This window comes from Mucilaginibacter ginsenosidivorax, assembly GCF_007971525.1.
GTDB classification, from domain to species: Bacteria; Bacteroidota; Bacteroidia; order Sphingobacteriales; family Sphingobacteriaceae; genus Mucilaginibacter; species Mucilaginibacter ginsenosidivorax.
This window is the reverse complement of record NZ_CP042437.1, coordinates 5,296,492-5,411,834: the sequence shown is the minus strand read 5'-3', so window position 1 is coordinate 5,411,834 and position 115,343 is coordinate 5,296,492. Positions and strand designations below refer to the sequence as shown.

General features: G+C 44.3%; 81 protein-coding genes (1 of these 81 running past the window's edge). 12 read left to right on the top strand and 69 right to left on the bottom strand.

Annotated elements, in window-relative coordinates:
* Positions 1 to 196: 196 nt before the first annotated feature.
* From FSB76_RS22595 to FSB76_RS22585, 3 genes are all read left to right on the top strand, one after another.
* Entirely contained in the window at positions 197 to 3,739 is a 3,543-nt protein-coding gene (locus FSB76_RS22595) for an ABC transporter permease (protein ID WP_147057395.1), read from the top strand.
* A gap of 257 nt (positions 3,740 to 3,996) precedes the next feature.
* On the top strand, positions 3,997 to 5,025 hold the full coding sequence (locus FSB76_RS22590) for a type IV toxin-antitoxin system AbiEi family antitoxin (RefSeq protein WP_147057393.1): 1,029 nt from the start codon (positions 3,997 to 3,999) through the stop codon (positions 5,023 to 5,025).
* Positions 5,018 to 5,803 (top strand): nucleotidyl transferase AbiEii/AbiGii toxin family protein, encoded by a 786-nt coding sequence (locus tag FSB76_RS22585; protein ID WP_147057391.1) that lies wholly within the window; start codon positions 5,018 to 5,020, stop codon positions 5,801 to 5,803. Before FSB76_RS22590 ends, FSB76_RS22585 begins: the two co-directional genes overlap by 8 nt.
* A 292-nt stretch (positions 5,804 to 6,095) precedes the next feature.
* Here FSB76_RS22585 and FSB76_RS22580 read toward each other — a convergent pair whose 3' ends face one another.
* The 12 genes from FSB76_RS22580 to FSB76_RS22530 form a co-directional block, all read right to left on the bottom strand.
* Positions 6,096 to 6,554 carry a macro domain-containing protein gene (locus FSB76_RS22580; protein WP_147057389.1) on the bottom strand — a complete coding sequence of 153 codons (459 nt, stop codon included), beginning with the start codon at positions 6,552 to 6,554 and terminating at the stop codon, positions 6,096 to 6,098.
* 3 nt (positions 6,555 to 6,557) lie between these two features.
* Entirely contained in the window at positions 6,558 to 6,749 is a 192-nt protein-coding gene (locus FSB76_RS22575) for a hypothetical protein (RefSeq protein WP_147057387.1), read from the bottom strand.
* A gap of 11 nt (positions 6,750 to 6,760) precedes the next feature.
* Positions 6,761 to 7,579: a PRTRC system ThiF family protein gene (locus tag FSB76_RS22570; RefSeq protein ID WP_147057385.1), complete on the bottom strand. Its 819-nt coding sequence runs from the start codon at positions 7,577 to 7,579 to the stop codon at positions 6,761 to 6,763.
* Positions 7,576 to 8,325: a PRTRC system protein B gene (locus FSB76_RS22565; RefSeq protein WP_158642959.1), complete on the bottom strand. Its 750-nt coding sequence runs from the start codon at positions 8,323 to 8,325 to the stop codon at positions 7,576 to 7,578. The genes FSB76_RS22570 and FSB76_RS22565 overlap by 4 nt, the downstream gene beginning before the upstream one ends.
* A 14-nt stretch (positions 8,326 to 8,339) precedes the next feature.
* Positions 8,340 to 9,242 carry a hypothetical protein gene (locus tag FSB76_RS22560; RefSeq protein WP_158642958.1) on the bottom strand — a complete coding sequence of 301 codons (903 nt, stop codon included), beginning with the start codon at positions 9,240 to 9,242 and terminating at the stop codon, positions 8,340 to 8,342.
* 104 nt (positions 9,243 to 9,346) lie between these two features.
* Positions 9,347 to 9,523 (bottom strand): hypothetical protein, encoded by a 177-nt coding sequence (locus tag FSB76_RS32235; protein WP_158642957.1) that lies wholly within the window; start codon positions 9,521 to 9,523, stop codon positions 9,347 to 9,349.
* 2 nt (positions 9,524 to 9,525) lie between these two features.
* Complete coding sequence (locus FSB76_RS22555) at positions 9,526 to 9,741, bottom strand: PRTRC system protein C (protein ID WP_147057379.1); 216 nt, start codon at positions 9,739 to 9,741, stop codon at positions 9,526 to 9,528.
* Between the two features lie 11 nt (positions 9,742 to 9,752).
* Positions 9,753 to 10,343 carry a PRTRC system protein E gene (locus tag FSB76_RS22550; protein ID WP_147057377.1) on the bottom strand — a complete coding sequence of 197 codons (591 nt, stop codon included), beginning with the start codon at positions 10,341 to 10,343 and terminating at the stop codon, positions 9,753 to 9,755.
* Positions 10,344 to 10,347: 4 nt separating this feature from the next.
* The gene (locus FSB76_RS22545; protein WP_147057375.1) at positions 10,348 to 10,599 is read right to left on the bottom strand and encodes a molybdenum ABC transporter permease; all 252 of its coding nucleotides are present in this window, start codon (positions 10,597 to 10,599) and stop codon (positions 10,348 to 10,350) included.
* A gap of 2 nt (positions 10,600 to 10,601) precedes the next feature.
* Complete coding sequence (locus FSB76_RS22540) at positions 10,602 to 11,000, bottom strand: hypothetical protein (RefSeq protein WP_147057373.1); 399 nt, start codon at positions 10,998 to 11,000, stop codon at positions 10,602 to 10,604.
* 31 nt (positions 11,001 to 11,031) lie between these two features.
* Positions 11,032 to 11,904 (bottom strand): hypothetical protein, encoded by an 873-nt coding sequence (locus tag FSB76_RS22535; RefSeq protein ID WP_147057371.1) that lies wholly within the window; start codon positions 11,902 to 11,904, stop codon positions 11,032 to 11,034.
* Positions 11,905 to 11,951: 47 nt separating this feature from the next.
* Complete coding sequence (locus FSB76_RS22530) at positions 11,952 to 12,323, bottom strand: single-stranded DNA-binding protein (RefSeq protein WP_147057369.1); 372 nt, start codon at positions 12,321 to 12,323, stop codon at positions 11,952 to 11,954.
* Between the two features lies 1 nt (position 12,324).
* On the opposite strand from FSB76_RS22530, the gene FSB76_RS22525 reads away from it, so the two are divergent.
* Positions 12,325 to 12,528: a hypothetical protein gene (locus FSB76_RS22525; protein WP_147057367.1), complete on the top strand. Its 204-nt coding sequence runs from the start codon at positions 12,325 to 12,327 to the stop codon at positions 12,526 to 12,528.
* A gap of 531 nt (positions 12,529 to 13,059) precedes the next feature.
* Here the strand turns inward: FSB76_RS22525 and FSB76_RS22520 are convergent.
* The 8 genes from FSB76_RS22520 to FSB76_RS22485 form a co-directional block, all read right to left on the bottom strand.
* Positions 13,060 to 16,053, bottom strand: a complete 2,994-nt coding sequence (locus FSB76_RS22520) for a glycoside hydrolase family 2 TIM barrel-domain containing protein (protein WP_147057365.1) — start codon at positions 16,051 to 16,053, stop codon at positions 13,060 to 13,062.
* Positions 16,054 to 16,133: 80 nt separating this feature from the next.
* The gene (locus FSB76_RS22515; protein ID WP_147057364.1) at positions 16,134 to 17,192 is read right to left on the bottom strand and encodes a hypothetical protein; all 1,059 of its coding nucleotides are present in this window, start codon (positions 17,190 to 17,192) and stop codon (positions 16,134 to 16,136) included.
* Between the two features lie 447 nt (positions 17,193 to 17,639).
* On the bottom strand, positions 17,640 to 18,332 hold the full coding sequence (locus FSB76_RS22510) for a 3-keto-disaccharide hydrolase (RefSeq protein WP_147057362.1): 693 nt from the start codon (positions 18,330 to 18,332) through the stop codon (positions 17,640 to 17,642).
* A gap of 6 nt (positions 18,333 to 18,338) precedes the next feature.
* Entirely contained in the window at positions 18,339 to 19,223 is an 885-nt protein-coding gene (locus FSB76_RS22505) for a TIM barrel protein (protein ID WP_147057360.1), read from the bottom strand.
* A 38-nt stretch (positions 19,224 to 19,261) separates the two neighbouring features.
* Positions 19,262 to 19,714 carry a VOC family protein gene (locus FSB76_RS22500; RefSeq protein WP_147057358.1) on the bottom strand — a complete coding sequence of 151 codons (453 nt, stop codon included), beginning with the start codon at positions 19,712 to 19,714 and terminating at the stop codon, positions 19,262 to 19,264.
* 113 nt (positions 19,715 to 19,827) lie between these two features.
* Positions 19,828 to 20,688 (bottom strand): sugar phosphate isomerase/epimerase family protein, encoded by an 861-nt coding sequence (locus FSB76_RS22495; RefSeq protein ID WP_147057356.1) that lies wholly within the window; start codon positions 20,686 to 20,688, stop codon positions 19,828 to 19,830.
* Positions 20,689 to 20,698: 10 nt separating this feature from the next.
* Positions 20,699 to 22,216: a TolB family protein gene (locus FSB76_RS22490; protein ID WP_147057354.1), complete on the bottom strand. Its 1,518-nt coding sequence runs from the start codon at positions 22,214 to 22,216 to the stop codon at positions 20,699 to 20,701.
* Positions 22,217 to 22,391: 175 nt separating this feature from the next.
* Positions 22,392 to 23,384, bottom strand: coding sequence for a glycosyl hydrolase (locus tag FSB76_RS22485; protein WP_147057352.1), 993 nt, complete (start codon positions 23,382 to 23,384; stop codon positions 22,392 to 22,394).
* 256 nt (positions 23,385 to 23,640) lie between these two features.
* Here FSB76_RS22485 and FSB76_RS22480 point away from each other — a divergent pair, with 256 nt between their 5' ends.
* Positions 23,641 to 26,556, top strand: a complete 2,916-nt coding sequence (locus FSB76_RS22480) for a helix-turn-helix and ligand-binding sensor domain-containing protein (protein ID WP_147057349.1) — start codon at positions 23,641 to 23,643, stop codon at positions 26,554 to 26,556.
* Positions 26,557 to 26,688: 132 nt separating this feature from the next.
* Entirely contained in the window at positions 26,689 to 27,822 is a 1,134-nt protein-coding gene (locus FSB76_RS22475; RefSeq protein ID WP_147057348.1) for a redoxin family protein, read from the top strand.
* Positions 27,823 to 27,900: 78 nt separating this feature from the next.
* Here FSB76_RS22475 and FSB76_RS22470 read toward each other — a convergent pair whose 3' ends face one another.
* The 4 genes from FSB76_RS22470 to FSB76_RS22455 all read right to left on the bottom strand — a co-directional run bounded on the left by FSB76_RS22470 (position 27,901) and on the right by FSB76_RS22455 (position 34,369).
* The gene (locus tag FSB76_RS22470; RefSeq protein WP_147057346.1) at positions 27,901 to 29,724 is read right to left on the bottom strand and encodes a RagB/SusD family nutrient uptake outer membrane protein; all 1,824 of its coding nucleotides are present in this window, start codon (positions 29,722 to 29,724) and stop codon (positions 27,901 to 27,903) included.
* Positions 29,725 to 29,753: 29 nt separating this feature from the next.
* Positions 29,754 to 32,978 carry a SusC/RagA family TonB-linked outer membrane protein gene (locus tag FSB76_RS22465; protein WP_147057344.1) on the bottom strand — a complete coding sequence of 1,075 codons (3,225 nt, stop codon included), beginning with the start codon at positions 32,976 to 32,978 and terminating at the stop codon, positions 29,754 to 29,756.
* A gap of 53 nt (positions 32,979 to 33,031) precedes the next feature.
* Positions 33,032 to 33,745, bottom strand: a complete 714-nt coding sequence (locus FSB76_RS22460) for a hypothetical protein (protein ID WP_147057342.1) — start codon at positions 33,743 to 33,745, stop codon at positions 33,032 to 33,034.
* A 264-nt stretch (positions 33,746 to 34,009) separates the two neighbouring features.
* Positions 34,010 to 34,369 (bottom strand): hypothetical protein, encoded by a 360-nt coding sequence (locus FSB76_RS22455; RefSeq protein WP_158642956.1) that lies wholly within the window; start codon positions 34,367 to 34,369, stop codon positions 34,010 to 34,012.
* 223 nt (positions 34,370 to 34,592) lie between these two features.
* Here FSB76_RS22455 and FSB76_RS22450 point away from each other — a divergent pair, with 223 nt between their 5' ends.
* From FSB76_RS22450 to FSB76_RS22440, 3 genes are all read left to right on the top strand, one after another.
* Entirely contained in the window at positions 34,593 to 37,067 is a 2,475-nt protein-coding gene (locus tag FSB76_RS22450; RefSeq protein WP_225976279.1) for a glycoside hydrolase family 95 protein, read from the top strand.
* Between the two features lie 413 nt (positions 37,068 to 37,480).
* On the top strand, positions 37,481 to 38,491 hold the full coding sequence (locus FSB76_RS22445) for an aldo/keto reductase (protein ID WP_147057338.1): 1,011 nt from the start codon (positions 37,481 to 37,483) through the stop codon (positions 38,489 to 38,491).
* Between the two features lie 13 nt (positions 38,492 to 38,504).
* A complete protein-coding gene (locus FSB76_RS22440; protein WP_147057336.1) occupies positions 38,505 to 38,840 on the top strand; it encodes an L-rhamnose mutarotase in 336 nt (111 codons plus the stop codon).
* A 492-nt stretch (positions 38,841 to 39,332) separates the two neighbouring features.
* Here the strand turns inward: FSB76_RS22440 and FSB76_RS22435 are convergent, their stop codons facing one another.
* From FSB76_RS22435 to FSB76_RS22405, 7 genes are all read right to left on the bottom strand, one after another.
* The gene (locus tag FSB76_RS22435; RefSeq protein ID WP_147057334.1) at positions 39,333 to 40,544 is read right to left on the bottom strand and encodes a DUF4998 domain-containing protein; all 1,212 of its coding nucleotides are present in this window, start codon (positions 40,542 to 40,544) and stop codon (positions 39,333 to 39,335) included.
* A gap of 42 nt (positions 40,545 to 40,586) precedes the next feature.
* A complete protein-coding gene (locus tag FSB76_RS22430; protein ID WP_147057332.1) occupies positions 40,587 to 41,765 on the bottom strand; it encodes a DUF5000 domain-containing lipoprotein in 1,179 nt (392 codons plus the stop codon).
* 15 nt (positions 41,766 to 41,780) lie between these two features.
* Positions 41,781 to 43,673, bottom strand: coding sequence for a RagB/SusD family nutrient uptake outer membrane protein (locus tag FSB76_RS22425; RefSeq protein WP_147057330.1), 1,893 nt, complete (start codon positions 43,671 to 43,673; stop codon positions 41,781 to 41,783).
* Positions 43,674 to 43,682: 9 nt separating this feature from the next.
* On the bottom strand, positions 43,683 to 47,174 hold the full coding sequence (locus tag FSB76_RS22420; protein ID WP_225976278.1) for a TonB-dependent receptor: 3,492 nt from the start codon (positions 47,172 to 47,174) through the stop codon (positions 43,683 to 43,685).
* Between the two features lie 178 nt (positions 47,175 to 47,352).
* The gene (locus FSB76_RS22415) at positions 47,353 to 48,363 is read right to left on the bottom strand and encodes a FecR family protein (RefSeq protein WP_147057328.1); all 1,011 of its coding nucleotides are present in this window, start codon (positions 48,361 to 48,363) and stop codon (positions 47,353 to 47,355) included.
* Positions 48,364 to 48,518: 155 nt separating this feature from the next.
* Positions 48,519 to 49,103, bottom strand: a complete 585-nt coding sequence (locus tag FSB76_RS22410) for an RNA polymerase sigma-70 factor (protein WP_147057326.1) — start codon at positions 49,101 to 49,103, stop codon at positions 48,519 to 48,521.
* Positions 49,100 to 49,447 (bottom strand): hypothetical protein, encoded by a 348-nt coding sequence (locus FSB76_RS22405; protein WP_147057325.1) that lies wholly within the window; start codon positions 49,445 to 49,447, stop codon positions 49,100 to 49,102. Before FSB76_RS22405 ends, FSB76_RS22410 begins: the two co-directional genes overlap by 4 nt.
* A 26-nt stretch (positions 49,448 to 49,473) precedes the next feature.
* On the opposite strand from FSB76_RS22405, the gene FSB76_RS32230 reads away from it, so the two are divergent.
* Positions 49,474 to 49,629, top strand: coding sequence for a hypothetical protein (locus FSB76_RS32230; RefSeq protein ID WP_158642955.1), 156 nt, complete (start codon positions 49,474 to 49,476; stop codon positions 49,627 to 49,629).
* Positions 49,630 to 49,909: 280 nt separating this feature from the next.
* On the opposite strand, the gene FSB76_RS22400 is transcribed toward FSB76_RS32230, so the two are convergent.
* From FSB76_RS22400 to FSB76_RS22340, 13 genes are all read right to left on the bottom strand, one after another.
* The gene (locus FSB76_RS22400) at positions 49,910 to 51,571 is read right to left on the bottom strand and encodes a glycoside hydrolase family 43 protein (RefSeq protein WP_147057323.1); all 1,662 of its coding nucleotides are present in this window, start codon (positions 51,569 to 51,571) and stop codon (positions 49,910 to 49,912) included.
* 61 nt (positions 51,572 to 51,632) lie between these two features.
* Entirely contained in the window at positions 51,633 to 53,777 is a 2,145-nt protein-coding gene (locus tag FSB76_RS22395; protein ID WP_147057321.1) for a glycoside hydrolase family 31 protein, read from the bottom strand.
* Between the two features lie 108 nt (positions 53,778 to 53,885).
* Positions 53,886 to 56,279 (bottom strand): alpha-L-rhamnosidase-related protein, encoded by a 2,394-nt coding sequence (locus tag FSB76_RS22390; protein ID WP_147057319.1) that lies wholly within the window; start codon positions 56,277 to 56,279, stop codon positions 53,886 to 53,888.
* Positions 56,280 to 56,330: 51 nt separating this feature from the next.
* Positions 56,331 to 57,824: an alpha-L-fucosidase gene (locus FSB76_RS22385; RefSeq protein ID WP_147057317.1), complete on the bottom strand. Its 1,494-nt coding sequence runs from the start codon at positions 57,822 to 57,824 to the stop codon at positions 56,331 to 56,333.
* 100 nt (positions 57,825 to 57,924) lie between these two features.
* Entirely contained in the window at positions 57,925 to 60,357 is a 2,433-nt protein-coding gene (locus FSB76_RS22380; RefSeq protein ID WP_147057315.1) for an ABC transporter permease, read from the bottom strand.
* 58 nt (positions 60,358 to 60,415) lie between these two features.
* Positions 60,416 to 63,190, bottom strand: coding sequence for an alpha-L-rhamnosidase (locus tag FSB76_RS22375; protein ID WP_147061059.1), 2,775 nt, complete (start codon positions 63,188 to 63,190; stop codon positions 60,416 to 60,418).
* Between the two features lie 25 nt (positions 63,191 to 63,215).
* Entirely contained in the window at positions 63,216 to 65,759 is a 2,544-nt protein-coding gene (locus FSB76_RS22370; protein WP_147057313.1) for a glycosyl hydrolase, read from the bottom strand.
* 102 nt (positions 65,760 to 65,861) lie between these two features.
* Positions 65,862 to 67,331 (bottom strand): RagB/SusD family nutrient uptake outer membrane protein, encoded by a 1,470-nt coding sequence (locus tag FSB76_RS22365; RefSeq protein ID WP_147057311.1) that lies wholly within the window; start codon positions 67,329 to 67,331, stop codon positions 65,862 to 65,864.
* A 19-nt stretch (positions 67,332 to 67,350) separates the two neighbouring features.
* The gene (locus tag FSB76_RS22360) at positions 67,351 to 70,470 is read right to left on the bottom strand and encodes a SusC/RagA family TonB-linked outer membrane protein (RefSeq protein ID WP_147057309.1); all 3,120 of its coding nucleotides are present in this window, start codon (positions 70,468 to 70,470) and stop codon (positions 67,351 to 67,353) included.
* A 454-nt stretch (positions 70,471 to 70,924) separates the two neighbouring features.
* Positions 70,925 to 72,355, bottom strand: coding sequence for an arabinose isomerase (locus tag FSB76_RS22355; protein WP_147057307.1), 1,431 nt, complete (start codon positions 72,353 to 72,355; stop codon positions 70,925 to 70,927).
* A gap of 55 nt (positions 72,356 to 72,410) precedes the next feature.
* Positions 72,411 to 75,632, bottom strand: a complete 3,222-nt coding sequence (locus FSB76_RS22350; protein ID WP_158642954.1) for a family 78 glycoside hydrolase catalytic domain — start codon at positions 75,630 to 75,632, stop codon at positions 72,411 to 72,413.
* A gap of 114 nt (positions 75,633 to 75,746) precedes the next feature.
* Positions 75,747 to 77,216 carry a RagB/SusD family nutrient uptake outer membrane protein gene (locus FSB76_RS22345; protein WP_225976276.1) on the bottom strand — a complete coding sequence of 490 codons (1,470 nt, stop codon included), beginning with the start codon at positions 77,214 to 77,216 and terminating at the stop codon, positions 75,747 to 75,749.
* A gap of 29 nt (positions 77,217 to 77,245) precedes the next feature.
* Positions 77,246 to 80,323 carry a SusC/RagA family TonB-linked outer membrane protein gene (locus FSB76_RS22340; RefSeq protein ID WP_147057301.1) on the bottom strand — a complete coding sequence of 1,026 codons (3,078 nt, stop codon included), beginning with the start codon at positions 80,321 to 80,323 and terminating at the stop codon, positions 77,246 to 77,248.
* A 363-nt stretch (positions 80,324 to 80,686) separates the two neighbouring features.
* On the opposite strand from FSB76_RS22340, the gene FSB76_RS22335 reads away from it, so the two are divergent.
* The gene (locus tag FSB76_RS22335) at positions 80,687 to 81,577 is read left to right on the top strand and encodes an AraC family transcriptional regulator (protein ID WP_147057300.1); all 891 of its coding nucleotides are present in this window, start codon (positions 80,687 to 80,689) and stop codon (positions 81,575 to 81,577) included.
* 130 nt (positions 81,578 to 81,707) lie between these two features.
* Here FSB76_RS22335 and FSB76_RS22330 read toward each other — a convergent pair whose 3' ends face one another.
* The 8 genes from FSB76_RS22330 to FSB76_RS22295 form a co-directional block, all read right to left on the bottom strand.
* Positions 81,708 to 83,060: an alpha-L-fucosidase gene (locus FSB76_RS22330; RefSeq protein WP_147057298.1), complete on the bottom strand. Its 1,353-nt coding sequence runs from the start codon at positions 83,058 to 83,060 to the stop codon at positions 81,708 to 81,710.
* A gap of 56 nt (positions 83,061 to 83,116) precedes the next feature.
* A complete protein-coding gene (locus FSB76_RS22325) occupies positions 83,117 to 84,100 on the bottom strand; it encodes a glycoside hydrolase family 43 protein (RefSeq protein ID WP_147057296.1) in 984 nt (327 codons plus the stop codon).
* A 23-nt stretch (positions 84,101 to 84,123) separates the two neighbouring features.
* On the bottom strand, positions 84,124 to 86,433 hold the full coding sequence (locus FSB76_RS22320) for a GH92 family glycosyl hydrolase (protein ID WP_147057294.1): 2,310 nt from the start codon (positions 86,431 to 86,433) through the stop codon (positions 84,124 to 84,126).
* Between the two features lie 17 nt (positions 86,434 to 86,450).
* Positions 86,451 to 87,965 (bottom strand): glycoside hydrolase family 28 protein, encoded by a 1,515-nt coding sequence (locus FSB76_RS22315; RefSeq protein ID WP_147057292.1) that lies wholly within the window; start codon positions 87,963 to 87,965, stop codon positions 86,451 to 86,453.
* An 89-nt stretch (positions 87,966 to 88,054) separates the two neighbouring features.
* Positions 88,055 to 89,755 carry a RagB/SusD family nutrient uptake outer membrane protein gene (locus FSB76_RS22310; RefSeq protein ID WP_147057290.1) on the bottom strand — a complete coding sequence of 567 codons (1,701 nt, stop codon included), beginning with the start codon at positions 89,753 to 89,755 and terminating at the stop codon, positions 88,055 to 88,057.
* Positions 89,756 to 89,781: 26 nt separating this feature from the next.
* Positions 89,782 to 93,099 (bottom strand): SusC/RagA family TonB-linked outer membrane protein, encoded by a 3,318-nt coding sequence (locus tag FSB76_RS22305; protein ID WP_158642953.1) that lies wholly within the window; start codon positions 93,097 to 93,099, stop codon positions 89,782 to 89,784.
* 228 nt (positions 93,100 to 93,327) lie between these two features.
* Entirely contained in the window at positions 93,328 to 94,344 is a 1,017-nt protein-coding gene (locus FSB76_RS22300; RefSeq protein WP_147057286.1) for a FecR family protein, read from the bottom strand.
* A gap of 77 nt (positions 94,345 to 94,421) precedes the next feature.
* The gene (locus FSB76_RS22295) at positions 94,422 to 95,000 is read right to left on the bottom strand and encodes an RNA polymerase sigma-70 factor (protein WP_147057284.1); all 579 of its coding nucleotides are present in this window, start codon (positions 94,998 to 95,000) and stop codon (positions 94,422 to 94,424) included.
* 521 nt (positions 95,001 to 95,521) lie between these two features.
* Here FSB76_RS22295 and FSB76_RS22290 point away from each other — a divergent pair.
* Positions 95,522 to 97,909, top strand: a complete 2,388-nt coding sequence (locus tag FSB76_RS22290) for an ABC transporter permease (protein ID WP_147057282.1) — start codon at positions 95,522 to 95,524, stop codon at positions 97,907 to 97,909.
* Between the two features lie 460 nt (positions 97,910 to 98,369).
* On the opposite strand, the gene FSB76_RS22285 is transcribed toward FSB76_RS22290, so the two are convergent.
* The 17 genes from FSB76_RS22285 to FSB76_RS22215 form a co-directional block, all read right to left on the bottom strand.
* Entirely contained in the window at positions 98,370 to 99,089 is a 720-nt protein-coding gene (locus FSB76_RS22285; protein WP_147057280.1) for an SDR family oxidoreductase, read from the bottom strand.
* A gap of 175 nt (positions 99,090 to 99,264) precedes the next feature.
* Positions 99,265 to 99,624, bottom strand: coding sequence for a hypothetical protein (locus tag FSB76_RS32520; RefSeq protein ID WP_225976275.1), 360 nt, complete (start codon positions 99,622 to 99,624; stop codon positions 99,265 to 99,267).
* Positions 99,625 to 99,686: 62 nt separating this feature from the next.
* Positions 99,687 to 100,817, bottom strand: a complete 1,131-nt coding sequence (locus FSB76_RS22280) for a DHA2 family efflux MFS transporter permease subunit (RefSeq protein WP_225976274.1) — start codon at positions 100,815 to 100,817, stop codon at positions 99,687 to 99,689.
* A gap of 246 nt (positions 100,818 to 101,063) precedes the next feature.
* Complete coding sequence (locus tag FSB76_RS32225; protein ID WP_158642952.1) at positions 101,064 to 101,204, bottom strand: hypothetical protein; 141 nt, start codon at positions 101,202 to 101,204, stop codon at positions 101,064 to 101,066.
* Between the two features lie 159 nt (positions 101,205 to 101,363).
* A complete protein-coding gene (locus FSB76_RS22275; protein ID WP_225976273.1) occupies positions 101,364 to 102,263 on the bottom strand; it encodes a helix-turn-helix domain-containing protein in 900 nt (299 codons plus the stop codon).
* Between the two features lie 176 nt (positions 102,264 to 102,439).
* Complete coding sequence (locus FSB76_RS22270; protein WP_147057278.1) at positions 102,440 to 103,264, bottom strand: oxidoreductase; 825 nt, start codon at positions 103,262 to 103,264, stop codon at positions 102,440 to 102,442.
* Positions 103,265 to 103,358: 94 nt separating this feature from the next.
* The gene (locus FSB76_RS22265; protein ID WP_147057276.1) at positions 103,359 to 103,919 is read right to left on the bottom strand and encodes a DUF4760 domain-containing protein; all 561 of its coding nucleotides are present in this window, start codon (positions 103,917 to 103,919) and stop codon (positions 103,359 to 103,361) included.
* 443 nt (positions 103,920 to 104,362) lie between these two features.
* A complete protein-coding gene (locus FSB76_RS22260; RefSeq protein ID WP_147057274.1) occupies positions 104,363 to 105,268 on the bottom strand; it encodes a helix-turn-helix domain-containing protein in 906 nt (301 codons plus the stop codon).
* Positions 105,269 to 105,641: 373 nt separating this feature from the next.
* Positions 105,642 to 106,361 carry a DUF2490 domain-containing protein gene (locus FSB76_RS22255; protein ID WP_147057272.1) on the bottom strand — a complete coding sequence of 240 codons (720 nt, stop codon included), beginning with the start codon at positions 106,359 to 106,361 and terminating at the stop codon, positions 105,642 to 105,644.
* A gap of 175 nt (positions 106,362 to 106,536) precedes the next feature.
* The gene (locus FSB76_RS22250; RefSeq protein ID WP_147057270.1) at positions 106,537 to 107,937 is read right to left on the bottom strand and encodes a YncE family protein; all 1,401 of its coding nucleotides are present in this window, start codon (positions 107,935 to 107,937) and stop codon (positions 106,537 to 106,539) included.
* Between the two features lie 12 nt (positions 107,938 to 107,949).
* Positions 107,950 to 108,579 (bottom strand): DUF305 domain-containing protein, encoded by a 630-nt coding sequence (locus FSB76_RS22245; protein WP_158642950.1) that lies wholly within the window; start codon positions 108,577 to 108,579, stop codon positions 107,950 to 107,952.
* 295 nt (positions 108,580 to 108,874) lie between these two features.
* A complete protein-coding gene (locus FSB76_RS22240; protein WP_147057266.1) occupies positions 108,875 to 109,756 on the bottom strand; it encodes a helix-turn-helix domain-containing protein in 882 nt (293 codons plus the stop codon).
* A gap of 434 nt (positions 109,757 to 110,190) precedes the next feature.
* Positions 110,191 to 110,484 carry a putative quinol monooxygenase gene (locus tag FSB76_RS22235; RefSeq protein WP_147057264.1) on the bottom strand — a complete coding sequence of 98 codons (294 nt, stop codon included), beginning with the start codon at positions 110,482 to 110,484 and terminating at the stop codon, positions 110,191 to 110,193.
* Between the two features lie 101 nt (positions 110,485 to 110,585).
* On the bottom strand, positions 110,586 to 112,406 hold the full coding sequence (locus FSB76_RS22230; RefSeq protein ID WP_147057262.1) for a M1 family metallopeptidase: 1,821 nt from the start codon (positions 112,404 to 112,406) through the stop codon (positions 110,586 to 110,588).
* 143 nt (positions 112,407 to 112,549) lie between these two features.
* Positions 112,550 to 113,725 (bottom strand): DUF1624 domain-containing protein, encoded by a 1,176-nt coding sequence (locus FSB76_RS22225; protein ID WP_147057260.1) that lies wholly within the window; start codon positions 113,723 to 113,725, stop codon positions 112,550 to 112,552.
* 112 nt (positions 113,726 to 113,837) lie between these two features.
* Entirely contained in the window at positions 113,838 to 114,437 is a 600-nt protein-coding gene (locus tag FSB76_RS22220) for a TetR/AcrR family transcriptional regulator (RefSeq protein ID WP_147057258.1), read from the bottom strand.
* A 782-nt stretch (positions 114,438 to 115,219) separates the two neighbouring features.
* On the bottom strand, positions 115,220 to 115,343 hold the 3' portion of the coding sequence (locus FSB76_RS22215; protein ID WP_147057256.1) for a proline iminopeptidase-family hydrolase. It continues 902 nt past the right edge of the window; 124 of the gene's 1,026 nt are visible here — the last part of the coding sequence; the start codon falls outside the window, past its right edge — the gene reads right to left on this strand; the stop codon is at positions 115,220 to 115,222.

Sequence of the window (115,343 nt, the reverse complement as noted above, 5' to 3'; positions counted from 1 at the left end):
CCTGAAATCCATCCGTACAGGTAACATAACCGATGTGCATAGCTTTTTCGCCGACACGGCCCAAATTTCTTCGTGTGGCCAGAAACGAACGGGCTATTGTCCGTTTACATTACAGTACCGGCTTGCCAACGGCATACAAACAACTGATTTTTAATATTTTACGAAAACGGAACAAAGATTGAATGTGTTGTAGTATTTGAATTTCAATGCGTCCTATATTTCCCTGTATGATCTGCTGCTCTGCGGGATGCTTTCCGTTGCTTTGGCTTTTACCGGGTTATTAGGTTTTGCTCAAGGTACCCACCGGCCGGCCAACCGCTTCCTGGCGCTGGCACTATTCCTGATGCTGTTCCGGATAGCCCGGCAACTCGTCCTTACCATCCGGCTGCCGGATTTCCTTCCTGAATGGCTTGCCGTATTCGCGTTGCTTTCATCAGGGCCGCTCAGCTATTTTTATGTACGGAAAACGATCCGGCCAGTATACCGGTTCGGCCGGAAGGACCTGCTGCACCTCAGCCCGGTCTTAGCAGGGTTAGGTACCTGTTACCTGCAATCCATCCATTCGTCCGGCCCTGTTGCAGCGTTGCCGGTATGGGGTTCCGCTATGCTGTATTTGTTTTTGGCTTACCGCCAGCTTCAGGATCACTGCCGACAACAAGCGCTTGTACTCATGGACCGGTCCCGCCTGAAATTCCGCTGGCTTCGGCGCTTACTGGCTGTCATGGCCTTGTGGTGGTGTTTGTGGCTGGTGTCCATAAATACCGGATGGATGTCTTTTTACCCGTTTTTAGCGGTTATGGTTACCGGGATCGCGCTTGCCGTACATTTGCGGCCGCATGACGCACTAACAGCACCGGCAGCGAAACCAGTGCTTCGCGCGGAGTCAAGATCAAAAGCCATCTGGCTTAAGCAGGAAATGAGAGCCGGCCGCTATCACCAGGACCCGCAACTGACTTTGACCTCCCTTGCCGAAAAGCTTGGCCTCAGCACGCATGAGCTATCCCGCATCATTAACAGCGGGCTTAAAAAAAGCTTTCCAGAGTTCATCAACGGCTATCGTGTGGCAGAAGTGATACGCAAAATGCGGGACCCCGCTTACGACCGGTTGAACCTGGCCGGCATCGCTTATGATTCCGGCTTCAGTTCCAAAAGCACCTTCCACCGTATTTTCAAGGACCTGACCGGGAAAAGCCCGGCCGACTATAAGGATGGCCAGGAAAAAGAACTCCCGGTTTATAAACTGAGACCCGGGGCGCTTCCCGGAGCGGTATTTTTACGTCAGGAAACCATTTCAAAATGGTCTGATAACAAATTAAACCGCAATTTTATGTTCAGAAACTATCTCAAGGTCTCGCTGCGCTTTTTATTAAAAAACCGCTTTTTCAGCTTGCTCAATATTACCGGCCTGGCGGCAGGCACCCTATGCTGTCTGTATATCCTGCTTTATGTGCAGGACCAGTACAGCTATGACAGGCACCATAAAGACGCGGCGACGATTTACCGCGTAACGACCTCCCTCGGGCATACCGGCGACGTCAACAATATGGCCACCGCTTCACCGCCAATCGCGCCGGCCATGAAGTATGACTTCCCGGAGGTGCAGCAATATACCCGCGTCATCCCTACGCTGGGCATCAGCGAACACCTGCTCAGCTACCAGGATAAGGCTATTTATGAACAGGGCGCGATCATGGTCGACTCCACCTTTTTTAAGGTCTTTACCTATCATTTCACGCAGGGCTCTCCGGAAAATGCCTTTACCGATGTCAATAGTATCGTGTTATTAAAACCGGTGGCCGACAAGCTTTTCGGCAGCGCTGATCCGGTCGGAAAAGTGATTACGATCGACGATGCGGATGGCAAGAATATTTTTAAGGTGACCGGAGTGGTCGATGAAAGTGCCGGGAAGTCACAAATCAAGGCCAATCTTTTTATCCGCCTGAACAAGAACGGCTACGGCGGCGGTATCCTGACCAACAATTCCTGGGCGGGCAATAATTTTACGGAATCGTATGTCAGGTTACGTGCCGATGCCAATGTGAGCGCCCTGGAGAAAAAGCTGCCCGCCTTCCTCAACAAATACGGGGCGGACCAGCTCAAAAGTTCCGGGATGAGCAAATCCCTTCACCTGCAGCCATTAACTTCCGTTCATACCACCCCGGGTTATAACGCGGAGAGCGGTAAGATCGTCAGCACTTCTTTTCTGTATGTGCTGATCCTGATAGCGGTATTGATCCAGCTCATCGCCTGTATCAACTTCATGAACCTGTCTACGGCCCGCGCGTCCCAGCGGGCAAAAGAAGTGGGGGTAAGAAAAGTAATTGGGGCCGGGAAATATGACCTGATCACCCAGTTTTTGGGGGAATCTTTTTTATTGTCCTTTATCGGTGTCCTTATCGCTTTGCCGTTATTGTGGCTGGCTTTGCCTTATTTAAACCAGATCACGCAGGCCAGTATCCGGCTGTCATTTTTTGGTGACGTACGCCTGTTGCTACTTCTGGGCGGTTTAGTCCTGTTCACCGGCCTGGCCGCCGGCGGTTACCCGGCATTTTACATGTCGGCATTCAAAGCCATCAAAGTGATCAAGGGAAATTTTACCAGCCAGTTTTCCACCCAGGTATTGAGGCGTTCGCTGGTGGTGTTCCAGTTCGTCATTTCCATTATCCTGATCACGGGGGTGATCATTATTTACAGCCAGTTAAATTATATCAAAAACCGTGACCTTGGTTTTGACAAAGACCAGCAGATCATCCTGACGTTTCATACCAATGACACCAAGAGTAAAATGAACGCGCTTGCAACCGGCCTGGGGCAACTGGCCGGTGTCCGGTCAATCTCCCGCGTCAGCAATACTTTCGGCGCTGAACATTATTTCGACTGGGGTGTGTATCTGTCCGGCATGAACCCGGCCGAAGCTGTTGATCAGCAAAATCTGTATGCCGATGAACATTTCGTTCAAACCATGGGGCTTAAGCTTGCCGCGGGCCGCAACCTGATGGCCGGAGATTCGGGAAAGGTGCTGATCAACGAGGCGCTGGCCAAACGGTTGTCCCTGGCTCCCGAAAAGGCCCCGGGTGTCACGCTGTTTTCCGATGGTGACCGTAAATTCCAGGTAGCAGGTATCGTCAAAGACTTTAACTTCCGGTCGCTGCATGACAACATCGACCCGTTCATGATCATCTACGCGCCGAAAGCCCAGGAGGTCGATAAACTGATCCTGAATACGGACACCAAAGATTACGCCGCCTTTTTAGCCAAAGCCGGGCAGGTATGGCATCAATACCTGCCGCAAACCCCTTTCGATTATACGTTTATGAATGACCGGATGCAAAGTGCTTACGAGAACGATATCGTGCTCTCGCAGATCATCAATTCTTTTACGCTGATCGCCATATTAATTTCCTGCCTGGGCTTGTTCGGCCTGACTGCCTTCAGCGCCGAACAGCGCAACAAGGAGATCGGGATACGGAAAGTACTGGGGGCCAGTGTTTCCGGCATTGTGCGGTTATTGTCTAAAGACTTCCTGCGGTTGGTGCTTATTGCCTTTGTGATCGCCGCGCCGCTGGCCTGGTGGGCCATGAGCCGCTGGCTGCAGGGCTTTGTTTACCGTGTGGGGATCAGTTGGTGGATGTTTGCCCTGGCTGCGGCGGCTGCGCTGGTCATAGCCGTACTGACCGTGAGCGTGCAGGCGGTGAAAGCGGCGGTAGCGAACCCGGTCAAAAGTTTGCGCTCCGAATGAGGGTTCCCCGGGCAGAAGCCGCCGATGCGTTTGGCTGATTATGGGCCGGTTATATAGCTTAAGGAGTTCTCCATCGTGCAAGTGCGATCTGTACAATTTTCATTGTGAAACAAAGCATTCATTCTTATTATTTACATAGCATGATGCGCTTGTTCAATTAAAAAATCTGTTCATGAATCATGAACAGATTTTTTAATTGAACAAATCCTACCTGTACATTTGCTTTTAAATAATTTGTTCATTAAATTTGACTGTTCATGAATCATGAACAGTCAAATTTAATGAACACCAAAGAACGGGAAATACTAGATCAGGCAACTGAAAAACTGGCGCTGCTGACAGGCGTAACGATTAAAACCCTGAGAGCGGGTGTCGCACAGCCGGACAAGGAATCTGATGCAGAGATAGAAATCTGCAGCGCCAAAAACAAGGTGCATTTTGCCGTAGAGATCAAAAACGAGCTGCGAAATAAAAAACTCCTTCCTGTTCAGCGTCAAACGGGGGCAGCAAATCTTCTGGTTGCACAGTATATACCCAAGCCGCTCAAACAGGAATTGAAAAGCATCAACTATAACTATCTCGACGCTGCGGGAAACTGTTTCATACAGACCCCTGAATTATTTATATATATCAATGATCAGCAGGTAACCGAGACCCGGGTGCCGGTGGAAGGTAAGTTATGGAAGACTGCAGGCCTGAAATTCCTGTTTGCGATATTGATGCAACCGGAACTCCTGAACCATCCCTACCGGCGGATCGCTGATGAAGCCGATATTGCTTTAGGTAATGTTGGCGGTTTGCTGGAAGAATTGAAAAAAGAAGGTTATGTACTGGATGGCGGCAAAAATAAGGGACTTTTCATCGAGCATAAAGAAAGACTGATCAACCGGTGGGCAGAAGCATACCGGGCAACCCTGCGGCCGAAATTACTGGCAGGTAATTTCCGGTTTATTGACAAAGATCAGGTCAATCACTGGGATCAGCTCGAGACGAACCAGTTTAAGTGGGGCGGTGAAAATGCCGGTGCGCTGCTGACCAATTTTCTGCAACCTGAGAAATTCACCATGTACACGAGGGAGCCTAAGGCTGTACTGATGAAAAAATTGCACCTGGTGCCCGACCTTAATGGCAATATCGAGATACTGGAACAATTCTGGAAAGATAACGGGCCAGGCATTCACACACCAACAGTACCGGCCCTGTTGGCCTACGCGGAATTAATCACCAGCTTCGACAGCCGTAACCAGGAAACCGCGGAGCGCATCAAAATGAAATACATTGACTGAACTGATCTTATATCCCGGCATAACCGAAATGCTGAAAGAAATGGAACCGGTGTTTACCCTATTCGGGATAGATTACTACGTGGTTGGCGCGGTAGCCCGTGACATCCACCTCTCCGCTGATCCGGGCGCGGCAGCGATCCGCAAAACAAAGGATGTAGATCTCGCTATCCTGATCAATAATGAAGGTCAGTTCAACCAGCTCAAAGCCGCATTGATCGCCACAGGAAATTTCAGCGCAGATGCCCAGGAAACCATCAAATTGTTTTACCGTCATTCCATCGAAGTAGATCTTTTACCTTTTGGGGCTATTGAAGAACCCAACCGTCATGTAAAGCTCACAGATCCCTCGTTCGTCCTGAATATGCCCGGCTTCCTGGAAATCTACCCCTTCGTTGAGGCTATACAGGTCACGGATACGATGAGCATTAAGGTTTGCACGATGGAGGGAATCATTCTGCTGAAGCTGATATCCAATAATGACAGGCCTCAAAGAACGAAAGATATTACCGATATTGAACACATCATCCGTGTTTACTTCGACCTTTATTCCGGGGATATTTACGAGGAAAACTTTGACATTATGGACAGGTATGACACCGATCAGAGCGACTATTTGCAACTCGTTTGTTCGAGGGTCATCGGAAGAAAAATCAATCATCTGCTGGCGGGATCAGATGACCTGCGGGAAAGGATCAAGCAAATTATAAAAAACAGGCCAACGACCTGGTGGCAGGCCATGCTCGATGGGTTAAACGACGAAGCGGCACCGGCCAATTGAAATGATTACTGCAACCAGACCTTTAATTATCGGCTGCAAAATGACTATGACAGTTATCTCAATGATCCTGTTAATCAGTATGCGCCAGATCAGCAGCATGAAATTATCCCGAAGGATCAACATCAGCAGGTTCCACTGGTAAACCTGGAAGCGGTTAAAGCCTAATGACCGGAGCATTCCTGAACCATGGAGCGCCCCGTATTTTCTCCCAAAATTAGTTCATTCGAAAATACGGGGCGAAACGGGGCGGGCGAATGCCCGCCCGCCGGGCTATTTCAACTATTCCCACCGCTTAGTTTATCTGGGGTTCATAAACCCAAATGGCCTTATCCAGTTCGCCCAGGTGCTGTTCGATCATCGCTCTGACGACTTTCCAGTCCAATCCACCGTTACCGCAGCCTAAAGCGGGCATGGCCAAACTTTGAACAGGGTTAGCCTGTAGATATGCCGCCAATGCGATTAAACCGCTTTCGATGTACGCATAGGCAGATGGCAGTTTCCAATGCCGTTTGGTCGGCAGGTTGATAATGAGCCTTTCCCCTGAAAGCAGGTTGCTGTCTTTGACGACCAATAGCTGCCCGGTCTGTAAGTTACCATTCAGGCAAGCCTGACGGTAAACCTCAAAATTATGCGGAAAGGCCAGTTTGAATTCCAGCGCGATGCCCTTGCCCATCACACCTACCGTGTTGACCGTATTGACCAACGCTTCCGCACTTGAATCCAGTAAATTGCCCGTTGTGAACCGTAACATCGTTTATTTTTGCTGTCTGATTTCCGTGTCCAATAATACCAGTTTTTGATAAAAGTCCTCCCAGTATTTATATAAATACAATTGGTATTCCGTTGGTTTGTTTACCCTGTAACGCCGGAAATCATCCGCCTGCAAGATAGCTAAAGAAAGATCGGTTACTTTAACTTCCTTCCCGTCCAGATCAATAATTTTCATGATGTTTTTATTTAAGCCACTTTGACGGGCTGCGTCCTGAAATCTTTAAGGTTTAAAAAGAAACCCCTGTTAAATAGTATGCCCTCCCTCAATAACTGCCATAACAACGATGCGCCGACATTGGCCAAAGCGGAATTGATAAATAAATCCTGTTTGGTCAGGGCTTCGGCAAGTGAACAGCTTGGGGTGTTATCCCCCTGTTCGGAGGAACAGAGCAATTCCCGAAATTCATCGGTAACCAAAGGAAGACATTCCACCGGGTTATATAATTCCGATGCAGGTTGCCTGATATGCGCTATGGTTGAAAGTATCACCTGCCCGCTTGTCCGGCTGTTGCCAAAATCCATCCAGTATTGGACATGGTTACGGCCACTATGATTTTTAGACAGGTATTTCAATACCTCTGCAATATCGTAACGGGCCTCTACCGTATCCACGCAGGATATGGTGATCACGGCACTTGCAAAATCCCGGTCCGCTAACATATGTTTATCATAGCGCCGGGTTTCGGCTTTCCAGTTCGTGCCGAAAAAACGGTTGATGCGGTTAATCAGCGCAACGGATTTGTGCAGGCCGATCTCAGCAGTCGTAAACAATTGCCTCCCGAGGTTGGCAGGGTCAACGGTATCAGGATCAAATACCCTGACGAACAAACCCGCATGACCTAAAGCGATCAGCGCATGGCTCATTCTTGCCAGTGCCGTCAAGACCTGACCTCCCGTGCCTCCTGCCCCGATCAGGTTGATGGTAACCGGGTTATAAGGCTGCAATAATTCCTTTTGAACGATATGTACAGCAGGTTTCTGTGTCTTTTTATTCCGTGCTTTCATATAATGATATTTTTAAGCGTGTAACCTGTTTTGATTAATTCATCCTGCGGAAAATCCCTGCCCGTTCCCGCCAGTGTGCGCCATAGGTCGGTCGTATTTGTCCTGGTATTGTGGTTGCCGCTGATGGAATGGCTGAACTGGCTGTTAAAGAAATACTGCTCCCAAAGGCTCATAAAATCCTCCAAGCATTCGGTTTTGCTGATGGCGATGTTCACCGTCCCCATACACACCTGTCCGCTGTTATAGATATTCAGATACGGGGCGTGTTGTAATGCGGTGTTTCCGGCGGGGCGCTGCTTCCCCTTTACCGCATAAACGCTTACATGTTCCGCATTGGCTTTCCATACCATGGCAGGTATTTTAAACCTGCCCGATGGAATATTCAGGTTACCTGTAAAGAATAGCGTTACTTCCCGTGGCGGGGAATACCATACCGCATAACCATTACCCTGCTGATTGACATACAAAACGTTCAGGGGCAGCAGTGCCCTGCTTTTCAGATAGCCGCCTTTCAAATCCTGCGAAGTTTGCAGGAGGTCGGCCAATGCACTCATTTCTTTAACAGATAAGGGATGTGCATTAACGGGTTTGCCGTTGATGCCGATGTCATAACTTTCCACATAAATCTGTGTTTCCCGTTCATTTCTCTGGAACTGGTTGATCTCTTCTTCCTTGGTGTGCCTGTAAATGAGCAGGGCTTTAAATGGTTCAAACCCACTGTTAAACTGTTGGCTGATGTTTTTCATCTTATTATTGTTTTTTAACGGCATTCAAGAGGGCTTGGCCGTTCTTCATGGTCATAAGCGTTTAATAAATCCCGCAAACGTTCGATCAGGTCAAACAAGCGGTTTTCGAAATCAAAATCGGTTCGTTCCGTTTCGGGCATGTTGTCGAAATAGTAAATAGCAGTTGGTTCATCCATCACAGGTCTTTCCTGAAAGCTGCAATTGATCATTTCCATTAACTCATGCTCAAAACAATCGTGGTCACTCCAATAAAAACTGGTGTACTCCTCCACCCTGATCCGTTCTTCTTCGTCGGGATAAACCAAATCCGGGTGGATACTGTCGGGTAATGAGCGTTTAGGGTATTGTTGGTATAGCTGTAAAAAACCGATGGCCAATACTTCCCATTCCTGTTGATGGCTGTCCCTGTGGCGATAATCGGTGACCACCTGTTCCATTTTTAATAACCAGTCAGGGTTTTTAATGACGGGCATGATGTGGCCACCTGCACGCCTCAATTCGTACAGGGTATCCTCCTGCTGCCTGCGCCATTCTCCATCTTCATCATCACTCATGCGCTCGTCCTCCGCTTCGCTGATCCATTGTTCCAGTGTATCGTACTGGTAATCCATGAAACTGCCGTTCTCGGCGTAGAATGGAATATCGACCACCTGATGCAGGTAGGCGAAAATAACGGTCACCAGTTCGGTGATGCGCTGCTGTTCCGCAGACTGCAACCATAACCAATAGGGCCTGACAGGAATATAAAACAGGCAATGGCTCAGATCGAGGGTTTTGACTACCGACAAAACCGCCTTTTTACCTTTATCCTGTAAGATCATGCAATGGTGGTTGCGGTCTTTAGCACTCACCTCCTTTTCCAATGCCTGCCATGTGGCATAGATGTTTTGCGGGAACGGCAGCCCGGTAACGGGCAAGGGGATTTGATAGTAATTACAGAGATTGGCAAGGGAGCCAAAATACTCCCCTGCTATCCTTTCCCTGTTCCCGCTGAACGACCAGAACGGGCGGAAACTGTGGTTTAAAAAACCATTACTGTTAATCCGGCGGGTGCGCTCCTTAGCGGGTTGCGCCTTACTTCGTTTGCATCGGGCAGGCGGTCTATGCCCGCTGCCAGTTCTCCGAACAACTGCTGAATTTTCCATACGTTTCCTTTTTTATCAATTTTCACTATCCTGTTTTCTGCTTTATTTTTCATGGCTATCCTTTCGTTCCCATCGTGCTTTCAAAACGGTACTGCATTTCATCGTCCCTGATGTCAGGACCGATAATTTTGGCGTTAGTCAGCACCGGGTAAGTACCCGCATAGAAATGCTGCACATCGGCAATGGTAAAAGCTTCGTTCGGGTCGGTCAGCCGGATGTCCTGCCCGTTCTCTTTATGCAGGAACACCCGCTTTAAGATATTTACTTTCATGGCAGGTCTGATTAATCGTTGAATGATGCGGTTAATTTATCGTAGGCCTCTTTCCCTGCCTGCAGGTTTTTGCGCTTGGCTTCGATGGCTTCGGCCTTGTCGGGATAATCGGCCACATCGGGGAGATTGGCGAGGGCTTCGGCGTATTTGGTATGCTGCGCCAGTTCCTTTACCTTTTCCATCGTTTCGTCGTACAGCCTTTTCTTTTCGGCTTTGGCCTGTTTATCATCTTCGGGCGGGGTAAATAAATTATTCTCATCCTCTTTGTCGTCCTCGTCCTGTTCAGTCGCAATAGCCTTTGCGGTCTTATCTTTATCCGGTTTGGCGTTCTTTTTCGCCTTTTCCAGTTCCTTTTGATAGGATTCGATATTCGTGATCAGACCCACCGTCTGCTGAACAGGCTTCGCCAGTTCCTCAAAAAACCGTTCGTCCAGTTCTTCGGCTGTCGCTTTGAAGATCATGGGTGGCAAACCGGTTACGGCTTTTTCCTTTTTGAGTACCACCGATACCGTTTGCACCCCTGTTTCATCCTGATGGATATTGAGCAGGTAGTTGCCGTTAAAACCTAAACCTGCTATCTGCTGAAAAAAATTAGTTTTCATAAGCTTAAAATTTAATGGATTGAATACCTGCGAAGGCGAGTAAAAACAAGCCTGCCCACAGGCAAAGCGTAGCAATAAAATAAATAACCCGTTCAATGGTCATGATAAAAATGAACTTACTGTAGGTAGAGAACTGTTGCAGTCCCCCGATCCCCCTACGGTTAAACCTGCGCCTGCCGATTTGGTAGCGGATGGTAAACCCAAGGGCAAGCAACAGCAAGCCGATGGGAATGATATTATTATGATGCGTTGTCATTATTATCTTTCTAAAATTTCGTTACCGTATTTTTGGATATTTGCCGCTTTGGTTTCGGCGGTAAGAGGCAACACAAAGGTTTTTATGTATTCTTCCGGGGGCGTGCCTTTCTCCCTTTCCCGCCTTAACAGTTCATAGTCATCGGCGTTGATCTCGAACCACCGCAGTGGGCTTGTCCACGGATGGGCGAAGATTTCGGTGCGGTAACGTTCATCCCAATCCCGTGCATCAGCGACTTTCATCGCTACCACATCCCGGTCATTAAACAGTTCCCGGATGGCTGCTTTTACCATTTCGGGCGTATGTTCCGCTGTCGGGTACAGCACGAAAGCTGCGCCGTCACTGCTTACTATTTCATCAGTATACTCTATGCCATTGCGTGTTTTTTCGTAGCGTCTCATTTGAATTGAATTTTGATGTTAAGGGGTGTTGTTACCACCCCTGTTTTTTGGTGAATGACCGGATTTCTTTGAGGCTGATCTTATGGCAACCGACCTGTATAAATTTTGCGTTGATGCTCCTGACCTCGTAACTGTCCATCAGGCGCAAATTGCAATCGGTACAACCGCCTGCCGCAAGGGTATCCAACACCACCGCATAGAACTGCCTGCCGATGGCTTCGGGTATTTCTACCCGTTGGCTCGTTTCAATCCTGCGGGTAGCCGTGTTGTAGCGCAGGTAATCAAAACCGTCTGCGGTGGTCAGGTAATCGGCTTTAAAGCTGCGCCAGCGTTTCAGGTTGATCTTTTGGATACGAAGGGCTTCGATCCTTTTCTTTTTTAGCTGCGCATCCTTTAATTCGGTTTCCTGACGAACCATTTCCCGGTATTGTTCACTGTCATCAATGGTACCGGCCTGCCTTAAGGCCGCAGGTATGTCAATGGCGAAAAAGGCGGCGTACGATTCGGCGGCGGCGTAAACCCGTCCGATCTCCCAAACCAGTTTTTCAGGTTTACGGGAATACTCCAACCTTCCTGCGATCAGTTTGATTTGGTTATACCATTCTTCAAACATCATTTCCGCATCAAATTCCGGGTCAGGTACGCCGATCTGCTGAATATGACGGGATGCCTGTCTGACGAGTGTAGCTTGTGCCGAGGTCGATCTGCTGTAGGTCTTTTGAGTGACCAGTACAGCATGGCCGCCCCGGCTGTTATACACATGTCTGGCGATCAAAAAGTGATACCCATAGGAATAGATATTTTCCCCTTCAAAAAACAGGTTGCTTGCCTGACCGCTTTCCCCTATACCGTTCGCCCAACGGTGGGCGACTGTTGCGATATCCTTTACTCTTTCCCTTTTCATTACGCTTGTGGTTAAATCCGGTTAATACTTGTCGGTTGCCTAAGCCATTAATTGAATTGTTCGCTTGGTCTCAGCCCTTGTTTTTTATTACCTGCGGGTTTATCGTCCTGCTTCCCTGATCTGGTCAGCATATTGATTTCCTCGGTACGAAACCTTAAACCGGCCATCGGTTCGCCGTCACGGCTTACCCACGCTTCGGCGGTCATGAAGCCCGATAACTGCACCACCATGCCTTTCGTCAGGTAAGGCGCTATACCCTCACCCCGCCAGTAGGTGCAATCCACAAAGGCGGTTTCCTGCTTTTGCTCGCCCTGCGATTTGTAATTGCGGTTAACGGCTACCCTGAACCCGGTTACATTTTTGTCAGCGTTTACCGCTCTCACGGTAGCATCTGCTACCAATCTTCCTGTGATTTCCATCTTGTTAAAAATTAAATGGTTAAAAAATCTGTTCTATCAAGTCCATTTCGGCAAAACCCTCATTTGGCCTTTGATAGAGGCAGAATACTTGCGCGGGGGGCGAGCGGAACAAGGCTGCCGCAAAAAATACGACCCGGAGCGCAGCGCAGGTGTGGAGATTTTTTATAGCGGCACTTGCCTGGCCTTGGCCGCTGAAGAGGTGTAAATTCGCCTCCAGCAAAGGCTAAATGAAACAGCATATAAAAGCTAAGCGCAGTCCGGGAAAGGGTATGGAAAAGAATCTGGAGGTATCACCGGCAAGGATCTTAACCGGGCGAAAGAACGGCTGCCCTTCCGGCTACCGTTGCCGGACGAGGCACCCGGAGGGCCTGGTCGTAATTTTGCCGGATCATTCGCAAGAGCGGGGGGACGACATTTATTAGGATCAAACGGTCAGGGCAGGAATGAAAAACGAGCGCAGCTTTACCCGGCGGAACCAAGGGAGCCCGGTGAACCCGTGAGGCTGAAATGATGCGCTGAACGCGGACCTGACGTTCAGGTTTTTGCAACGCAAATACCTGAATATTTGAGCAAAACTGCTCAGTGATTGCAACGGCATCTTTTCACAGAAAGATAACATGGATAAGCAGGACCTGGCAGGGAAATGCAGCTTAATACGATAAACAAAATGAATTGACGGATTATTAATTTGTTTCGGTAAAGCAGCAAAGGGAAAGTTAGATAAAGAGATCTTTTATTACCGCTTTAAAGACAAACTGATCATATTTAAAATGTATTGAACAGCAGCTTCGTCATACCTGATACCGTACAAACCTTTCCCCTCAAAGCCTTTCGCTAAACGGCCTGATGTTAATAGTTGTGAAACTATTAGTTTTCCTTTGCCTTTGCCAAAACCCACCAATGCAACAGGGGTTTGCGTTAAGTTTTTAGCACAATTGGCCAGGCCTGTGAAGTTATCGGCAATGCCTTTTTCAGCATCGTGATAGCCTTTTGTTAAATCGGTGACAGTCACCGGCATATTGAGGTTAATGGACGCAGCAAGCGAAGGTGCATCCTGCACTAAAAAGTTCACTTTTTCTTTTAATTTCTTTTTCAAGTCAGGATCATCAGGCTGATCAGAAAAAATATAAAACCCTTGCAGTTCATAAGCATAATAAGGCCCGGATGTAATTTTTACTTCATTCGCACCTCTTGCTTTCCATTGGGCAACAAACGCTCCAGCACTTAAGCCCGAAAACTGCATATCGGCAGCAGGCACAATCAGGCCACCACGCAGGCCATTCCAGATACCTGTATAGGCATTAGGCATATTACCCCAAAGTTCGCGGTTGGCCTTATCAGGATGAATAAAACTCTCAGGCTCGGCTGTTTCTGTGAATTTGAGCAGGATACCGCCAAACAGATTATAAGAATTTATCCTGGGATCTGATACTTTTGCCACTCCCTGCAAGGGTCCCAGTTCGCCGGCTTTTTTGGGATAACCCTGCCCGAGTTGCCTGTCTCCAACATCCAGCATTACTACCGATCTGCCATTTGCAACAGCGGCCTGAAGCAAATCTGAGATATTCTTATCACCTTCAGCTAATTTATTCCAGGTTTGTTCAGATGTCAGGATTACGCTGGCATCAGCATCGCCCGCGTCAACGATCTTAATATGCCTTTCGGTGAAAAACTGCTTCAACTCCGGTTCATCACTAAATATACCTACGTTCACGTTCTTCAGATTTTCCGGCACCTCTGCCTTGAGCACCCTTATACTCCATTGGGATATCACGGGATATTTAACTGTTTGCGGCCTGTTCATCAATTCCGCTTTTACCGTATAGTCGCCTGTCGTGACAGGTAAATTCACAGGCACCCGCTGCACTTTTTTACTCAAGGCATCCATTTCGGCTGTAAACGCCTTGGTGAAAAATATTTTACCGGCTTTATTTTCTACCGTTAGTTTAATAGCTAAAACGGCTTTGGTATCCTCATCATTAAACAGATACACAGGCAGGCTAATATTTTGGCCACTTATAAAATCTTTATCCCAAATATCGATACTTACCGAACGCGGCGAGAAAGCGGCTGTTAAAGCATCCCAAACCGGTTTAGGCCTGGCATCTTTTAGTAATCCCATAAACCAGTTGTTGCCATCCTCATTACTGGCCAGGGCACAAAACGGCGAAAACCCGGCAGCATCGATACGCCGCCAATATTCAGCTATCCGGGCATTTGACTCTGCCTGGAATTGCAATCGTTCTTCGCGTGTGTTTTCACGGCCTAAAAATCGCAGAAAGCTTTCTTTAATTGCAGGATATTCGCCTAAATCACCTTTTTCGTTTAAATAATTACCGCCAAATTCATCGGCCATGATTGCTTTAGGAAAAACACCGGAATTGTCATAATACAAGCCTAAATTCTCAAACATACTCCACCAGTATTTATGAATGTGTATCACGTCCCGGTCTTCCAGCACAAGCGGCGGGTATTGTTTTAATAGCTCATCCAAAACGGTCCAGGCTGTCTTCAACTGCTCACCAGCCGTTTCATTATAGGGATGTATCAGAACAACTGATGGGTGCCGCATGGCAAGATCAAGCCAATTTTTATATTGAATCAGCAAGCTTTCCTTTGATGCGGGCATTCCATGAAAAAAACTCCACTCGAATTGCACAACTAAGCCGTATTTATCGCACATATCTAAAAATCTTTCCACAGGCAGTCCCAAATGGAAGCGCAGGTAATTAGCGCCATGGTTTTTAGATAGCATGATGATATTCCTTTTAAACCAGGCTGTATCATACCCTAACCCGCGCCCCTCTCCTGTCCGTACCCACCTGTGCCATACTACGGTTATGCCTTTAGCGATGAAACGTTTATCATTCAAATAGAATTGCTTATTTTTAACTTCAAAACTCTTGACTCCGAAAGGAATCACAGATTGATCGTTTATTCCGCCTTTGGAATTAACAATAGTCAATTTCAGATGATACAAATTAGGGTTTTGCGGTGACCAGCTTTTCAGTTTGGCATTAATAGCAAAGTCAACCGCATTATGATTGCCTGAAACGGGTGCTGTTTTACTGATCAGCATGCGCCCATTTGCATCAGCTATCTGGAGATTGGCTTTCCCTTTAAAACCATCGGCGCCATTCAAATCAAACTGTACATGAACGGTTTGGGCTCTATAATTTGTGAAAGGCACAATCCTGTTGATACTGACATCGCCGTGCAAATGTAAAATAACATCATCCCACAAACCGGATGATACATCGGAGCGCCATTGATCAGATTGGGGTATATAGGAAGCATCCGTTTGCGGAACATTACTCAGCGATGCCAGCGCAATCTCCATAGTAATTCTATTCCCTGGTCTCATACCTCCATTCTTAAGGATTAAAAATACCGGGCCCATGCCCCCTTCCTGCTGGCCGTCGAGTTTACCGTTAATATAAACCTGCGGACGGAAGCGCGCACCTTTTAGCTCGAGTGTTGCGCTGGTCCAGTTTCCTTCAGGCAGCCTGATTTCTTTTTTGTACCATAATGTGTCTTCGCCGATATGGGTTGGATCGGTAGCAATACCGGGTACCGTTACGGTTTGGGTATACCTGCGGGCGAAACCCATTTCCCACTTGCCATTAAGTGAAAGTGTTTTTATCCCGTTATCACCTTGTGCAAGTGAGCCTATCGGAAAGAATATTATTAAAGCAAAAACCAATACTATACTTTTTCCAAGATTTTTCATTCCTCTTATTTAGGTAGGTTGACAGGTTACTATAGATTGTTAATTGTCAAGATAATTTATTTCGGATTATCAAGCTGATCTTATTTAAAGCCTTTAAGGTGTCGGGCTATAGTTTTCATGGCCTTATCCGGATTTTGGCTGTTACGCGGGTAGTAGTAATAAATGAGATGGTCTACATCGCTGTCAATAATTTCGGGCAGACGCCTATTCATCAATGCAATATCCGCTTCCATTAAGTTATGATTTTCTATTAACCATAAACTCTTTTTCTGGTTATCATGCGCCGCGCTTAAATAGCGCCCGCCATTACCCAACAGCACTTTGCCCGGGCTTTCCAGCTTGCCGCCGTCTTCATTTCGCCAGGGGCGGCCATCGCATCCGTAATAATCAAGGGCAGCGGTTTTTGCACCTTCAGTTACTATAATATCGGGCGAATCGGCGTAGGAGAACAAACAAGTGGTTATTTCAGGATGGGTAAATTTAATGTGTTTATTGATATCCGAAAAGAAATCAACAACCGCTTTTACGCTATCATTAAATGTAGCATCCTTACCCATATTTGCAATAGCCCTGTACGAATAATCCATCGTAAATGCCTTCGGTTCATCCCAAATCACACCTTTTAAAGGCCATAACCCGAACGCTTTATCCAGCGAAGACTTAAAGAATGAAGCTGTTTCCGGATAATGCACGCTACTGATCACACCTGATACATCATTGTAAGCTGGCGTGCCATCTTTTTTCAGGATCCATGTTTGTGGGTTCCTGACTGAAAAAAGGCTGGGTACTTTGGGTGCACCTGCTGTAATACCGCCCCACCTTGATGGAACAGCGTATACCTGAATGTTAAGTTTTTCGGCTTCGTTACATATAATTTGTACGTTTTCTACAGCAGCAAACAGGTCCTGCTCCAGTATGGCTACTGAAACCACATTGGTGCCTATATCGGCCATCCATTGGAGATCTTCTTTAATTTGTCTTGGCACAATGGTATACATATGTGCCCGCAGGTAATAAGCATTCAGTATTTTGGTGCGGTATTTATTCGCAAGCGGGGGCGCAGCACCGGGTATTCCCGGTAATAGTGACATTCCGGCCGAAGCTAAGGCAGCGTCTTTGATAAAATCTCTTCTTTTCATTCAGTTAAAAACAACATTGGGCGCAGACGCTGCAATATAATCAGGTTAAAAATACAATACCAGTAATTATCCCTGAAAACGGTGGAAAGACCAAAAGCAGCGCAGACCGTATCATTACTCCGGGCCCGGAACGCATGTACGCCAAAGCGCGATTGCGCTTTGGCAGAGGCTGAAGGGCCCGGTAATTCTGTTATAAATCTCATCCGGGAGAGGTGGCCGGCCTGATCATTGACGCAGCAACACATGGCCCGGTTAACTAAATATAAGTATCCAAAATGTTTCACAACATGCCGATCCCGGATGGCCGCGGTCCAAAGAAAGACTGTCGTTTGCAGTATAATAACAAAAGGCAGCTAAGCTCAATTAGCCCGGACTTAAGCCATCAATATTTCTTTTACATCAAGCACCAGTCAAAGATAGCGGCGTTTTATATCATGGATGCGAGGGTTACAAACGCTTTATCTTAATGTTCTTCAGCCAAACCTTTTGCCCATGATGCTGAAACATAATGTGCCCGCTGGTTGATTTGGCAAAATTGGGATTGGTTTTATATTTACTGCGGCCGATCAAATCGTTCAGCGCCGCAGAGCCAAGCTCATACTCAACCACTTTACGCCCGTTGATCCATTGCTCCACATGGCCATGATCCACCAATAACCGCGCCGTATTAAATTCACCAACCGGTTTAAGCTGTTTGTTTTGCGGCGCGATCAGATCATATAATGAGCCTGCGGAGCGCCTTGGTTCATGATCATTAAAATCAATATCGTCCAATAGCTGCATCTCAAAATTATCCAGCCAGTTGGGGCTGTTGCCATTGCCCGATTCATGGCTCGAGTTTTCGAGCACGTTATAAAAAATACCGCTGTTGCCGGCTTTTGATACTGCCCACTCCAGCGTCAGGTCGAAATTGGTATAGGTTTCTTTTGTCAGTAAATCAATATTGGGCACACCGGTTTGAGCAACCAAAGCACCATCCTCAATTTTCCATGCTTCCGATGGAAAAGCATCCATCTTGTAACCGCGAAGTTCGGTTACCGATTTGCCGTCAAAAAGGTAATGCCACTTGTTACTTTGCTGTCCATAGCTCATGCCTGTAACAGCACTTAACAGCATGAGCAAAACAAATATTTTTTTCATAAGCGTTTAAACCAGGTTCTTTTTAATATAAGTTATACTTTGGGTAATACTGTCATAAGGATCGGCAGGGCATTTATCCTGTTCCACAAAAAAGTATTGTAAACCTGCTTTACCGGCATGTTTAAATATCTTTTTAAAATCAATGGTACCGTTACCGACCTCCGTAAACATTTTGCTTGCTGTATTATCCATATCCTTGATATGCCATAAAGGAAAACGGCCCGGGTGCTCATTGATAAGTGCTATAGGATCCTGGTTAGCTTTAGTTACCCAGTAAAGGTCCATTTCCATTTTTACCAGTTGCTTATCGGTATTGGCAAGCAGCGATTCATAAGGATATTTACCATCCTCCTGTATAAATTCGAAATCGTGGTTATGGTAGCAAAGCTGGATACCTGCTTTTTTACAGGTTTCGCCTGCTCTGTTAAAATCATCGGCTACTTTTTTATAATGATCTAATGATTCCCGTTCCGGCACCGAAAGAAAGGCACAAACCATGTACCTGACACCTGCGGCAGCGGCATCATCTACTGCCCTGCCCCAGTCGTTCAGGATAGTGCCTTTTTGTGATGATCCGTTTACCAGTTCTTCGCCCAAACGATAGTGGCAGCTGGGCATTACCAATCCGTTTTGTTTTAACAGCGCGGCAAAACCTGAAGGATCCAAACCATAAAATTTTTCGCTGCCGGTATAGGTGGCGCCCTCAACTGTGGTATAACCAATCCGGGCTACCCTGGCTAAAGTTGCAGCTGCATCTTGCTGCATATAATCGCGTACCGTGTATAATTGCAGGCCAATATATTTTTTATCGTATGCAAATAAATGCGGACTTATCAGCAAGCCTGCCGAAAGCGCCGCCGAAGTTTTTATAAATGAACGCCTGTTGATCATATTTTTATGAATTAGGTTTATTGAATTAATTGGATTACTTAAAATTTATCGTCATTAACTTCTATCCAGAAATTGTCCGGGTCCTGTAAATAAACTTGTTTAACACCATCGGGCCTCAATTGCGGTGATTTGGAGTCCCCTTTCCAGTTACCATATTTTACATGCAGTTCATCAAGGTGTTTGGCAAATACAGCGATGTCAGGTACCGAATAAGCATAATGTGTATTGATGTCATGCTCAAAAACTTCGGCCGCCCCCTGTATAACATGCAGCTGGCTATGTGCACCCGTCCGGAACCAAACATGTTTTCCATCATGAAATGGCTCCGGAATTTCCTGCAATTGCATTACGTTGCGGTAAAATGCGGCGCTTTTAGCAAGGTCTTTAACATACAGCGCATTATGATCTGCTTGAGGGCCGCTTTGAGCAAATGCCCGGCTTGCCGTTATTAACAGCGTTAATAAAGTAAAGGAATTTATCTTTTTTATCATGGCTTATTTTATTTTGGCTTTATTAAAAGCACCCCAAACGGGGTGCTTTCCCAATTTTCAGCTAAATCTCAATCAGCGGGTTAATTTTTCATTATAGTATTGTATCAACGTTTCTAATTAAAATATTTTAGTTTCTTAAGATAGTCAAGGTCATACCTGCAGCTTTCCAGGGCCGAACTGCTGTATTCTTCCTGTTCTACAAAAAAGTGTTTCAGCCCTGATTGCTTTACATGATCAAACAAGCCGTTGATATTTACATTTCCCTTTCCAAACTCGGTGCTTTGTTTGGTTTTGGCATCCATATCTTTTAAATGCCACAAGGGGAAACGTCCGGGATATTTATTAAAATAATATTGAGGATCAGCCCCTGCAGCAATTACCCAGCCCAGGTCAAGCTCCATTTTTACCAGATCAGGGTCGGTATGGTCAAGCAATACATCATACAAAGTTTGCTGTCCGTCCTTTTCAAACTCCGACGAATGGTTGTGATAACCGAATGTGATACCTGACTTTTTACAAACCTCGGCGGCCTTTAGAAATACATCCCCGCTGCGCTGATAATTGGCAACTGTTTGCCCGTTTTCCGGTAACACTGAACAGATCAGATACGGCTGGCCGGCCTCTGCTGCTTCATCAACAGATTGCTGCCAGTCGGCATCGATCCGTACATGCCAGCTGATCAGACTTATACCCAGATCAGTCGTAATGCTTTTTATCTCTTTGGGCTTTAAACCATAATAATTCCCTTTTTCGCTTTTGGCCGATTCGATTTCGTTATAACCCATTTTTGCAAGCAGCTTTAAAGTACCCGTTGCGTCTGCCATCATTTCTTTTCGCAGGGTGTAAAGCTGAATCCCTATTTTCCGGGTGGGCTTACCTGTTGCTTTAATTAATTGAGGTGCTAAAAATATCCCGGCAACTGCTGTGCCCGAGGTTTTAAGGAATTTACGCCTGTTATAGTTATCTGATATCATAAGCCGGTCTTTATTTAATGCTGTTACTGATAAAGGCGATGTGCTTACCATCCGGCGACCATGAAGGCGTGTTAATAGAACCCTGACCACCATAAACATAAGCGAGTACCCTGGGTTTCCCGCCCGCAATGGGCATCAGCCTGATATAAACATGCTTATATGGCGGGTGGATGCCCGGCTCAACTTCATCTTTGAGAAATGAAAGAAATACCATCCATTTACCGTCCGGCGAGATATGGGCAAACCAGTTATTAAAATCATCTGTGGTTACCTGCTCCTGTTCGCTTCCGTCAGGTTTCATCCTCCAGATCTGCATTAAGCCCGATCGTACGGAGTTAAAATAGATATACTTGCCATCGGGGGTATATTCCGGGCCGTCGTCAAGACCTTTGGTGGTCGTAAGGCGGATCTCTTTACCCCCGTTTACCGGCACCTTGTATACGTCGAACTCACCATCCCGTTCGCCGCAAAAAACAAGGCTTTTGCCATCGGGCGACCAGCCATGCAGATAAGAAGGCCCTTTAGGCGTGATCTGTTTCGGCGTGCCGCCGGTAACAGGAACGGTATAAACGATGGAACCACCCAGTTCTTTAACATTACTGCTTAAACCGATCATCTTGCCATCAAAAGACAGCACATGATCATTATTGTTATTTTTAACATTACCGGTGTTTAATAAAACCGGGGTACGCGAAGCCAGATCAAAATTATACAGAAGCCCTTTGCTGTCATTAAAAATAAGGCTTTTGTTATCGGGCAGCCAGTTTGGCGCTTGTATGGAATAAGGTACCGAATAAATAACTTCACGGTTACCTGTGGCAACTTCCATCAGTTCAAGGTCGCTGCCCAGGGTCATTTGTGTCCGCTGATCGGCTATGCCTGCAAAAGGCACTGTGATCTTCACATCCCTGAAAACACCGGTTTCGGCGACATCCGGATTGTGTGAACCCACAAAAAGCCCCACATATACCTCTTCGCCCAGGTCAAGGTCCGCTACCTGTTCGGTAACAAAAGGTTCGCCGTATTTGGCCATCCGCATGGTATAAGTATTTCCTTTTCTTTCCAGCTGGATAATATTGGCATGTGTAATTTTTGATCTGATCTCTTCGGTAGCAGCACCGGCAGTTCTTCTGAACTGTAAGGAAGTAAGCCCGTCGCCGTGTTCAACAGCGTTAACCTGGGCCGAATTTCCATCCAGTGATTTACGCACCATCCAGCCCACCTTACGGTGTTCTTCCACACCGTTCCAGCCAACAAATTCAGCGCGGGTGTACAGTATAAAGTCGCCCTTTATCTTTTTGTACACATAATGAAACTCATCATGATCAAACCAGATATTATAACCCGCGCCGGAAATGATGTATTGACGGCTTCCGGGCAGGTAAGTGCCGGAGCCGGGCTTGGTGTTGGCACCTACATCAAGTTGTCCCTCGAAAATCCCTATGGGTTGTTGCTGTGCCATGGCACACAGACCTGCTGATAAAAGGCAAATTGTACTAATAGTTTTGCGTAAGCTGGTTTTTCTCATTGTATATATTGTTTCATGTTTTAAAGACTTATGAATGCTCACCTATCCGCTGTTCCGCCAACAGCGGAGGTATTAAGTTCCAACGCCACTAACCGAAAGAAAGGCTGACTAATTTCAATTGATGAACAGATGGCAGCAATCCAAAGTAATTTGCCTTGCCGATGATGTATATATTTTAGTATTTGATATCATGCTCATCACCAAGCGAGATGGTTTCAGGTCGTTCATAAATCTCCCTCACTGCAGATTTTGAATTATTGGTCCATATAAAATTAGTCCACACCATAAACCATGACCACAATGGCTGCGCTTTCAATACGCTGGCGTTCGGCAATTCGCCAACTTCACTTAACGTTATCAGTTTGCCCTTCGCCAGCTTAAGCAATTCGGTGTAATCCTTCTGCTCGTAATCGGCGTGATAGATGTCTGTTCCTAAAATATCTACAAACGCTGCACCCGGATAAAATCCTTTATAGGAATAGGCTTCGTCCTCGGGCAAGTCCCTGGGCCCATTAGCTCCCCAAACCCATATCAGGTTATCTAAATGGTAATCATTAACATAGCGGTCATACATCATTTTCCAAAGTTTAGCTATACCGTTTTTGCCTGGCCGGTTTCCCCACCAGAACCAAACGCCGTTCATTTCATGATAAGGCCTCCACAACACAGGGATATGGGCATCCTTCAATTGCTTTAAATAAACAGCTATCGTGTCGATCTGGGCAAGCCACTTTTTATTCAGCGCTGTATTGGGGGTGGTTATCTGCGTCCATTCTTCATCTGTTATTTTTGCCTGGACACTTTGTTTAAAACCATATGGCGGGCTATCCATAGGACGTCCCTGGTGCCACATCAGCGCTATGATATAACCCTTTTTGTAATTTGCAATGGCCTGGTCAACCACACGCTGGCCGCCGCCCGCCGGCCCGGACCAAATAAAATCACTCCCCCATAGTGCCGGATATTTTCCTGTTAATGACTTCACGCTATCTAAAAAACGGTTACCGCCGCCATGCTCGCCCGATAAAATATATTTACCATTGATGCGATATAAATAGCTTAAAAGCTTTCTGGCTTCAGGCGAGGCATTTTTGTTGACAGGCTCAAACGGCTGGCAATAGCACTTTACTGAAAATAAAAGAAATAAAAAGAGTGTCGTTTTTCTCATTGTATATATTATTTCATGTTTTAAAAACTTTATTTAACTTCCACGCTAAATGCGTAAGGTGTATCGGCCTGGCAAACCAATTTTTTAATTATTATTCAGACTTTATTTATCGTTTGGTTATGGGTCAAAATTAATTTTTGCAGCACCAGTGATATAATTTGAGGTTACTTCATTACTACATCATAAGGCTGTTTATATCGCAAATCCTTATTTAAAGGCACGTTTTTTAGATTATTTAAGAAAATTTGGTACTTGTATGAAAAAAAGATGGCTCTTGTTTTTTTTATTACTGAAGTTCGGTCTTACCTACGGCCAAAACCCGATCGGGCTGCCTAATATCATTTCTTATTACAGGAGCGATTACAACGGTGGCTTACAAAACAGGGGGATTGTGCAGGATAAAAATGGCATCATCTATTTTGCCAACAGCGAGGGCCTGTTAAGTTTCGACGGTACTTACTGGAAACTTAACCCTTTGCCCAACAAAACTATTATCCGGTCTATAGCACTTGGCGAAAACGGCAGGATTTACGCCGGCGGGCAAAATGAGATGGGCTATTTTTTGCCTGACAAAGATGGTAACCTGGCATTTACTTCATTAAAGAACCTGCTGCCGGAAAAAATCACCTCATTTAAAGATATCTGGGATATTGTATCCTTTGATGATAAAATGTTTTTCCGTTCGCAAAACAATATTTTTCAGTTCGATGGCAAATCGATCACCGCGTACCAGCCTGTTTCACAATGGCAATTTTTAGGAACCTGCAATAATCAGCTTATAGCCCAGGATGCAAAAAAAGGCCTTTTTCAATTTTCAAACGGAGAATGGGCACCCTTACCAATAAATGAATCAATGCCGCAGTACCTGGCTGTTACCGGTTTGCTGCATTTAAACAAAGACAGTATTCTAATCAACACGCTGAAAAAAAGCCTGTTTATTTTAGCACATCAAACGGTAAGCCGTTTTAGATTTAAAGATGCCGACCCTTTTCTTGATCAGCAGATCATGTGCGCCATGATGATGGATAATGGGCACATCGCCGTTGGCACGCATATGGGTGGCTTGTACATTATCGATAAACAAGGGCGTATCCTTCAAAATTTCACCCGCAAAGAAGGCCTGCAAAATAATACCGTATTAAGTTTATTTTTAGATAAGGACCGGAACCTGTGGATGGGGCTTGATAACGGGATCGATTTTAATGCTTATAACAGCGCTATCAAGCATATCTATCCCGAAAAACTAAATGAGGGTGCCGGCTACAGTTCTATATTGTTCGATCATACCTTATATGTTGGCACCTCGAACTGGCTATACCAGCTATCCGTTGATGGCCATGCCGACCTGAGTGATATTAACGGCACGTTTAAAACAGTTCCGGGAACAAAAGCATCGGCATGGGGACTCTTTAAAGTAAACGACAATTTGTTACTGGCGCATCATGAAGGTGCTTTTCAAATAAAAAACAAAAAGGCCTATCCCATAAGTACCCGTTTTGGTTACTGGAACTTTACGCCGTATGATAAGGTATTACCATCGTCAACCATTGTGGCCGGCGGCTATAACGGCCTCGACCTGATCAGGTACAGCAATAATGCTTTTGTACAGGACCGGTCGATCAACTTTAATGAATCATCCCGTTTTGTTATTGTACAAAACCATACCGCATGGGTAGCGCATACGTACAAAGGGATTTATAAAATAGCGCTCAGCCTGCCCGGCCAATCCAGCGCGAAATTGTATAATCACCATAACGGTCTGCCTTCTGATTTAAAAAACCGCCTTTTCCATATCAGGAACCGCATGGTTGTGGCTACCGAAAAAGGCATCTATGAATACAACGCCGGTACCGACAGGTTTGAAGCCTCTACCTATTTTGAGCCCATTTTTAAAAATAAAGCATTGTGTTATCTGAAGGAAGATGCCGGCGGCAATATCTGGTTTATCGAAGAAAAGAAACTGGGCGTAGTTGATTTTTCAGCGCATAAACCCCGTTTGATCTATTTCCCTGAACTTAACGGTAAACTGGTGAGCGACTTTGAGAACATCTATCCTTTAAATGACGAGAATATATTCGTAGGCGCTGAAAAGGGATTTTACCATATCAATTATAGGAAATACAAGGCTAACAAGAGTTTAATCAGGGTGTTGCTCCGGCAGGTAAGGGCTTCGGGCGACGCTGACAGCGTTTTAAACGGCGGATATCGAATAGCAGCCTTTAACAGCCCGGACGAAAAGAATACCGTCAAAAAACTGCGCATCAAACAAAACACCCTGCATTTCGAGTACTCCTCGCCTTCGTTCCAAAAGCAATCAAATATTGAGTACAGCTGTTTATTAAAGAATTTTGACCACGAATGGTCGGCCTGGTCAAGACGGACAGAAAGAGATTACACCAACCTGCCTGAGGGCACTTATACCTTTCAAATTAAGGCAAGAAGTAACCTGGGCGACGAATCGGACCTTACAAGTTATACGTTTACCATATTGCCTCCATGGTACCGTACCACATGGGCCTATTGTATATATGGTATATTGCTTATTGTGTTTAATTATTTGTTCTACAAATGGCTTAAAAGAAAATTCCTCCGCCAGAAACAAAAATATGAAGAAGAACAAAAACGATTGAAATACCTGCACCAGCTGGAAATGGAAAAATCAGAAAAGGAGATCATTGCCCTCAAAAATGAAAAGCTGGAATCAGAAATATTAGGTAAAAACTCCGAGCTGGCCTCTGTGGCTTTGCACCTGCTGCAAAAAAGCGAATTGTTAGGCAAAATAAGGGAAGAGCTGGTACACCTGCGCAAATCAAGCGATGATATGCCATCCGAAGAACTAAAAAAGATGATCAGGATCCTGAACCAGGAAAGTAAAATGGATAAAGAATGGGATCAGTTCGCCGAGTATTTTGATAACACGCACAGCGATTTTTTAAAAGCAGTCAAAGAAGCTCATCCCTTATTAAGCGCGCATGAGCTTAAGCTTTGCGCTTATTTAAGGATGAACTTATCCAGTAAGGAAATAGCGCAGCTCATGAACATATCCGTACGTGGGGTTGAAATAAGCAGGTACCGGCTGCGTAAAAAGCTGCAGGTGCCTACCGAAACAAATCTTGGCAACTATTTTTCTGAAATGTCTTCCTTAAAAAAGGATCCTATAGGTCAGCATTAATCAACATTTCACTACGTCACCTATACTTCATTTGCACAAATAGGATATAGCGGTATTTGGAATTTGGGGTATCATGTTAATTTTACTTAACTAATTAACAGGAAACTTTTTATCTCAAAAACCATAATCATTATGATAAAGTTAAGCTATCTCTCAATCGTGTTTTTGCTGTTTGCCGGCGTGGTTATCTGTGCATTTAAGTCACCAACCGGAGATCATCCGACGCTGGCTGTAGGGGCAGCCGCGCCAGCTTTCAATTTGCCTGGCGTCGATGGCAAAGCCTACACCCTGAACTCGTTTAAAAACGCATCTGTATTGGTGGTCATTTTTACCTGTAACCACTGCCCAACCGCCCAGGCTTACGAAGACAGGATCATTCAGCTTACCAAAGACTACAGCACTAAAGGCGTTGCCGTAGTGGCTATTATGCCAAACGATCCTAATGCTATCAGCCTCGACGAACTCGGTTATACCGATATGAGCGATTCCTTTGCCGAGATGAAAAAACGGGCAGCGGATAAGCATTATAATTTCCCTTATCTGTACGATGGTGCTACCCAGGCGGTTACCAGGGCATATGGCCCTATAGCCACACCACACGTGTTTATATTCAATAAAGCACGGAAACTTTGCTTTTCGGGCAGGATAGATGATGTGGAAAAGCCCGGCAAAACGCCCAATACCCAGGATACCCGCAATGCCATCAATCAGCTCCTGAATAATAAAATGCCGGATGTTAGTACTACGAAGGTCTTTGGCTGCTCCATCAAATGGGCCGAAAAGGAAAACTGGCAGCAGCGGGCTAAAGATGAGTGGGCTAAGGAGCCGGTAAAAATTGACACCATTGGGGTTGCAGGCATTAAAGGGCTGATCAGTAATAAAACGGATAAACTAAGGCTCATCAACGTGTGGGCAACCTGGTGCGGCCCCTGTACTACCGAGTTTCCGGAATTTATCACCATCAACAGGATGTACCGCAAACGTGATTTTGAACTGATAACCATCAGCGCCGATGATCCGGCAAAAATGAACAAAGCACTGAAATTTCTGCAGCAATCACAGGCCTCAGCAACCAACTTTATATTCAATAAGGATGATAAATATAAACTCATTGAGGCTATCGACCCCAAATGGCAGGGTGCCCTGCCCTATACCATGCTGGTAGAACCAAACGGTAAAATTGTTTACGCCAAAGAAGGTATTATTGACCCTGCGGCCTTGAAAAAACTCATCGTTGACAATCAATATATAGGCCGGTATTACTAACTCACAGCTGTTTTAGTTCAAACAAGAAGAGGCCGCCCTGGAGCAGCCTCTTCTTGTTTTGTAGCATTCAATTACAGATTAGTTGTAGCCGGGATTTTGTTTCAGGTTAACCTGGCCGGTTGAGTTTTCAACGTCAATTTGCTTTTGCGGTATGGGAAAATACTCGTTGATCCCTTTATGGAATTGCGCTGTGGGGTTGGTGTAATAAAAGGAGTTCCTGTTTTTTTCTACCTGCTGATAGGTGTTCAGAATTTGCGCCATCGTCCCGGTACCGTTATCCCAGCGTTGCAGATCGAAAAAGCGGTGACCTTCCATGGCCAGTTCAAGGCGGCGCTCAAACTGTACCGCTTTACGGGCATAGGCCTGACCCTGTGTGGTAAAAGTGCCCGTTGGGTAGGCCGACACCTTGTACTTGTCCGCCGGCTTGGTTTGCGAAGAATACTTTGAGTTGCCGGCATTATAGCTTCCGCTGGCGTACACCCAGCCTGCCGGGTCGGCAGCCCGGTTCCTGATCTGGTTTACATATACTTCAGCCTGGTTAAGGCTCCCAATTTCCACCTCACATTCGGCATCCCATAGTATGATATCCGCAAATCTTATAAAATTCACATTGTTGGCATCAATGCTGGTAGCGCCCCAGAAAGCCGTTTCGGTTGAGGAATAAGTACCGGCCTGGCTTTTGGCGTAAACGTTTTTCTTAGGGCTGAACACGCCGTTTGTGGCCGGGTCGCGGATCCACTGTTTGCTATCCGGCCCCCAGTCAAAATAAGGCACGCCGGGCCTGCCCATAGTCCAGTCGATACGGGGATCAAGATTGCCGGTGTATAAATTAGAGGAATCGCTTACCACATTGCCGTTATTCCAGGTATCTAACAACGGCAAGCCATTAGCGTCCGTTTTAAAAGCGTTGGCCAGGTTAAACGAAGGATTATTGAAGCCGCAGCAGCCACCCGGCGCTCCTGGCCCGTTAGGGAAATTTAACACATCTCCATAATTGCCGTTCAGCTGCGAGCCATCATTAACTGAGGCCTGGTAGGCAAAAACAGATTCAGCACTATTTTTTGTGGCTGCATTAAAGTTATCCTCAAAATTTACCAGCGCGTACTTTTGACCGCCGGCTGTCTGACCGCTGCTGATCAGCTGGTCAAGCAGGGGCTTGGCATCAGCATACCGATGCTCGAACATATACACCTTGGCCAGAAACGCCTTCGCTGCTGATTTATTGGCCCTCCCGCGCTGTGGTTGTACTTCTGGCAGATTATCAATGGCAAATTTCAGGTCGGTTTCAATATTGGGCCATATATCTATAAATTTACCACTTTTATCTACATTGGGCACATTCAGGTTATTGTTGGCCACCGAAATGCTTTCATCCACATACGGAAAGTTATTGAATACTATTTTGCCGCCGAAATGATAAAATGCCCTTAAAAAACGCGCCTCGCCGGCAATCACTTTACCATCAGCATCAGAAACATCCTTCACGTTGGGCAAAACACGCAATACTTCATTGCTCCGTTGTATGCCGTCAAAAAGCATTTGCCATTTTTGCTGTACATAGCTGGTATTCGCGGATGATACCGACCAGGTCTGCAGTAAAACCAGGTCAGGCTGGTCTGTAGGCGTCGAGCCTTTGTAGGAATCATCGGCACAAACACTGCCGTAGACCCAGTTGGAGCCGGCGCTGCCATAAGCGAAACCAACAGAGTTGGCCAGGCCTATCTCACCGTCCAGAACAGAGTAAGCACCGATCAGCAATCCCTGAACGCCTGTTAAACTGGTTACGTTTTCAGCGCTCAGGGAGCCCAGGGGCTGCTTATCGAGGAAACTTTTTTTACAACCATAAATGATGATCAGACCGATAAAGCAGAACGGTAAAATAATTTTATATTTCGTTTTCATATCCTGTTTTTTTATTGTTAGCGCACCGGTTAAAATGACATATTGACACCGGCCGTATATGTTTTTTGATTTGCCGGGTAAGCCCCGCCGTCAATGCCGAATAAGGTGCTGGATGTATTGCTGCCCGGCAGTTCGGGATCAAGCCCTGAATATTTGGTTATGGTGAACAAATTAGTGCCCTGGATAAATAACCTGAGCTTTTCGATCCCTATCCTTTTTAACTTAAGGGCGGGGATGGTATAACCGAGCACCATGGTTTTAAACCGGAGGTATGAGCCGCTTTCATCATAATAAGACGAAAACGTGGTGTTACTAAAGTTTGATGAACGTTCCAGCATGGGCACTTTTGCGTTGGGCCGGTCGGGTGTCCAGGAGTTATAAACCGCGTCTTTACTAATGGCTACATCAAACTGTTGCGGGAAATCGGTGGAGGCGCGAACGATGTTCAGCACATCATTACCTACAGAGGCGTACAGGAACAACAGGAAATCAAAGTTTTTATAGGATGCGCCTATATTCAGGCCGCTGGTGAATTTAGGGTTGGGGTTACCAAAAAAGGTCCTGTCGCTGGCATCAATCTTGCCATCGCCGTTAACATCCTGGTACCTGAAACGGCCGGGAGCAGCGGCATCCTGCGTTGGTGCTGAACTAACCTCGGCGGCATTTTGAAAAATGCCTATCACCTTGTAGCCAAAAAATGCCCCGACAGGGTGCCCGGGCTGTAACCTGGAGTAGGTGGTTGAGCTGCCGCCCGAGCCGATGTCGAGATAGGCCGTACCCTTTGGCAGGCTAACCACTTTATTATCATACGTCGTAAAAGTACCGGTAAGGTCCATTTTAAAATCGGTACCGATGGAACCATGGTAAGTAACCGCGGCATCAATCCCTTTATTCTCGATATTCCCGGCATTGATAAAGGGCGCCGCAGCACCCCCTGCCGTTGATGGCAATGCAGCCGGGAACAGCAAACCATTGATGGATTTTTTGTATACTTCGAAAGACATATCCACCTTGTTCTTGATGATCGTTGCGTCGAAGCCTATATTGGTGATGATATCCTCTTCCCAACTGGTATTGGGGTTACCAAACTGGCTGATGTAAAGCCCCTGGGTAGCGTGATTGCTGCTGCCTGCAATATCGTAATACGACAGCACAGCGCCCTGACCGTATAAGGTAAATGCATTGGTAGAGTTGATATTACTGATAGATCCCAGTTTACCCCAGCCGGCGCGGATCTTCAGGTCATTGATCCAGTCCACCTTTTTCATAAACTGTTCACCCGAGATACGCCAGCCGCCGGTAACCGAAGGAAAAACACCGTACCGGTTATTGGTGGCAAATACAGAAGCGCCGTCGCGGCGTAAGGTTCCGCTTAACAGGTATTTATCGTTATAATTATAATCAAACCGCCCGAACAAGGAATATAAAGCCAGCTGATACGGCGTTTGCTGCCCGGCCGGGTTGACAATATTGGCATTGGTTTGTGTGCCCGATTCACCAAAATTCAGCGTCCATAAATTAGGGTCAACCGTAAGGTTATTGGGGTTGGTTAAGTAATAATTCCCCCTGGAGGCCCCTACTGCGTTGCCGAGGTTTTTGATCGCCTCGGAACCGATAAGCACATTAATGCTGTGTTTGCCAAAGGTATCTTTGTAATTGAGGGTATTTGTCCAGGTCCAGCTGGTGCTGAAGCCATAGTTTTCTATATAGCTATTGGGGTTAGTGCTGTTTTCGGCATTTTCGTAGCCTGTAAATACAAAGGCGTTGTTATAAAAATAATCCACGGTACCGCCAAAGCTGCTGCGTGCTGTAAATTTTTTTAAAAAGTCAACCTCGGCATAAGCATTGCCCGAAATCTGCCAGTCGTCATTTTTATAATCTTTGGTACGTTTTTGAATGGCTACCGGGTTGGGTGCGTTTCCTAAACTTTGCGAACCGGCGCCGGCATAATTGCCCATAATATCATAAACCGGTATAATGTTAGGGATCCTGTAAGAGGCGTTGATCGCGTTGGTACTGTTAACGCCCGGCAAATTGGTATAACCCGGGTTTTGCTTGTAAAACGCGTACAGGTTTTCGCCAAGGCGGATATGATCCTTCACCTTATAACTGGTATTTACCCTGAGCGAGTAACGTTTTAGCATGGTTTCAATTAAAGTACCCTGCTGATCAAGATAACCCAGCGAAAACAAATATGCTGACTTATCGGTGCCGCCACTTACTGAAAGGCTATGACTTTGCATAGGGGCGGGTTTGAATATTTCATGAAACCAATCCGTACCCTGCTTATTGGCTTTGGTGATCTGGTTGGAATACAAGGCATACGTATCCGGATTGGTATTCGGGTCACCATTTTTTCCGGCAGTAGGTGTAATATAATCCGGCACAACAGGTTCAGGGCCGCTGCCGTATTGCTTGTGCACCGGTGCAAGCCCGTCGTTTTTATACTCCTGCCAAATGGCTTTGGCCGTTTCGGTAGGATTGGCTAAATTCCATCCTTTAGAGTTAGGACGCTGAGTACCATAATAGGCATCATACGTAATCACAGGCGTGCCAACTTTCCCTTTTTTAGTAGTAACAATAACCACACCGTTTGAACCGCGCACACCATAAATGGCTGCGGAGCCTGCATCCTTCAATACCTGTATGGACTGGATGTCGTTAACGTTAAGATCGTGAAGGCTGCCCGGTGTGCCGTCAACAATCACCAGCGGATCTGTACTGCCTACTGAAGTAATACCCCTGATCTTGATGTTGCTGGCACTGCCTGGTGCGCCCGAGCTCACCACTGTAACGCCCGATGCCTGCCCCTGTAATAAAGATTCAGTTGAACCCGAGGGCACGGCCTTCAGGTTAGTTACATTAACTACTGCAACCGCTCCTGTAATGTCCTTTTTGCGCTGCGAACTATAGCCTGTAACGACCACCTCGTTCAATGAACGTGACGCGGGGTGCAGCTTAATAACCGGCGCAGCAGCATCGCCAACTGTAAATTCCTGCGTATCATAACCGACGTAGGAAACCACCAGTACATCGGTAGCTTTAAGCGTAAGCGTAAAACTCCCGTTAACATCTGTTATCGCACCAAGGCTTGAACCCCTGATCACTACAGAAGCACCGATAACCGGCAATTTGTCGTCAAAACCGAGAACTTTGCCTGTTCTTTTGCTTTGTGCAAAAACAGTAAAGCTCAAAAACAATCCGAGGAAAATAAAACACATTCTCCACACTGTGTAAAATAGTTTATCATACATAAAATAAAATGATAATGGTTAATAATTGATTTTTTAAACCGCGAGTACCCGTTTTATTTTTGCCTGGCAGCATGCTCATCCAGGTGTACATCCCAGGCGGTTGCTTCCTCCGTAACTTCCGGATCATGCGAACAAATGAACAGGCCAAGCAAGGCCTCATCGGGCATGTTGGGCATGATATGCGACCCTACCGTTTTAAGCGGCTCGCCAACATGACCCACCCTCATGATCACCCGCTTGCCTACGCGCTGCAGCTGCACTACTTCAAACTTCTTTTCCGGAAAAAAGATCTCTTCCTGGGGGTCAAGCATGTTAGCGCCGGTTTTTGAACGCCATTGTAAAACGGTTAAACCGTCGCCATGGGTAACGGCGCTCAGGTGGATAGATTTTTCATCTGTTGAGGCCCTGAGCATCCAGCCCACCTTACGGTGCCCGTTGCCTTTATCTCCTTTGAAAGTAAAGTTCGCGGTGGCGGTAAAATCTCCTTTAATCGTCTTATAAACATATTGAAACTCATCGCGGTTGAACCAGATATTATAACCGCTGCCTTTAAGCGTATAGCTATGCGTTACCTTGTCATATTGTGCATTGCCCGGATTTTTCGGGTTGCCGATATCCTTATGGGCTGTAAATACACCAAGTGTGTCGCTTTGGGCACGGACAAGCGCACCATGAAGCATAAGTGCAACAAACAATGTACAGAACAGGCTTAATTTCAATGCCGGATTTTGGCCATAGGAATGGCCGTCAGATTTTTTTTCTTTCATAAAAATTTAGTGTTTAAAGGGTTTGAACTGGCGGGTCGGGAGGTCATCTTCCGGCCATCACAAACCTATGCAGAAAGAAAATAAAACACTGATCAACAGTTGCTTCATCAGTACATCACCTGATAGTATTTTAACATGATGTAGTTTTTTGAGGTACGTCATCACTACATCATTATCACAGTATCCGGCCGGGATCCTGGCAAAATAGCATCATATTGTTGGAGACCGGAATTTTTTCCGCAAAGCTTTTTAGGTCAGCTCCAGTTACAATGGCCTTCTTTTCATCATGATCCAGGTGGAAGTTATGGAGCTTTTGCAACAAATAAGCAAAGTAAACTTCTCCGCAAGCATTAATTTACCTGGGATCATTTTACCAACGTTGTTCATATCGGTAAATACCTGATAAAGCAAGGTCTTTCCTTCATCTTTTATAGCGATATGTTTGCTCTTTTTATCCCGCTGGTTGTCCGATTGCCTGACCGGACCCGCCACGATCAGCCGCCTGAGGAGTTCGCCCCATGATGTTCTTTCATATAGGTTATGGCTGATGAATTCGGCCTTGAGCCGGAACTTACGCGTATTAGAAACCCTGCCCCGTTCCGACATCACCATTTCAGCGGGCATATGGGAAATCTTACGGAACAGATGTCTGTAATAAACGTGTTTCGGGATGATCAATGAAACTTCAGCATGGTTTATTATTACATAATAAGAAATCTCTAAATATAAATCTTAATTGGACGGACAAACCTTCTATTGACTGTTTTTAGACATTAAAATGCCAATAAGCATTATTTTTTATAGCCTGTGCATCGTTATACTTGTAAAAACAATTGTAACCTACTTTATGAACCAAGGTCTGAAAGCAACACTCCTGTCTGTAGTTTTACCGCTATGCATGCAATTAACTGCGCTGAACGCGAGCGCGCAAAATAATACCCTATGGTATAAGCAACCTGCCAAAACATGGACGGAAGCTTTGCCCATAGGAAATGGCCGTTTAGGTGCCATGATTTTTGGCGGCGTTAATGATGAATTGTTGCAGCTTAATGAATCGACTTTATGGTCGGGCGGACCGGTGAAACAAAATGTAAATCCTGAAGCTTTCCAATACCTGGCTCAGGTAAGAGATGCGTTGTTTAAAGGTGATTACCAAAATGCGCGTGAGCTTACCAAGAAAATGCAGGGCTTATATTCTGAAAGCTTCCTGCCTATGGCCGATCTGCATATCAAACAATCATACAATGGCGCTAACGCCGGAAGCTATTACCGCGACCTGAATATTGGTAATGCCGTTGCCACAACAAAATATACAGTTGGCGGTGTAAACTACAAGCGTGAGATCTTTGCTTCCGCACCAGACAAGGTGATCGTGATCCGGTTTACTGCTGATAAGCCCAAACAGTTAAATCTTAAGATCAATACCAGCAGTCAGCTCCGTTTTCAAAAAGAAGTGCTGAATAATAATGTATTACAGCTAAGCGGCAAAGCACCGGCCCATGTCGAACCAAGCTATGTTGACTCAAAAAATCCGATAGTTTATGCCGAGGACGATAAGTGCAGGGGTATGCGTTACGAGGTGCTGGCCAAAGCAGTAAGCGGAGACGGAAAAATAACAGCCGATACAAGTGGTATCACGGTGAAAGGTGCATCGAGCTTAACGCTTTATGTTAGCGCTGCCACCAGTTTCAAAGCTTATAACCAATGCCCCGATGGAGACGAGAAGGTGGCTGAGAAAAATCTCGATAAAGCTGCTGCGAAACCTTATGCTCAATTGCTCGCTGCTCACCTTGCCGATTATCATCATTACTTTAACCGGGTAAACCTGAAATTGAATGATAACAAAGACAGTCATGCTGAGTTACCTACAGATGAGCGGCTTGCACTTTACAATAAAAACCAGGGTGCTGATCCCGGTATTGAAGCTTTGTATTTTCAGTATGGCCGTTACTTGTTAATCAGCAGTTCAAGAACTCCGGGCGTGCCTGCCAACCTGCAAGGTATCTGGAATAAGGAATTACGTGCGCCGTGGAGCTCAAACTATACCAGCAACATCAACGTGCAGATGAACTATTGGATGGCCGAGGATTGTAACCTGTCTGAAATGCATCAGCCTTTATTTGACCTGATCAAGGGGCTGTCAGAAACCGGCACCGAAGTGGCCAAAGATTTTTATCACGCTAAGGGTTGGGTGACGCATCACAATACGGATCTCTGGGCGTTGGCTAACCCGGTAGGGGATCTTGGTCATGGCGACCCTGCATGGGCCAACTGGCCAATGGGGGGCGACTGGCTTACCCGCCACCTTTGGGAACACTATTTATACACCGGTGATAAACAGTTTCTGAAAAATACAGCATACCCTTTGATGAAAGGTGCAGCCGAGTTTACTTTTGATTGGCTGGTGCCTGATGGCCAGGGCCATTTAGTAACCGCGCCGTCCATGTCGCCCGAAAATGATTTTATTTATGCCCCAGGAAAAACGAGTAATGTTTCTGTATCTACCACAATGGATATGGGCATCATCCGCGATCTGTTTGATAACCTCATTGCTGCAAGCAAAGTTTTGGGTGTTGACGCCGCTTTTAGGGATACACTTATCGCCAAAAAAGCTAAACTTATTCCATACCAAATCGGTTCAAAAGGTCAGCTACAGGAATGGTATAAAGATCAGGAATCGTCCGATCCGCATCACCGCCATGTATCGCACTTGTATTCTGTTTATCCTGCTAATGAAATTTCAATAGCCACTAACCCGGAATTAGCGGCAGCAGCGAAACGAACGTTAGAACTACGCGGCGACGAAAGCACCGGCTGGAGCCTGGCCTGGAAGGTAAACCTTTGGGCAAGGCTACAAGATGGCAACCATGCTTACAAGTTATACCGCGACCTGCTGCGCTTAACCGGCGAAAGTGGCTATAACTACAGTGAGGGCGGAGGACTTTATCCAAATATGTTTGATGCACATCCACCTTTCCAGATTGATGGAAACTTTGGCGGTACCTCCGGTCTGGCCGAAATGCTGCTGCAAAGCCAAAATGGTGATGTACAACTGTTGCCAGCCCTGCCGGATGCCTGGGCTAATGGCGAAGTAAAAGGCCTTGTGGCAAGAGGGGCTTTTGTAGTGAACATGAAATGGGCCGCGGGTAGGGTCGTAAATGCCGAAATCTTATCAAAAACAGGAGGCACCTGCCATATCATCTCCAAATCAAAACTCACTGTTAAAGGCTTAAATACCTCAGCGGTAAAAACAAAGGATGGCTATGAGTTGGTGATCAATACTCAAAAGGGCAAATTATACCAATTAGTGAGCAGTTTATGAGCGGCAACGGCGGGGAATTTAAAAAAAAAGCCTCATTAGCTACTGCGCGAACAATGTTTCACTTTGCCTGATCGTCATTCTGGGCCATAGTATGATGACTGTAGATATGGTCACCGTTATCTGTTTTTTCATGGCCATTATGTTCCCAATATCTTAGCAGTGGGCATTAAAGAATTAAAAGAAAATACGGAGTTCGGCAGCAGTCTGATCATTAGGCCTATCGTTGGCGGTGGCATTTTACGAGGCCGTTTTGTTACATCAGTTATACGGTTGATAGTCCATACGGTTATATCGTGCCATTAGTTTGTTTTGCGGTGGTTGCATTTTTTTGGGGAGGAAGGACATCGCGTAAAGCTGAAGCCTGGGTGTTTATCCGCTTATAACGTTTTTTAACATTAGGGCACTCATAGTATATGCAAAAAATAGAATTACCCAAAGTGATTTTCGGGACCAGTGGGTTAGGGAATTTATATGTCGCGCTTTCTGATGAAGCAAAGTGTGCTATTGTTGGCGAAAGTGTAAGATGTTCCTCAAAACCAGTAGTATTTGATTCGGCCGGTAAATATGGCGCCGGGTTAGCGCTGGAATCGCTGAGAAGATCCTTAAAGCATTTGAATGTTAACCCTTCAGAGGTATTGATCAGTAATAAACTGGGCTGGCTGCGTACAGCGTTAAAAACCACCGAACCTACTTTTGAACCCGGCGTATGGCGAGACCTGAAATATGATGCGGTTCAAAAGATAAGTTATGCCGGTATCCTGGAATGTTACGAGCAGGGAAACGAGCTGCTCGGCAACTATCCGGCCCAACTGGTATCAGTACATGACCCGGATGAGTATCTTGCCGCAGCAAAGGATGCGTCTGAGCAAGCACAACGCTATAACGGTATACTGGAAGCTTACCGGGCTTTACATGAATTAAAGGAACAAGGTAAAGTAAAGGCCATTGGTGTAGGTTCCAAGGATTGGAAGACCATTAAAAAAATAACGCTTGATATAAAGCTGGATTGGGTCATGATAGCTAATAGTATGACAATCCACAGTCATCCCGGAGAATTAGTGGAATTTATGCGTGAACTTGAAAAGCAGGAGATCATAATTATTAATTCTGCGGTTTTTAACGGAGGCTTTCTAACAGGATCAGCTTATTATAACTACCAACTGAAGGCCCCATTAAAAGACAAACGCTTTTATAACTGGCGGGAGGTGTTTTATCAGTTATGCACCGATTATGAATTAAAGCCGGTAGAAGTGTGTGTTGTATTTGGGCTCAGTGCTCCTGGCGTAAAGAGTGTTGCGTTAAATACTACCAACGCAGAAAGAATATCACAATATGCAGCTATGACCACTTTGAAAATCCCGGCAGCATTTTGGGAAGATATGATAAAACGAGGCTTAATTGACACGATATTCCCCAACTTTTAATTTAATACAAAATATGAAAAGATACTGCCTGGCACTTGATCTAAAGGACAATCCGCAGCTGATAGCAGAATATGAACATTGGCACAAGGCGGAAAATGGCTGGCCGGAAATACGCAAAAGTATACTTGATGCTAAAATTATAGATATGCAAATCTACCGTACAGGCAACCGCTTATTTATGATCATGGAAACAAGCGACCAATATGAGGCTGCAAAGAAAGAAGAAATGGATGCAGTTAATCCAAAAGTACAGGAATGGGAACAGTTAATGTGGAAATTCCAGCAACCACTACCCTGGGCAAAAGCGGGTGAAAAATGGGTAATTATGGAACAGATTTTTCAGCTTTAAAATAAAAACATCCAAATAATGGTTTTGAAGAAAGTGGCAAATTTACATTTAAGCTTCATGTAAGACCTTTAATAAAGGAATGGTCATGCCCCGATCAGAACTATTAGAATTGATATTTGCAGTATGGACCTGCATACGTTTGAAGGAACACAACTTTATTTTGATTCCCCCGCGTCCCGGGAAAAGAGCTTTCGGGAGAACTGATTGCACGCAACTGCGCACCGTTTTTAAAAAGTGGAGATCGTAGGTTCATCCCATATTTAATGGTGGTATTTGTATTGCCTCCAAATCCGGAAAGTCTAACTGCTGTACACAAATGAAAGCTTGTTATACGTACGGGAACGGAGGAACGGGTCATTGACAAGCTTGGGCTTAAATACTGCCTGTTTTATTTATCCATAAAAATGCCCCCAAATAGTACTTAACTTTTTTGGGGGCCATGTTTTTACTTAAAATCTTCTCTCAAATCTCAAGCGGTATCGCGCAGCAAGCTTATTTATCCTTATACAATCTGAACTGCTTTATCCTCAGGCTGCTTTCATTGACAAACTGCATGGTACACACCACGCCAAGTGAAACCAGTTCTTGCTGTGTTAAACTGAAGGACAAGGTTAGATCTTTATTATTCATGGAGCCGTTAGTAAGCTTGATATTGGCGAGGGAACTGCTGATATCGGCGACGTCCGGAATGAAACCTCCCTTCGCGATACTTAAAAAGGAATTCTCAAGGTTGTTATTGATATTAGATATACTAACAACCAGCCGGTAGGATCCCGGACTTAACAAACCTGTTTGGTATATTTTACCATTGATGATCTGCGGCGTTCCCCAGAATTCAAATGACATGTAATTCTCCGTGCTTGTGTTCAGGTTATCAAGCCCTCCGACGCCGCCATGGTTCTTCTCCGAATCAGTCGTAACCCAGTCCGCGATATCACTCCAGCGTCCGCCATTCTTTCCCGGTTTAAAGGGATATCCGGAGTTCTTGATAATAATCTGATTGGGGTCATCCACTGTTTTCTGAACAGCCGCCGCATAAAATGTATCTATGGCAGTAGAGTCAGGCAAAAACATCGTACGGTAACTGATCGGCGCCGTCGCATCGTAATTGGCCAGGAAGGTGACATTGTCTGATGGTTTGACAATTACTTTATGGCTTACTTTTGCATTATCCTGGTAAGTTACTTCCACCCCAATGGATTGCGCGTCCGAACCATACCAGTTCAAAGCCGTGCTTCCTGCGAGGTCAAACTGCTTTCCGAAACTTTGGACAGCCCTGTTCAACAAGGATTTTTCAAAGGTATCGCCGTAAGCGGAACCCGATACCCTGCTTACAACCGAACGGTTTCCTGCCGCATCATAATCAACCAGCTCAAAGTTATAATTACCTTCTGTCAGGTTAGCAATCATTAAACTATCTCTTTTCGTACTGCTTACAGATTTGCTGACCGTAACATCGACAGAATCAGTTCTGTTGTTCCAGTACACACGTGTCATACTAACCTTTGGATCAGATGTACGCTGCCAAACTAATTTAATCCGTTTTTTTCCTGAATAGGCTGTTACTGAATCGGGCTTGCCGGTATAAAGTACCTCCTTACCCGCGCTGAACTTTTTGTACTCGTCCATTTTCGAACAAGCTGAAAGCATTACGCAGCAAACAGCCGAAATAACGAGTAACCCATATTTTTTCATTGATTTCATTTTTTTTTATTTAGCCCGCTTAAACCGGGTTGCTGTTTAAACCTAATTGTCGTTCCCAAAAAAACTCATCTCCGCAATATGCGCCTGAGGACCCGCGATCCAGTTTTCTAAGATGACAACCCTGATATATCTTACTTTGGGCGCGTCGAGCGGAACGTTCCATTCTTCGCCACGCGCTGCCGCATCCACATCTGCCTGGCTGTTGACACCCGGGGCCTGGCCTGAAGGCTTAACGGAAACACAGGACTTCAGGAGCGTCCAGTTATTAAAGCTGCCGTCTACAGGAGGATTTACCGATCCCCATAGCTCATATCGTTTTGGATTACCGTGATTGAATATATATGGCCCTGGTCTTTGCCATAAAACAAAACGGCTTAATTTGGCCGTTACCCCAAGCTCGAAGGTGATGTGCATTGGCATACCCGCGTCGCCCCGGGAATGCCACATGTTGGCATCAGCTGATATGATTTTATCCCAAAGATTAGAGATCACCAAGCCGTTGCCGTAATCGCCGATGTCTGTCGGCAGGATCACCGTTTTGAATTTCGACTTATCAAGTTCCTTTTCGAAAATCGGCGTCAGCGTTTTAAAAACAGTGTCCGTCCTGTTATTCCACCGGTCACGGATATAAACACCAAAAACGGTTTCTTTGGATGCAAAACCACGTGATGTAAATGAGCCCTGCTTTAACCGGGTATAATTAGTCTCCCTGGTAACAAAATAGCCTAATGAATCTTTATAAGATACCACAATGGCAATATCGGCCTCGTTCGGATTTGAGTAGGTAATATTTATCCCGCCAAAATCTTCCGCCAGTATAAGACTTCCCTTCACACCAAAAACGGGAGGCGCCTGAGCCCGCACATCTAATGTTACCGGGGCCGATTTGTTCTCGCTTCTGTCAACAGCGTATACGGTCATCCGGTGACTGGCCGAATCAGCGAAACCATCAACGATCAGTGAATCGGTATAATAAGAAGCTTTGGACTGGATCACCTTTCCATATTTATTGGTGTACTCTGCCAGCACATACAACAAATCAGGATCCGAGGGTAAAGTATAGGTCAATTTTACGCTACCCGGCCTGCTTTCTGCTTTTACATTGGCAACCGTACCCGGCGCAGTTTTATCACTTTCAACAGGTCTGAGCTGATCCCGTTTACAGCTGTGAAGCGCGGAGGCTGCCAGACATAGCCATATTAATATTTTAAATGTTTTCATGTTTTTATTTTAATACTACCACCCGATGTTTTGAACCAGGTTACGGTTGATTATCAGATTACCTTCACTTATTGGCCAGAAATTATCACGCGGCGCTACAAATTTCTGATTGAAAAGCAGCTTCCGTCTGTAATAAGTAGATGCGTTCGCCTGTTCTATGTCCCAGCCATATACTGCACTATTGAGGGCGGCAGGGGCTTTCTTCCACCTGCGCAGGTCCCAAAAGTTGTGACCTTCAAAGGCAAACTCAATTGATCTTTCCTGCTGGACAATATCCCTGAAACCATCTTTTGTTAAAAACTTTCCGGGATTGGTGGAATAATTGGTCCACGATTCCTGCACGGTGGGAAGCCCGGCCCTGCTCCTGACCAGGTTGATATAATTATATGCTTCGGGAGAAGGACCGCTTTGTTCATTAAGTGCCTCCGCGTACATCAGGTAAACATCGGCCAGGCGTATCATCGGCCAGGCGTAAATTTCCTGGGTGAAACCATAATCAGGCAAGATCACAAAATTCCAGTTTACCAGTTTCTTGGTAAAATAACCGGTGGTTGAATAGCCGTTAGCACCCTTTCTGGATTGGTTCTGGCCAAGTTTAGCCTGTATTTTCCAGGTCCCGTTCTGCATGAACCAGATAGAGCCGTCAAAAGCCATATCCGCGTAAAACCTGGGCTCCCGGTTAAAGTGGAGCCCAACCGTAGTATACCCGTTCTGAAGATAGTCCTGATCGGCGGACGTTGCTGTACGAAGGTTGTTCCTATTGGCGAAGTCCCATGTTTTATCCTCATTGATCGGCACTCCTTTATCAGTATAAAACAATTCGGCCATACCAATTGTGGGCGCGAGTTCTCCTTTTATGGCATCGTTCTGCAGCTTTGAAGGATCAAGCCGGGGTATGGCCCAGCCCTGGATAAAGGAACCTCCGCCGTTTGAAAAGCCCCAGATCAGTTCGTTGCTCCATTTTTCAGCTATGCTGTTGCGAATGGTCATTTCCTGCTTCAACCTCGGCGATAAATTCAGGAGCCCGTTAAACTGGTACAACGCTATACCCGCAGCTTCGCAGCTTTCGATGGCTTCCTTGCATGCTTTGGATGCGCGCTCCCATTTTGCAGGATCGTTGTTGCTGTTAAACAGCGCTGTACCATCATGATTTTTTAGTTGCCCAAAATCGGTATTCCCATTAAAAAGCGGGCTTGCGGCTGTTACTAAAACCCTTGCTTTGATCGATAGCGCAGCGGGTTTGGTTATCCTTCCCAATTCTGAAGACCTGTTCTGGATGATCAGCGGCAGTTTGGCTGATGCAGAATCCAATAGTGAAACAATATAATCCACCACTTTATCCACCGGCTCGCGCAATACCCTTACTTCTTCCGGAGAAGCGGAAATGGGCAGGTTCTTATCCACAATCGGTATCGGTCCGTACATGCGCAGTAAATAAAAATGGTAATAAGCTTTCAGGAACTTGACCTCGGCTGTCCAGCGATCTTTGAGGGAAGGATCCAGATCTGGCACCTTACCCACATTATCCAAAAAGATATTGCAATCCCTTATTGCTTTCCAAAGTGGCTTACCGCCGTTTGTACCGTCCCAAAAATTCAGATAAGGGCTGCTGACGTTTTGATTTCCACGGGCGATTTGCTGCGGTGTAGACGGAAGGGGGTTTCCACTGACGATAGGCCAGTATGTCCAGAATTCATCACCGGCCAGAAATGCAGGGTTGCTGTTGATGTCACTTTCCTGCGGCAGATAAGAATAACAGGTAAACAGGTATTTTTCCGCCTCGTTCCGGCTTGTAAATGAATTATCGATTGTAGCTACATTATCGGGTACTACGTCCAGGAAATCTTTTTTACAGCCCATGGTCAGGCTGAACAGGAAAAGGATATAGTATATTTTTATATTTTTCATCTTTTTAATTTAAAAACCCATTTGAATACCCACGTTAATTACTTTTTGAATGGGGTACCCTAAACCATTCCCTCCCATCTCAATGTCCCAGAGTTTAAAACCGCTGATAGTAGCCAGGTTAGTTCCGCTTACATAGATCCGTGCCCTGTCAAAATGCCAGCGGCTGATCAGCTTTTTAGGCAGCGAATACCCCAGTTCAACAGATTTCAGCCTCAGGAATGCGCCGTTGCGCATAAACCAGCTGCTGGTTTGCGTGTTATTGGCGCTTGCTACACTGTTTAACCTTGGCCATAACGCGTATGAATTCCGGTTTTCCTCAGACCAATGATCATCTGCATAAGCTTGCAAAAGCGCATTCTGGGCGCCGGGCAGGTATGCTGCCCCGGGGGCTGTGTAATTAATAAAGGGTGCTGTGGCATTGGCATCTATCCAAAAAGACGAACGTGCGGAACCTTGAAAGAAAGTAGAGATATCAAAGTTTTTATACCCGGTTGAAAAGCCAAAGCCATAGATTATTTCAGGCACTTCGGGATAACCAAGCGGCACCTGGTCAAGATCGGTGATCTGTCCGTCACCGTTTATATCCCTGTATTTGATGTCTCCTGCCTTGTATTCACCGTACGTTTGTTTGGGCGAATTGGCTACCTCTGCCTCGTCTATGAATAACCGCTCGGCGATAAGACCAAACCTTTGGTTTAGCGAGCGGCCAATGTGAGATTTATACTTTTCGGCATATTCAGGTTCCTCGTAAGCTGTAAATTCACTATGGGCATAGGTAAAATTACCATGCACCTGCAGCCACAACGAGTTACCAAAAGTCTTGTTATAATCGGCCGATATGTCTATTCCGTTCGCTTTGGCCTTTCCAACATTCGCGCGTACGCCTGCAGACAAACCCATGGTGGATGGTATGGATGCCCTGTCCATCAAAATATTGTTCCTTCTTTCCGTAAAATAATCGGCTTGTATTTCCAGGTCGTTAAACAGCCCCAGCTCAAACCCCAGGTTCAGCTTACGTGCGGTTTCCCAGGTGATGTCGCGGTTATCATAACGGTTAACCGTTACGCCCGGCCTGCTGTAATTAAAGTTCTCTCCAAACGTATATCCTTTATTGCCATCATTAATATTCACTTCAGAAAGGTAGAAGAAACGGTCATCAGCGCTGCCTATCGCGTCGTTGCCCACTAATCCATAAGTCCCTTTAAACTTCAGTTTATTAACCACTTGTTTTACAGGGTCCCAAAACTTTTCGTTGGAGATGTAATACCCCAGGCCACCGGCCGGGAAAAAACCATAACGCTGTGTTTTGTAGAAACGTTCCGACCCGTTATATCCAAAATTAGCCTCGGCGAGGAAACGGTTATCAAACGCATAAGTAAACCTGCCTGAAACGCCCTGGTTACGATAAGGCAAGGATTTCTGGAGGGTTCCCTGGTTAGCGAATATTTGATTCCTGCGCTGGTACACCAGCAAACCGGTTATATCGTTCTTTTTGCCTAGTTTAATGTTATAATTTACAGCCGCTTCAACATAGGTTGATGAGTTGATATCTTTGATACCTTCGCTGTAATTCAGGTATTCTGTTGCGGTTGTTTCGTTCAGGCTGGTTAAAGCGTAGGTATTGGTCTGCCTGTTATAACCTGAAGCACTATAATAATAAGGGTTATAATTACGTACGATATCAAAATAGGAATACCGCTGCGTATTGAACATACCACGGACGGAAAGTCCCGGCGTGATAAACTTCAGGTCCTGCTTTAATTCAAACTGGGCGTTTAAGGTCGACCTGGAGTAATCTTTATAACCCTTAACCATATCCGCGTACGGATTGATTAAAAAAGTTCCGTTTGAATTATCGTTCCCGAACAGTATATGATTCGTATTGGGTTTTTGATCGGCCGGGTAATAGGCCGGATATAAAACCGGGTTAGCCTGAAGTATTTTTGAGTATACGCCGCTTCCCCCGTCAATAGGACCGGTATAATCATCAAAACTTCCCGACAGCCTGACGATCACCTCGGTTGTTTTGGTCATGTTAATATTCACATTGGAGCGCAGCTGGTATGATTTGAGGTTAACATTACTATTGAAATTGTTCCTTTTATCTACTTTTAATATACCGTTGTCCTGATTGGCAGTTGCGGCTATGTAATATCGCGCCACGGTACCGCCGCCGCTGGCATTGAAATTGAGACGCTGATTGTTGGTGTTCTTCCTGATCAGCTGATCAAGCCAGTCGTTGGCAGGGTACACGTAAGGATTTAATCCGGCAACCGTATTATCAATTTTATTTTGAGAGTAAGGCAAAATGCCCAGCGGATTTCTTGTCAGCACCGCCTCGTTACCCAGCTGCATATAGGTGATCGGGTCGGCCAGTTTTACCTGCCTGGTATTGGAGGAATTGGAATTTTCAAACCGGACAGAAATTTTGGCCGGCCCCTCCTTCCCTGATTTGGTGGTTACAAGTATGACGCCATTTGCACCCCTGGCGCCATATAAAGAGGTGGCGGTAGCATCTTTCATAATTGAAAAACTCGCGATATCGTCCGGCTGTAACCTGGCCAGGTCGGTAGCCGATACCTCTATCCCGTCTATCATCAGCAGCGGATCTTTTTTATACCCGAAAGTGGTAACCCCCCTGATAAAAAAGGCAGCGTTATCCTGCCCGGGTTCACCGCTCCGCTGATAGGAAATAATACCCGCCAGCCTGCCGGCAAGCGCGGTGGTCAGGTTACTGGAGGGTATTTTCAGATCTTTAGGGCTTATCGTCGTAATAGAACTCACCATACTGGATTTCTTTTGCGTTCCGTAGGCCACGATAGCAACTTCGTTCAGCTTATTATCCATTGGTGTAAGCTCTATATTGATCACGCCTTCGCCATTGATTTGTATCTCCCGGCTTTCAAAGCCAACCATGCTAAAAATCAGTACGCCGTTTGCGGGCGCTTTAATTGTATACCGTCCGCTGGTATTGGTTTGAGTGGCCCGTCGCTGATCGGATTTCAGGGTTACGTTAACACCCGGTAACACGCTGATCTGATCTTTTACAACGCCGGTTATGGTGATATCCTCCGACGCCCTTTTTACAGGTTCGATACGATCCGGCTTTGGTGCTATGATGATATAACCATCTTCAACCGAATAACCCAGATTTGTTTTTGCCAGCAACAGATCAAGCAGGTCCGAAACCGTATGAGGACCGGCCGGCACATCAACCCTGACATAAGGACTAACTTCGGCGGCCTTATAGGCAAATCGAAATGAAGTTTGCGCTTCTATACTTTTCAGAGCCGCAGACAGGCTGTTGCCCGTGGTGGCCAGTTCTACCTTTACATCTTTAATACGCTGTTGCGCTTCGGCCCTCCAGGCCATTGCCAGGGTTAAACATATCAGTAAAACAACCGTTTTAAAGCTGATGCGGCCTTTAAACAACAGGCCAGGCTTTATAGGAATGAAATTTCCAAGTGTTATAATAGTACTTCGAATAGTAAAAAAATTCATAAATTTGACTTGATTTTAAATAATTAAACTGTTTAGGATTAATATGATCAGATCGCTATTGGCACCTGATCGTGTAAAAGCTATCATGATGGCCGTCATGATGGCTTTTTTTGATGGATCACACCGGCGGAGATTTAAATAAGGTCATGTATCTGCGTTTGATTGGTTTAATTTGATATCATTTACAGCCGTTACCGGATAGGTATACATTCTTATCTGTTACCTGGTAGGTGAAATTGTTAAGCCTGCTGATTATACTCATCACCTGGGTAAATTTCACATTACCCGGAAAGGTTGCTACCAGGCGGCATTTTTTTAACCCGGGATTTTTAAAAATTATTTTCACGTTGAACCAGCGCGAAATACGGATAGCTGCTTCTTCCATAGTTACATCATTTAATACAAGTTCCCCATTAGTCCAGGCAGTATAAGCCCCTGCATCAACGACATGTTGTTCCGCAATTTTGCTAACTGTATTAAAGTCCAATTGCTTATTACGGCTGAGCATACCTAATTGCCTGCCTTCATGCTGCACGCTGACCATTCCTCTTGTCACTGTAACTTCAATCACCTGGGGTTTATAGGTGGAGATATTGAATGCAGTACCCAAAACCTGTGTACTTACTTTACCGGTAAACACTTTAAAAGGCTTTTTTTCGTCGTGCAGTACATCGAAAAAGGCTTCGCCATCCAGTTGTACATCACGGCTATGACCTTCAAAGTTTTTAGGGAAGCGGATCTGGCTGCCGGCATTAAGCCAGACTTCAGATCCATCCGGCAAATTGATTTTCAGGCGCTCACCGGCTAACGTTCTATATTCAGAATACGCTACGACTGCAGGGCTGCTGAAAAACAGTTTTTGCGTAGTTTTGGTTAGCGCGGCAATTAATAAAACTGATGCAGCTATACTTTTCCAATAATAAGGCCTGTGCCATAAGGACCTTTTATCGACATTCTTTGCAGCGATGAATTGCTTACTGGCAAGAATCTGCTCATAAACCGCATCCGACCGGAGTTTTGTAAACAAAACCAGGTTACCGGGATCTTCCCATACAGAATCCATAAACTTTTTAATAACAGCCTCATACGCCGGGTTGATGACGATGATCTTCAATTCCGCATATTCCTGTTCGGTTATATAGTTTTCAATAAATTTTTTCAACAGCGTTAAAACATAGATATCATCCATGGTTAGTTAGGTTAAATGGTTCACAGCTAATGCCTGCGGGTAATTGGTAATGCTAATTGGTTAAATTGGCTGATTATATAGTTAATACACGCCAAAAGAGATGAACCACTAACGGGCCTGATTTTTTTTTACCGGCGGAGGAGGATTATAAAAAACTACCGCAAAAAGAAAAGGAATATAAAGAAGAAAATATCAGACTCCCTGAACCGGGCCTGCAACTTTTTGAGTGCAGCACTGATGTGATTCTGAATCGTGTTTTCAGACAGGTTCATCCGTTCCGCTATCTGTTTATGGGACAAACCCTGGTACCTGCTCAGACGAAAGGCTTCCTGTTGTTTAGCGGGCAATTGGGTTACTATGGCATTGGCGGCACAGGAAAGGTCGCTGAAAATAATGGTGTCTTCCGTTTCATTATGAAAAACCAGCGCTGACCGGCTAACCTGGTCAAAAGCCATTTGCGAGGTTGCCAGATGACGGAGCATGTTTAACGATAGCCTGCGGGTAATGGTATATAAATAGGCACCTAATGGATAAGCTTCATTTAACCGCGCGCGGGTTATCCACAGCGAAATCATCGTTTCCTGTACTACTTCTTCGCACAGCTCCGGATTTTTAAGGAACCGATAGGCAAAACTATACAACCGTGCACTGTAGGTGTCATAAACCTTACGGAATGCCGTTTCATTCCCTTCGCGAACGGCAATAACTACGCCCACATCAACTTCCTGGACTTTTTTCATTCGGCACCTATTATGCTAAGAATACCTGGTTCTATTATCCTTTGATTGAGATCAACGATCTTCAGGCCTAATAAACCTATAAGGGAAATAACAGCAGCAATCAGGACGAAAGCTCGAAATGTTTTAGCAAAATCCGGGGCGGGCTGGAGTACCTGCTTCATTATATCACCCACGGCCGGAAGTGTGTGGCTCAAACCGGGATACGGAACGTCGGTGCCTAAAGCATCATTACGTGACGTATGTGCTAAGTTAACCGGCAGCGTCGCAATCTTCCTTACCGTACGCAAAAAGACAATACTTGCCAAACAATACTTAATCATCTTTTTGGGGTTCAAATACATCATTCCGGACAGGCAATTAAAATTTGTATATGGTTGCAGATAAAAAAGGAGGGCTACAGTTCATAATTGCCGGTGAAATAAATAGGCAGTCAGGTATCTTATCCCTTCGTATCAAGGAAAACATGTTGTTATTGATCCTGTTACTGATTAAAGCAGGTAACTTTGAGATGATTATTCATAAATAAGAGCGCACTGACGGCAAAAGCAGGTCTGATGAGAATTTTTTGTTTCATAAATTTTCAAAACTGTAATTGATCAGAATTAGGCTTCTGCTCAGGTTTAAAAAGAATTGGTTTACAGCTCGAATTTATACGAATCGAAAACTTTAAATAGGTTCATTTTGATAAAACAGTTATACAAAATGATAAATAAGGGCATTTTTTTCCAAAAATACCTTATGCTGATTTTTAGTTGTTATATGAATACTTATTAGTAAAAACGAGTACCCGGATTCTAACGAAAACGCTACAACCCACCTTTATTACGGCCCGGACCCGGTAGGCTACCCTGTTCATCAATCTCGTAGTGGAAGTAATCTACATTGATGCAGCCTTTGTTTTCCCGGTCGTTGTAATTATAAATACCGATCCTGTCACCCCTATACGAACCCCAGGTCAATTGATATACAGGCCCAAATCGCTTAAAAATATACCCATCTAAACTGTAATAAAACTGGCTAAGCCCATCAAGTCCCCAGGTCGACCGCAACCATATGTTACGGCCTTTGATTTCCGGACCGGATAACCGGACCTTTTCATTTTTAAATTCCAAACAGCGGCGTTTACGGCTATAGTTAATGCCGATCTGCGCAAAATGAGGATTAGTGAAATGGCATAAGCCAGCCTTCTCCCCATCAGTCATACGGCTGATCTCTATTTTAATGGTGACACTATTGTATGGTGTCCGGAAACAACGCTGGGTCAGGGTATTACCTGCTTTTAGCAAATCATCAGGACGAAGTGGCTTAAAGGCATGTAAACTTAACCAGCCGGGCTTTTGTGATAAGGACCATTTGTCTGCTTTCGGCTGATAGTTCCATTCCCATTGAGGAGGCAATTGGGATTCTTCGAACTCGTCATCCGTTTGGAGGATAACCTTAGCGGTATCCTTTACCGGCATTTTACCTGCCCATACCATGTTCCCGATACCATCTGCACCCGGTTTTCCGATAACAGGCCATCCATTTGCCCAGGTAACAGGTAAAAGGCTCAGTACCCGTCCTGACCAGTCACCGGAACCATGATGAGTTAAAAAATACCATTTACCGTCCTGTGTCTGCAGAAGCCCACCCTGGTTGGGTTCGTTAAATTGCTTCTCAGCATGATTGAGCTGCTTTGATTCTATATATGGACCAAATATATTTTTGGAGCGCTCCATCATCACGACCCGGCCCTCGGGCTTAACTTCACTGAAAAAATGATAATACCAGCCATTTATTTTGTATAGTTTGTTGGCCTCGCTTCCAGGTGACTGATGAATAACCTGATCGGATGCTTTTACAATATCACGCCCGTCCGCCGTTAATTTGAACAAGTGTATTTTATAATCGTCCGCATAATTTGTTCCAATCAGATACCCTTGCCCGTCATCATCCCAGAAAGGGCAGCAATCGTCCCATCCCGGCGAAGATAATACCTGATGTAATGGCTCCCAGGGACCGGCAGGATCTCTGGCAGTGGTCATAAAATAGCCTTCATCTGGCGTGCCGAAATAAACCCAGAACTTACCGTGGTGATAACGGATAGCGCCTGCCCAGATTCCCTTGCCGTAGCGGTTCATTTTATCCCAGTTCATTTCGGGGCTTAGCTGGTTCAGGTTGTTTACCGCATGGCCCAGTACTGACCAGTTTACCAGATCGTTAGAATGCAGGATCACAACTCCCGGCGAAAACTGAAAAGTTGATGATATTGCATAGTAATCATCATTCACACGAATGCAATCCGGGTCACTATAATCCGCCGGCAATACCGGGTTTCGGTAAGTTCCGTTACGCTGATCCCCCCACTTTAACCAATTGCCCCATTTTACGCTGTCGTCAACGCCTTGGGCATAAGCAACTGGATTAGCGCAAACCGTAATGAAACAAAAACAGGTGAGCGCACGAAAGATTGAGAATTTACTGATCATACTGGCAATTGATAATAAAATATAAATTAATGGAAAGCGCTACCTATCGTGCTGACCTGCCCTATCCCATTTTTTTGAAGGTTACCTTACCAATGGTATTTGGCTTTCCCTTAACGGGTGCAGATATTTCACCAGCAATCTTTCCCTTTTTAAGTTCTACCTTAATCTTTCTGAAGGACCAGGCTCCTTTTTCATATTCAAATGTTTCGCCATCATCATCATATAATAAATAGTACCCGGGTTTGTTACCGTAATACCTGATTTCCAGATCCACTTTTTCATTTGCTTTTGGGGCGTGGAGCGTAGCTGGCATCATAGGTATGATCCCCCCGTCCTTGACATATACCGGAATCTTGTCTAAACCAGGCATAACGCTGATCACTTCGCCGTTACCCGCATATTTCCCTGTGTAAAAGTCATACCAGTTACCTTTTGGCAAAATGACTTTCCGGCTGGTTTCGCCGTTAAACATGGGTGCAACCAGGAGATACTGGCCGGCCATATACTGGTCTTTGACTTCCTGCGTAATGACCCGGCCATAGGGGTAGTCTTTCAGATTGACGTCATTGGTATTTTTGATCAGGTCATGGTTCCCAAAACCATCTTCCAGTACCATCGACCGGAATGGCGGTATGCCTTTAAAATGATATTTAGCAAATTCACTATACCAATAAGGCATCATTTGCATACGTAAAGCAGCCATTTGCTTAACCTGCGCGGCTACTTCAGGAAATGTCCAGGGCTTGGTTCCGCTTTCCCAGGCGTTGATCATCGCCATAGGCGAAAATATATTTGACTGAAACCTCCGCAGCCATTCTTCAGCAGTTTTAGAGTCCCTTACTTCAGGTGTCCATAAAACGCCGGCAAAGCCGCTGTTTATTAAAGCAGTTATAAAATCGCGGTGGTTGTAATAATCGTTATAAATAACGAAGGGAAAAGATGAACCGCCGCCATTAGAGGCTCGCACCAAACCAAAAGTGCGCCGGTTAAGTTGATGGTATTGCCCGGTAACATAGCGCTGCATCATCAGGCCGTAGGTCTGTCTCATTTGCTCCGCGCTGTGCCCAGACGGAAAGGTGGCAACATCCGGCCACAGGTATTCGTCGCCGCCGTCAACTTCATCTATTTTAAACCCGCTTACACCAATGTCTATTTTATTTTTCGACAGCTCGCCAAAAAAAACCTGCCTTGCTTCCGGTATCGTGATATCCGCGACGGCGCCAACCCACACGGAATGCGACCCTGTATATCCCGCGATGATTTTAGCAATCGGCGACTCCGGCGAGATATAAGGATTGGTCCATAAATTAAGCCTGACATTCTTCTTCAGCATAGCCCCTACAAAACCCCTGGGGTCAGGAAACCGGGATTTATCCCATTCAAAGGTACATGGATACGATTTACTTTGCCAACCCGGCTCTAAGCCGATAAAATCAAGCGGATATCCCTTCTCTTCAAAGGCATCTGCTTCTTTCAGTACGTCGGCCGCTGTAGATAAGCGCTGTACGCGCTGGGTGAAACCCAAGCCCCAGCGCGGCGGCAAACAACCGCCGCCGCTCAGCAGGTTATATCGGCGTACAGCATCGAGCATGGTAGGACCGCCCAAAACATACACCTCAACACCTTGTGCGGGTACAAGAATATCAACGCCGTCAGAATAAGGGCGCGCCGACCAGTTATCATCGGTATTCCGGTCCTGGGCGATGGGAGGATTTTTACTGTCAGTCCTGACAGCAGTGCCAGCATAAACCTGGATATACCTCGCGCTGTTGATAAAAACGCCGTATCCGTTTGATGAAATATAGAACGGCGTAGGCGAATGCGTGCGCCCGTTATCTTTTCCCTCATAATTATCTACATGCAATGTTAAAATTCTACCGCGTTGTTGCACGGTTTTAAAATTCAAACCCAAACCATATAATTGTTCATTTTGGGACAAAGGAAAATGCAGGTACGTTTTACCGTCTGTCACTTTTGCCGTTATATCTGATTCGCCTAAGGGGAATTTTGCCTGACCCATATCTGACAGCCCCTGGTGCACCGCAACCGCCCCGGACGCTTTTAACAGGTCGAAATTTTCGGGTTTACCAATGATACCTTTCCAGATACCTGGCTCTACTTCAAGCCATTTGATATTTTGCGAATAAACCAGTGACGTGGATGTCAGAAGCAACAGTCCGGTCAATAAGTACCTTAAAAAATTCATAAATAACAATATATCTGATGTTTATATCCTATACGCTAAGCAGCGGTTAAGCGCTATAGCGTATTTTTATATGCAGCTTTTTAATAAAAATAAGGAGCAAAAATTGTTTTACTGCCGATAGCTGATACTACCCGACCATTTCCCGCCACTTAAAGGGGTAACAAATTGATCTCTCGCTTTTTTAAGCTCTCTTTTTTTATTGTTTAACTGCAGATCGGCTACCTGATGTTCTCCGTTGAATTTAAGCGTGGCACTTACCCCTTTGGGCACATCTACAGTAAACTTCATTCCTTTTAAAGTTTTAGTCCATGATACGACTACTTTACCAAATTCGGTAATTACCGTTCCGCTGGCATAGCTCAAGTCACCCAATCGGGGATCGATTACTAGCTTTTTGGCCCATACCGGGCCATCCAGTCTTATCCCTAATACATAAGCGCTAAAAAAGTAAGCCGGAAAAATGCCATACACATGTACTTTACTTCCCTCTTCAAAATAATGTTCCCAGGATGTTTGCCAGTCATAATCCAGCATTGGTTTCCACCGTTCACGGATCATATCCAATATCTTTTCATCTGTTTTGTTATTATTTTCGGCATACATCTGTTTAAAACTGTAATAATAGGTCATGAAACAATATGGCTTGTCCAACCTGGTTTTCAAAAACTTTTTTACACTATCTAAGCGGGCGGCAGGTACCACTTCCTGATCAAGGGCAAAGATCGCGGCCTCAAATGTTGGCTCGGCGCGGCCGTCTTCCATATTAATATTCATATGCTGCGCTGCAAATAATTTTTTAGCGGCAGCCTCATCATCCATATAACCACTGTAATAAGTTCCCAGTTTTTTGTCCCAAAGGTGTTGATTAATAGCCGTACGAAGTTTTCGGGCAGCATCGTCAAAAACTATGGCTTGTTTGTTTTGTCTTATTATTTTTCCCAGGTACGCGGCATCAGCAAGCGCTTTATATAAAAAAGCATTTAAACCAGTACCTTCACAAACCTGGTAACGTAAGGGGTTGGTAGATACCTCCCATTCCCTGGCTTTCACCAAACCTCTTCCTGTACGGCGGGCCAGGAACCAATTTAGTTGTTTGGTTATCGGCAGCCACATTTCTTCAATGAAGGCCTTGTCGCCGCTGCTTTCGTAATATCTTCTAACGCCTTCAACCCAATCACAGGTCCGGTCTTCCATATAACCGTGAATATCCCACCTGTCTGAACAGGTATGCGCTTTGACCCGTCCGTCCGGCTGCTGACTTAAAGCGGTACGGCGTAGCATTTGCTTCAATAAACGTGTATCTGCATACATAGGCTTCCCGTTAAGATCAGGGCCTTGCATAACGGTGCGGGTAACATCGAACGCAGGCGGATCGCAGTCCATCCATTCTACCCTTTCACGGTCGGCACAATCGTCATAGGCGTCTTCACTCAGGATTTGTAAGGAGCGTGTAAGCCTGTCCCACAAACTATTGAGCAGTTTATCGCTGCTTGCAAAACTCCCGGTACGTTTAAAAGGATACCCTCTCTCGATTGCGCTTAACCGGTTTAACCTCATACTACCACGTGCTGCATAAATGGTGAAATGCTTGGTTCCGTAGGTATCAAAGGTGGTATAGTTTTGTAAACCGTTGCGTGTGGTATAGGAGTTATTGAGTTCACCATCTTTATCAAACAAACGCAAAACGGCTCCTGCTTCCGCATCAAGGTCCAAACTCAGGTAAGCCTGGCAATAATCCGGGAGGCTCACTTTAAGCGTATCGCCTTTTTTGATGGTGAACGGTAGCTGCATGTCAGCCGCTTTACCATTGATGATCAAATTGCTGATGACCGTTTCCCGTTGAAAAGGAAGTTCCTGCTTGCGAAGGGATGAGAAATTAACTAAGTTTTTAACTTTAACCGCATTGCTCCACGATTGATCCTTAAAATCGGGGTAGATATAACCGGCAGGCATTTTACGGGCATCGATATTTTCACGGATAGACGACCAGGCAAAGGGGCGATCCGTATAGGACAGTTCTGGCGATACTTTCCAGCTATCGTCCGTTTTTATTTGTGTGTTCCTGGTGCCTTTTAGTTCTACAACGGCGGTAAAGCCGGCCTCGTGGGCCATAATCTGCCCGGTATGGTCAAAACGGTGTACCACCACCACAAGCGTGTTATTGCCTTTTTTAAGATAGGGTGATATATTGATGCTGGCATACTCCGGCCCTTTATTTTCGAAACGTACAGGGCCGCGCATCAAATATTTACCATTGATAAAAACCGAGAAACGATTATAGGCAAAGAGATTGAGCGTAGCCCGGTTGCTGATGTCTGTCACAACAAAGTTTTTTCTGAAAACCATGTGCAGATCGCCCCTTTTACTGGTGTCCTGAACGCTCCAGATATAATTTTTATCCAATATTTTTGACACCCTGTCCTGGGCATTTGCAATAAATGAAAAATTAAGCAGTATTAAAACAATGCCCAGGCGTACATTTTTATGATTCGGTTTGAACATGACTTGTTAAGCTTTTATTACAATTTCACCGCCCCGGACCTTAACCGGTATTTATTTTTTAAATGTGATGCTGAAAGCTGCGGCATTACCCGCGGGGAAGCTGCCTGGGTTCGTTATGGTCAAAGCCTTGTTGCTTTGTTTCCAGCTCAGCCTTCCTTTGCTGCCCACAAGCTCTACACTGGCAACCGCCCCGTTTCCTGCAGCTGCACCCAGCGACTTGATCGTAACGACTTCATTCACTGCTGGTAATGCAAGCGTTATCGCATAAAGTGTATTTCCTTTTACAGTAAAGCGAATATCTTTTGAAGTGAACGGAATCTTTTGATCTCCGAACTGGCCGCTGGCTGATACAGTGGGCCCCTCTCCATATACTTTCCATGGGCGGGTGCCATAAATAGCTTCACCATTCACGCTGAGCCATTGGCCGGTACCTAACAATACCTGCGTTTCCTCATCGGTTATCGTGCCATCGGCACGCGGACCGATATTTAAAAGCAGGTTGCCATTTTTACTGACGATATCTACCAGGTTGGCGATGACATATTGCGCCGTTTTAAAAGTGTTGCCTTCCGCATATCCCCAGGATTGATTACCAATGGCGTCGTCAGTTTGCCAGGCCAGCTCATGGATTCCGGCCAGTTTACCTCTTTCCATATCAAAAACCGCGGTACCTTCCGGGAAAGCCGTTTCGTTTTTATAGTTCAGTACAACTCCCTTGTCCCATTCCAGCCCTTTATTATAGTAGTACGAAGCAAACGATTTCCGATAAGGCTCCAGTTCAGGCTGTTCTATCCACCAGTCGAACCAGAAAAGCTGTGGCTTATATTTATCCGCCAGCTCTATGTTACGCATCAGCCAGTCGTTCATAAATTCCGGGCTCATGATAGGCCTTACATTATCCGCCTTTTTACTGAACGGGTCGTAAACTTTAGCCGGACCATAAAAATCGGCATAGGCCGGGTCCTTTACATCTGAATCAAATTTAGTTCCTTCCCCCATAAACCACCAATGTTCTATGCGGTGCGATGAAAGCCCGAAAATAAGACCACTTTTCCGAACCGCAGCGGCGAGTTCCCCGATAATATCACGTTTGGGGCCCATTTCGGCAGCATTCCATTTTGATAGCGAGGTTTTATACATAGCAAAACCATCGTGATGTTCGGCCACAGGTACTACATACCTCGCCCCCGCCTTTTTAAATAAGGCCACCCAGGCATCCGCGTCAAACTTCTCAGCCTTGAACATAGGGATGAAGTCTTTATATCCAAACTTGTTCTCCGGACCATAGGTTGCCACCTGGTGTTGATATTCGTCGCTTCCCTGGTTGTACATATGCCTGGGATACCACTCGTATTTGTAGGCAGGCACCGCATATACACCCCAGTGAATAAAGATGCCGAATTTTGCATCCCGGAACCATTCAGGTATCTGGTATTTTTTTAAAGATTGCCAGTCCGCCTGGAAACGTTCCTGTGCATCTAATTTACTTGCGCAAAGAATCAGCGCGCTTCCAAAAATCAACTTTCGAAAAAGGGCTTTGAACATACTAATATTAGGTATATAAATTATCAAATGATACTAACTAAAAAGCTTTATTATGCTTCACAACCCTTTCCTGAACAATGTTCAGGAAAGGGTTGAATTACTATTCATATTTAAGTGAGGTAATGATTTTTTGACGGTCAACCCGTAAAACCTGGACGGAGATGATCGATGCAGCAAGGACGGGCAATATCAGGGCAGGAATAATAAAATACCAGACATTAACAGCTATATGATAAACATAGTAACTATTTATCCAATTTGAAAAACCCCATACCGATATTGGGGTACCGATAAGCAGGGCTATTCCTATTGGTATAGAGAATTTATACATAACAAGCATCATGATATGTTTCAAATCGGCGCCGATTACTTTGCGAATACCTAATTCCTTTACCCTTTGATTAAGATCAACGATCACCAGCCCCAATAAGCCGATCAGGGAAATAACGATAGAAATCAGGGAGAAAAAGCCAAAGATTCTGGCAAAATCCAGGTCGGGCTGGAGGTCTTGCTTCATCGCGTCGTCCAAAAACACATATTCAAAAGGATTGCCTGGAAATATCCGCCCGTAAATCTTATTCAATTCGGCAATATGATCTTTTAAATTAAATTCATTTTCATAAAGTTTAATACCAAAATAAGATGCCGCCTGCTGGAAATTAAACATTGTAGCCACCGGTTTAACTTTTACCGACCTGTAGTTAAAGTCACTTACTACACCGATGATTGTCCGTCCATTGTTTACCATGGTGCCGATAACTTCCGCGGTTGTATTGAAACCCAGTTTCTTCACTGCACTTTCGTTTAAAATAAGGGAGTTTCTCTCCAACCCCATATCTTTTGAAAACAATCTTCCTGCAAGCAGCTTTATTTTAAAAAAATTAAAATAATTATCATCAACACCTACCCGGAAATAAGCCTTATCATCACTTGCGCCCAATTGAGGCCTGAACATACTGCCAAAATTTTCTATTTCTTTTTCGGGCATATCCGTGGCAATAGTGATGTTCTTAACCCATTTTAAGGCTTTGAGCTGTTGCTTAAAGTTGTAGGTAAGGTTTTCCGCTTTATCACCGGTGTTTAGTATTTTTGGAAATTTCACGGATAATACAGCTGTATGATCAAGTCCTTTATCCTTTTTCAATAAAAAAGCACTTTGGTCATAAACGATCAGGGCTCCGGTAATCAGAATGAATGATATAATGAACTGAAACGCGATTAATGATTTCCGCAAAAGCAAACTCTTGGTAGTAACAACCAGCTTTCCCTTTAAAACATCTATCGGGTTAAACCTGGCTATGACAACTGCAATAATAAAACCTGTAATAAGTACGCCGCTTATTGTTATACCGGCGATGATCATCCAGAACTTAATATCAGCATAAATTTCTGTTGAGAAAAACTCAAACCGGCTTGATAATATGAAGCTGGCCAGCAGCAGCAAAATGGCGGCAATACAGAGACTGATTATATTTACTATGACAACTTCCGAAAAAAACTTTAGCAGTACTGACCTGTTAGAGCAACCGAGGGTTTTACGTATGCCGACTTCTTTTGCCCGTTCTACGGCCTGTGATGAAATCAGGTTAATATAATTTACCCAGGTTATCAATAAAATAAATGCAGCAAACCCAATCAGGATATTGATGGCCTGGCCGTTTCCCGGCTTCTCCGTTTCCCATTCCAGATTGGAGTACAAATGAATATCCGTTAACTTTTGTAAAGCGAAAATATCACGCTGTTTAGCCCCCCTTAATTTGTCGCCATAATTTTTTTCAACCATAACCGGCAGCATTTTCTCAACAAGGGCCGGATCCGCCCCCGGCTTAAGCTGTATGTATGTGTAAAATAAATCGTAACCATACCAGTGATTGGTAATATCGATCCATTTCTTTAACTGATTTACATGGGTTGGCAACGAAAAAAGAAAATTAAATTTGAGATGCGTATTAGTTGGCAGATTTTTCAAAACACCCGCTATGCTATATGTTGTATTGCCATTGACTTTAATTGTTTTTCCGATAGCATCCTGGTTACCGAAATATTTTTGGGCGATGCTTTGTGTGATAAATACGGTATTGGGCTTGTCAAGGTCAAGCGGGTTTCCTTTGATCAGCGGGTAGGAAAATACAGACAGAAATGAAGATGGCGCATAATATGCTTTTTCTTCATTAAAATAAAATGGCTGTACGCCTGCTTCGGCCGATGATATGGTAATGTTATAGTTTCTTGCTATGGTTGTGCTGTTGACAACCCCGGCACAATTTGCCTTTAAATAAGGCCCGGTGGGAAAGAACGAGTTAACAGTGTTGTACTGCATGGTGCCCTGATCATAACGGCTGTATGATACCCGAAATATTTCATCAACATGCTGATGAAATTTATCAAAACTTTTCTCATACCATGCGTAGGAAACGATCAGGAAAAAAACGATATGCCCTAATATAATGCCAAGCATACTGATCAGGCTTAATCCTTTATGGCGTTTTTGAAGGCGAAATGTACTTTTTAAACTACTTATATTTAAGAGCATACGCTATATTTTTAAATCCATTGCAGATATATCTTTAATGTTTACCTGAAACAAACGACTAATTATTTACGGTAAAAGAATATTTACCAGCGCCCACCTCTAATACGGCCTTGCCGTTTTCAAATTTTATAAAGCTGATATTATTGTTGTTTTTTACATTTTTGCCAGACTCGGTAATAACGCTGCCTGCTTTGGCAGGCAAATAAATTGTTGACCGGGTATTGGCAGGTATAATTACGTTCATCACAAATGACTGGTCAGTTTTTGTCCATTCATTAGCTATTGTGCCATAGGGCGATAAAAACTTCACTTTCGCCTTTTTCACATCGCCTATGGGTTCGGGCCTGAAGATGATATGTTTAAAAGCAGTTGATCCTGTATCAGCAGCTACACCACCCAAACCGCTGTAAAACCATTCCATTAAATGGCCCAGCATAAAGTGGTTGTTGGATGATATCCTGTTACCCTGCCATGATTCGGTAAGCGAGGTTGCCCCTTGCGCTATCTGGTAACCATATCCGGGCACATCTGAACGGTTATTCATATCAAAGATCACATCAGAGCGGCCAGCCTCATCCAACACTCTCAGCAGGTACCTGTAGCCTATATCTCCTGCGGTAATGCCGTTGTTATGGCTCCGGATATCCTTAATAAGGTTGGCCAGCACTTTTGGCTTGTCAGCCTCATCAGCCAGGCCCATAAATATGGATATCGCGTTGGCAGTTTGGCTGCCTGAACCATACTGGTAAGTTTGCTTATGATAAAAAGTATCGTTATAAGCCTTTTTAACTTCGGCGCTTAAAGCTTCATATTTTTTTGCATCATCATCTTTATCTATGATCCTGGCAATTTTTGAGATCAAAGTAAGATCGTAATAATAAATTGCCGTACTTGTAATCCCACCAGGCGTCAGCTGTGACGGCCCAAGATCCCTCGGACCGATATCATACCAATCACCCAAACCAAAATACAGGATGTGATTTTTTGATTTCTTTTCAAGATAGGCTACGTAACGGGTCATCATATCATAGCTTTCTTTCAGCACTTCTTCGTCGCCATACCACTGGTAGACATACCATGGCATAATTACGCCGTTGCTGCCCCATTCTGGCGAATCACGAAAGCCGCCGCCAAACTGCACATATTCAGGCGCTATATCAGGAATTAAGCCATCGTTTGTTTGTGAATGGATCATATCCCGGATTACTTTTCGACACAAGGTTGCAATATCATAATTATAGCGAATGGAACTACCAACCAAATGCGCCTCTTCCAGCCAGCCGAGTTTTTCGCGGTGCGGGCAATCAGTAAAAACACTTACGGTGTTGCTCCTGATGGCCCAATCTATCAGTTTGAATGTTTTATTAAACAGTTCATTGGAACAATTGAAGGTGCCGATGGTAGCTGCCGCGTTTCTGGTGTGTAAGCTTTTGATACCGGTAATAATAGGTAAGCCTGTTGTGTTCTTCTCTTTATCGGGCACTGCGCCTTCCACCTGGATATACCTGAACCCGTAATACATAAATTGCGGATGCCATGCTTCTTCACCTTTACCTCTAAGTGTATAGTTAAAATAAACCGGGGCTCCCACAGCAGTCTGCAGTGCCATACCCTTATCGTCCAATAGTTCGGCGGGCGTTATTTTTACCACCGCACCGCGTTTGCCTGTCACCTTTATAAATGGAATAGCAGACGCGTTTTGGCCCATATCATAAACCCATACCCCGGGTTTAGGCTGCGTAAGTTTTTTTACGCCAAATTCATCAAGTATTTTTAGTGGTTCTTCCTGTTGCGACTCCAGCAATGGCGGCCCGTCAACAATAACCGCCTGTTTAAATTCACGATCGTTAAAACCGGGCATATCCCAGCCTTGCTGCGCCAGCCTGGCATCATAATCTTCACCGCCATAAATACTGGAGAAAGTAACCGGACCAGGAGCAGTTTTCCAATTGCCATCACTGATGATATTGCCAATTGTACCATCGGTATATTCAATGACGGTACGGCAAATCATTTTGGGATAACCGTATGCACTTTTAAGTTTATGATACCTGTCGCCGGGCACGTAATAAAAGCCGTTGCCAAGCATTACACCAAATACGTTATTGCCTGTTTTCAATTGGCTGGTGATGTCAAAAGTCACATATAAAGCATGTTTGGAATATTGTGTCCAGCCGGGATCTAAAAAGTGATCTCCTATTTTTTTTCCATTTAAGCTTAATTCAAATTGCCCCAGCCCGGTTATAAAAACAGTAGCTTTTTTAACCTGCTTGATTATTTTAAATTCTTTTCGCACCAGGGGCAGAATATCATTGCCTTTATTCCACCTGCTGTCCCCGGGATTATCTATGGCGGGTACAATAAGAAGCGAATCGGGCATTTTATTGTAACCTATCCATTGAGCACCATTCCAGTCATCAGCATTTAATAAACCCATTTGCCATTTCGCTGGTTTGCTCCAGCCAGATACGCGGCTATGATTGTCCCAAACCATGACCTTCCAATAATACGTTTTTACAGCTAAGAGTTTTTTTCCTGCAAAACCTACCTGGATCGACTGATCAGAGCGCACTTTGCCGGAGTCCCAGATGTTACCGGTATTCTTTTGCAGCTGTAACGAATCATCAGCAACAAGCACCCGGTAAGCTGTTTGCAAACAACCGCGTTGCTTTGATGATAACATCCAGCCCAAACGTGGCTTTTGATTTTCTAAACCGACCGGATAATCTTTGTATTCACATTTTAAGGAATATACCCCGACTTGCGCGTCGGCTTTAAAAGAAACGAAAACTAACAAACAGAAGGCAAAGGCTTTGTAACAGAAATTAAGCATCATTGTTAAGTTAACTTATAATTTATTATTGCATGATTCGTACGGGTCCCATTAAACCGGAAGCGAGTAAGGGAGAATTTTTATCAAAATAATTCCAGGTAGTAAAACAGAACCTCCCTTTTGATGGTCTTGGTTTGTTATTTAGGAACCAGTCGGGAAATTCTTTTAAAAAACGGCCCTCTCTGTGCCCTGGCAGCCACTCGCAATCTGCGGGTTCCTGTTCATCGCCTATTAACCGGTTGGCCCATACATTAGTAACTTCAATTACCAGTTTATTTCCGCTCTTTTTAAGCAAACCGGCGGGAATCTTCACGTTCCATGGTGCAGTCCAGGCTACGCCAAGATCTTTGTCATTAATTAAAACATGTGCGATGTTTTTTACATTACCCAAATCAATCCAGGTATCCGAAGCCAGGGCAGCTGAACCGGCAGGAAGGTCAAAGTTTTTTTTATAAACGGCGGTACCGCTGTAATATTTGATACCGGGATTTTGCTGCAAAGTCCAATCCTGCAGAGAGGTAAACATTACGGGCGCTACCGGACCTCCCCATTTCTCATCAAATTTAACCTGCCAGTTTCCTGTAATTGTTAAAGCCTCTTTTCGGGCAGGGAAATTATCTTCAGTTAAAGGAGTTGAATTTGTAACCTTTTTGCGGAATACAATAAAAAAACTTTGCGCCTTATCAAAATCAAGTGTGATTGCAGTGTTCACGCCTTCTGTCGTAAACTGTGGCAAATCTCGCATAGTTCCGGTCACCGGGTCCCATAATTCTGGCTGCATGCCTGTCACATTAAAACTGCAAACCGCGGTACCCGCATTGCGCGATACGTTAGCTACAAAATATACATCTGTATGAAGACGTTTGCGGTGGATGTGCCTCACCGTTATTTTACCGGTAACATCTTTTGCTATAAAATCGTTCGCGGAAGGCGCTGCGATTCCACCCCATTGCAATAAAGCCTGGCACCGGGTCCAATACTCAACCATGGCTTTACCTGGCTCCCACCAGGTTTGGGTACGGTCGAAATGGGTACCCCATTCTCCCATGGTTAATCCCGGTTTATATTTATCGTCCCAGGGTTGTTGCACAAAACGGTGTATCACCATGCGGTTTACCCCATCGCAAAAAGCAGCATCGCCCATGGGTTTTAACCATTCCGGGGTTTCGTCCCATTTAGCATCCCTCGGGTCACTGGTAAAGGCCTCTGCTTCGATTATATTCTGTCCCGATCGCCTTAAAGCAGCTACGGTGGGAACCAGTTCATAAGGCGAATAGTTGCCGCCAAACGTCCAGAACTCGGTCATAACGGTGCCTACATAGGGCATGACTTCATCCTGTCGCCATGGGCCGCCATATGGCTCACATAAAAAAGTCAGGTTGGCCTCACGTAATTTTTTGGCCACAGTAGCGAAATAAACATCGCGGTACAGGTCTTTTACTGTAACATCAAAATCCTTTGCGAATAAAACAGAGTCGCGCCCGTCTGCTCCGATTACCCGTCCGGCGAAAGTCGGCAGGTATGGTGTAAGATCATACCCCCTTCTTGCAGCAAACTCTTCTTTCATTTTTGGGGTCCACGTGGGATAGCCGGCTTCATAGCTATCAAAATGAACGCTTTTAAATCCGGTACCTACCAGATCACCCAGATGTTTTTGAATTTCACCCACCACATGATCCATGTGAAAGTTTACGGCTTCCCTACTCATTTTGTCGCATTCAAGACCAGTAGCCTGCCATTGCGCAGGCTGGATCAAGGTCCCCGTAGTAGTATGACCAAACCTGTAAATGATCCACTTTCCCGGAGGCACATCCCAGTTGAGCTGGCCGTCAGGTTGCATTTTAGCGCTGAGGTCTATCACCTTATTTAATGGCACTACACCGTTGGCCGGAATAGCCAGCACAGCGATGTCTTTATAATAAGTTTGTCTTGAGGCTATTTCCGGAATTTCCACCAACCCGGTGTTGGGATTATAAACAGGGTATGGTGTATGGCCGCGCAGTTTTACTTTAGGCCGTTTTAAAACCAGGTCTATGTGCCTGTCTCCCGAAAGTGTATCTGTAGACCAGCAAATCTCCTGCATTGACATTTCCGGCGAAATCCACGGCCCGCCGCTCGATTCATATCCCGGCCCGTTAAACATCCCGAAATCCATTCCGAGCCTTTTTGATTCTTCAGCGGCATGACGTACCAGCTTCCACCATGGCTCTGTCCAGGAAATAAGCTCCGGAGTCGGGCCTTTATTAATATTACCGGCCCAGGGCGTAGTAACATCAGCAAGGCTAAACATAGTAGTACTGGTAAAGCCTTCCTTCTTCAGCGCCTCCAAATCTTTGGTAATGCCTTTTTTACTCAGGTTCGCTCCCATCCACATCCATAACACACCTGGACCGGCACTTTGCGGAGGATGATTAAATACCTCTGCCGGATCTGAAGGTACCAAAGCCTGGGCCACCGGTTGAGCAGGCCGCTTTTGCGCGCTGACGCTAAAACAAATAAGATTAATTAACAGCAGGTGTAAAACCGGTTTAAATGCGGCAGATGGAGTCGTTTTGTAAAATAGTCTCATTATATATGATTAGTAGCCTGATATGCGTTTTGCAATTGTAATTTAAAAAAGAGCATGGCCCTAAGGCCATACTCTAACCATTATTAACCAAATAAACCCATATCAATATCCCGGATTTTGCGTAAGCTGATGATTGATATCGATCTCTGATTGAGGTATGGGGAAAATGAAGCGGCTTGCTGTGATATTGGTGTAAGCACTGGCAGGCAGGTAAGGTTCCTGCTGTTTAATTTTAACCCCAAACGCGGTCATGACGCTGATAGCCTGTCCTGTCCGAACAAGATCCAGCCAGCGGTGATTTTCAAAAGCCAGTTCAACCCTGCGTTCTTTGGCAACCGCCGCGCGCAGATCTACCTGGCTTGCTGCCGTTGTCGGCAGTAAGCCGGCCCGTGCCCTAACCTGATTAAGGTAAGGAATAGCCTCCCCCGGTTTACCTTCTTCGTTTAAACATTCCGCCAGCAGCAGTAGAACATCTGCATAGCGGTAAACTATCCAGTCATCACCGCAATTATTAAAGGTTGCATAAGGCCCGTGAGTGTACTTTTTGCAATAGGTATCATTTACGGTATTACCATCGCCATCCACGTAGCTAAAGGCTATTGAAGCGGCCTTACGCGTATCTCCTGTTTCGTAGGCGGCAATTAAATCCGGGGTAGGTTTGTTCCAGCCCCCGGTCGTCTTATTATCTCCTGACACGCCTAAAATGTTTTTTACGTTTGAAATATTTGGCGCAAACTGAAATGCAAAATTATTTTGCTGTCCTTGCGGTCCGGCTAAGTATTGTATTTCAAAAATGGATTCGACGGTATTGCGGTTGGCAAAAATATTGGCATAATCAGGCACGAGGCTGTAGCCTAAAGTGGTGACGTCTTTCAACGCGGCCTCAGCTTCGGGGTACCTCTTTAAGGTCATGTAAACGTAGCCAAGCAATGTTTTAGCCGAGCCTTTGGTAACCATGCCGATGGTAGTTTGCTTGGCCGGCAATAAGCCTGCAGCGCTGGTAGCATCTGCTATAATCTGTTTATACACATCTGCTGCCGAAGAGCGTGGTAAAGAAGCTTCCGCTACAGAGTTAACTTCTTTCAAGTGCAGGGGTACACCTCCAAAATACTGTACCAGCTCAAAGTAATAAAAGGACCGCAAAAATTGCGCCTGCCCTTTTAGATTTGCTTTTACAGCGGGATCAATGGTTGATTGATCAATGCGGTCTAAAATAGCGTTGGTACGGGCTATGCCCACATAGCAATTCGCATATTTGTTCAAACCGTTCATATTGATTGCGATATCCAAAAAGCCTGAAATGTTCCATTTATCGCTAAACTGGCCACCCTGCAAACCCGGGCTGGCAAAATAAGTGGCGTTGTCCGAACGCATTTCGCCCATCACATATGCGTCGCCGTATATACTACGCAGAGGTGCATATGATCCAACCACGGCCTGGGTATAGTCGTTGGCGGTTTTAAAGAAAGTTGCTTCAGTTACAACTGTTTTAGGCACTAGTTCAATAAAACTCTTTTTGCAGGCGGATAAGCTTAATGCCAATACCGCCGTTAATAATATCCTGACTTTCATAACTATATGATTATATCTTTTATTTTAAATTAACATTTACACCAAAGCTAAAGGTGCGCGGCACCGGGTAAGAAGTATTATCAATACCGATATTCAAAGGGCTGCTGCCCTCAACTCCGCTAACTTCCGGGTTGGCACCTTTGTATTTGGTAAACACAAACAGTTGCTGTGCGCCGGTGTAAACCCTTATGCTCTTGATATAATTATTGTTTTTGTTAAGCGGAATCGTATAACCCAAGGTGACATTCTTAACGGTAAGATAACTGCCGTCGGTTACCCAGCGGGAATTGGTATACCTGGCCAGGGCAGTACCTACAACAATTCTCGGATGCACGCCGTCCCCGGGATCTGTAGGCGATTTCCAGCGCCTGGCAACATCTTTGGTTACATTGAATACACCATCCAGGTTCTGGGTATACTCTAACGTGCGGTTTTGCAGGTCGCCTCCGTAAGCGCCTGATACAGTAACGCCAAAATCAAAGTTTTTGAAATACAGGTTATTGGTCATACCGTAGGTGAAATCCGGATTCGGATTACCAATAAAGGTTTGATCTTTCAGATCAATCACACCGTCTCCGTTGATATCCGCATACTTAACTGTTCCGACGGCTGACGGCGAGTCGCTACCCAGGTATTTCGCTGAATTATCAAAATCCTGCTGATTTTTATAAACACCGATAAATTTATAGCCATAGAACATGCCTAAGGGCTGTCCTATCATCTCGATATTGGATCCGTTGGTATTTCTTGGCAAAGAGGTGCCGTACGGGCCCAGATTCAGGATCTTGCTGCGTACAAAACTGATATTAAAATTTGTTGACCATTTGAGCGCACCAACAAGGTTTTGGCTGTTAATGGAAAACTCATGGCCCTGAAACCGCAGCTTGGCAACATTATCAGATATACTGGAGAAACCTGATTCGCGGGGCACATTAATCTGGTACAGCAGCGAAGAGGTGATTTTGCGAAAATAATCGTAACTCACCGCTATACGCCCGTTAAGGATGCTGAAATCGGCGCCAATATCCAGTTGCCTGGATTTTTCCCAGCTTAAATTATTATTCCCGATATTCGAAATAGAGGTGCCGGGAGTTAAAACTCCGTTAAAAGTATAATTACTGGTTTGGGTATTAGGTATAAAACCATAATTCTGGATATTAAAATTACCGTTAACGCCGTAACCCGCCCTCAGCTTAAGATCTGATACAGCTGTGATCTTTTTCATGAAGGGTTCTTCTGAAGCGTTCCAGCCCACTGATACCGCCGGAAAATTACCATATTTGGTATTAGGAGCAAACCTGGACGACCCGTCTCTTCTGAACGATGCAGAAACCAGGTATTTATTTTTGTAATTGTAATTTAAACGTGAAACGAAGGAAGCCAGCGACCATTCCTGGATATCGTATTGCGGATTATTAAACTGTGTCGCAGCCGCTAAGGACGATATGTTATCATTTGGAAAACCATAACCCGATTCCCTGTTAAAATCCGAATGATATTTCTGAGCGGTATAACCTACCAGTGCATCAAAATTATGATCACCGAATGAATGTTTATAAGTTAGCGTGTTTTCTGCAAGCCATGAATAATAAATACTGCTGTATGTACCGGCGTTGGCTACAATTGGTGGCGGGGCAAATAAACCTCCCGTTGTAGACGGATTCCATTGTTGGTTTTGTTCATTCACATAGTCAATATTCAAAGATGTCTTGAAATTCAGATCTTTTATAATTTCAAAATTAGCATAGGCATTGGACAACAAACGCCCCTTTTGGGTGTTATTTGTAGCCTCGGTTGCTACTCTATACCAATTGGGGTTACCAAAAAGACCGGGAGACTGAGAAGTTAAAGGCAAGGACCCATCCGGGTTTTTATAAGGTGAAATCGGCGAGCTGGTTATTGCGTTTTGAATAATACCGCCACCAAAAATATTGCCATCGCTGTTACCATTCGCCAGTTTCTCATATGTCGGCGCTACGTTTAAACCCACGGTAATTCTACTGTTGAACTTATACTCTGAATTAACACGCAGGGAATACCGTTTGTAGTTTGACGCGATAAGCACACCATCCTGGTTCAGAAAACCAAGCGTAGCGGTTGTGGTTGATTTTTCAGTCCCGCTGCTTAAAGACAGGTTATAGCTTTGAATCGGCGCATTACGCAATAGAACATTGTACCAATCTGTCCCCTTACCAGCGTACTGCGACGGGTTTTGATATTCAACAGGGATACTCGTAGCCTGGCCCAAAAGGATTTTTTGCGCAAACACATCCTGTTCGTATTGCGCGAACTCCTGAGCGTTCATCATATCCGGGCGCCCTTTTTGCGGAACACTTTGGACACCATAAAAAGCGTTAAAAGTTAATGAATTTTGTCCCGCTTTAGCGTGCTTGGTGGTAATAATAACTACACCATTCGCGGCTCTCGAACCATACAAAGCTGTCGAAGAGGCATCCTTCAGTATGGTAAAGGTTTCTATCTCATCCGGGTTAATGTTATTGATATCACTGACCAAAGGCACACCATCGACCACATATAACGGCTGGGAACCGGTTCCGAAGGATGCCGCACCACGGATTCTGATCTGTATGCCCTGCCCCGGTATCCCGGTAGTTTGGTTAACCTGCACGCCCGGTGTTTTTCCCTGGATGCTCTGCGTGAACTGGGTTACCGGCTGATCCTTTACATCAGTAGCTTTGATAGTTGTTACGGCACCGGTTATATCGCCTTTTCTCTGCGTTCCGTACGCTACAACCACAACTTCGTTCAAAGCCTTGGAATCGTTGCTCAGTTGTATTTTCAAGATGCTGCTGTTGTTTACAGGAACCTCCTTAACCGCGTAGCCAATGTACCTTACTGTTAAAACAGCGTTACCGCTGCTCACTTTAATTTTGAATCTGCCGTTAACATCGGTAGCAGCGCCTTTACTGGTCCCTCTTTCGGTTACTGTAACCCCGACAAGGGCTTCACCATTCTCAGCAACAACCTGACCGGATACTTCAAATAAAGAAGCATTGTTAACGTTCTGTGCCAATGATATGCTATTGACGCTGAAAACCAAAATAACAACTGACAGTAAAACAAAGACACTACGCAATACTTCCCCCGGTGATGGGGATAATTTTGTAAAAATTTTCATAATTTTGAATTAGGTTAATTAATCATTTAACTGAATGATTGTATTATCTTTTCGACCAGGCAATAACAATCATTTGAATAAGCAGGAGTCAACTGATTCCTGCTTATTGTTTTTCTATTTTTCCTTCCCCATATTTTTAATTAAGCACAACATAACTGAGCGATCAGTAATTAATTTGAATACTAAACGAAAGCGGTAAAAATTTTATAATCGGTTTAAAACAAGTTACAGCATTTGGAAAGCATGTAACCTTTATGTTACCAAATTTAGACTAGTATCCTAATAAAAGAATATCCAAAATGATATTTCAATAGCATAAAATGATACAACAGAAGTTTTTTTTAATGCTCCAGGAACAAATCAAACAATTGATCTACAGCATTTTATTAAATCGCCCCCGAAAACACCTCGGGAAGCCGGCCAAATCACGCAGCCTATTCCGGTATACCAGATATTAGCAAACTTGTATCACATCGATACTGAGCAGCTTGCCCAGTTTATTCAATTTAGTTCCGATATGACCTATACCTACAGCACAATGGTGTGCCGGGCCATAGCTATTCCAGTCGTTTACAAACTTGCGGGCTCCTAACGGAAATTTATACCGGCTATTGGTATTTCCGATTTCCAGAATAGCTCCGGCAACCGATTCACCTTCTGCTACCAGCAACATGAGCCTTCCTCCGGCCTGTTCTACCACAGACAGCAATGTAACAGGGCCATTCTTTACTGACATTTCAACAGAAAGGCCCTTACCTACTTTGCCATGATATACCTGCAGCGGCCTCACCTTTGTTTTTCCTTCGGCGATTGCTATATGTCCCGGCCCGTCGTGTCCCATCAATACAACATCTGCGTCAAAATCCATTGCGTAATATTCCGTAAAAGAGCCGCCTGCGCCAAAACTGTCCAGGATTTTCATTGCCTGTGCATTTTTGATCTCATATTCACCGGCCACAGGTATCCCCCTGGCGGTCAGAAGCGAATTACCCAAAATAATAGAACTTATCGTATCTTCATTATCGAAATTACCGGTGCCTTTATAGTAATAGGCCATAGAACCCAACTGATGGATCTCCACCATTTTATCGAGGGCGACGGAAGTTCGGGCCGCGCGCAGGAGTTCTTCGTCTGTGCAAGCGTCCGTAACCTCAAACTCCTCCTTAAATAACGTCACGCGCTGTTCTATTTCGTCTGCTGTAACGCCTTTCCTCAGGTCCGCTAACTCATCAACTTCCAGCAATTCAATATGTCCACCAAAGGTGGCGTATTGCTGCGTGAGGTCCGAATAGATGTCAAGCATGCCGCTGTAGTAATGCCCCATGCAGCCAAGCCGGTTATATGCCATAATATTGGCCACCTTCGCCGCTTCTACCCAATCCCTTATTTCGTCCCAGCAAGCGGCATCATTATGCAGCATGCCTGTAACCTGGTGAAATTTGACCCCCGTACGCGAAAAGACATTCGCTATCTCCGGCACCGGGCAGGCCGAACAATAGGCCAGCCATTCCCCTGTCATCCTGGTGCGGTCTGTCATCCTATTAAAGGCGGTATAGTCGATTGCGCCCTGCGGCGAAAGATTCAAAATAATGACCGGTACTTTGGCCCGTTGTACCACAGGAAGCACAGTTGAGGAGAGTGCATATGTGGTCACATACAGGAAGATAATATCGACATCCTCTTTTCGAAAAGTACTGCCCGCAGAAAACGCCTTCCCCGGCGTGTCGATCAGTCCGAGATTGATAATCCCGGGATGAATAGCTGCCAGCTTTGTCTCGACAATAGCCAGGTAGCCTTCCAATCGCTCTTTTAAGCCGTCAAACTGTTCCCAGTAAGCGTCCAGGCCTATTCCAAACAATCCTATTTTTAATGTGCTGTGCTGCATGTAGTATGTATATATATTGTTTATTTAAGTTATTAACCGGTCTGATTGCCTATGTTTAAAGATCAGCGCAGATAAAATGATAATTCCCCGATTTCAGCCGGCAGACCATTTTCTTTTTATCAGCTTCGATAATTTTGATATTTGCATTATCTGAAATTTTCCCGCCTGTTTCCTCAATATTTTTCGAATCCCCTGCAGGCAGATAAACAGTTCCAACCGTATTTGGCGGAACAACTATATCAAGCATGATCTTGCTGCCGGTTCTTTTCCATTCACAGGTTATTTCCCCGCTCAGCGATTGATACGAACCTTTAACCCAGTTCAAGGCTTTCAATATCGTAGGTTTGATGACAAAGGCTTTAAAACCAGGGCCGGCAGGATCGGGGCTGATCCCGACCAAATCATTGAAAAACCATTCGTTGATCTGTCCGGACATGAAATGATTCTGAGAACCAAAGTTCCCTACCCCCGCGTCCCACTTTTCTGTTAAGCTCGTCGCCCCCATTTTTAGCTGATAACCATACCCGGGCCGTTCCGACTGATTGTTCATGTCATAAACAACATCCGACCGGCCGCCATCAGCCAAAGCACGCAGCAGAAAGCGGTAACCCACTTCCCCTGTTGTAAAGCTGTTTTGATTGTTATGGATATCATCTACAAGTGCGTTTAACAATTGCGGCCTGCTGCCCGCACCGGCGAGGTCGAAAAACAAGGGCATTGCACTGCAGGTTTGGGAACCGGTTGCATAAATTCCCTTTTCTTTGTTGTAAAAAGTTTTGTTAAAGGCTTCTTTGATCTCGGTGTATGCCTGCTTAAAATGTATCGCATCCTCCTTTTCGCCCAGTGTTTGCGCGATACGGTACATGATCCAGTTGTCGTAATAATAGATCGCGGTGCCCGTAAACGAAACAGGTGTCAGCTGTGACCCCCAGGGTTCTTTCGGACCGATGTCGTACCAGTCGCCAAGGCCGGTATGGATGATATTGTCTTTTGCTTCGTTTGCCAGAAAGCCTACATAACGCTTCATTCGGCTGTAATAACGCGACAACAGCGAAATATCCCCAGAAAACAGGTATTGCTGCCAGGGAACAATGATGAAGGAGCTGCCCCATTCGGGCGAGTTGCGCATCCCATTTTTTAAATCCGGAGAACCGGCTATAAAATATTCAGGAGCTATATTGGGTATTAGCCCATTATCAAGCTGGGCATCGGCCATGTCGTTCATTGTTTTCCTAAAAAGCAGGGACATATCGAAGTTATACCGCAGTGAAGGCCCGTTCAAATGGTTCTCTTCCAGCCAGCCCATTTTTTCACGGTGCGGGCAGTCGGTCATAAAACTCATCATATTACTGCGCTGAGCCCAGCGCACCAAACCATAGATCTGGTTAAATAACGTATTTGAGCATTCGAAACGACCAACGGGTTTTGAGGTGGAATGAACAATGACATCCGCCAGTTGCTTTATCTGCGGCAGTTTACCATCCGGCGATGGGTACAGCTCTACCTGCAGGTACCTGGCGCCCTGATAAAAGAATTTAGGGAACCAGTGTTCATCTCCTTTACCTGACAATGTGTACTGCCACCATGCAGGCCTTACCCCGTCCTGCGTAGCTGAGCTCCGGTCCGCAAGGCCATTTTCACCCAATAATTCTGATGGGATGATCCTGACGGATGATCCTTTGGCGCCGCTGACCTGCAACAAAGGCATCATGGATGCATTTTGCCCAAAATCATATATCAGGAGCGTTTTGCTAACCGGATTTATTTTAACCGGCATCAAGGTATCGATAGCGGCAACAGGGGGGGCCGCGCATGATAAGCCTTTTAGTATTCCTCCCGGACCGGCTGTTTCCAATGCGGCCTGCCATGTGTCCTTTATTTTAAAACCAGGCTTGTCCCAGCCTTCGGATTGAAGGTTTGCGTTATAATCTTCGCCCCCGTAAAGATTTGAATAAGTAATCGGCCCCGGAGCTGCCTTCCAGGTTTTGTCTGTGCCGATCATTTCCACGCTTTTGTCCGCATATTCCAACCGTAACTGGGCGATAGCTTTTGCCGGGCCAAACGTATTCAGGAACTTTACATACCGAAGGGTATCCGGCTGTATGTTGTACATGCCGTTCCCCAGCATGATGCCCAATACATTATTTCCTCGCTTCAACATGCCGGTAATATCATAAGTATCATAGAGCACGGTTTTTTTATAATCTGTCCAGCCCGGGCTAAACAGGTAATTTCCTGTTTTCTTTCCGTTGATCGTAAGTTCGTATGCAGAGAGGCCGCTGACAAATATAACAGCCCTCACCAGCTCTTTTTTCACCTTAACATCTTTCCTGAACAGCACGGAAGAATAGTTTGGAAAGGTTTTGTAATCCTGAACCCTGTCTGTCAGGTTCGTTTTATGAAATCCGTTGGTTTCGTCACTATCTGATGCATAAACCGGCTTGCCGGCCGCGATGTTTTTTCCGGATGATATGACTTCGATCTGCCTTAGCGCGAAAGCATAAGCAGAACCGGTATTCGCGAGTTTAGTTACGGAAATCCGGACATAACGTGCCGAAATCTTTCCTTTATAAACATGCGCCGGTGCATAACGGTCGGCCCTGAAATCATCAACGGTATAGTTTGCCACCGTTGTGGAATTTCGGAATGACGCATCATTCGAAACCTGTACCCGAAATCTGCGGGGAAAAGCGTATCCGCCCCTATCGGCATAAAATAAAGGATACAATAAAATCTCAGAAAAAGGCCGGGGACTTCCGAGATCGACCTGCACCCATTTTGTTTCGTTTTCGCTCACAGCATCAGCTGATTTATAGCCTACCGGACTGAGCGCATATTTTTCTGCGCCTTTAACACTTATCCATCCTGCTCTCCAGTCGGCCGGGCTTAGCATCCCCATTGTCCATGAAGCGGTTTTACTCCATGCTGATACACTGCCATTTTGGTCCCATACCCTTACTTTCCAGAAATATTGCCGCCCGGAGACCAATGCCTTACCTGCATAGCTGATAAACGCCATCCTGTCGGTTTTCACCTGCCGGGAGTCCCAGAGGATGCTGCCTGTTTTAAACTGAGCGTTACCGGAAACCAATATTTGATAAGCCGTTTGAACGACACCTCGTTCCGCGGCATCGGCAACCTGAAGCGTATAACTTAAACCGGGGTTGGCCACATCAATCCCTAAAGGATTTTTACGCAGCTCACATGCTAAATTAACCGGCAGGATACCGTCTTTCGCCGCCGCTACAAAAAAAACAATGGTCGCAAAAAAAGTCACAATTATTTTTTTGGCTGTTAAATGCATGATTCTGGGTATGAAAATAAAATTTAAAGATAGTTTTAAATCAAAGAAGCAAGACGGCATCCCGGGTCGTCTTTGCTCTTTGATAATTTAGAAATAAGGATTAAGTGCAGCTTCAGAATTAGGTATTGGAAACAATAAACTGATCGTGGTAAAAGCAGCCGGGGCAACGGTAATCCCTGCCGGGAAGTAATACGCCTGCGGGTTTGCTTTGATCCGCGCCCCGTAAGCGGTAATTACCTGTACAGCCTGCCCGGTACGAACCAGATCCAGCCACCTTTTATTTTCAAAGGCCAGCTCAAATCTCCGTTCATTGATGATTGCCTGGCGAAGATCGGCAGTTGTCCCCGCTATTGTACCAGTTAAGCCTGCCCTTACCCTAACCTGATTTAAGAATTTTACCGCCTCACTGGTTTTTCCCTGCTCGTTTAAGACTTCGGCCAAAAACAACAGCACTTCAGCGTACCGGTATACCGGCCAGTTATCATTAGTGATACCTGTTTGCGCGTGGGGATGGTTATATTTTTTCACATAAGGATAAACTACGCCACCTGCGCTGACCGCGCCGATCGATGCCGGTTTTCTTTTATCTCCGGCTTCATACGCTGCGATAATGTCCGGTGACGGTATATTATAGCCTTCGATTGTCAGTGAATTTTCCGGGGTAACCCCTGTAACGGCACTAATTTCAGCCCCGCTAATAGGCTGGGGCAAAAACTGGTAAATAAAGTTGCTCGCATATCCGTCGGTACCTTGCTGGTATTGAATTTCAAATACCGACTCCGCATTATTTTTATTGGAGGGATCGAAAACAGCAGCATAATCAGCGATCAGGCTGTACTGGCCGGAATTTACAACCGACGAGAAAGCAGTTTCCGCTTCCGGCCACTTTTTCAATACCGTGTAAACATTTCCCAACAGCGTTTGAGCCGAGCCTGACGTAACCCGCCCTTTTTCCTGGATCGCTTTGTTTGGCAGTAATGATGCCGCCAGTTTAGCATCGCTGATAATTTGATTGTAAACAGAATCAACACTGCTCAAGGGTAAGGCCGTTTCCTGTAAGGTCCCTACCGGTTTTAAGTGCAGGGGCACCTTTCCAAAATATTGAACCAGGTCAAAATAAGCAAATGCGCGTAAAAAGTAGGCCTGTCCTTTGATGTTATTTTTTACTGCGGCGTCAAAATTAACGCCGTCTATCGGCGCCAGCAATTGGTTAACCCTTGCAATGATCTGGTAATCATTCACATATTTAGCGGCAACTATACCATTATTGGCATCATTGGTAAAATCGGCTATATATTCAGCCTGAATTGTGCCCCGGTCATTCGGGTTAAACTTATACCGGGAGTTATCGGCCCTCAGTTCACCCATCGCCCACGCATTATTATATAAAGTCCGCAACGGGGCATATGCGCCATTTACAGCCTGTTGAAAATCAGCCTGCGATTTAAAATATATAGGCGTGCTTAAGGCCGTTTGCGATGGTAATTCTAAAACGCTTTTCTTGCAGGAAAATAGCACTGCAGCCATTATCCCGGCTAAAACAATTTTGTATTTCATGATATCATGTATTAAACTGACTGTGATTATTATCTGACGCCAACACTAAGGCCAAAGGTAAACGTACGGGGTACCGGGTAAGCCGAGTAATCAAGGCCCTGGCCCAAGGCCGAAGCCGGGTTACCATTCGCGTCAGTACTCACTTCAGGATTGGCCCCTTTGTATTTACTGAACACGAATGCTTGCTGAACACTCGTGTAGAGCCGCACATTCTTAACATATTTATTATCGGCCAGAGGAATGGTATAACCCAGTGTTATGTTTTTAATGGTAAAGAAACTGCCGCTTTGTATAAAATGACTTGATGACCAGGCACGTTCATCCGCCGTTGAACCGGTTGTTTTACCATACTTCCCTGCACCTGGGTTTTCAGGCGAGCGCCATCTGTATTTTACATCTTTTAAAACATTAAATACACCATCAAGGTTAGTAGTCCCTTCGTCCAGAAGGCTCATGATCTTATTGCCGTAAGAACCTGAGCCTACGATACTCAGGTCAAAGTTTTTATAAACGAAATTATTGGTAATACCATAAGTAAATTTCGGGAATGGATTACCGATAACGGTACGGTCATCATTATCCCCGCCATAAGTGATCACTCCGTCTCCGTTTACGTCCCTGTACTTTATCGTACCAACCTGCGAGTCAACACTTTTAGGAGAATTGTCAAAATCAGCCTGGTTTTTATAAACACCATCCTGTATCAAACCATAAAGCTGACCTATCCGGCCCCCTACTTTAGTGATTGTATGATCTCCGTAAATGCGGTCACTCAACCCGGACAATGCCAATACTTTATTGTCGCTGAAGGCGATATTGAAGCTGCTGTTCCATTTGAACGCGCCGGTCAGGTTGCTGGAGTTTACAGAAAACTCGTGGCCCCAGAACTGTAATTCCCCGACATTACTGATAAAGTTGGAGAAACCCGATTCTTGGGCGACAGGAAGATTAAAGAGCAAATGGGTTGTTCTCTTATTATAATAGTCATAGGTAAACGTGATCCGGTTGTTAAAAACCGCCAGGTCAAGTCCTGCGTCGAATTGTTTAGTAGTTTCCCAGCCAAGATTACGATTACCTATTGAAGTAACCGCGGTGCCGCTGGCGACTGTTGAACCGAATATGGCATTTGATGAATTGATATTGGCATATTGCGTATAGTTACCGATATTGTTATTCCCTGTCACACCATAACTGCTGCGGAACTTCAGCAAGGAAACCTGGCTGATATTTTGCATAAAGCTTTCGTCAGATACGTTCCAGCCAACCGAGACAGACGGAAAATTACCATATTTATTATCCGACCCGAAGCGCGACGAACCATCACGGCGTAATGCCGCTGATAATAAATACCTTCCCTTGTAATTATAGGTCATCCTTGATAAGTAGGAAAGCAGGTTATATTGCTGGATATCCTGGTAAGTATTTGTCCTGTCGATATTGACCGCGGATTGAATAACATGGATCCTGTCATCGGGATAATTGGTTCCCCTGATCTGGCTATAATTAGACTGTGTCTTTTGAACCGTGAATCCGCCAAGCAACTCAAAGGTATGATCCCCGAAAGTCCTTTTATATGTAGCTATATTTTCATTTAACCAGGAAGTGTAGCGATTATTGGATTCAAAACCACTTGCTGTTACCGGGGGCAGGGAGGCAAAAGACTTTGAAGCGGTAGACGGGTTAAAATTATCGTAGGCAGACTGGCCGAGATCTATATTAATGCTCGATTTGAGTGTTAAGCCTTTTATGGGCTGATATTGGATGTAGGCGTTCGATAATAAGCGTGTAGTTTTGGTTACATTCTCAATTTGCTGGATGGCATTGATCCAGTTCGGCGTTGGAAACACCCCGTTTGCGTTATTGGTAAGCGACCCATCGGGGTTATATATGGGTAATGTAGGCCATGTCAGCAGGGCATTATTGATCAGGCCGCCCCCTTGATAAAACAGCCCGTCTGTGGCCGGCGCGTTATTAATCACATAACTTGGGGCCAGGTTAAAGCCCAATTTAATATTATTGGTCAGATTGTAATCGTTATTGGCCCGCAATGAAAACCGCTTATAGTTTGAATTGAGCAATACGCCGTCCTGGTTAAAAAAGCTGCCCGTCACAGAAGAACTCGACCTTTCGGTACCGGTATTTACAGTAAGACTATAATTCTCAATTATAGCGCTGCGCAACATGGCGGCATACCAGTCGTAACCCTTGCCGTATTGTGAGGGATTCTGAAAAGCCGCGGGTACCGGCTGACCCAGATCTTCAAAAGATTCTTTTTTAAACTCTGCAAATTCCGTGGCATCCATCATATCCGGCCTGCCTTTCTGGGGCACCTTTTGCAGCCCTACGTAGCTGTTGAAGAGAATGTCGGTTTTGCCATTTTTTCCATGCTTCGTGGTGATCAGGACCACCCCGTTGGCCGCGCGTGAACCGTATAATGAAGTTGAAGCGGCATCTTTCAGTACGCTGATCGTTTCGATCTCGTCCGCGTTTATACTGCTGATATCTCCTGTTATCGGAAACCCGTCGACAACATACAACGGATCACTACCCGCGGAGATCGAAGCAGCACCCCTGATCCGCACCTGAATACCCTGTCCGGGCTTTCCGGTTGCCTGGCTGATCTGAACACCTGCCAATTTACCCTGCAGCTTTTGCGTTACCTGTGCTGCCGGTATATCCTGCAGTTCCTTTGCACTGACTGTCTGTAAGGAACCGGTAGATGTTCGTTGGGTGGTGTTACCATAGGCGACTACGACCACCGCGTCCAGGATCTTCGACTCCTCTGTTAACTGAATGTCGATCGTTGTTTTGCCGCTAATAACAATTTCACGTTTGATATAACCGATATAGGTAAATACCAGGGTACCCTCTCCCTGAGCGGCGCTGATGCTATACTTGCCTTTTGCATCAGTAGATGTAGAAATGGTGCTCCCTTTTAAACTCACGGTCACCCCTGCAAGTGGCTCTCCTTTCTGCGTGCTTACCTGTCCTGAGATCCTGATTGATGTCTGCGCTTTCGCAAGGCCTGAAATTGTTAAAAGGACAATTAAAAAAAAGCCAGCCTTATTACCTGTCCATGTAGGTAGATATTTTGTGATTGATTTCATTTCTGTTTAAAATTGGATAAGGTCAGTGCCGGTTGTTTGCGAAATAAGGGTACATAGGCTATCAACAGGCATTTTCAATGAGTAATTTTGTTTCATAAGATTTATTAGGTTAAAATTGTCCGAAGCAAGTATTGCCTGGGATTAAAAAACACAATTGGTTATAATTCAAAATTATTCGAATAGAATCCCACAAAAAGGCCTATTTTGATAAAACAGTTGTACAAAATGATAAATGGAGATTTTTATTTCTTAATCGGTTGATTTTGACTTTTATTTGTATTTTAAACACTTATTGACAGCGAAAAAATAGCTGCGACTTAAGCTGCAGCGGTGAGCAGTCCAATTAAAAACCATTTTGCCATTATGACCAATTATTGCAAATACTTACCCGTCAACCAGGATGATGAAGCATGGGGGTTAACCGTCCTTAATACCGGTTTTACACACATTCCCAAATCAACGGTCTATCCAAGTAAAGACCATCCCTCAAATTATTATTTTACCTGGAAAAATGGCCGGGTATTACACGAATACCAGATCATCTATATCACGCAGGGCTCGGGCACCTTCGAATCAGAACATTGTAAGCTCACACAAGTTCAAGAAGGCACTATTATTCTGCTTTTTCCGAATGAACGGCATCGTTACAAGCCTGATTCAACTACCGGCTGGGATGAGTACTGGATTGGACTAAAAGGGCAGATCATGGAAAACTTCATATTAAATAAATTTTTCAGCGTTCAAAAACCAATATTGAATATCGGGCTTAAAGACACTCTTTTTGATTTGTTTACAGAAATTATTGATATTACAAAAGGCGAAAAACCCGGATATCAACCGCTTATAGCGGGCGCCTCCGTACATTTGCTCGGCACTATCCACGCAGAACTAAAAAAGGCATCATTCCAGGGCGAGAATAATATACAGGCAATTATGGATAAAGCCCGCTTTCTGATGCGCGATCATATGAACCAGCACGTTACGCCGGAGGAAATCGCTGAAGAATTGAAAGTTGGCTATTCATGGTTCAGGAAAACCTTTAAACAGTATACCGGCATGGCACCGAATCAGTACCTCATACAGTTGAAGATCCAACAATCAAAAGAACTTTTGTTAGTTCCGGAAAACTCCGTTAAAAGTGTAGCCTATCGTTTAAATTTTGAATCGGTGACTTATTTCTCAAAATTATTTAAGATGAAGACAGGCCTTACTCCGGTTGATTACCGGAGCATCGGCTTAAAGAAATATGATTGAAACAGGCTGCCTTTCCCTCTATATTTACTGGATTATAGGCACTATAGTGAAAAGCAATCCACCCGCGGTATAGAGCCAACCAGGCCTTATCGCTACCATACGGGTGGATATTTAATTTGTATCTTTCAGCTTATTGCTGGAGCGTAAGTTCAATTACCGGAATCTCATAGTTCGGTTTCTTTGCCGGTAAAGTTACTTCCAGGTCATCTTCGTTAATTTCTTTGTATAAAAGCTCCGAGCTGTCATTCAAAAACTGCGCGTATTTGATCTTGCCTTTGTAACCCGGCAGTATCAGTTTCCCGTGCGGATAGCTAAACAACTGCACATACAATTTACCGGCGGCTTTGTTGTAAGTAAGTTTGGTTCCTTCAGGTATTTTATAGGTATCAGGAGCGTAAGTACAATTGTAAATAGATTTACTGTTGGCATGCATCCAGTAAGCCAAACTATCCAGCGCATTGGTAGCGCGGTAATCAAACTCGCCGCGCGCGGTTGGCCCAACGTTCAGGATCAGGTTGCCGCCATTACTTACCGAAGTAATTAACAGGTCAAGCAATTGACGGTGGGTTTTCCAGGTATTTTCATCACGGTAGTATCCCCATGAGCCGGAAAAGGTTTGGCAGGTTTCCCAGGTTTTGCCACGGTATTTAGCCAGTTCGGCAGTGCTTACCTGTTCGGGAGTTTCAAAATCGGCGCCGTCTTTATATTCTTCCAGGTTCAGGCGGTTATCTACAATAATACCCGGCTGTAACTTCCTGATCAATTTAAGCAACTCAACTGAACCCCATTCGTCTTTACCTTTGCCATGCCCATCTTTACGGGGGAATGAGAAATCAAGCCAAAGGATATCGATCTTACCGTATTTGGTTAACAACTCGGTGATCTGATCGCGCATGTACTGGCGGTATTTGGCCATATCACGTCCTTTGTTCAGTTTAGCGTATGATGCATCACTTTTATCAGCAGGAGATTGCGGATGGATCTCATCAATAGTATATTGCGGGTGGTGCCAGTCTAACAGCGAATAATAAAAGCCCACTTTTAAACCCTGAGCGCGGAAAGCGTTTACATATTCACGTACCAGGTCGCGTTTGGCTTTAGTATTTGGAGCTTTATAATCAGTAAATTTTGAATCGAACAGGCAAAAACCTTCGTGGTGCTTGGTGGTTAGCACGGCATATTTCATACCGGCTGCTTTGGCTTGTTTAGCCCATTTTTGCGGATCGAACAGGTCGGGGTTAAACTGATCGAAATATTTCTGATAACCGGCATTGTCAATTTTTTCATTGTGCTTTACCCATTCGTGGCGGGCGGCCTGCGAGTACAGTCCCCAGTGAATGAACATACCAAAGCGGTCGTCCTTCCACCATTCCATGCGTTTATCTTTTTGGGCATCGGTTTCGGTGCCTATCATTTTTTGTGCAAATACCGATGGGGCCATCAGCAATACAAACATCAGCAGTAATTGTAATTTCTTTAGCATAATTTATATTATCTGTTATAAAATTATAGGCTTTCGCGAATAATCGTTTTCGTTTTTTATTTGTTGTTCTGATTAAAATGGCTCACCAATAGCTTCAGTGCCGCCTTGCTCACAGCTAACACCGTACCATGTCGGATACCTTCGGGCAGCTTCAATTGGTTGGATACATCTGTCCAGTTCTTTAGATCTGCAGACTTAACAGCCCCATATTGATGGTCTGTATACTTATCAAAATAAACCACCCATTCATTATCTATCTTAACTGCGGTTGGTCCTTCTGCCCAGTATTTACCAGTTATCGGTTCAGAGGCATTACTATAATCCTTTGTAAGGTATTTGCTAAATGCTACGCGAATATTCTTTTCGGTTACCGGCTTTTTGGTTTCGTTTTTCAGGAACATCACATAACGGTTGCCATCTTTTTGAATGGTGGCATCAATTACATTAAAACCGGGGTCGTACAACAGGCATGCCTTGGTGTAGGTTTTAAAGTCCCGCGTTGAAACATAATAGATCCGGTGATTTTTTTCCCCTTCTTCATCAGTTTCAGGAAACCTGCCGGGGATGGTTGTCGCCCAGTAGATCATGTAACTTTGATCAGCCTGGTTATAAATGATCTCAGGAGCCCAGCAATTCTGCGCCAACGGTTCGTGCGCCATCACCGGTATGAACTGCTGTTCCGACCAATGGATCATATCCGGGGATGAAGCATAACCTATCCCCCGTTCTTTCCAACTCACCGTCCACACCATGTGGAAAAGTCCGTCAGGTCCTTTAATGACACAGGGATCACGCATGAGCCTATCCACTCCGACTTTAGGTTTTAAAACGGAACTGTCCTGATTTAAAGCAGCCCATTTCAGGCCGTCATAACTATAGGCAAGATGCAGCCCATCTTCACCGTTATTTTTAAAATAAGTGAAGATATAGGCTCCTTCTCCTGTATTTTGAGCTTTTACCGGAGCCGCCAAACTTGTTAGTAAAAGAAATCCCAACGCAGTTATACTGTAACGTAAGGCTTTTTTTAATTTAAAGTTCATGTCTTTTTTAGGTTAGTGTTTGATCAATTTGCTTTTAAGGGAGCAATTGAACTCTTGGGTTGCATGGCTGCTTTTATGCCCCATTTCAAATCAGGTTTATCCTGAAGGTAAACATCGAGCCGTCCCCCATTGATAATGTTCTTGTAAGAGATGTAATTATTGCTGATGTTCTTCCCGTTCCACTTCACCGCATAGATATAGCCTGCGTTGTTTACCCTTTTATGCGTATTGATGCGGAAGGTTTTGCCATTGCCTAAATGCATGGAAACGCTGCCGAAAATAGGAGAACTGAGCAAATACTCGCCCGATACCGGGTTTAAAGGATATAAGCCGATAGATGCGAAGATATACCAGGCCGACATTTGCCCCGCATCATCATTACCACTTAAGCCCCCCGGCCCATCGCCATATTCTGTAGCCAGTATTTCGCGCACGCGTTGCTGGGTTTTCCATGGGGCGGACGTAAAGTTATACATAAAAGGGATCTGATGCCCGGGCTCGTTGCCATGCCAGTATTCATTTTTGATAAAAATACTATCCAGCGCGGCCTCTAATTTTGAGCGCCCGCCCATAAGACCGGCCAGACCAGTAACATCCTGCGGTACATAGAACGTATACTGCCGCGGTGTGCCTTCAGTAATGTAATAAGCTTTATTATCCGGTTTAAAATCGCCGGTCCAGCTGCCATCTGCATGGCGCCCCCTCACCATACCCTTGTTTTGATCAAATACATTACGATAATAACCTGCCCGGCCGGCCAACACCTTATAATCTCCCGTTTTACCCATTTTTGCGGCCATCATGGCAACCGCGTAATCATCATAAGCATATTCCAGCGTACGGCTTACCTGTTCTTTTTTATGAAAAGCATCCGGCACACTGTCTTCTACAGGTATATAATGGTATTTCAGGTAGCTGTCCAACGCCCGCCGCCCTTTTCCTTCGGCGTAATCTGCCTTGTTTGCCGGTGTATCAAAAGCGTTTTTCCTGATCAGTCGGTAGGCCTCCGCAGCGTTAAAATTCCCGATCCCCTTTAAATAAGCGGATGCTATGACCGAACTGCTATGGTCGCCGATCATTTCAGAAGTATAACTGTTCCAGCAGGGGAATATGGGTAACCAGCCGCCTTGCTGCCCCTTAAGGATAAAAGAGTTTACAACATCATTGATCAATGAAGGCTTCAGCAATTCAAACAAGGGTAAATGCGCCCGGTAAACATCCCACAACGAAAAATCATCATAGTAATTACCTTTCTTCAGCCGTCCGATTTTATTAGCCGACGCGAATTCCGGGTAAGAACCATCCACATCATTATACAGGCGTGGCTGTTGCATGGCATGATAAAGGGATGTATAAAATATGCGTTTATCCTTTTCAATAGCGGTATTCAGACCGATCTGTGACAGTGCTTTTTGCCATTTGGCTTTGCCTGCAGCCACAACCGGCCCTGGTTTCCAGCCGGGAATTTCCGCATCCAAGTTTTTCCGTGCGCCTGATATACTGCTGAATGAGGTACCTACCTTCATACAGATGCTTTCACCGGCCTTCAATTTAAACCCGAGGTATACGCCGATATTTTTTTTGTTGCTGATAGTAGCATTGTGATAAAGGGTATCACTGGCGAACGAACCAGAACTACCGGCCGCTTTTTCCATCCTTGCGACAAAATAGCCTTTAAAACCGGCCTCTTTCCCCCAGCCCTGGTAAATGCGATGCACCGGGTTGTACGCCTCAACTTCTCCACGGCCAGGATCTACTTTAACAAAACCCTCATTATAATCGCTGTTGGGGCTTATCAGCAGGTAAACGCTGTCGGCCCTCAGGGCTGTAACCTTTATTATAGCGCAACGCGGTGTTGAGGTAACAGCAACCTTTAAACCATAGTTATTCAGATCGATACGATAATAATAGGGAGACGAATACTCGTCTGTATGGTTGAATTTTACCGCATAATCAGTTGCCAGCGTTCTCAGCCTGCTACTAACAGGCATAATTGTAAAACTCCCGTAGTCCTGGGTGCAGGAACCGCTTAACCAGTGGCTGGCCCTGATCCCGCTAAAATAGTTATCACTATACCGGTAAGGGGCTATACATTTATTCTCAGACGTTTGGGTTTGCGGGCTCCACTGCGTCATAGCGAAAGGAGTGGTAACCGCAGGTATGGTATTAGCAAATAATTCGGTTCCGCTGCCATGCTTAAGCGCGGCCGGTGTAGTCGCGGCACCGCTGCCAGCCATTGGCTGTACGTATTTAACCAGGTCCTGCGCATTGGCACTATAGTTAAACAGCCAAAATACAACTACCCATATCCTGCAATTATATTTGATATTCATTCGCCACGTTTAAGGAGTTATTTATTGTTAATTTCGACTGATTTATCTCCTGCGGGAATGACCAGGTCTGCGGTCCTTAGCTGCGTGACTTTTCTATAAACAAGAACAGGAACGGCGGCTGATAAAGGTACTTCGATCTTTTTTAAATCCAACCCGCTGACATCGTCAAAAACCATAGCCGGGCGAAAGTCATCCTGCTTTAAAGTTATTTTAAAATCGCTGATATGGATACCAGAGGCGTGCCTGGTGTACAAACCCCAGGAAGGCAACTCCCCGAACATCGTAAACTCAGGATACCCCGCAGGGTTTTCAATTACATGAGACAGTGAATCTGTAGGGATAAAAGCAATCTCCTTTCTGGCATTGCCGCCATACATAATTTCGATATTTTTCAGGGTAACATTTTGTACCAGGTGGTCCGGCAAACCGGTTATAGATGCCGGCACGAGGTTATGCGGCGCTACCTTTGGCGGCGGCCCCTCAACCGGGTAACCAATATCTGGTTTGGCGTTAGGCACATCGGCCTTTACATCATCAATCAAAATATTATTTATCGTACTGTACCTTTCATCTTTATTACGATGCCCAAGGCGGATAAAAATGGCATTACCGATGTTTTTGCCCTTAACGTGGCTGATGTTGACATCTGTGAGATAAGCGCCATCTACGGTTTCCAGGGCAATGGCCGAACGGTAAGTATCGAACACGACAAGATTGCGGACGCGGATATTTTTAAATCCGCCAACCGAGCCGGTACCCAGTTTAAACCCGCTGGCGCTCGAACGCAGTATGCAATTCTCAACGATAATATTTTCGCAGCTTTTCCCGGTACTTTCTGATTTTAGGCAGATCGCATCATCCGCGGCATTAAAATAGCTGTTGGTTATTTTTACGTTCTTTGAATCAACGATATCTATACCATCGTTGTTCCAGTAAGCGGTACTCTGTACCTTCATGCTGTCAATATCCACGCCATCGCAATCATTGTAACTTTGCACCCAGGCAGCCGAATTTTTGATGGTAATATTATTGACTTTTACTTGTTTGCAGCCTTTAAATAAGATGATCATCGGGCGACTGTTTTCTCCCGGGCGCTTAAGCAGCCATTCCCTGTCCTGCATTTTGCCTTCACGTAAAAGCAACAAAACATTTTCAACCAGCTCGCGTCCCTGCCCGTCTATAATCCCCTTGCCCGTTATGGAGACGTTATGCTGACCTACAGCGGAGATAAGCGGCTTGCCGCTTACACCGTAGTCCAGGCGTTTGGTACTGCCCAGCAGCAGGGCGTCGTCATCCAAATGCAGGTCAACGCCGCTTTTAAGTTCGAGGGGGCCGGTAATAAAATTACCCGGTGGAATGATAACCCTCCCTCCTTTCTTCGCTGCAGCATCTATCGTTTTTTGAATAGCGGCGGTATTATTATAGGTCAGGCTCATTTTTGCACCGTAATGCAAAATATTAAAATCCTGTTGTGCAAAACTGTTCAGCCCCGTACAAACAAGCAGCAAAGTAGATAATTGTCTTTTTATCATATTTATAGATAGCGTATTTACAATGTCCCTTAAATAATGAGCGGGCCGGTTCAATGCCCTGAACCGGCCCGCTTGGATTGGGGTATTAATTAATAGCCTGGGTTTTGCGGAAAGGCAGCGCGGTTCAGATCAATAACCGCCTGCGGAATAGGCCTTAGAACATGAATGGCTTTTAAAGCGTTCGCGGCTTTGGCTTCGTCATTATAAGCCAGCGTACGGCGCACCAGTGTACCTGTTCTCTTCAGCTCAAACCACCTGAACTCTTCTCCGGTCAACTCCCTTAGCCTTTCATCCAGTATATCATCAATGGTTAAGGTACTTACCTGCATCTCTGTGGCATAGGAGATACCTGTATCAGGATTGTTTCCCGGTTTAGCCGCCCTTGCACGTATGGCATTGAAATATTGAAGGGCCTTTGCCGTATTACCCGCTTTCAGATAAGCCTCGGCTGCGATCAGGTAGGTCTCCGCCAAGCGAAACACATAAGTATCCCTGGCTCCGCCAAAGTCAACATAAGCGGTAACAAAAGGATCCCGGAATTTTTTAAACTGCGGGTAAGAGCGCAGCCCGGCAGAAAAAGGAGATGTCCGGTATTCATCCGGGTTGATCACGATATATTTTTTAGCCGCTTTCTGTTCAGGCGTAAACGCGACAGCAGGATAATATAAAAGCGTATCGCCAACCGTGTAAGATTTGTTGTTGAACGAACCAGCCACCTGTACGTACACTACGTCATAAACATTAGCCAGGTAACGGCTGTCTCGGTTTTTATCGAAATTACTGAACCAATACGGATCAAGGGCCGATGAATTATTGGTTTTCCCATAAAAAGTACTGCGCCCGATCAACCCTGTATTTTGAGTATCCCACATAAAATACTGCTGTAACGAATTACCGCTCTGTTGTGATACACTACCATTTTGCTGAACCGTGAAAGCATTGGTAACAGTGTTTGTGCTGTACTGTACGGAAAAGATCACCTCCGGGTTAACCTGGAAATTGGCTATCGAGGGATCAAACAAATCAGCATACTTCGTTTTCAAACTGTAGTTGCCGGAATTAATGACCGCTTCCGACGTAGTGGCAGCCAGCTGAAAATCGGCTTCGCCGCTACCATAACTTTTATATCCCCTTGTAAGGTAGACTTTAGCTAACAGGTGCTGCGCAAAGCCTTTGGTTACCCGTCCAAAGTCAGAAGTTGTCGCCGGCAGTGTTCCTACAGCATCTGTTAAATCCTGTATGATCTGGTTGTATACTTCCTTTTCCGGCGTCCGGGTAAAAACCAGGTTAATGCTGGTTGTGCGGGTTAACACCAAAGGCACGTCGCCAAAGGTTTCTGTAAGCAGATAATAATAATAGGCTCTGAGCGCTTTTGCCTCAGCAACCCGAATATTAATCGTTGCGGTACTGCCGTCTTTTACCTGGGTAGCCCAATAAAGCGTATTATTGGCTATATTGATAGCATAATATAATTGCCTCAAGTAGCTATCCACATCGCCATTGGTAGAATTAAGGTTATTATTATATAAATTTTCGCCGTTCGCGTCATTGATACTCGGTGTCGAAAATGCATCAGTCCCCAGGTAGTAGAGCCCCGTAAAATTGACAATACCTCTTAACGGGGCATAATTTGAACGGGCGAGATCTTCGAAACCAGAAAACGTGTTATAATAGGTTTCAGCGGTGCGGCTTTGGGGGTTATATTCATCCGTGTATTTTTTACACGCGGTAATGCTGAGCAGCGCGATGGCTAAAGTGAGCATCACGTATTTTTTATTGATATATTTCATAACAGGTTATGTTAAATAATGATCGATTATAGCGTTAAATTCAAACCGAGGATAAAGGTGCGCGTACGAAAGTCTTGGTTAAGCGCTGAACTACCACTTGGGTTTTCGGGATCCCATCCTATGAACTTGCTAAATATAAAAGGGTTAAAGGCATCAACATATACCCTTAGGTTGCTGATCTTGACCTTACTTAAGATACTTTTGGGAATGGTGTACCCTAATGTGATATTACTTATTTTGGTGTAAGAGGAGTTTTGAAACTGAGCTATCGTGTTTGCCGGGTCAGAAGAATTTACGGCTTTATTTGACCACTGGTTGCTTGGATTAGTGGGCGTCCAATAGCTTCTGTCAAATGCCCCAAAACGCGCCCGGTTTTGATCGCCGTTTAACAGTTGTTCCAGAAACACACTATTTTCATAGGTACCCTGCCTGGTATATACCGTAAAGCTAAAATCAAAATTTGCGTAATTAATTGTGCTGGTAACTCCGCCAAACCAATTGGGAATACTACTGCCTAATATTTGCCTGTCATTAGTTGCATCAATTTTACCATCATTATTTATATCCTGAATTTTATACTGTCCTGGCTTGGCACCATACACGGCGGCTTGCTGAGCCTCGCTGGTTTGCCATACGCCTATAATTTTATAATTATAGATTTCCCTTACCTTGTAACCTAAAAACCATGCATTACCGATATCATTTTTACCGTCTCCGTATAATTGCACAATTTTATTATAGTTAGCGGCGAAATTAAAGTTAGTCGTCCAGCTGAACTTACCGCTGCTGACATTGACCGTGTTTAAACCAATCTCAATACCCTGGTTTCTGACTGAACCCAGGTTTGTTGTCTGGCTCGAATAACCGTTTTCGGGGGGAACCTGCTGATTAAGTATGGATCCTTTTGAGGTTTTACGATATAAATTTACATCTAAACCAATGCGGTTTTTCCATAAGCCTAATTCTACGCCGGCATTATACTCATCTGTCTTTTCCCATGTAAGGCTTTGGTTACCAAAGTTTGGCGCAAATCCATTGGCTGCGACGCCATTGAAATCATAGGGTGATTGCCCAACAGTTGCCTGTGTAGCGTAAGGGCCTACGGACGATGCATTACCCGACTTTCCATAGCTCAAACGGAACTTCAGTAAATCAAGCACCTGGATATTTTTTAAAAAGGACTCTTCGCTGGCAATCCATGCAAAGGAGCCGGATGGAAAGTATCCCCATTTATGCCCCGGTGCAAACACCGAATTGGCATCAGCCCTGAAGGTTGCTGTAAAAAGATACCTGTTATTGAATGTGTAGTTAGCCCTTCCGAAGTAGGAAGTAAGATTTTGCTGCGAATAACCGCTTCCAACTGTCGTTATAGGAGCAATCGCGTTCCCATTTATGGTAATTGTTGTTGCAGAACCCAGATTGTACCATAAAGAACGGTATGGTAAGCCTTGTGCTGAAATAGAAGAAAAGTCCTGCTGGTGGTATTCAAAAGTGTTACCCAATGTAACATCAAACTTATGCCTTCCTATAGCCGCATTATATACCAACAGGTTTTCCCAGGTATAATTAATATACTGATTGGTACTGCTCTGCCCCAGTGCCGGTTTTGTACCGGCCTGCTGCTTGGTAAAGGTATCATCATATTGTCCCTGTCGCTGAAAGGTAAGATCGGGGCTGAACGAGGTACGGATCTTTAAGCCTTTCATCAGGTTGGCTTCCGCATAAATATTGGGTAGTACGTGTACGTATTGCTGCTGCCTTATCTCGTTATTAAATTCAAACAGTGGATTGGTGATCTGCGTTTCGCTTTCATAGGCAAAAAAGCGGGGGCTGCCATCAGCATTATATGCGCTACCCGTTGGACGCAGCCTGTAAGCAGAACGAAAAACCTCAGCACTGCCCAGGTGGTTATTGACGAAAGTGGAGTAAACAGAAGCACCTGCTCTGAATGTATTATTTATAGTTTTATCCAGGCCTGCTTTAAGGGTATATTTTTTGGAATCTTCTGCTTTGGTAGTTCCTTGATAAAGCTGATAACCCGCCGAGGTAAAATAGGTAGTTTTATCATCGCCGCCCGTTATAGAAATATTATGATTGGACTGAGATCCATTTCGTTTGATGAGATCTATCCAGTTTGTGTAAGTCCCGTTTTGGATATTTGTTAATTCCGTCGCCGAAAATAATTTACTATCCGGGATAGGCGTAGCCGGGTAGCCAGCCTGTGCGTTGAAGAAATCGCGTACGTAGTTTACAAAAGTAGGACCATCCATGACCGGAGGAAGGTGATATGGGTTTACAATGCCGGTATAGCCGGTATAAATTATCTTGGAACTTCCCTTCGCTCCTCTCTTTGTTGTGATCAACACCACCCCATTAGCGCCACGTGATCCATATATAGCGGTTGAGGATGCGTCTTTTAATATATCTATCCTCTCGATATCCGCGGGATTGATGTCATTGGCCGGGTTTGACGGGCTGCCATTAACCGCGACCGGAACGCCGTCTATAACATACAAGGGCTGCGTATTACCGGTGATCGAGTTTGCTCCCCTGATCTCAATGGTAAAATCTGATCCTGGTTTACCCGAGCCCCTTTTAATATCCACACCAGCTATCCGTCCCTGCATAGCATCCTGTGTACCCGTTGCATTTGCCCTGGCTATTTCGTCGGCCTGTATGGAGCTTACCGTACCAGTAAGGTCAATTTTCTTCTTGGTGCCGTAACCGATAACCACCACTTCGCTGAGTGCCTTTGAATCGGCCGTCAGTTTGATAGTTAATGGCGACGCGCCGCTTATCGGTGTTTCAAGCGTCGAATAACCGATATATTTAAAAACGAGTATATCACTTGCCTTCGCAACTGTGAGGGAAAAATTACCGTTGATATCGGTTACTGTACCACTATTGGTACCTTTGACACTTACGCTCACACCAACAAGCGGCTGATTTTTTTCATCAACTACCTTACCGCTGATCTTAAGATCCTGCACACCGGGTTGAGCAACAACCGGATCTTCAGCCGGCTGCAGGTTCGTGAGGATGATCTTATTTTTAAACACCTCATAATTGATATTGTATCTCAAAAGTAATTGATCCAGCACATCCTTGAGGTTTTGATCGTTAAATGCCGCGGATATCTTTTCCTTGCTTTGAATGATATCCTGGTTATAAACGAACTGTACCTGATGTTTTTTGGCCAAAACTTTCAGCACTTCAACCAATGTCTTATCTTCAACGGTTAAAGTGATTTTTTTATCCAAAATGGTTTGTGCTGAAGTAGGCCTTGCATAGCTAATGCCAGTCATCAGCGTAATGATCAATAACTGGCTAAATGTAATCCTCATGATCTTGCACCAGAAATGGGAATTAAGTAAACAATAATTCATAAATTTGACATGATTGTATTTTGTGAAAAAAATATAATAAGAGCCCTGTCACCAATTTTATTGATGCGATCCATTGGGCTTGAAAATCCAGGTACAGGAGTGTGACAGCACTCTTGTACCCTTATTGAAAAAGGTGCTGATGCTACGTTGGGTAATGGTTTCTCATAATTTCGAATTGATTTTAAATTAATTGGTTTTCTTTAGTACGATGAGATCGTTGGTGACCTCGTAGTTGAGTTTCATGGAAGCTTTGAGCACTTCAAGAACTTCGGGCAGGTTCAGGCCCGTTAGATCAGCAGTCATTACAGCCTTATTCAGCACTTCATTCTGGATTTTAATATGAGCATCAAATTTCCGGTTCAATACATCCACAATTTCCGTAAGCCTGGCATTCTCAAATGAAAGGTCGATATGTTTATAAATATTAAGCGCTGATATGTCTGCCTGCCTGCTTGCTGTAAGCAAATCGGTATTTTTAGAATAAACAACCTCTTCTTTAGGCAACAGCATCACCTCTCCTGCCGCGAGCTTCGCTCCCGACCGGTCAGCATCACTTCCTTTTTTACTCACCGAAACCTTACCTGTAATAACGGTTACTATAGCAGTAGCTATGTTTTTCATATCGAGCACCCGGAAACTGGTGCCCCATACCTTGGTTACAATGTGCTCACTGCTGATGATAAAAGGACGCCTGGCATTTTTTGTTACCTCAAAAAAGCATTCACCCTGCATGGTAACGTTACGCGACGCAGCCCTGAATACTTTAGGATAGCTGAGGCTAGCTTCAGGACTAAGCCAAACTACGCTGCTATCTGGCAGCAGCTGTTTGATAATATTTTTAGTGCGGTTGGTAATGACCATATCCGCAGCAGCGGTCTCAATGAATTTAGCCGGGGCCAATAAGGTGTCAATAATGATAACTTTGGCAAACACCAACAAAACAGCAGCAGCGGCAATCTTCAGCCACCTGCTTTTATACAACGGCTTGATAACCGATTTTGGAGTATTAACATTATCCCGGCGGGAAATAGCATTGAACATCCGGCGTTTAAGTTGTTCTTTCTTGTCCTCCGGCAAATTTTCCGTAAAACCGGGTTCATTTTCATGCAACTCAAACCAATTATCGATCGCCTGCTTTTCTTCAGATGTACAGGTACCGTCAAGATACTTATCCAATAATTCGGACAATTGATGTTCGTTCATAATTAACGCGGGTTTATTTTGGCTTATAATAGCAAGTCGGGGAAATGTGGGCAAACCCTTGCTCTGCCGAAAAAAAATTATTTTATTAAAAAAGCCACTACCAATAACAGCAGTTCACCCATTCCAACACGGAGGCGCTGCAACGCTTTGGTGAGATGACCTTCAACCGTTTTTTCAGATATATGGAGAATTTCGGCTATTTCTTTATTGGTTTTATATTGCAACCGGCTCAGTTCATATACACTTTTGCACTTGGGAGGAAGTGTACAGATCAGATCATCGAGATATTTTTTAAGATCATTGACAAAAATGCGCTCTTCTGTTGAGTTATCAATATGCAAATTATACTTACTGGCTGTAATAAAAGAATTTTGAACCAACTGACGGCGATATTGATCAATGACGCTATACTTCGCTGAGGTAAACAAATAATTCATGAGGCCGGTTGTAAACTCCAGCACTTCGCGCCGGTCCCAAAGCCTGATGAATATCTCCTGCACAATCTCCTCGCACGATTCGGCGTTGTTTAGCCGCTTATAGGCATAATCGAACAGTCGGTCCCAGTATCTGCTATAAATTTTCTCAAAAGCAATACTGTTGCCTTGTTTTAGGAGAAAAACAAGTTCATCGTCTGTAACACTACTGATATCACCCATCGCCTATGAGTATTGCTTGTCAAATAATTAATGAGGGATTGGTTAGAAATGACTAAAGTAATAGAAAAATTACAAATTCCGAAAATGCAGCATATTTAATAATCAACAATACATTAGGAGTATTGCGTATATCATTTCAACTTAAAAACAGGCTTCTTTGAACACCTGATGACAATAAGCTTTTGGGGTTCAACGCACCTGTCAACACAGCCCGGTGCTCTGAGGCATAAGGACTGTCCTAATCAAAACTGCTACGATATGCAGGTGAAAAGTGCATCAGGACCATTCTCGGGCAATTATCCCGTCATCAGCTTTATTTATACTATTTTTAATTGTTTTACTAATTGCTGATTAATGTTAAGCCATATAAATAGTTCGATTAAAATTATTGTATCGCCCTCGCACACAGCCTGTAACGTTTTCGTACACATGATTTTTAATTTCTTAAATAAATATCTGATTATCAACCATATAATCAATGGCACGAACTTCGTACCTCCTAATCATTAACTTGTTACAACATGGTCAATAATTTTAAATTTGCTTATCGCAACCTGGTCAGGACTAAAGTTTTCTCTGTCATCAATATTTGCGGATTGTCTATAAGCCTGACCGCATTCATTTTAATGTCCCTGTATATCGAAAATGAATTAAATTATGACCGGTTCAATTCAAAAGCAAATCATATTTACCGGGTCGTTGACGATAAAAAAACAAATGCGCTTACCCAACACGGTGCAGGCTCACCCGGTCCCCTGGCGCCGGCTCTTTTAAATGATTTCCCTCAAATAAAACAAGCGGCACGCATTATCAGTGCAGAATCGCTGGTTAAATATCATGATAAGCTTTTCGAAGAACGCCGCGTATATTTTGCCGACCCGGCTATCTTTCAGATCTTTGATTTTCAGGTAGTTAACGGCGATGCAAAGACAGCACTTCAGGCACCGATGAGCGTGGTCATAACGCAAACAACCGCTGAGAAATATTTTGGCAAGAGAGATCCTTTGGGCGAAACGCTTCTATTCGACGGTAAAAACATGAAGGTTACGGGTGTGGTAAAAGATGTTCCCGCGAACGCTCATTATACTTTCGACATACTGATATCCATGGCAACGGCGCAGCAAAAGGATTCAGGATACGACTGGCTTTTCACAAACTGGTATTCCAATAATTTCTATACGTATGTGCTACTGCCTGAAAACTATGCGCCATCAAAACTTGCTTTGCAATTTGAATCATTTGCGGAAAGAAATAAAGCCAATACCGCTGAAACGAAACATCATTACAGTTTGGAGAAACTAACTGATATTTACCTGCATAGCGATCGTGAAAATCAGGTAGGAAAAACCGGCAGCATTACCAACCTTTATGTATTTTCAGTCATAGCGGTATTTATTCTTTTGATAGCCTGCATCAATTTTATCAATTTATCCACCGCCCGTGCTGCTGAACGGGCAAAAGAAGTCGCCATCAAAAAAGTAAATGGCGTCAGCCGGGCACAACTTATTGCGCAGTTTTTCGTCGAATCATTCATGATGGCAGGTATAGCGCTTTTGATAAGCACCTTATGTTCTTATTTGTTATTAGAGGCCTTCAATGATTTTGCAGGAAAACAAATAGTTTTCGACTTGTTGAAGCCACTGCACCTTACCGTGCTCGGCTTGATTCTGCTGGTCGTTGGTACATTTTCAGGATTTTATCCGGCCTTCGTACTTTCGGGATTTGATCCGGTGAACGCTCTTAAAGGAAATTTAAAAGTATCATTGTGGAGTATCGCCATCAGAAAAGGCCTGGTTGTATTTCAGTTCTCCGTTTCTATTATTTTGATTATCAGTAGCCTGATCGTTTATAATCAGTTGAACTTTATGCAAAAGCATGAACTGGGTTATAATCCGTCGCAAACGATGGTCATTAATTTTGAAGGCGACAGCAGAGTTCAATCTCAATATCAATTGCTCAGCAACGAGCTTATGAGCATTAAAGGCGTTAAAAATATAACAGCCTCATCTGCTGTTCCCGGTGACTTAAGTTCAGGGGGATGGTCGATGGACTTTGCAAAAAGAACAGGAGATACGATCCATGCCGAAATACCAATTTATCTTACCGACCTGAATTTTTTAATGCAATACCATATTCCAATGGTTGCAGGAAGAGCCTTGTCTGCACAATTCGTATCAGACACAACAGAATCGATGATCATTAATGAAAGCGCTCTTCGGAAATTGGGTTTTAAAAACGCAGAAGAAGCGATAGGAACCAAGGTGGGTATGTACCCAAATGACGCGAAGATCGTGGGTATTTACAAGGATTTTCATTTTCAATCTCTCCAAAAACCGATTGAACCACTGGCCATTCGATTCATGCCTAATAAGTTCAGGGTATTCTCTGTAGAATTAAATAGCGCTGATATCCAAAAGACAGTTTCTGATATCTCAGCTCTCTGGAAAAAGATGGTTCCTCAACGGCCCCTGGAATATAGTTTCCTGAACGAAACATTTAATAAACAATATGAATCAGAAGTGAAGTTCGGACAAATATTCGCCGTATTCACCATGCTCGCTGTAGCCATTGCCTGCTTCGGCCTGTTCGGGCTGGCCTTGTTTAGTGTTAAACAACGCCAAAAAGAAATAGGAATACGTAAAGTATTAGGGGCTTCCGTCGCACAGATCATGGCGTTACTGTCCGGAGATTTTGTAAAACTTGTCATGATAGCTACATTGATCGCAACGCCGATTGCCCTATACTTAATGAGCGGTTGGACGCAGACATTTGCATACCGTGCAGTATTCAGTTGGTGGATATTTGTTTCCGGAGGCTTAATAGCTTCATTGATCGCCATCTGTACTATCAGTTACCAATCGATCAGGGCAGCCTTTGCTAATCCTGTAAAAAGTTTACGGAGCGAATAAAGAAGCCCTTCACTGATATCAAAAAACATGACAGCATCACCAAAAAGGATGAGGCGGTCTATCCGCTGTAGCTTCGTCGAAAGATGCCGTTACATTACTGATGCTAAATATATCTGAAAAAATCTTTTGACGTTGACGCCGGATATTGTAGCGTACGCTTTATGGAGAAGCGGGCACAAAGCAATACTAACCGTTAACTATAGTAATAAACAGGATTTTTTAGGATTGACAACTATATAAGCAAATCAGGGTGATTGTTGTAAATCATGCCCTTATGCCCTACAACTACATATGTCGCGTTCGAAGAAATCATCAAAAATCAAGTAGTTTCATATTTTATGAAAAGAGCAACCAAGGCAAATTGTGGGTAAAGGATACATTCTTACCTTATAGCCTTAAAGAAAATGTAAAGTGCAATACCAATAGTATTTTAATTAGTATTGCACCTCATGTAAAGTTATTAAACTAACACAGTTCCACCATCAATCAAAAGAGATTGGCCCGTACCATGTTTTTGTTTCATCAGGTAAATAAACCCTTCTGCAACATCTTCCGCTTCGCCAACTCTTTTAACCAGTAAAGCGTCACCAACACCTTTGTAAAGATTTTCACGATCTGCTTCGGGCATGCTGTCCCATAGCGGAGTCTTAATTACGCCGGGAACTACACAGTTTACCCTTACCGGTGCAAGTTCAACCGCCATGGCGCGTACAAAACCTTCCATAGCACCACAAATACTTGAAGCAACTGACCATCCTGCTCCGGGGCGTGCGCTTGCAGTGCCGCTGGTTAAAGATATGGACCCGCATGCATTGATGAACGGTGCGCCATATTTTACTGCTGCAAATGGCCCCCAAAAACGTAAAGTGAAGAAATCACGTGCCTGTGCTATATTCGTAGCATCGATCGTATTAAGTGTCAGGTTTTCACCGGCACAATACACCAGGTGATCAAAGTGGCCTGCTTTATTAAAAAAATCACGGATATTTTCTTCTTTACTCAGGTCAACGGCTTGTCCTTCGGTACCCGATGGCAGCACCTTTAATGCTTCACCTATCTTTTGTTGATTGCTGGATACAATCAATACATTTGCGCCATCTTTAGCCGCTGCTTTGGCTGTTGCCAGACCAATACCTGAACTGCCTCCTAAAATGATCACTTTTTTACCTTGCAAATTCATAATTTCTAATTTTATATCTATCAGTAATATTTGATTAACAATACAAAGGTACCGCTGAAAAAGAGCGTTCATTTGTGATAATCAAAGCATTACTTGCAAAATTCAAACCGCTGGTTAATCATCATAAGTATTATTGGATTTTAGCAGTTAACTGGTATAGGATATAGGATCTCAATTAATGATCCGGAATGTAAATTTTACCTGTTGGCGTGTTTTTTTTCTTTATGGTTAATACCGCCAGGATGATACAGCAGGCATTAAGTATGGATAGCAAAAGAAAAGCATTCATATAACTTAACAGATAAGTTTGCCGGACCACAGTTTGTTCTAATATAGCTAATGCCTGCTGAGTTGCCGTTAAACAGGTAGCGCCATGGTCAATCAGTTTTTTTACTGCAAATGATAATCGGGCATTCGTGGCAGGATCTGTCGCCATGATGTGCGAAACCAAAGCATTACGGTTAGCCGCAGCCCTATGGGAAATAAAAGTGTTGATCAGCGCTATACCAAAAGAGCCTCCGAGTTGCCGCATCATATTACTTAGCGCTGCGCCTTGCGGAATGTCAGCTGGCTTCAGTTCAGATACAGCCAGCGCCGTTAACGGGACAATGAGTAATGACGCACCGGTACCGCGCAAAAGTAAAGGGATAAAAAAGTTGCCCCCCCCGATGAAAGATCAGACCTGGACATCATGAATCCAAAAAGGGCAGTCAAACCGAATCCGCCTATGATAAGATATTGCGGGCGAACCCCCAGTTGCATCAGTTTCCCCAAAAAGGGTGAGATCATAGCGGCCAGCAGTGTTCCCGGCAATAACATGGTACCTGTTTGAAAAGCTGAGTATCCCAGGATACGCTGAGCGTACAACGGAAAAACAAACACTGCACTAAATAACCCAAAGCCTAACGTAAAAGTCATAATAGCCGAAAGTGATAAGGTGGTGTTTTTTAGCACCCTTAAATTAATCACCGGATGAGGTGTTCGCAATTCATGCCAGATTAAAGCCATTATGCTGAGTCCCGAAAGTATTGTTAATGCTATGATATAACGGGCTGCGAACCAGTCATCGGTTTCACCTCTTTCCAATATGATTTGTAAGGAGCCAATCCCCAGGCTCAGCAATACAATTCCCAACCAATCTATGGGCTTGTTGTTTTCAGGCCTGGCTGTTGGCCGCAGAAAAATTGCGCAGAAAACTATCGCCACGATGCCGATGGGAACATTTACATAAAAAATCCAGGGCCAGGTCATGTTGTCTACTATGTATCCGCCTAAAACAGGCCCAATGGACGGGCCGATGATTACTCCGAGACTAAATATACCGCTTGCAAGACCCCGCTCTTTTACAGAAAACGTTTCAAATAATATGGATTGGGATGTGGATAACAACGCTCCGCCGCCAAGCCCCTGAATAAAACGAAAGAGCACCAATTCCCACAAACCATGTGAAAATCCGCACATGGCTGAAGCTGCGGTGAATAATACAATAGAGCCGATATAATATTCTTTCCTGCCAATCTTTTCTGCTAAAAAGCTCGTCATTGGGATGACGATCACATTTGCTATGGCATAAGAAGTAATTACCCAGGCCGTGTCTTCTAATGACTCGCCCAAATTGCCGCTCATGGTATTGACCGAAACATTTACAATAGTTGTATCGATCAGTTCAATAATAGTAGAGATGATAATGGTAATCACGATGATCCATTTTCTAAAACCGGTTTCCATAAAGTAATAATTATAATAATTAGTGCAGAAATGGCAGGTTCAATCCGGCCAGTTTTGCAACGTGCGGCCGTTTACCCCCGCCACGGACAGATCATATAGTATGGGACCTTCTGGTACGGATACAACAGGAGAATAGGACTTCCAGCTGATGTAATTTTTAAAAGCTCTGAAATTGTTATTAATATACAAAAGCCGGTACCGTCCTCAAAGGAGTTTCTCAAAGGCTGTATTCCTGTTCAGAAATGATCAGACTATAATCAAGTAGGGCAAATGTGGTATTGTGTTAATGCCGGAGTCGATATTTACATCGGCGGTGTCGAACGCTGCCCAGCCAATACGCACTATACTTATCAGCATTAAAACATGTGTAATAACAAATACAGTCATAATTAAAATATTAAAAAAGTTCTGTTTGACCATGCAAAAATACATCTGCTACATAGGCGCGGCCTGTATGATTGAAACCAATCCATGCAAAAATCAAACACATAATATGAATGGAAACAATCAATACAGGGCGCATTGATTGATCCTGAATTTAAACTATTAATCGCCCCTAAAGCCGGATGGTGAGTAATGCGTTTGCTTTTTGAAAAAATTATTGAAGTGTGCCGGATCTTCGAATCCAAGGCTGTAGCCAATCTCAGAAATATTCCAGTTGGTATGTTTGAGCAGTGATTTCGCTTCGCTCACCAGTCTCTCAGCAATTAAATGAGTGGTGGTTTTCCCGGTAGTCTCCCTGACAGCCCGGTTCAGGTGATTGACATGGACTGCAAGTTGAGCAGCGAAGTCGCTGGCCGAACGCATGCTAAACCGCTGGGAGGGCTGTTCTATCGGAAACTGCCGTTCCAGCAGCTCCGTAAATACAGCCGTTATGCGGGCTTTGGCATTCGGATGCTGATATAAACTATCGGCAGGTGTGAATTTCAAAGCGAAATGTGCCAACTCAGAAATATAATTTTTAAGCAGGTCATATTTCAAGGCATAATCAGAACTGATCTCGGAAAGCATCCGGAGATAAATTTCACTAACCTGCCTATCCTGTTCTACATTAAGTAAATAGGCAGGTTTTCCGCTTGGTGAATACATCGGTAACCGGTTAAAACCATTCCGATTATTTTCAGTAAGAAAAGCTTTGGAAAAAATACAGAAGAACCCCGGTTGTATGCCGGACAACGATTCAAGTGTGTATGGCACATGTGGATTAAAGAACATCAAAGTTGAACCGGACACTTTTAAACTTTTATCGGCATAATGAAAAATATGCTCGCCCCTGATCAGACTTATCTTATAAAAGTCTTTTCGGCTGTAGGGCACCTGCCCCGCGTCAGGGCGGTTATAGTGTTCCGTCCTGAACACATTAAAATGTCCGGTATCCTGCAGTAGGTTAAAAGGCTTATAACCGAATTTGTATTTATAAAACTCTTCAAGTGTTTGCGTTTTCATTATTGTGATGTTTATTTTGGCAACTTGCGGCACGATATTTAATCACGCAGGATTGCCGTCATTACAAAATATATCAATTTCTGAAGTTATTCCGTACTTTGGAAAAGCAGCGCCAAATGCCATTCCAACCTACTCTTCAATATTTCCTGATCCAAAATGCTTTCTGTTTTGGTCGGCTATCTTTGCAATGATGACATTTGGCTCATGATCATTTTATCGAACATGCTGTCACTTAACCAGCGTTTAAGAAACAAAACAATTCCTGTCATGTAGCCCGCAGCATACCTTATACCCGGCTTTTTTTCCCGGATCGCTTTTGCGATCAGTTTTGCGATTACAACAGGATCGGTCAGCTGTTTTTGTCCTTTTTCATTGATATTAATAGCGCTTTTTGTCAGATTTTGGTAAGCGGTATGTCCCGAAACTTTCTCCAGGTTCTCCATAGCAATATCCTGCCATTCGGTCTTAATACCACCCGGTTCAATTAATATGACGTCTATGCCAAATGGCTTTACTTCCAGGCGTAGGCTATCGCTCAATCCCTCAACCGCATATTTGCTGGCGTGGTACCAACCGCCAAGCGGAGTGGCCATTTTACCGCCTATAGAGGTTATATTAACGATCTTTCCGGAATGCTGTTTACGCATATGCGGCAAAACTAATTGTGTCAGCCTGGCCAGTCCGAAAAGATTAACTTCTAACTGGTATCTGGCATCTTCTATGTGTACATCCTCTACGGCTCCATATGCTCCGAAACCGGCATTGTTGATCAGAATGTCGATACGGCCCTCATTTTTGATGATCTCGTTAATCCCGCTGACCATGGAATCATCGTCGGAGACATCCATCTTTAACACTTTGGCACCATAGGGCAACAATTCCTTCATCTTGTCTACCCTCCGCGCTGCGCCATATACGGTATAGCCTTCCTGTAATAACAGCTTAACTGCTTCTTTACCCATACCAGCTGATGCGCCGGTGATCAGTACTACTTTTTTCATTATGTGATATTTTAATAGTTTCTTTTTAATTGTTATTCAAAGGTCGCCAGCAGAACGGTAGAAAAGTTTTGCTGGCGGCTCAAATACGATTTGCTCAACGGCTCAAATAATTTCCAATTTTCAAAGGCCTTTGGCGATTTTGATCAGGCCGGTATCCAGGAATTGTCTCATGAAATGGCATGCGGGGATTCAATCGCATCCGGGCCTGCAGGCTTTCAGCAAGCCATTGGAAATATTCACTTAAAAAGGGATCGGGCAGTTTTTCACGCATGTCTGTAATTACCGGTGCTAAGTTATCCCAGGAAGTGGTAACAAATGAGCCAAGTGTTTTGTCAACAAGGCCGATGTTTATAAACCGTTCGGCAACAAGGATACCGAGCGACTCCATTTCCTGCGTAAACTGAAGAAACATGATCTGGTCCTGCTCAGGTATTTTGCGCCATTCTTCCATAGTAGGGGGTATATTATACTTGTTAACGTGGAACATTAATTCTGCAAACCGATGGGTTTGGAAATTTCTTAATGTCTCTGATGTAAAACGTTCCTTTCTGTCGCGGGCGGCATTTTTGACTTGAACAATGCCGAACACAAGCCCCACAATAAATGACAAAGCGAGCGCAAGGTTGGCGGTAATTGTGATTATTTCGTTATTCATAAGATTTGCTTTTATTATTGAACGGGAGGATACGGCTGATCTATTCCATATAATTTATACCAAAAATAATGAAGGAAAGAAAAGCAGATTTTTGTCAACAGCTCAATTATTGTTTTGTAAACGGCTCAATACAAAGTTGAAATATCGCATGAAAAGCTAATTGAAATTAAGAAGGCTAAAAAAAACACAATAAAGGAACCGTTAACCTACACCAAATAATCACTCACTCATTTTGGCTTAATTTATTTAAGGGCGATAGATTATAAATAAAAAGCTGCAATCTGATAGCTGGATACTGGAAGAAATTCTTTGTAATTTGAAGATAAGAGAGACTGTAAAACCACGATGAACCTCTGTTATTTGATTTGTTCGAACAACTACTGATTGAGCAGACACCTGCCCGTGATCTATCTAATCGCTTTTCAGTTTTTATTGTACGAATATCAAACGCCTCTGAACACTGATGGCGAACAACACGTTTGCTTTTTAAAGAAGTTGTTAAAATGAGCCGGATCTTCGAACCCCAGGCAGTAACCGATTTCTGAAATATTCCAATTGGTATGTTTAAGTAAAGATTTTGCTTCACTAACCAGCCTTTCAGCGATCACATTAGTCGTTGTTTTACCAGTAGTATCTTTGACAGCTCTGTTTAAATGATTAACATGTACAGCAAGTTGCACAGCAAAATCACTGGGAGAACGCATGTTAAACCGCTGTGCTGAATTCTCAATCGGGAATTGCCGTTCCAATAATTCTGTGAATACAGCAGTGATCCGGCGTTTGGCATTCGGATGCTGATATAAAATTTCTGACGGTCGTGATTTTAAAGCAAAATGAGTCAGCTCCGCAATATAGTTTCTCAACAAATCATATTTATAGGCATAATCAGACCTGATCTCCCACAGCATACGGCTATATATACCGCTTACTTGCAGGTCCTGTTCGGGATCGAGAAGATAGGCTGGTTTTCCTCCGTGTGCAAACATTGGCAACTGGTTGAGAGCACCATGAACACTTTCCGTGAAAAAGTTTTTTGAAAAAATGCAGAAAAAACCGGAATTTGTTTCCGATAAGGATTCAAGGGTATAAGGTACCTGAGGATTAAAAAACATCAGCGCAGTGCCGGATACTCTTAAACTTTTATCGGCGTAATGAAAAATATGCTCACCTCTAATCAGGCTGATCTTATAAAACGCTCTTCGGACATATGCTACCGGCCTGTTGTTTGAATGATTATAATCCTCTGTTCTGAAAACGTTGAAATGTTCGGGGTGCTTGTGCAGGTCAAATGGGACATTGTCAAATTTGAACCTATAAAATTCATCAATTGTCTGCGTTTTTGGTGTCATAGGATTTGTATTTTATCTCTGCCAAAAAGTTGCGTAATATATTAACAGATAAAAAAGACAGCCCAAAAATGCGACTACATTGTTCGGCCTGGTTAAGGTCTTCAGCGCCTCGTCCATCGAGTATGTACTCTCAGCAGACTCCTTATCCATTGCAGGAAATAAATCTTCCGGATTAGCTACTTTTTCCATGATTAATGTTTCCAAAACCGCCCATGTTATGTCCTGGTCTGTTGATCTTTTTGTTAAACAAAAGTATGCTGTAATAAGAGCCGGCATCTGTAAAAATCAAAGCGATATTTGCAAATTTCAAACAATGATAAGCCGTTAACTTCGATTTACATCCGTTAGTAGCGATACCCGGTTTTATCAAGTGTTAATCGGTCATTGAGGGCATATACTCACGTGGCAACCCATTTTTACGATGCATACGGTAAATAAACATCAGGATAGCATAGTTTTTATCATTGGTGCCGGATAGGGAATAGTTATATTGATTTAACCATCCAGACTGCACAATCCACGATCTATCCAACTGATAGCCTAAACCGGCAAAAACACGGTTTCGTTCAAAGTTGGGAACCTTATTATTTAAAAACAATTCGTCAGCAGCGGAAACAAACAAAGTTTTTGCTTCAATCTTCGTATTATTTAACGGTACAAATAAATTCAGCCGGTAACGAAAACGATTTCGATATAAACCATTTATCCATCGCTGCTCTGCCCGGTAACGATGTTCGATCTTTAGCCTGTACAAAAACTGATTACTGGTGATCTGCTCATACAAACGGTTTTCTTTAATAGTGGGGCTTTTTGGGGGGGCAAGGAAATCATAGGTGTCATACCTGCCGGTTCCAACCAGCGCAGTGAAGCTTTTATCAATATAATATGTAATACCGCCTTTGACTTCGAAATACTGCAATTGTTTAAAACCATTGTTAGTACGGTTTTGAAGCTCGGCACAAGCCCCCCATCTATGAATGCTGTCTCCGGGCAAAATGATCGCTGCCATATTCCATATCCCCACTTTTGAATTCTGCCCGAATGTGGATGATGACGTAAACAAAAACAGGAGAAAAAAGCAGCGTTTTAACATGGTGCAATTGGTGTTTAGCTATAGTCTAAGGAGCCTGAAAAAACAACAGAATTAATTTGATTATTGCTGTAGAGCGCGTTGGTCATGGTGGCTGGCAAGATTGTCAGGCGAAAGGTAAAATTCAGCATTAATGAAAATCATTAATACTGAATTTTTGGAATTGTTTATCGGTAGTTTAAAGGTTGTCTGCGAGTATCACTTTTTTAGTGGCATTGTCTATCAGGATCACATGCTTATATGCTTGTTCATCAGAACCGCCAAGCTTTTTTATCAGGCCTGTAGACTGCCCAAGGTATTTACCAATACCGTCGGTTTCAAATGTATTAATCTCGTAACCAATGCTAAATGGCGCAGCAGCTGACTTAGATAAGGCCAGTGTATATGATGTATTTGGCTTTAAAAAATTAAAGATCTGTTCTACCAGGTCAGCAAGGCCTATGCTGCGGATGGCTAGCCGACCAATAGCCTTGTCATTAGACTGACCGCTCTTCAATGTTACCACCTGGGTTGCTGCCGTATCATCCAACGCGCTCAGCCCTATTTTGCTTTTAGTATTGGCAACCGCATGATCTGCGTAAACCAATGCCTGCGGGCTTTGACCGATCTGCACCGGAGGTAGCACCTTCATAGTTTGCAAGTCAATTCCCTGTACCTGGTCTGCATATTCCAGGCCTACATACGCCAGCTTTCCATCGGGTGATGGCCATATTCCGTGCGGCAATGCACCCACGTTTATGGTATCGGTTTGTTTAAAATCTTGCGCCACATCGAAAACCCTAACTTTGTTTTCACCGCCTACAGTCACCAGCATCAGGAGTTTGTTATTTAGGTAAGTAAACGTAACGTGGTTGGTGATCGCTCCCGTGCTGATCACTTTGGTTACCGATTGCGTCGCTGTATTGATCACGGTTACCTTACCAACATCTTTATGGGTCATCGCTATCCATTCGCCTTTGGGGCTGGTGAAAATATTAGGAGAAAAAGGGCTGGTTACCTGTATTTTCTTTACGATGGCGTAGGTTGATGTGTTTATTATATCCACTTCAGGTGTAAAGCTGGAGCATACATAGGCCTGTTTGCCATCCGGTGTAAAAGAGATCATGCCGGGGCCGTCGGCCACGGGTATACGCCTTACTTCTGTCATCTGATCAACATCGATCACGCTCACATAGGCTTCCCCCCGTACAGAAGTCCATATCTGTTTGCTATCAGGAGTAAAGGTAGGCTCGTGTGGTGAACGCCCGACATAAATAGTTTTAAGCACCTTGTTGTCTTCTGTAGAAATTAGCGTAACGGAGTTGGAACCAATAGCGACCGCAGCCAGCATTTTCCGTTGAGCAGAATATCTTAATCCATGCACCAGCGACTGTCCCTTGTATAACGGGCTCAGTACATTAGGATATGGCTTGCCAAGATTGATCTCCCCAAGGAAGGTATTGTTAGAAGGATCAACTACGGAAATCGTATTGGAAACTTGATTTGCGGTATAAACCCGGTCATGCTCATAACGGCGTTGAGCGGTGGCGTTTAAACTGCAAAGGGCTAAAACGATGAAGGAGAGAGATGCGATTTTCATGGTGGATATACATTAATTTATGAAAGATGACATTTGTTCAATTTCAACTTGCTCGGCGGAGATCAGGTGTTTTGCGTAGGCGATAACCTGTATATCGCCGGGGTATTTTAGCAACACCTTTGCCATATCAATAGCGGCCTGATGATGGGGAATCATCACGCTTGCAAAAGCACGATCGGTATCTTCAAGTTTACCATTGCCGGGCATGTTTTCCATCATGATATTCATGGTGCGGTCCATTGCCTGCCGGTAACCTGGATAGACCACCGAATCGCCAACAGGTAACTGTTTTATCCATAACCGCATTTGCTGTACTTCATTAGTTTGCTCCTGCAGGATACTTTTGGCCAACTGGATCATATTAAAATCCTTCCCGTGGCGGATCTCATACTTAGCCATAGCGATAGCGCCTTCATGGTGCGGGATCATTTGTTCCATAAAATCATTAGTTGGCAATGGGCTTTGCGGAGCCTTATCCATAGCGGTCATCATCGTATCCATCATCGCCAGGTAAACGTTTTTTCCGGATGAAGACATGTGCATATGCTGCATATCCATTTCCTGGGCCCGGGCTGGTTTGACCAAAAATAAAAATGCTATTAAAAATAGCTTCTGGGATAAGACGAATCGTGATTTTTTCATGAGGGCCATTTCGTTAGATAGTTGATTTTAGAGTTGACTGGTTTGCCTGCTGTTATCATGACCATATAAAATCCGGGTACCAGCACGCTTCCTATGGTACAAATATGCAAACGGTGATCAAAATATGTTTTGGCTGGTGGCTCAAATAAACTTTGGTTAACAGCTCAATTAGCAGCTTTGCTTTCAGTATTGATATGAAGGTCCGAAGTATCTGCAGCGTTTAAAATGACGACCAGCCATATGCTATATTAGTCAAGAAAAGTCTGTAAGAGGTAAAGCACCGCATCGATGCCAGTTAAAGCAGCGCTTCCCTCCCTGATCCGACCGCATCACGATAAAAGTGAGGAGATACATCAGCGCTTTTTTTAAAAAAGCGACTAAAGTAGTATTCATCTGAGAACCCAAGCGAATACGCTATAGCTTTTACAGGTTTGGAAGTAAGATATAATTCACGTTTTGCCTCTATAATGATGCGCTCATGTATCAGATCGGTAAGCGGTTTATTGAAATAGGTCTTCACAATCCTTGCAAGCGCATTGGGAGAAATATTAAGCATTCTGGCGTAATCGCTTGCGCTATGCTTCTCCCTGTAGCATTTTTCAATTGCCTCCTGTAAGTTATAAAGAATGGCTGGTTCTTTCATTTTCTCCAGGTCCTTCAGGGCATGTTCATGCTGAACCGTTTTTATACGGATGGCATTAATTAAAACGATTTTAAGGTAAAGAACAAGCAGTTCCTGCTGTGCAATCCCGGGACTTAATAATTCGGTCTGCATGTGTCCGATCAACTCCGAGAACTTTGAAACATCTTCATCGCTGATCTTAAATAACGGTGGCTGATAAATATTATTAAACAATAACCCGTTACTGGCGATTTCGTTCTGATGCCGGTGAATGCAAAAGAAATCCGGATGAAAGTTAATGGAAACGCCGGAAATCTCTTCAGCGCATTCAATAAAATAGGGCTGATAGGGCGCAAAACAACATAATAAAGGGCCGGATAATGAAAATTTTGAAAAGCCGGATATCAATTGACCTCCACCTTTTAAGACTAAAATAATCGTATAATAATTGTGACGTTGTATCTTGTCAAAAACAAACGGACTGTCAAATGGAGACACGCTAAATGCCAAGTTTCCATTATGAGGGTCAAAAAGAGTTCTGCTATATTTTATCATCCTCAAAATTAAATTGCATTTTTCTCAATTTTCAAGTGCGCGTAACAAAGTCTATGCTCATTGAGGTTTCATGTAAGACATCTGAAGGCAAAATTCAAATTCATCGGTATACAAACCTGAAAATTATCCTGTTGATATTTATACGTCTTTCAGTTACCGCCTGATGATGAATTTTTTTCGAGCATGTTTCGGAACTTCTACTCGTTCCATAGCAGTATTTCGAAGTTTATCATATGCTATAGCTGAATTTAACATCAACCAGCCGGTAAGACGGTTTCATGCGCATAAAGCCTAATGACCGGGAGAATACACGTCATGAAACATGTTTCAATTAGTCTAAACTCTAATTCCAGTAATTAGCACCGGCACATTAAATTACTGAAACCCCAATAATGTCCAAAGACATTACCAGGGTTATTCGTTAACAGATACTGTTATTTAACGGCCAGAACTTCGACAGGAATTATTTCAGGTTCTGCGGCTAATAAGTCAGGCGCATTTGCCATCAGCGCTTTAGCCACTTCTCCCGCCAAATGTGCTTTACGACCTTCTTCATGAGGGAAAGTATCAAATATTCCGAAGGTTGACGGGCCTAATTTAATACCATACCAGGTTATCGTATCCTGTTCTTCTTTGACAAGCGCTAAACCGCTTTCCAGAAAATTTACTACCTCTTCTTCTTTACCGGGCTTTGCTTCAAGCTTTACGAGTAATCCAAATTTAATCATTGTCTTTAATTTTCTTATGTTTTAATACATCAAAAATGCCGGTTTATATAAGCTTAATCAATGGACATATCCTGCGATTGGATGGACAACTTCGCTTGAATTTATTTCACCCTTTTTACCATGATATAGAAATTCCGATCTGTCGACAATGTCCCGTCTCCTGCAGCGCCGTTTCCTGTCGCACCTACAACCATCTGACTAATATCCGCATTAGCCGCAGCGCCAAACTGAACCAGCCCCTCAGTTACCGCAGGCAGTTTCTGCCATTTTTCAGTCGGGGCAATCCACTGTTCGGTCGCCGACCCTACATATACTTTAACAGGCATCTTAAACCCCTTTACACAATTTGTCCAATGATAATAGACAGCCTGTCCCTGAGTCCTGTACTCCAGTACCGGTATATTTATAGTGCGCAGGTATTGGTCAAAGAGCCCGGAAAAATCTTTGTGAGCATAAGTACTAATAAAGGTCTCTACCTGTCTGGTAGTTACCGTTTGGTGATAAAATGACTTGTTCAAGGCCTGCAACATACCGCGAAATACAGCATCGCCCATGATCTGGCGGATCATATGCAAAAGGTTAGCCCCTTTCATGTACATATCGATGGAGCCTTCTTTGTTAACATTATATGGACCGATGATCGGCAGATCGTTTCCAACAATAGCCCGGTAACTCGTACAATAATCATTACCTGCTTCCACGCCATAAACATAGGAAACGTACAGTGCTTCCCCATAGCAGGCGAAAGCTTCATGGAGCCAAAGATCTGCAAGATCATTGGCGGTAATACTATTGCCAAACCATTCATGAACACTCTCGTGAACCAAAATATAATCCCATTTTAATGCCCAGCCGCTTCCTGTTGAGACATGAATCCCGTTTGGCATCGGCGCGCCAAACCACTTGGTCTTGAAAGCGCTACTGGTGACATCCTCTCCCAGCCAGCCATTGCCAAAATGATTACCATAGGCTATAGCATTTTGATGCTCCATCCCCAGATGGGAGCTTTCCACCAGTTTATAGCCATCTTTGTAAAAAGGATAAGGCCCCATCCAATATTCCAGGGCATGAAGCGTCGTGTCAACCTTACCCCAATGCTGTTCTGCTTTCCCCTCGTTATAATCCAATGCCCAGAACTCGCAGTCAAGCTTACCATTCAGTCCATTAAACTCATGCTTTAGATCCACATATTTTCCGATATAAGGTATAATATCATAAGAATTGATCGGATTCACCACGTTCCAGGTATAAGTAACCATACCCCTTTTCGGGCTTATTTTGTCAATTAGCCGGCCATTACCTACGGCCACAAGACTGTCAGGCACTGTGATACTCATGGTAACACCGTTGTCAGGTTCATCACCCAGGTGATCTTTGCAGGGCAACCATACACTGGCTCCCTGCCCTTCACACGCAACAGTCATCCATGGTCTTCCTTTTTCATCTTTTGCCCAGATCCAACCGCCGTCCCATGGAGGAGACAGTGCTTCTTTCGGCTTTCCTGAAAAATTTACCGTTAAGGTCTCAATTGCACCCGCCTTAACGATTGATGGTAAACTGACATAATAAACGTCTCCGGACCTGCTGTATTTCAGTGTTCTGCCGTGCCAGTATACAGCGGTGATATTCATCGGTTCCTGCAAATCAAGCTGCATGCGCTGACCGGCATGGAGTGCCCGCCACGCTATAGTATTTTCGCCGGTAATGCTTTTATTATGATAATCTGGTGTAAGCCGGATGGTATAATGTAACAGGTTCCACCAGGCGCGCTCTGGCGTTACACTTCCCCGTAATGTATCCGCATGGGTAAATAATGCCTTATGACCAAGCAACTGCGCTGAAAGGTCCTGACATGACAGTAAGAGAAATGCAGGTAATAAAATTGACCAGCAAAATCTAAAAGTTGTTTTTTGGGTTTTCATGATGTGTTTAATTGCATTGATAAGTTTTAGTAACGCCTGTATAGCTCTTAAGTGCTTTCTCTTCCACGTAGTTGCGAGATGGGCAATTTCCTGCTGAACGTCCGCCATTTATTATCCTAACATTGATTAGGCATACCTTTCCTTTAGATATAACTGAGCCACCAATCTTTCCTTTTTTGTTTAAAATTCATAAACCAACGGCAGGGAACATATAATAAGATGATGATCGATAACCATATTAAGTAGATAAACGGAAGATCGAAACCCCAGGATGAAGCATAAGGCAACCTGAACGGGCCTTTGAGAATATCGGGCAGGGAGTAACATGTCAAAAAAGCAATCAGTAATTGAGTGCAATGCACCAGATAAATATGTAGTATATAAAAAAATAGCGGAACCCGCCCAAATACCAGGGCAACAGAAGTAAGTTTATTGCTGATTTTTTCCAGGCAGCCAAGTGCAATTACGGACACCCCAAGTGTCATCAACAAATATAGCAGTGATGGGGGGTATTTATTGCAATTAATGAAATCCAGTATGGTCTTCCACCAGGTTAGTTGTATGTGCCACGGATGAGGATCACCATAGATATTAAAAAAACGTAAGATCAGGAACAGCGCCAAACAGGCCAGCCCCGTTTTTATTATTATTGATTTTCTTAAATCAGCCTCCAGCTTGAAAATGTTGCCAAATGCGTATCCAACACACATCACACCTAACCAGGGGATCAGGGGATATAAAATAAACATACTGTGGTAATTGTTAAACTTGTAAATACCAACATCATGAAGGAAAAGCCAGGTAAGATGGTAAACACTTATACCGGCAGGGTGTACTCCGTCCAGAAAATTGTGGCCGAAAATAAGTGCCAAGCCAAACAGCGCAATATACCGCGCGTTTAAAAATGTCAAAAAAGACAAAATGATCATGCTCCATCCAATAACCCAGATAACTTGAATGAACAGGACATGAAAACCAAAATCGAATTGCCAACCGAAACCGATAAGGGTCAGTTCCAGCAAAACCAACCAAACTCCTCTTTTTACTAAAAATAAGCAACTTTCCTTTTTATTCTTCCGCTTTGATACGGAAAGGAAGGCACTTATGCCGGACAGAAAAATGAATGTTGGCGCGCAGAAATGGGTTACCCAGCGGGTCATGAACAATAGCGCTGTGGTTTTGCTGAGGTCCAAGGGATCAAAACGGGCAATGGTAAAGTAATCTCGAACATGATCAAGAACCATAATGACCATAATGATTCCGCGAAGTTTGTCTATAGCGGAGATCCTTTGATTTTCGATAGAAGAAGATACTTCCATATTTTTTTACAATTTAATTTAAGTTTTAAAATGACCATTAATTCATAAGCCGCGATCGATAAAAGAGGCGGAAATGGGCTATCAGGGCGTTTCATCGCTTATAAATGCATCATTAACTCTTTAAAGAGTTAATGATGCATTTAATAAACATCCGCAGCACCTGTTTATTAAATATATGGTTATCCGCTTTTTGAAGCAGGTTAAGCGATACCAGGCCATGAATTGAACACCAACACATCAAGTGCTTTGCCTCAATCGTGTCGTTATCCGGCTCCTGCTGTAATATTAACTGTTCAATAACAGTCCGAATCAACAACGCTGATTGACCTGTTTCGAACGCCAATTTTTCAGGGCAACAGCTTTGCATATCCACGCCGAACATCAGTTGATATAATTCCTTATTAGTAACAGCAAACTCCCAATAGGCCATACACATATTTTCCAACTGATCCTCGGGCAGCATTTCTCTTTGCCTTGCCTTGCTGACCTGTTGATTGAGTGATACATATCCACGACGTGCAAGCTCAATTAAAATAGCTTCCTTGTTGGAAAAATATTCATAGATTACCGGGGCAGAATATTCGATGATTTCACCTATTTTGCGCATACTTAAAGCCTGCCAGCCATCTTTTATGACGATAGTAAGGGATGCCTTTAGGATATTAGTCCGGGTTGCTTCCCTATTGCGTTGTTTTCTCTCCTCAATACCCATCTTTACTTTTCATATTCCATTTCACTTTCATAGCAATGAATTGTAGCAATGAATCAGATCGCAGGCAATCGAACATCTTTTAATAATTCGATTGACATAACCTGCTTATTATTTTTGATTTATCTGTTCGACGATATTTTAGACCGTTACTACGACTGTTGAATTATCTGGGGCATCAGAATTCCTAATTAGAAATATTCAGCGTCTGAATTTCGTCCTTCACTTTGTTATAATACTTGTCGGTTTCCACTGCTTTGGTTAAAATCGCATGCGCCGGTACCCCTATCTCGTTAAAGAGACATGGTCACTGCGATAGAAAAGATCGAACTTAGTGTAAGGAAGTTCTTATCAGATCTAGTATCCCGGTTAATCAAAGCGCAACTTTGTGGGATACGCATTTAGTCATAGAAAAACTTGCCGGGAATCCGAACAAACTGGCAAAGGCATTAATCCTGCGCGTTTAAATTCTTCTTCGATAAATCCTGCGGCCTTTTCAAGACCGGGCATAAAATTTCCCCTTCCCTGCATATCATCGGATGAAAACGTTTGACCGTTTGTTCCACTTCATCCTGACGGGCAAGCTGGTTTAAGTCCCGGCTGAAACCACGCAAGGCGGATGTAATCAGGAGCACTGTGACGATGCATTTATTCGTTTTATTTGAATATTTTCTTAATCACTTATTCCTGGCTGAAAGCCAACGCTGACAGCTGACTAATAAAACATCCGGGATGTCATTATCAAGTCTCAGGTCCGTTTTAAAGCCTTTGAAAGTAAGCAGCAGTTATTTGCTTACAGACTTGAATGTTCCCTGATTTACTTTTTTTATAAAACTAATCAGTCCGGGAAAGTAATGTTCCTGGTCATCCCACATCGCGGAATGGCTGCCTTCGGGGCAGTATAGATAC

What these genes read in the sequence shown, in the direction of transcription:
- FSB76_RS22390 (WP_147057319.1), bottom strand. Translation starts at nt 56,279, where the DNA reads ATGTTCAAACCGAATCATAAAAATGTACGCCTGGGCATTGTTTTAATA.
- FSB76_RS22385 (WP_147057317.1), bottom strand. Translation starts at nt 57,824, where the DNA reads ATGTTCAAAGCCCTTTTTCGAAAGTTGATTTTTGGAAGCGCGCTGATT.
- FSB76_RS22515 (WP_147057364.1), bottom strand. Translation starts at nt 17,192, where the DNA reads ATGAAAAGAAGAGATTTTATCAAAGACGCTGCCTTAGCTTCGGCCGGA.
- FSB76_RS22555 (WP_147057379.1), bottom strand. Translation starts at nt 9,741, where the DNA reads ATGAAAGTAAATATCTTAAAGCGGGTGTTCCTGCATAAAGAGAACGGG.
- FSB76_RS22540 (WP_147057373.1), bottom strand. Translation starts at nt 11,000, where the DNA reads ATGAGACGCTACGAAAAAACACGCAATGGCATAGAGTATACTGATGAA.
- FSB76_RS22345 (WP_225976276.1), bottom strand. Translation starts at nt 77,216, where the DNA reads ATGAAATACAAAATTGTTTTAGCCGGGATAATGGCTGCAGTGCTATTT.
- FSB76_RS22250 (WP_147057270.1), bottom strand. Translation starts at nt 107,937, where the DNA reads ATGAAAATCGCATCTCTCTCCTTCATCGTTTTAGCCCTTTGCAGTTTA.
- FSB76_RS22220 (WP_147057258.1), bottom strand. Translation starts at nt 114,437, where the DNA reads ATGGGTATTGAGGAGAGAAAACAACGCAATAGGGAAGCAACCCGGACT.
- FSB76_RS22425 (WP_147057330.1), bottom strand. Translation starts at nt 43,673, where the DNA reads ATGAAAAATATAAAAATATACTATATCCTTTTCCTGTTCAGCCTGACC.
- FSB76_RS22455 (WP_158642956.1), bottom strand. Translation starts at nt 34,369, where the DNA reads ATGCCCGCTGAAATGGTGATGTCGGAACGGGGCAGGGTTTCTAATACG.
- FSB76_RS22255 (WP_147057272.1), bottom strand. Translation starts at nt 106,361, where the DNA reads ATGTTAAAACGCTGCTTTTTTCTCCTGTTTTTGTTTACGTCATCATCC.
- FSB76_RS22355 (WP_147057307.1), bottom strand. Translation starts at nt 72,355, where the DNA reads ATGCAGCACAGCACATTAAAAATAGGATTGTTTGGAATAGGCCTGGAC.
- FSB76_RS22520 (WP_147057365.1), bottom strand. Translation starts at nt 16,053, where the DNA reads ATGAAAAATCTTGGAAAAAGTATAGTATTGGTTTTTGCTTTAATAATA.
- FSB76_RS22440 (WP_147057336.1), top strand. Translation starts at nt 38,505, where the DNA reads ATGAAAAGATACTGCCTGGCACTTGATCTAAAGGACAATCCGCAGCTG.
- FSB76_RS22575 (WP_147057387.1), bottom strand. Translation starts at nt 6,749, where the DNA reads ATGAAAATTATTGATCTGGACGGGAAGGAAGTTAAAGTAACCGATCTT.
- FSB76_RS22500 (WP_147057358.1), bottom strand. Translation starts at nt 19,714, where the DNA reads ATGATAAAAAAGATAAATTCCTTTACTTTATTAACGCTGTTAATAACG.
- FSB76_RS22315 (WP_147057292.1), bottom strand. Translation starts at nt 87,965, where the DNA reads ATGATAAAAAGACAATTATCTACTTTGCTGCTTGTTTGTACGGGGCTG.
- FSB76_RS22550 (WP_147057377.1), bottom strand. Translation starts at nt 10,343, where the DNA reads ATGAAAACTAATTTTTTTCAGCAGATAGCAGGTTTAGGTTTTAACGGC.
- FSB76_RS22415 (WP_147057328.1), bottom strand. Translation starts at nt 48,363, where the DNA reads ATGGATGATATCTATGTTTTAACGCTGTTGAAAAAATTTATTGAAAAC.
- FSB76_RS22430 (WP_147057332.1), bottom strand. Translation starts at nt 41,765, where the DNA reads ATGAAAACATTTAAAATATTAATATGGCTATGTCTGGCAGCCTCCGCG.
- FSB76_RS22300 (WP_147057286.1), bottom strand. Translation starts at nt 94,344, where the DNA reads ATGAACGAACATCAATTGTCCGAATTATTGGATAAGTATCTTGACGGT.
- FSB76_RS22370 (WP_147057313.1), bottom strand. Translation starts at nt 65,759, where the DNA reads ATGAGACTATTTTACAAAACGACTCCATCTGCCGCATTTAAACCGGTT.
- FSB76_RS22535 (WP_147057371.1), bottom strand. Translation starts at nt 11,904, where the DNA reads ATGAAAAGGGAAAGAGTAAAGGATATCGCAACAGTCGCCCACCGTTGG.
- FSB76_RS22270 (WP_147057278.1), bottom strand. Translation starts at nt 103,264, where the DNA reads ATGAAAAAAGTAGTACTGATCACCGGCGCATCAGCTGGTATGGGTAAA.
- FSB76_RS22465 (WP_147057344.1), bottom strand. Translation starts at nt 32,978, where the DNA reads ATGTATGATAAACTATTTTACACAGTGTGGAGAATGTGTTTTATTTTC.
- FSB76_RS22410 (WP_147057326.1), bottom strand. Translation starts at nt 49,103, where the DNA reads ATGAAAAAAGTCCAGGAAGTTGATGTGGGCGTAGTTATTGCCGTTCGC.
- FSB76_RS22375 (WP_147061059.1), bottom strand. Translation starts at nt 63,190, where the DNA reads ATGCTTAATTTCTGTTACAAAGCCTTTGCCTTCTGTTTGTTAGTTTTC.
- FSB76_RS32225 (WP_158642952.1), bottom strand. Translation starts at nt 101,204, where the DNA reads ATGACTGTATTTGTTATTACACATGTTTTAATGCTGATAAGTATAGTG.
- FSB76_RS22280 (WP_225976274.1), bottom strand. Translation starts at nt 100,817, where the DNA reads ATGGAAACCGGTTTTAGAAAATGGATCATCGTGATTACCATTATCATC.
- FSB76_RS22565 (WP_158642959.1), bottom strand. Translation starts at nt 8,325, where the DNA reads ATGAAAAACATCAGCCAACAGTTTAACAGTGGGTTTGAACCATTTAAA.
- FSB76_RS22285 (WP_147057280.1), bottom strand. Translation starts at nt 99,089, where the DNA reads ATGAATTTGCAAGGTAAAAAAGTGATCATTTTAGGAGGCAGTTCAGGT.
- FSB76_RS22225 (WP_147057260.1), bottom strand. Translation starts at nt 113,725, where the DNA reads ATGGAAGTATCTTCTTCTATCGAAAATCAAAGGATCTCCGCTATAGAC.
- FSB76_RS22580 (WP_147057389.1), bottom strand. Translation starts at nt 6,554, where the DNA reads ATGTTACGGTTCACAACGGGCAATTTACTGGATTCAAGTGCGGAAGCG.
- FSB76_RS32230 (WP_158642955.1), top strand. Translation starts at nt 49,474, where the DNA reads ATGGTTGCAGATAAAAAAGGAGGGCTACAGTTCATAATTGCCGGTGAA.
- FSB76_RS32520 (WP_225976275.1), bottom strand. Translation starts at nt 99,624, where the DNA reads ATGATGCGGCAACTCGGAGGCTCTTTTGGTATAGCGCTGATCAACACT.
- FSB76_RS22510 (WP_147057362.1), bottom strand. Translation starts at nt 18,332, where the DNA reads ATGAAAAAAATATTTGTTTTGCTCATGCTGTTAAGTGCTGTTACAGGC.
- FSB76_RS22435 (WP_147057334.1), bottom strand. Translation starts at nt 40,544, where the DNA reads ATGAAATCAATGAAAAAATATGGGTTACTCGTTATTTCGGCTGTTTGC.
- FSB76_RS22290 (WP_147057282.1), top strand. Translation starts at nt 95,522, where the DNA reads ATGGTCAATAATTTTAAATTTGCTTATCGCAACCTGGTCAGGACTAAA.
- FSB76_RS22230 (WP_147057262.1), bottom strand. Translation starts at nt 112,406, where the DNA reads ATGAAAACCCAAAAAACAACTTTTAGATTTTGCTGGTCAATTTTATTA.
- FSB76_RS22450 (WP_225976279.1), top strand. Translation starts at nt 34,593, where the DNA reads ATGAACCAAGGTCTGAAAGCAACACTCCTGTCTGTAGTTTTACCGCTA.
- FSB76_RS22405 (WP_147057325.1), bottom strand. Translation starts at nt 49,447, where the DNA reads ATGATGTATTTGAACCCCAAAAAGATGATTAAGTATTGTTTGGCAAGT.
- FSB76_RS22295 (WP_147057284.1), bottom strand. Translation starts at nt 95,000, where the DNA reads ATGGGTGATATCAGTAGTGTTACAGACGATGAACTTGTTTTTCTCCTA.
- FSB76_RS22470 (WP_147057346.1), bottom strand. Translation starts at nt 29,724, where the DNA reads ATGAAAACGAAATATAAAATTATTTTACCGTTCTGCTTTATCGGTCTG.
- FSB76_RS32235 (WP_158642957.1), bottom strand. Translation starts at nt 9,523, where the DNA reads ATGAAAAATAAAGCAGAAAACAGGATAGTGAAAATTGATAAAAAAGGA.
- FSB76_RS22460 (WP_147057342.1), bottom strand. Translation starts at nt 33,745, where the DNA reads ATGAAAGAAAAAAAATCTGACGGCCATTCCTATGGCCAAAATCCGGCA.
- FSB76_RS22325 (WP_147057296.1), bottom strand. Translation starts at nt 84,100, where the DNA reads ATGAACTTTAAATTAAAAAAAGCCTTACGTTACAGTATAACTGCGTTG.
- FSB76_RS22545 (WP_147057375.1), bottom strand. Translation starts at nt 10,599, where the DNA reads ATGACAACGCATCATAATAATATCATTCCCATCGGCTTGCTGTTGCTT.
- FSB76_RS22420 (WP_225976278.1), bottom strand. Translation starts at nt 47,174, where the DNA reads ATGAATTTTTTTACTATTCGAAGTACTATTATAACACTTGGAAATTTC.
- FSB76_RS22530 (WP_147057369.1), bottom strand. Translation starts at nt 12,323, where the DNA reads ATGGAAATCACAGGAAGATTGGTAGCAGATGCTACCGTGAGAGCGGTA.
- FSB76_RS22245 (WP_158642950.1), bottom strand. Translation starts at nt 108,579, where the DNA reads ATGAAAAAATCACGATTCGTCTTATCCCAGAAGCTATTTTTAATAGCA.
- FSB76_RS22490 (WP_147057354.1), bottom strand. Translation starts at nt 22,216, where the DNA reads ATGAGAAAAACCAGCTTACGCAAAACTATTAGTACAATTTGCCTTTTA.
- FSB76_RS22340 (WP_147057301.1), bottom strand. Translation starts at nt 80,323, where the DNA reads ATGAAATCAATCACAAAATATCTACCTACATGGACAGGTAATAAGGCT.
- FSB76_RS22495 (WP_147057356.1), bottom strand. Translation starts at nt 20,688, where the DNA reads ATGATATCAGATAACTATAACAGGCGTAAATTCCTTAAAACCTCGGGC.
- FSB76_RS22475 (WP_147057348.1), top strand. Translation starts at nt 26,689, where the DNA reads ATGATAAAGTTAAGCTATCTCTCAATCGTGTTTTTGCTGTTTGCCGGC.
- FSB76_RS22360 (WP_147057309.1), bottom strand. Translation starts at nt 70,470, where the DNA reads ATGAAAATTTTTACAAAATTATCCCCATCACCGGGGGAAGTATTGCGT.
- FSB76_RS22330 (WP_147057298.1), bottom strand. Translation starts at nt 83,060, where the DNA reads ATGCTAAAGAAATTACAATTACTGCTGATGTTTGTATTGCTGATGGCC.
- FSB76_RS22380 (WP_147057315.1), bottom strand. Translation starts at nt 60,357, where the DNA reads ATGCTCTTAAATATAAGTAGTTTAAAAAGTACATTTCGCCTTCAAAAA.
- FSB76_RS22260 (WP_147057274.1), bottom strand. Translation starts at nt 105,268, where the DNA reads ATGACACCAAAAACGCAGACAATTGATGAATTTTATAGGTTCAAATTT.
- FSB76_RS22275 (WP_225976273.1), bottom strand. Translation starts at nt 102,263, where the DNA reads ATGAAAACGCAAACACTTGAAGAGTTTTATAAATACAAATTCGGTTAT.
- FSB76_RS22570 (WP_147057385.1), bottom strand. Translation starts at nt 7,579, where the DNA reads ATGAAAGCACGGAATAAAAAGACACAGAAACCTGCTGTACATATCGTT.
- FSB76_RS22590 (WP_147057393.1), top strand. Translation starts at nt 3,997, where the DNA reads ATGAATCATGAACAGTCAAATTTAATGAACACCAAAGAACGGGAAATA.
- FSB76_RS22305 (WP_158642953.1), bottom strand. Translation starts at nt 93,099, where the DNA reads ATGAGGATTACATTTAGCCAGTTATTGATCATTACGCTGATGACTGGC.
- FSB76_RS22395 (WP_147057321.1), bottom strand. Translation starts at nt 53,777, where the DNA reads ATGAATTTTTTAAGGTACTTATTGACCGGACTGTTGCTTCTGACATCC.
- FSB76_RS22365 (WP_147057311.1), bottom strand. Translation starts at nt 67,331, where the DNA reads ATGAAAGTCAGGATATTATTAACGGCGGTATTGGCATTAAGCTTATCC.
- FSB76_RS22265 (WP_147057276.1), bottom strand. Translation starts at nt 103,919, where the DNA reads ATGAATAACGAAATAATCACAATTACCGCCAACCTTGCGCTCGCTTTG.
- FSB76_RS22320 (WP_147057294.1), bottom strand. Translation starts at nt 86,433, where the DNA reads ATGAATATCAAATATAATTGCAGGATATGGGTAGTTGTATTTTGGCTG.
- FSB76_RS22485 (WP_147057352.1), bottom strand. Translation starts at nt 23,384, where the DNA reads ATGAGAAAAACGACACTCTTTTTATTTCTTTTATTTTCAGTAAAGTGC.
- FSB76_RS22400 (WP_147057323.1), bottom strand. Translation starts at nt 51,571, where the DNA reads ATGATCAGTAAATTCTCAATCTTTCGTGCGCTCACCTGTTTTTGTTTC.
- FSB76_RS22235 (WP_147057264.1), bottom strand. Translation starts at nt 110,484, where the DNA reads ATGATTAAATTTGGATTACTCGTAAAGCTTGAAGCAAAGCCCGGTAAA.
- FSB76_RS22240 (WP_147057266.1), bottom strand. Translation starts at nt 109,756, where the DNA reads ATGATAAAATATAGCAGAACTCTTTTTGACCCTCATAATGGAAACTTG.
- FSB76_RS22480 (WP_147057349.1), top strand. Translation starts at nt 23,641, where the DNA reads ATGAAAAAAAGATGGCTCTTGTTTTTTTTATTACTGAAGTTCGGTCTT.
- FSB76_RS22445 (WP_147057338.1), top strand. Translation starts at nt 37,481, where the DNA reads ATGCAAAAAATAGAATTACCCAAAGTGATTTTCGGGACCAGTGGGTTA.
- FSB76_RS22505 (WP_147057360.1), bottom strand. Translation starts at nt 19,223, where the DNA reads ATGATCAACAGGCGTTCATTTATAAAAACTTCGGCGGCGCTTTCGGCA.
- FSB76_RS22310 (WP_147057290.1), bottom strand. Translation starts at nt 89,755, where the DNA reads ATGAAATATATCAATAAAAAATACGTGATGCTCACTTTAGCCATCGCG.
- FSB76_RS22335 (WP_147057300.1), top strand. Translation starts at nt 80,687, where the DNA reads ATGACCAATTATTGCAAATACTTACCCGTCAACCAGGATGATGAAGCA.